Origin of the sequence: Nonomuraea sp. NPDC049695 (assembly GCF_040674955.1) — a bacterium.
In the GTDB taxonomy this organism is placed as follows: Bacteria; Actinomycetota; Actinomycetes; order Streptosporangiales; family Streptosporangiaceae; genus Nonomuraea; species Nonomuraea helvata.
The window spans coordinates 1-115343 of sequence record NZ_JBFANV010000022.1 but is presented as its reverse complement, the minus strand read 5'-3'; the positions used below and the strand labels follow the sequence as shown (position 1 = coordinate 115343).

Below are 115343 nucleotides of genomic sequence, written 5' to 3'. Positions count from 1 at the left end.
TGGGCCATCAGGTAGAGGTGGAAGCCGACGGCCGCGGTGACGCCGTGCATCGCCTCCCACATGTCCAGGGTCGGCAGCACGTCCAGGCAGGCCAGATGGCTGATCGCCGCGGGGTGGTCGAGCGCGGCGCGGAGGGCGACCAGGGCGCCGCGGTCGTGTCCGGCCAGCGCGAATCGCTCGTGGCCCAGCGCGCGGGCCAGGGCGATGACGTCGGCGGCCATGGTGCGCTTGGCGTAGGTGGCGGGGCCGGTCTCGGCGGGTTTGTCGCTGGCGCCGTACCCGCGAAGGTCGGGGCAGATGACGGTGTGGCCGGCCGCCAGCTCGGGGGCGACGTACCGCCACATGAGGTGGGTCTGCGGGAAGCCGTGCAGCAGTACGATCGGGCTGCCCTCGCCGGCGACGGCCGCGCTGAGCGAGACGCCGTCGCCGACGGGGACGCGGTGGTAGGTGAAACCTTCAATGATCACGATGGCGCTCTCTTGTGTCGGGGTCAGTTCGCTGGGGTCGGTCCTCAGGGTGCCGGGCGCGAATGAGCATCCGATGAGCGCGCTACCGTGACCTGGGGGTGACCGTGACGTGCGGGTGGAGTTCGGGGTGCTGGGGCCGGTCGCGGCCTGGGACGGCGCCGGGGGTGCGATCGGCTTGAAGGGGCCGCGGCACCGTGCGGTGCTGGCCCGGCTGATCGTCGCCCGGGGACGCGTGGTCCCGGTCGCCCGCCTGGTGGCCGACCTGTGGGAGGATCCCCCTTCCGACGCGGTGGGCGCGGTGCGCACGTTCGTGGCGGCGCTGCGCCGGGCGCTGGAGCCGGCACGCCCGCCGCGCGCGCCTGCCCGGCTGCTGGTCACCGAGGGGCCGGGGTACGCGTTGCGCGCCGAGCCGCACACGGTGGACGCCTGGCGCTTCGAACGGGCGGTCGCCGCCTCGGGACCGCCGGCGGAGCTTCTCGAGCGGCTGGAGGAGGCGCTGGGATGGTGGCGCGGGCCCGCCTACGCCGATTTCGCCGACGAACCCTGGGCCCGTGCGGAGCGCTCGCGGCTGACGGAGCTGCGGCTGCACGCCGTCGAACGCCTGGCCGACACCCGGCTGACCCTGGGGCTTGCCGGGGCGGCGGTGCCGGATCTGGACGCGCACGTGGCCGATCACCCGTGGCGGGAGGAGGGCTGGCGGCTGCTGGCTCTGGCGCTGTACCGCACCGGCCGCCAGGGCGACGGGCTCGCGGTGCTGCGCCGGGCGCGTACGCTCCTGGCCGAGCATCTGGGGGTCGACCCGGGGCCGGCACTGCGCCGCCTGGAGAACGACATCCTCCACCACGCCCACCACCTCAGCCCGAGCCCGGCGGGTGCGCCGGACTCGGGTGCGCCGGACTCGGGTGCGCAAGAGTCCGGCGTGGCCGAGACCGGTGCGGCACAGCGGGATGTGCCCAGGTCGGGCGTGGCCGAGACCGGAGCGGCGGAACCCGGTATGGCGGAAGCCGAGGCGGGCGCGGCCGAGGCGGGCGCGGCCGAGGCGGGCGCGGCCGAGGCGGTGTGGGCGCGGGCCGCCGCCGCCTACGACCGCAGCGCGCCGCCGGGCGCGCGGGCCCGGCTGGAATCGACGGTGGCGCTGATGCGTGGGCTGGCGGTGACAGGGGGCGGCGGCCTGCAGGCGGCTCGCGAGCACCGGGTGGCGGCCATCGCGGCAGCGGAGGAACTGGGCGACGTGGAGCTGACGGCCCGCGTCATCGGCGCCTACGACGTTCCGGCGATCTGGACCCGCCTCGACGACCCGGACCAGGCGGCACAGGTGATCGCAGCAGCCGAACGCGCCCTGACCGTCCTCCCGCCGGACACGCACGACACCACGTGCGGCCGTCCGTCGCAGGCGGCGTCTCCCCCGACGCGCAACGCGATCCCGACCAGCCGTACCGCTCTCCCCAGGAGCGACGGCGTCCTCTCGCGGGGGGCACGTGATGCGGCCCGGGCTCGCCTGCTGGCCACGATCGGCCTGGAGTCTCGGGGCGCCCACTCGCCGCGCGGCCCGCAGGCCGCTCAGGAGGCGGAACGGCTGGCGCGCCGCCTGGATGATCCGAGGCTGCTGGCGTTCGCGCTCAACGCCGTGTTCATGCAGACGTTCCACCGGGCGGGGCTGGCCACGCGGCGGGACGCGATCGGCGCCGAACTGATCGCCCTGTCGGCACGGCACGGCTTGATCACCTACGAGGTCCTCGGGCACCTCATCCGCCTCCAGGCCCGCTGCGCCCTCGCGGACTTCCCCGGAGCCGATGCCCACGCCCGCACCGCGGACCGCCTGGCAGAGCGGTACGAGCTGCCGCTGGTGGGCGTCTTCACCCAGTGGTTCCGAGCGCTCCGGCTCGACGCGACCGGGCAGGCCCCGGTCGAGGAGGTCGAGTCCGCCTACCGCGCCGCAGCCGCCCGGCTCGACGGCGCCGGCATGCCGGGGCTGGAGCATGGACTGTTGCCGCTCGCCCTCCTCTGCCTGCGCCTGCGCGGCCACGCACGACCCCCTGCGCAACCCACTCCGCCTCCTCGGGAAGGACTGGCCGACGAGGACGCCCGCTCACTTCGCGCGGTGACAGACCAGAGCAGCGGTACCGGCTCTCTCCGGGTGGTGGCTGACGAGGATGCCGACTTCGGCCCGTACGAGCCGTGGGCCCGTCCTGTGCTGCTGCTCGCCCAGGGCCGCCGCGACGAGGCCGCGGCGAAGCTGCGCCGCCTCCCCGACCCGCCCCGGGATCTGCTGCTGGAGGCCATGTGGTGTCTGGTCGCGCGGGCCGCCGTCACGGTCGGCGACCGGGAGGCGATGGAACGGGCCCATGCGGCGCTCGCGCCCGCGGCGGAGGAACTGGCCGGGGCGGGCAGCGGGCTGCTCACCCTGGGGCCGGTCTCCCGCTACCTCGACGACCTCGCCGCCGCCCTGCGCCGCTGACCGCACCTGATCGTCGGCGCCCGATAATCGCTGGCGGCCGCATCACCATGTCCACGACAATGGCGCGGTGTTGAGCAAGCGTGCCTATACCGACGCCGACCTGCCCTGGCTCCAGGAGAGCGTGGCCGGATGGATCGCCCGCGCGGGCCGGTGCGGCTATGACCACATCGGCGAGCTGCCGCACCGAATCTACGAGAACCTGCGTGGCCGCCGCCCTGTCGGCGAGGTCGTGCACGTGTGGGAGCACGCCGGCGAGCTGGCCGGGCTGACCGTCAACACCCGTTTCGGCAACGCCTTCGACGTCTTCGCCGCTCCCGAGCTGCGCGGCTCCGAGGCGGAGATCGCGATGATCGAGGACGCCTGCGTGACCACCGGCCACGGCGTCGACGAGGTGCTCACCGACGTCTTCGACTGCGACCACGTACGCATCGAGCTCCTCGAGCGTCTCGGCTTCACCCGCTTCCGCGTCTGGGACGACGTCCGGGAGAGGCCGCTCGCCGGCGTCCCGCCGGAGCCGGAGCCTCCCGAGGGCTTCACCGTCCGCGGGGCCCGCCTGTCCGACGCCGACCGGCTGGCCGAGGCCCACAACGGCGCCTTCCAGGCGGGCTGGACCGGCGCGGAGTACCGCGACGAGGTCATGCGCAAGCCCGGCTACGACCCGTCCCGCGAGATCGTCGCCGAGGCTCCCGACGGCCGCATCGCGTCCTTCGCCGTCTACTGGGTCGACACCCGTAACGGCCTGGGCCACTTCGAGCCCGTGGGCACTCACCCTGACTTCCGGCGCAGGGGCCTGGCCCGCGCGGTCATGCTTTATGCCATGCACCGCATGAGGTCGCTGACCACCGTCACGGTCAACCACAACGCGGAGAACCTCGCGGCCCGCAAGCTTTATGAGAGCCTCGGCTTCACCAAACGCCACGAGACGTACGGCTACCGCCGCTGACGCCCGGGGACGCGGCACCTCGAGCGCCGGTGGCGCCCGTCACGGGACCACCGGCGCGCTGATCATGCGGGCGTCAGGCGTGCACGCCCCGGCAATTGATCTTGAACGAGTCGCCGTAGCCTTCCCAGACCGCCACCACGGTCCATCCCGCGCCGACCTTGTCAGCGTGCTGCCAGGTGCAGGCCGCATGCAGGTCGAGGCGGATCTGAGCGCCGTCGTTCCGGTAGCAGACCCAGCCGGTCACGTTGTCGCCCAAGTGCTTCGCGCCGTTGTAGCCGATCGACTGGCAGAAGCCGGCGAGGTTCATGCCCTTGTAGAACTCGGTCTGCCCCGCCGCGGCGTGGCACTTCCACTCACCGGCGCTGCCGCCGTTGGTTGCCGCGGTGACCGGATAGCCGGCGACCACGAGGGGGTTGAACTGCCACTGGCAGGCGCTGACGACCGAGAGGCCGACCTCGGTGCTGCCGATGTGGCACCGCCAGTCCGCGAAACCGTTGCCCACCTTCTTGGCGCCCTCGTAGCCGATCGACCTGCAGTAGCCGTTGAGGTCGACGCCGCCCAGGTAGGCGTCGACCGATGGGACTCTGAGCGGTGCGGCTTGGGCGGATGAGGCGCCGATCCAGGTCGCGCCGAGGCATGCCAGCAGCACGGTCAGGACGAGATGACGCAGACGCATATCAATCCCTTCGTCGGACAGTGGATGGCGCCGCGGCCGGACGGGCGCCGCGGCCCGCCAAGTATCGAACCCGCCTGACGAACGGGTCTTCGTGGTGGCGACACAACATCTCCACCCGCAGTTGCGCGTCCGCGTAAAGAACGCCCATCCACGGCGGGCGGCGCGACGAATACGGGAGGCACCGCACCTGACCGTTGAAGGGGGATCGGACCATGGGGGCACTGTTCGAGTCGTTACGTGAACGGGTGGAGGACAACGCGCGCAACGCCGTGGCGGTGTATCTGCGTGACGTTCCCGAGTACCACGACACGCCGATCGGCACCGGCGAGCGCGACGATCAGGGCGGCATGTTCGGCTTCGCGGTCTTCATCCGGTCGCGCAGTCTCGACCTGGCGCCGGTGGGCCTGCCGCTGAGCGAGGAGGACCTGTCGGCGATCTCCTCGGCCGGCCGCCGGCGTGCCGAGCTGGGGCTGTCCGTACTGTCGCAGCAGCGCGTACTCGGGCTGCACACGCGGCTCATGCTCCAGGAGATCCACGAGGTGGCCGGCCCGGACGACGGCAACGACCTGCTGCGGATGGTCGGCTGGTTCGGCGCGCAGGGCGCCCGGGCCAGGAGCGCCTACCTGCACGGCTACACCGCCGGCGTGGGCCGGTCACGGACGCTGGCGACCTGCAACGAGCTGCTCGCGCGCATGCTGCTCGCGGACGAGCCGGTGGAACCGCGACTCGCCGACCAGCTGCGGCCGTTGGTGGCGTCCCGCTACGTGGTGTCGGTGCTGCGCATCCCCGGCCCGGCCGTGTCCGAGCAGGCCCGTTCCGCCATGGCGGCCGCGCTCGCCGGCGGCGCGCTGCTCGCCTGGCTGGGCTCCGGCGAGGTCGCCCTGCTGACGCCCGGCACCGCTGATCGTTCGCCGGCGCTGCACCATGTGCGGTCGGCGATGGCGACGCTCGGCCGCGCCTGCCAGGTCGCCTCCGTGGAGGGCGTGACCGGCGATCTCGCCGAATCACTCACGTGGGCGCGGGAGGCCAGCCGGGTCGCGCCGGTGGAGGACCGGCCGGCGCGCCTGTACGTCCTCGCCGATCTGTTCGTCGAGATGGCGGTGGCGAAGACGCCCGAGATCGACGCGTGGCTCTGCGCCTTCGGGCGGCAGCTGTCCGACGGGCCTGACCTCGTCCCGACGCTGCACGCCTACTACCGCCACGACATGAACCGGACGGCCGCCTCGGCCGCGCTGCGCATCCACCCGCGCACCCTGGACTACCGGCTGCAGCGCGTCCGCAAGGTGACCGGCCTCGAACCCGGCTCCACCCTCGGCGTGCGGATGCTCAGCACGGCGGTGGCGCGCCTGCTGGCCCGGTGAAGGAATCCACCACTATGGGCACTCCGGCCTCCCGCTTCGCGGTCGGCCGGCAGGTGAGTCCTCCCACGCATCCTGCGGCCCGTACACGGTCATGTCCAGCAGTCCATAGCTGGAAGCCATCGCCTCGACGCCGCGGCCGGTGAGCGTGTCGTCGAGGCGACGTCGCCGCCCGCACCGTGGCCGGCGGCTGAACGGTTGCGTCAACGGCCCCGATCGAGCCCGCGCCGGAAAGGGGGCGTGAGGGCGGCGCAGCAGGCCAGCAGGGCCAGCGCGAACGCGGGCAGCCAGGCCAGCCGGGCGAGCACCCAGGCAGGGCTGTCGGGCACGGTGTGCAGGCCGGGCAGCGGCCGGTCGGCGAGCAGGCCGAGTGCGGTGACCGCGATCATGGCGGTCTGGTGCCACAGGTAGATCGGCATGGCCGACAGGTTGACCATCGCCACGGCCGCCCACGCGGCGGGCCGGGCCAGCGCGCGGCGCAGCGGGCCGAGCAGCAGCAGCGCCGCGCCGCATTGGGCCAGGCCGAAGGCGACCGCCGCGAGGGTGGGCGGTGACTGGTTGGAGATGGGAGCGCCGGGCACGCCCACCATGGATGCCGGGTAACCGGCCCACAGGACGAGCGCGGCGCTGGCCGTGGCGCCGCCGATCAGCAGCGTCCACCCGGTCGCCCGGCCGCGCAGGCGGCCGCGGCTCCAGGCCGTGCCCAGGCAGTACGGCACCAGCCAGCCGGCGGCGACGTTGACCCAGCCGATCCAGCCCGGCCCGCCCACCCCGAACCTGACGAGGTCGACGACGGCGACCGCGGCGAGCGGCCACGCCGGGTGGAGGGCGGTGACCAGTGGCGTCGCCGCCGTCAGCGCGGTGAAGACCAGCAGGAACCACAGCGGCGACCACACCAGCTTGGCCAGCGCGTTCACCGTCTGCAGGTCGGCCCCGAGGGCGAGCATCACGGCGGCGGCCAGCACCCAGACCGCCAGCACGGTGCCGACCGGCCGGAACAGGCGGGCCGTGCGGCCGCCGAGCCACCGCCCGTAGGACAGGCCGCGGACACGGGCGCGGGTGTGGCTGGTGGCGGCCATCTGCCCGCCCACCAGGAAGAACAGCGCCATGGTCTGGAAGAGCCACGAGGCGGGCGCGAGATAGGGCATGTGCCGCAGCGGGCTGGTCACGTACAGGGTGCCGCTGTCGGCGACCAGGGCGCTCACCAGCCAGTGGCCGAGCACCACGCCGCCGATGGCCAGGGCGCGCAGCGCGTCGACACCGCGGTCGCGGCCGGACGGGGTCGCCACCTCGATGCGCCGCAGGAGGTCATGCTGCACGGCGGGCCTCGACGGGGGCGTGTCCGGAGACGATTCTGGCGATGTTCCGCAGCGGCAGGGAGCCGGCTTTCAGGTAGTCGCTGTGACCGCCGTATCCTGCCGCGAAGACGCGGGCGCCGAAGCCCGGCGAGACCGGGTCGGCGCCGAACCCGAGGGCGGCGAGCCGGACGTGCGGCACGCGGGCGACCCAGTCGCCGCCGGCGCGGCCGGCCCAGACTTCCGCCCGCGTACGCAGGCCCGCGGCGTGTTCGACGGTGACGCCGGGGCTGCCGATCAGGATGAGCCGCTCGACGTCCAGCCCGGGCGCGGCCCGGCCGCAGACCACGGTGCCGTAGGAGTGGCACAGCAGGGAGACGCGGGCGGCGGGCCTGATCGCGCCCAGCTCCCGTACGAACGCGCGCAACGCCGGAGCGCCCTCCTCGGCGCGTCCGGAGGTCAGCGACGCCAGGCTCACCAGGCTGGGCGTGCGGTAGCCGAGCCAGGCTACGACCGCGGACCGCTCGCTGAGCTCCTGCGACAGCCTCAGCGCGCCGCCGCGCAGGAGCCCGTACTTGTCGAGGGTGGTGTCGCTGCCGGGGACCAGCACCACGATCCGCTCGGCCGCCGCGAGGTCGCCGAAGACCTCGACGGCACGGCCGCCGTCGCGGCCGTCGAAGGAGAGCAACCGGCGTCCGGGATCGGCCATGGCGCGCAGCATCGCGGCCCGCCGCAGGTCACCGTGGTCCGCGGCCATCTTTTCTGCCGCCCGGACGGCGTCCCGGGTCGCCGCGTACCGTGCGGCCAGGGCCTCGGGGGTCGCGGCCCGCAGCGGGGCGAGCGGGGCGGGGACGGGCGCGGGGACCGCGGCGGGGCGCGCCGCGCCGGTCACCGGCGCCGCCAGCGAGGCGCTGACGAACGCGGCGAGCAGAGTGCGGCGCAGACGCGGCGCTTTGACATCGATCACCCGATCGACGGTGCCGCAGGCGGTACCCGCGCCACATCGGACCGCCGTCTGCATTCGCGCGGGCGCCGGGATACCAGAGTTGTACGACCGTGGTCCGATGCCGGGGCGAGGGGGCGGCCGCTACGATCCTGGCATGCACGTGACCCCGCCATTGCCGCTGCTCAAACGGGTGCCGCCCGGCGCCTGGACGATCGTGGCGTGGTTTGGCGGCCTGGTGTTCACGTTCCTGGCGCGGGTCAGGCTCCCAGGGGAGATCGAGCCTGGCGTGGTGGCCGCGGCCCAGTTCTTCCGCTGGGACGGGCTGACGAACCTGGCGGTGGCCACCGCGGTCGCGCTGTCCGGCGGCGCGTTGCTGCGGTGCCGGCCGCTTCCGGCGCTGTGGCTGCTGATGACCGGCTCCGTCCTGGCCTGCCTTCCACTGGGCGTGGGGGCGATTCCGCTGGCCCAATACCTGGCGGTCGACGTCGCGGTCTTCTTCATCGCGGCGGGCCGCGCACGCCGGACCGGGGTCGCCGCCCTCGCCGGCGCGCTGGCCGTCCTGGCCGGCTATCTGACCACCCGGCTGCTGTTCGGCTGGCCGGTCGGTCTCTCGGCGGAGCTGGCCGTGGCCATGACGGTGGTCATCGCGTGGCTGATCGGCCACTCGGTGCGCCAGGCGCGCGAGCACGCCGAGACACTGATCGCCAAGGCCACCGTCCAGGCCGCCACCGACGAACGGCTGCGCATCTCCCGTGAGCTGCACGACACGGTCGCGCACAGCATCACCGTCATCGCCCTGCAGGCCGGCGCGGCACGCCGCGTCATCGACACCCAGCCGGACCGCGCGAGCCAGGCGCTCGGCGAGATCGAGACGGTCGGCCGGGAGACGCTGTCCGGGCTGCGCCGGATGCTGGGGGCGCTGCGCCACAGCGAGGAGGACCGGCCGCACGACGTGGCCGAGCCGCACCCGTCGCGCAGCCTGGCCAAGCCACATCCGACCCCCGGCCTGGCCGAGCCACATCCGACCCCCGGCCTGGCCGAGCCACATCCGACGCCCAGCCTGGCCGACCTGGACCGGCTGGCCGCGGCGACCACGGACGCCGGCGTCCGCGTCGAGGTGCATCGGCGGGGCGAGCCGTACCGGCTGCCGCCGGAGATCGACATCTCCGCCTACCGCATCGTTCAGGAGGCGGTCACCAACGTCGTGCGCCACGCCGGCACGGGCTCCTGCCGGGTATTCGTGGAGTACGGCGACGGCGAGCTGGCTCTCGAGGTCCTCGACGACGGGCACGGCCCGCGTCGTACGTCAGGCGGCGGCTACGGCCTGGTCGGGATGCGCGAGCGCGTCAGCCTGCTGCACGGCACCTTCTCCGCAGGCCCGCGACCCGGAGGCGGCTTCCGGGTGGCGGCCCGCCTGCCGCTGACGGCCGCGGTTCGATGACCATCCGCGTCGTCCTGGCCGACGACCAGCCGCTCATTCGCACCGCCCTGCAGATGGTCATCTCCGAAGCCCCCGATCTCGAGGTCGTCGGTGAGGCCGCGACCGGGCTTCAGGCCGTCCAGCTGGCCGGCGAGCTCCGCCCCGACGTGGTGGTGATGGACATCCGCATGCCCGGCATGGACGGCATCGACGCCACCCGGCTCATCACCCGGGGGTCCGGCCCGGCCCAGGTCGTCGTCCTGACGACGTTCGACGAGGACGACAATGTCTACGGCGCGCTGCGCGCCGGCGCGTCCGGGTTCCTCGTCAAGGACATGGCGCTCGACGACATCCTCGCCGCGATCCGGGTCGTGGCCGCCGGCGACGCCCTGATCGCACCGGCTGTCACCCGGCGGCTGATCGAAGCGTTCACCGACCGCCCCGGCGCCGCTCCGACGCCGCGCGAGCTGGAAGGCATCACCGAACGCGAACGCGAGGTCCTGACCCTGATCGCCCGCGGCCTGTCCAACAACGAGATCGCCGCCGACCTGTCCATCAGCGTCGCCACCGTCAAGGCATACGTGACCCGGCTGCTGGCCAAGCTCGACGCGCGAGACCGGGTCCAGCTCGTCATCATCGCCTACGAGGCGGGACTGGTGTCACCGTCCAGGTGACTGACACTTCGTCTCGCCTGCCGTACTGACCGCTCGTCGCTCCTCCCGGAGAGACGGCCGGGATGTCCTGGGCTTGCTGCGGTCAGCGCGCGGCGACGCGGCTGCCCAGGCGGCTGGTGCGCCGATCCCCATGACCACGCGATCTCTGCTCGGGATCTGCCAAGGTGCGGCGGAACTAGCCGTACCAGTGGGCGGGTTCGCCTGTGACCGGGCCCACCCGTGGCCGGGGCCCACCCGTGATCGGGACCCCACCCGTGATCGGGACCCCACCCGTGGCCGGGGCCGGGGTCGCCCGTGACCTGGCGACGCATGAGACCAGCCTTCGGTGCCGTCAACGGCCGGTGTGTCTCAGCCGACCGGTTCGAGCACGAAGACCGGGATCTGGCGTTCGGTCTTGCGCTGGTAGTCGGCATAGTCCGGGTACGCCTCCACCGCCCGGCGCCACCAGAGCGCCTTCTCGTCCCCGAACACCTCGCGCGCCCGGTACCCCCGGGACACCGTGCCGTCCTGAAGCTCGACGACCGGCTCGGCGACCAGGCCGGCGTACCACTGTGGATTGGTCGGCGCGCCTCCCTGAGACGCGACAGCCGCGTAGCGCCCCTCGTGCTCGACGCGCATCAGCGGCGTCTTGCGAACCTTCCCGGTCTTGGCGCCCCGGTAGGTCATCAGCACGGTGGGCAGGCCCTTGATCGTGACGCCGTCGGTCGTGCCGGTGCGCATGATCTGCTCGACGTGCTCGCGGACCCACCCCGTCGCGCTCGGTTCGTAGTCACCGCTCAACGCCCCGCCCTGATCAACGCGCCCGGCCTGCCCGCCGGAACGGTGGCGGGGACGCCTGGTGTCTACGTTGCCGGTCAAGGTGGCGAGGATGCCGGGCAGTTCCGCCACCGTCTCGGCGGGCAGGCCGGTCACGGTCTCCTCAGCCAGGGCGCACCACAGCTGCTTGACCTGGTCGGCCAGAGCTTCGCCGCTGTCGGTGAGTTCGACGATGCTGGCGCGCTTGTCCGAGGGGGCGGGCCTGCGGCGGATGTGGCCGGTGGCTTCGAGCTTGCGGGTCATGAGCGTGACGCTGGGCGGCTCGCAGCCGAGCGCCTCACTGAGCTGGGCCTTGATCATGGGGCCGGTCCTGGCGAGCTCGAGCAGGAGCGCCTCCTGCCCGGGGTGCAGGCCGAGCGGGGCCAGCAGCGCCGCGGCCCTGGCCCGATGGCGCAGGCTCAGCAGGCGGATGGCCTGGTTGAGGGCGTCGGCTTGGTCGAAGTCCATGGGGTCCCCTTTGACAAGTTAGTTATGTGCATAACATTATGCGCGTAACAATTTACCCGACATCGAGGAGCCGGCATGACCGTGAAGGTCGCTGTCATCTACTACAGCGCGACAGGCACCGTGCACGCACTCGCGCAGGCCGTCGCCGAGGGCGCCGCCTTGGCCGGAGCCGAGGTGCGGCTGCGGCGGGTCGCCGAACTGGCACCCGACAGCGCGATCTCCCAGAACCCGTTGTGGCGCCGGCACGCCGACGTCGCCACCTCGATCGCCGAGGCCACGATTGAGGACTTGGCGTGGGCCGACGCGTTCGCGTTCGGAACGCCGACCCGGTTCGGCACGCCGGCCGCGCAGCTCAAGCAGTTCATCGACCAGGCCGGCGGGCTGTGGCGGGAAGGTGGGCTGGCCGACAAGCCGGTGACGGCCTTCACCTCGGCGGCCAACCGCCACGGCGGCAGCGAGGCCACGATCCTGTCGCTGGGCAACGTCTTCTACCACTGGGGGGCGCTGATCGTCCCGCCCGGGTTCACCGATCCGGCCGTGTACGCCGCCGGCGGCAACCCGTACGGCACGTCGTATGCCGGCCCGCCGACCACTGACGGCCCCGATGACACGGCGCTCCAAGCGGCCAGGTACCAAGGACGGCGGCTGGCGCAGATCACCATCCGGCTGCTGGAGGGCAGCCTCGTCACCGATACCGCCGCCGGCGCAGTCAGGGCCGGAGCAATTTCCCAGACCGCGTGAGCGGCGAGCCAGCAAGGAAGAAGTCATGACCAGCACCAACACCGCGACGCAGCGGGCCGGCGCCACCTGGATGATCATGGCCTTGGCGTGTGCCAGCCAGTTCATGGTGATTCTGGACGCGTCCATCGTCAACGTCGCTCTACCCTCGATCCGCGAGGACCTCGGCTTCACCTCCACCGGCCTGCCCTGGGTGGTGAACGGCTACCTGCTGACCTTCGCCGGCTTCATGCTGCTGGGCGGTCGCGCCGCCGACCTGCTCGGCCACCGCCGCATGCTGACCACCGGACTGTTCTTGTTCGCCGCCTCGAGCCTGGCCGGCGGCCTGGCGACCGCCCCGGAGGTCCTGGTGGCGGCCCGCGTCGCGCAGGGCGTGGGAGCCGCCATGCTCGCCCCGGCGACGCTGGCCGTGATCAACACCTGCTTCACCGAGGGGCACGCGCGCGCCCGGGCATTCGGCGCCTGGTCGGCAGCGGGCGGCGTGGGCGGGATGGCCGGCGCGGTCGCGGGCGGCGCCATCACCACCGGCCTGTCGTGGCGGTGGGTCTTCCTCATCAACGTGCCGATCGGCGCGGCGCTGGTCGGCATGGCCATGATGTCCCTGGCCGGCACGCGGACCGGCCGGTGGGAATCGCTCGACCTCACGGGCGCGGTCACGGGGACGACGGGGCTGGCCGCGCTGATGTACGGAGTCATGCAGAGCGGCGATCACGGCTGGACGTCCGTACCGGTCGCCGGGCCGGCCCTGGCGGGCCTGCTCCTGCTCGCCGTCTTCACCGTGGTGGAGGCCCGCTTCGCCCGCCGGCCGATGATGCCCCTGCGGCTGTTCAGGATCCGGGGGGTGGCCGTCGGCAACGGCATGCTGCTGCTGTTCGGCGGGATCGCCATCGCGATGTGGTACTTCACGTCGCTGTTCCTGCAGAACGTACTCGGCTACAGCGCGCTGCAAGCCGGGCTCGGGCAGACACCCGCGGCCGTGACGTTCGTGGTGATCGCGCGGCTGGCCGCCGCCCTGCTGCCGCGAACCGGTGTGCGCCCCCTGGTGCTGTCCGGCTGCGGCTGCTTCGTGGCCGGTTTCGGCTGGCTCGCCCAGGCCCACGCCGACAGCGGCTACGTCACCAGCGTGCTCGGGCCCACCCTGATCATCGCGGTCGGCATCGGGCTGACCTTCCCCACCCTCATGGCCGCGGCGACCGCCGACGTTCCCGAGGGCGACGCGGGCACCATCGGCGGCCTGGCCAACACCGCCAGCCAGACAGGCGGCTCGATAGGCCTGGCGGTGCTCGCGCCGGCGGCCGGCGCCAGAGCCGCCATGGAGGCCGGCGGGAGTCCCCCGGCCGCCGCCCTCGCCGCCGGTTATGACCTGGTCTTCCTCCTGGCGGCCGGGCTCGGCCTGGTCATCGCGGTGGTCAGCTTCCTGCTGCCACGGCACCGGCGCGCCTGACCACCGGCTCGCACGCCGCACCTGCCATGGCGCTGACCACCACGGGGGCCACCGCCACCACCGGCATCCCCGGTCCCGACGCGCTGACCGCCACCGGGGCCACCGCCATCACCGGCATCCGCGGTCCCGACGCGCTGACCGCCACCGGCGTGAGCGGCCGGATGCCCGATCGGCACCACGTACGCCAGCGACCAGGACGTCAGCGACCACTGCACCGTCTTCCTTCCCGGTCTACGGCGCGATGATCGCCGCAGCGAATTCGACACCGCAAGGTGATCCGCGCCACATGAAAGTTCCGGCCGTTGCCCAGTCCAGACACCGGACGTACGCTTCGTCAAGTACGTACTTTACGATCCTCTCGGAGTTGGCATAGATGGATCCCCGGGAAAGCGAATTCGTCGACCGGATGGGACTGGTCATGGAGCGACTCGGCGGGACGCGGACGATGGGCCGCCTGTACGCCTGGCTGATCATCTGCGAGCCGCCGCACCAGTCCCTCACCGATCTGGCGGCGCGGCTCGGCGTGAGCAAGACCGCGATCAGCACGGTCGCCAGGCAACTGGAGATGGTCGGAATGATCGAGCGCGTCCCCACGTCGAGCCGCGAGCACCATTACCAGGTGATCCACGGCGGCTGGGAACACGTCATGCGGGTCCAGTTCGCCCTTCTCCGACCGGCGGTGGAGACGTTGGAGTTCGGACTGTCGGTCGTCGGTGAGGATCGGCCCGAGCAGCGGGCGCGACTGCGGGACACCAAGGAGTTCTTCGCCTTCGTCGAGTACGACGGAGAGCAGTTCCTCCAACGCTGGCAGGAGTATCGCGAGAAAACGGCAGCCGGTGGCTGAGGGCGTCGCGCCCGCGCCCTGAAGTGCTCGACCGCCGCGCCTTACGTACACCGATCACAGGTTCACGACCAAGGGAGAGGCGATGACCGACATCGTCAAGCGGTACAACATCCCCGAACAGCACTTCTGGCTGCACGGACCGCGATCGGGCCCGCCGGTCGAGTACGACGCCGCCGCCGGGATGTGGCACGTCTACGGCTATCCCGAACTGCACGAGGTCCTCAGCGACCCCGCGACGTTCTCCTCCGACACCATGCGGGTGGTGCCCGAGGCCATGAAGCCCAAGGGCTTCTCCATGAAGGGCTTCATCACCCAGATCGACCCACCGGAACACGGCAAACTACGCAAACTCGTCAGCAGTGCCTTCACCCGGAAGGTCGTCGCGGATCTCGAACCGAGGATCGCCGCCCTCACCCACGAACTCCTCGACGCGGCACAAGAGCGCGGCCGGCTGGAACTGGTCACCGATCTGGCCTACCCGCTGCCCGTCATCGTCATCGCCGAACTGCTGGGCGTGCCCAGCAGCGACCGAGCCCTGTTCAAACAGTGGGCCGACGCGCTGTTCCAACGCGACGCCAAGGTCTCACTCGCCGAACCCACCGAGGGCCAGCGGGTGGACACCGAGACAGCGCTGAAATCCTGGAAGGAGATGGCCGACTATCTCGCCGGCCACGCCGCCGAACGCAGAAAGCAGCCACGCGCCGACCTGCTCACCCGGCTGGTCGAGGCCGAGGTCGACGGCGAACGCCTTCCCGACGACCAGGTGGTGAACTTCGCCATCATCCTGCTGCTCGCCGGACACATCACCACGACGATGCTGCTCGGCAACACGGTGCTCTGCCTGGACGCCTACCCCGAGCAGCAGGACAAGGTACGGGCCGACCGCGCCTCCATCCCGGACGTCATCGAGGAATCCCTGCGCCTGTTCACCCCCTTCGCCGCACTGGGCCGCTCCACCACCCGCGAAGTCGAACTCGGCGGCGTGACCATCCCCGCCGATCAGATGCTCATGGCCTGGGTCGGAGTGGCCAACAGAGACCCCCGGCAGTTCCCCGACCCCGACGTCTTCAACCCCGACCGCGACCCCAACCCGCACCTCGCCTTCGGCCGCGGCATCCATTTCTGCCTCGGCGCCCCCTTGGCCCGCCTGGAGGGACGCGTCGCCCTGAACATCCTCCTCGACCGGCTCAACCCCCTGCGCACCGATCCGGACGACCCCGTGGAGTTCATGCCGACGCCGACCATGACAGGCGTACGCCGCCTCCCCCTGATCTGACGGCCCCGGCCACGACTGCCCGGGGTCCTGTCGGGGCACCGTGGACCGGAAACGCACCGTGGACCGGAAACGGCGCCCTCGCCCGTGAAGCGAGGGCGCCGACGCCCCACGCGCCCCGATCCGGCCCAGCCCTCCGGCGTACCCACTCATCCTTTCGCGTGTTTCCCGCCCACCGGTCCATCACTTCCGTCAGGGAAATGATCAGCGACCCCCGGAGCCTTTACAACGTAGATCGCTAAGGGACGGCCACCAGGTGCCGTAACCGCCGCGCCTCCTGCACGAGCCTGCTCGACCCCTTGCGGTCCGCCAGCGCCGCCACGTCCGGCAGCTCGGCACGTACCCCCGCGATCCTGGCCGCCCTCGCCCCCGCCGCCAGCAGATCCGCCACCCCCGCACGCGGCCGGTCGCCCTCCTTCGGCAGCAGCCCCGGCAGCAGCCGTGCGATCACCTCCCACACCGTCTCGTGGGCCCCCGCCTGCGTGGCGTCGTCGAGCACCGACACCACCCGATTGAGCTTGACCACGCCCCGCGTGACCAGCTTTGTGAGCGACTCCCCCAGCGCCGCCACCGGGACCTGCCCGCGCGCCGCCAGCGTCAGCAGCGCGTCGGTGGCGGCGGCGCGGTTGGTGGCGTTCGCGTGGCCCATGCCGCAGGCCAGCACGTGGGCCATGCCCTCGCCGATCGGGCCGTCCGCGTACGCCAGGCTCACCAGCGCCTGCGTGGGCAGATAGGTGGAGTCCATGTCGGCCCACACGTTCCAGACCATGTGCGCGGCCACGACCTCCCGGTGCGAGGGCATGGCGAGAGGCCACCCCTCGAGCATGTACCCGTGCCCGGTCTCGAGCCGGTACAGCTCGCGGATCGGCTCGGGCAGGTCGCCCGGCGCATCGAGCACGGTCTTCAGGACCGGCGTCGACCCCACGTGCGGCACGCGATGCTCCGCCACGAACACCTTCACCTTCGGATCGGGCAGGCCGCCGCCACGCATCCAGTCGGCGCACGTGCGGCCCGCCTCCGAGAACAGCCCCTCCGCTCTCCGCACGCACACCTCCGGGATGTCGCGGGGCAGCCGCAGCAGGGCCTGCGCCAGATCGACGGGAAGCGCCTGGGCGCCCGCCGCCTCCAGCGACTCCAGGCGATCGAGCAGCACCTCGGGAGCGATGTGGCCGGTGCCGGCGGTGGGTGTGGCCAGCAGGACCGGACAGTCGTCGCCGTCCTGGAACGACCGCGCGAGCTCGTGGGCGCGGCGCAGGCAGAGCCGGTCGAACGCGCGCAGCGGCAGCGCCTCCCTGGCGGCGGTCTCCGACAGCCGTCTGCTCTCCTCGGGCGAGGCGAACGCGAGGAGCGCCCGGCGCACGGCCTGAGCCGGGCCGTCGTAGAGCCGGCCGCCGTAAAGACCGAAGAACCCCGGATCGAGCGGGTCACGCCAGGGACGCAACGCCTCGCGAAGCGCGCCGGGCGCCCGCCGCGCCCACTCGACCAGCCCGGCCAGCAGGAGCTCGAACGTGTACGGGCCCACATCAGGGGCGGCGGCCTCGCGCACGAGCTGCCCCGGCGAGGCGATGGGCGCCGGCATCGCCGGGCCGTCCCCGACCGGGGGAAGGGGAACGAGCGTGACCTGCTCCGCCTCGATGCCGCCCCCGTACGCGGCCGAGACCTTCTCACGCAGCTCGTCCGGCAGCCCGGCCGCCGCCTGGCGTACCGCCTCGCGGCCCGGCTCACCGGCCTGGCGGGCCAGCCTGACGGCCAGCCGCACGGCGCGCTCCTGCAGTGCCAGCGTGTCCTGCGCGAAGATCAGGGACAGCGCGCCCAGCACGGCGTCCACCCGCCCGGCCTCGCGCAGCACGGCGTCGCCGGCCCACGAGACGGCCGCGCGCAGCAGCTTCTTCTCCGGCCTGAACGCCAGCGCCTGCACCGCCTCGGCGAACAGCTCCTCCTCCAGCCGCCCCGCCTCCTCCAGCCGCCGCAACTGCGCCAGGGCCAGATCGGCCACGGGAACCGGCCCGGCGGGCAGCAGCCTGGCGTAGTCGCCGGCCCGCTCGGCCGACTCGTCGATGTCGAGGTCGAGCCGGTCGTGCAGGATCGCGAGGGCGGCCGGCGCGGCCGGCCCGTCACGCAGCAGCCGCCCGACGAGGCCGTCGATGACCGCCTTGCGCTCCAGCAGGCCGTCCTCGACGAGCCGGGCGATCGTGCCCACCTGGCCGTCGATGGCCTCGCCCAGGCCGTCGATCTCGAAGAGCCGCGGCGCGAACGCCGCGAACAGCGGGTCCGTGGCCGCCGGAGGTGAGCCGAGCCCGCGTACCCAGCCCACCATGAACGCGTCATCGTCCGGCGGCTCGATGCCGGTCTCGCGTACCAACGCCGCGGCCACCTCCCAATAGCGCAGCTCGGGCAGGCGCATCCGCCGGGCGAGGCGGCGCGCCAGGTCCGCCTTCCACTCGGCGGGCCGCTCGCGCAGCAGCTCGAGAATGAGCTCCTCATCGCCTCGCATCCAGCGGAAGTCGCGCCTGAACAGCCACGTCGCGACGGCCGCGGCCCCACCCAGACACGCGACCCCCGCCAGCAGCATCGACCTGAGGTGCTCCTGCCAGGTCGACCAGTCACCCTCGGGCCCCGACGCGGCCAGGTGCGCGGGCAGCAGCTCCGCGACCGCCTTCCGGTCGTCCGCGTCCAGCTTGCCGACCAGGCGGATCACCTTGCCGCTCTCGCCACGCGCGGCCAGCTTGAACAGCCGCTCCCACGCGCGGTCGCCTCTCCGGCGGGCCGGGAAGAAGATCGGGCGCACGACTACACCTCCGCTGCGTCAGCCAACGCGGCGACCCTAGCGGGCGCCCACGACAATCTCGGGCCCCGCGAGGGCGGCGACGACCGGCTCGGCCGCCACCCGATGCGGAATGCCGACCGCGCGGCCCATAGGGCGCGTTGGCAAGTGGTTCTGTGCCACTCTCGGGGCGACCGCTTCGGGGGCGAGCCAAAGGTGCTCACATGTTCCATGTGCAGCTCAGCGTGAGGTTGCCAGGCCGTTGACGATCTTCGGCAGAGTTGGGCTGTACGCCCCGGCGCTCCTAGAGCGAGTCCAGTTCGTCTGCTCGCCGGAGGTCCTTGGGCCGGCCTATGGCGCGGCGCATCCGGATCAGGTCCTCTCGGGAGACGTAGTGAACTTCCAGGCCGCCAGGGTCGACCACGGTGATCGCGCGGTCGAGGAACTCTCGGACTCGAAGGCCTCCCCAGGGCAGCTCCGGGGTGCAACAGTCGCCGCCGGCTCCGGGAGAGGTGAACTCCACTTTGGGGCCGAGAAAGGAATCCGGGTGAGTTGCTACGGGGTTGCCCTTTTCGTCAATCAGTTGGGCGTTGACGGAGGCGAAGGCGGCCGCCAGGGCCGCGGCGTGAGCCGGGAGGCCGTCCCAGAGCAGGTCCAGATCGCCGGTCAGTTCGGTGGATCCATGCATGATGCCGGCGACCTGCCCGATCACCACGGCTCGGACGCCGTGCCGATGGAGGGCTTCGAGCAGCGGGAACGGGTCGAACCCGAGGGCACCGTCCGTGCCGATCGTGCCGACGTCGTCGTCGGCGTCCTGGTGGCCCAGGCCGGTGCCCGCCCGGTTTCGGGCCAGTTCACGGGTGCGCCGGGCGGCGGCGCGGAGTCGGTCCAGCGGTTCGTCGATCATCCTGACTCATGTAACACCCGGCCACACGATGACGCACTCGAATTTCCGCTCGGCCGTCCCACTAGTCTCTGATCACCGTCAGCACCCGAACGAACGAGACGCTCCATGACCCACCCGAACGTGACAGAACTCCGCGAAAGCTCGCGTCGGCGAGCCGCCGACCGGCCCAAGGGGCCTGCGTTGAGCCAGGTGGAAGACCTCCGCGGCCCGAACGGCATCCCGCTGCGCCACTACCGGCCGGCCGAGCAGCCACGGCCGCTGGTGGTGTTCGCGCACGGGGGCGCCTTCGTGCTCGGCGACCTCGACACCCACGACCGCACCTGCCGGCGCATCGCCGACATCTGCGACGTCGAGGTGCTGGCCGTCGACTACCGGCTCGCGCCCGAGCATCCCTGCCCCGCGGCCATCGATGATGTGGCCGCGGTGCTGCGCTGGGCGCGCCCGGCGGCGGTAGCCGGCGACAGCGCGGGCGGCTACCTGGCGACCATGGCGTGCCTGCGACTGCGCGACGCCGGCGACCCCGTGCCCGGTCTGCAGATCCTGATCTGCCCCAACACCGACCTGACGCTCTCGCAGCCCAGCGTCCTCGACAAGGGCGCCGGCCACGCGCTCGACGCCGACTTCCTCGCCTGGGCCATCACATGCTGGACGCCGGACCCCGCCGACCGCGCGCCCGCCAGCCCGCTGCTGGCACCAGACCTGCACGGCATGCCTGACGCCCTCATCGTGACCGCCGAACACGATGCGTTGCGCGACGAAGGCGACGCCTACGCCCGTCGACTGGCACAGACTGGCGCGCACGTGGTGCACCGCCAAGAACCCGGCCTGGAGCACGGCTTCATCCAGAACATGGACCTGACCTCCCCCGAGGCGGCCGCCGCCCACAAACGGCTGTTCGACGACATCGCCGCCCTGATCCACAGATGAGCACGCCAGCGTTGCGGGGGCAGACCAAGCCGCGACTCTGGAGCGCGTTGCGGGGTGTGCTGGGCGGGTTCATCGGCGGCCGGTCCGGCGGGCCGAACGTCGGCCGGTGATCAGGTTGTAGCCGAGCAGCGGACTGCCGCTCCAGCGATGGCGCAGAGCCAGGTGGACAGGTTGAAGAACCCTTGGATGCCCGAGACGTGGAACACCGCGGTGGGCACGAAGCCGCCCAGCAGCGCGCCGGCGATGCCGAGCGCGAAGGTGATGATCAAGCCTTGCGGGTCCTTGCCGGGGATGCGGGTGCCGGCTCGGTGGGCGGGGCGGCGGGTTCCAGCCAGCCGAGCCGTTCGGCGAGTTGTCGGGCGCTGTTGATGACGGTGGCGATATGGGGAGAGGGGTTGGCGTCGTGCCACAACAGTGACCAGGGGTAGTGCATGGCAGGTTCGATCAGGGGCCGCCAGGTGGTGCCCGGCCGGTTGGAGGAACGGAACGAGGAGGGGACGCAGTGCACGCAGCGGCGCTGGAGTACGAGGTCGGCGGCGGCGCGGGAGCTCTCGACGGTTCCCTCGTAGATGATCGGCGCGAACCCTGCCGAACGGCACAGCTCGATGACGAACTGGTTGAGCTCCGGCGTCTGGGATTCCTCGCCGAGCAGCAGGAGTTCGTCGGCGAGGGCGGCGACGGGCACGCCGTCCATGTCGGCGAAGCCGTGGTCGTCGGGCACCAGCACACCGAGCGGATCGAGTCGGATCAGCTTGGACGCCACCTCGGCCTGGGTCTGGGAAGCAGGTCCGATGGCGATGTCCAGGCGGCCGTCGGCCAGTTGCCGGTACTGCTCTGGGGTGCCCGCTTCGACCTGATGAATCGTGATGTCGGGATGGCCGCGCTGGAGTTCGCGCAGGATCTGCGGCATGGAGTCGTAGCCGGCGTCGATGATGCCGACCCGCAGCGTGGGCGCTGACGCCACGGCGTTGCGTGCAGCCTGCCCGGCCCGGCCCACGTGGTCGAGGATCTGGCGCGCCTCAATGAGGAAAGCGGCGCCCGCCGGGGTCAGATCGACGTGGTGGGTGCTGCGGTTCAGCAGTCGCACGCCCAGCTCGCGCTCCAGCCGCTGGATCTGCTGGCTCAGCGCGGACTGCACGATGTGCTCGCGAGCCGCCGCCCGGCCGAAATGCAACTCTTCGGCCAGCGTCACGAAATAGCGCAGCTGACGCAACTCCATGCCCGCCACCCCTTTCTGCTGGGCGGCGCCGATCTGGGCCGTCTTCCACCACTCTAGGTGCCTCGTGGAGTGTGACCCCCTGACAGGAGCGTTGGCGCTACTCGCCGGGCTGAGGTATCCAGCCCCTGCCGGTGAGGGGATCAGTGCTTGGGGGTGTCCTTGACCTTCCCGCCGGACTGCTTTGGATTGTCCATGGCCCGATCGGTCTTGCCCGCGTGGTGACGCTGGCTGCGAAAGCGCCGCCTGGCCCAGCCTTTGAGAGCCTGTACCTTGTTGTCGATCTCCCAACGCAGACTCATCGCGTTCTCCTTTCACCGCTCAGCTCGGACATGGGCCCGGAGGCGGACCTCGTTGATCTGTCTTCGTCATCAGCCATGACCTTGTGCCGGCGGACATTCACCACGGTCAAGTGGCTTGGAATTCCAATGTCCTCGCCGGCCCTCAGCGAGGAAACGAGCAATCACCGGTTGGGTTATCACTGGAATCGATGAGCGAGCGGGCGGCACCGGAGCGCCGCAAGCTCAGTGTGTCTTCCCTCCTGGCGGCGGCCTCGCCCGGCCACAAGATCGATGACGATTACCACAGCTACCGCGACACCGGTGAGCAGCCATGCCGACAGCGACACCGAAAGGGGCATCGGTCAGTCTCCGGCTGGGGCTCGGGCTTGTGATGGCTGGGCGGTGCGGCGGCGTTGGAGGCGGTCGTGGTCGGGCCAGTGCACGTTGCTGACCCAGCCGAGCCGCTCGAACAGGCGGATCACTTCGGCGGACGTGTCGATCTGGCCGCGATCGAGGCCGTGGCGGGCACAGCTGGGTTCGCTGTGGTGTCCGTTGTGCCAGCTTTCGCCGAAGGACAGCAGGGCCAGTGGCCACAGGTTGGTGGAGCGGTCGTGGCGGCGGGTCCTGAAGGGTCTGCTGCCGATGACGTGGCACAGGGAGTTGACGCTCCAGGTGACGTGCTGCAGCAGTGCGATGCGGATCAGTCCCGCCCACAGGAAGGCGGTCAGCCCGCCGTGCAGGGTGCCGCTGATCGCCCAGCCGGCCAGGAACGGCAGCATCAGCGACAGCGCGCACAGCGCGGGGAAGGCACGCGCCACCCGGGTCATGGCCGGATCGGCCAGCAGGTCGGGGGCGTAGCGCTCGGCCGGGGTCCGATCGTCGGTGAACAGCCAGCCCAGGTGGGCGTGGGCAAGCCCCCGAAGCTGCCCGCGCAAGCTGCTGCCGTACCGGTAGGGAGAGTGCGGGTCGCCGGGCCGGTCGGTGAAGGCGTGGTGGCGGCGGTGGACGGCCACCCAGTCGATGACGTTGCTCTGGAAGCCCATCGACCCGGCGACCGCCAGGCTCACGCGCAGCCATGGCCGTGCGGTGAAGGAGGCATGGGTGAGCAAACGATGGAACCCGACCGTCACCCCCAGCCCGGTCACCACGTAGAAGGCCGCGGCCAGCAGCAGATCGGTGAGCACGACCCCGTGCCCCCACGCCAGGAAGACCGCGGCGCCGAGTGCGATGAACGGCAGCACGACGATCGCCGCCGTCAGCACCATCTGGGCTCGGCCGACCGGAGGGTGCTCCTCCGCCCCGGGGAACGGCGATGCGCCGTCGTAGTACTGCCGATCTTTCACCTGCTGTTCAGAAATGCTCATGAAGGCTCTTTCGTCTCGTCTATACGGTCCGCCGGTGCACATAGCACCAGCGCCAGGTCGACCGTGCTTCCAGGGCGGCGACCACCGGGTGGTCGGTTTCCCGGTAGTGAGCCTTGGCGTGGCCGCCCCGCGAATCGTCGGAACAGGCGACCCACCCGCAGGTCAGGCACACCAGCAGGCGCGTCCATGTCTGGCCGAGGGCCAGACATGCCTTGCATTCGGGTACTCCGTACTCCGCAGTCGGGAGTTGGTTGATGTGATCGCAGCGCGGGGCCTGACCGTTCAGGCCGGTGCGGGCGGTGGCGTTCGTTCCTCGTGCATCCAGGGTCATGACGACCCCCTCACGGTGACAGCGACGCAAGCTGCGCCGACTGGTCACCCACCAGTCAAGGCGATCGGCCAGCCGGCGGAAACACACAATCCCAGCTAGCCTCATCACCTGCGGCGATAGCGAGCCTGCCGGCGCGTCGCGACGCGCCGTATCCGGCTGGATCCCACGTCTCGACAGACCTCCGCCAAGCGGTGGACCAGGATCCGGTGCACTTCGTGGACTCTTTCGGGTTCTCGCGGTGAGTGTGTGCCGATCAGCTGGTAGCCGTTGTCCGCAGATCGGTGGTCCCATTTCCACATCGCAACGTAAGTCACCGCCGCTGTCGCCCAGCCCATGACCGTGGAACACGGTGAGGCGGCCAGCGCGGCGCGCTCGGCCTGCACCCCCACTATCCTGACTCCAGGCCGCAGCGTCTTGGCCGCCAGTGCGCGCGAAGATCACCTCAGCGCCGTAACCGCGGGTGGCCTCCACCTTGGGCAACGCCGCACCTTACGGCATGTACACCGTCGCCTTGGCTCCGACCAACCGCGCGCTCAGCGCCACCCCCTGAGCGTGATTGCCGACACTGGCCGCGACCGCCGAACCTCTGCAGGTTCTCGCACTTGAGATGGACCGGCCCACCCACGACGTCCGAAAGCACCCGCGACTCGACCACGGGTGTACGGACCACCACGTCGGCGAGAAGTTCTCGCGCGGCGAGCACCCTCAGCCACGTGCCTCGGGACCCAGAGGACTCCCATGGCAGCCGTTCGGGCCATCGCCCGAACGCTACGTCTCCCCCGGTCAACGCGGGCAAAGTAGACGTTTCTCTTCCCAACGTCAGGATGTCGGCCGGACAGGACGCACCCCGCCACTCCAGGACTTGCTCGTCCACTCGCCGTGTTCTACGTCGCGTTGATCATCATCGGCCTGACCGGCGCGCTCATCACGGCGGTCGCGTGAGTGTACGCCTTATTGGCGTGGCGCTAACCGTTCGAACCACCAGCCGCCTGGCCTTCCTTCGGTCGGCGCCTCCCGCCGGATGCCGGTCCGCCTTCGCGCCGAGGGTCCAGCCGATCTGTTGATGATCACGGACAGTCTTCCGCGCCTGAAACGGAGCCCAAGACCGCGAAGTCCTCAGCCGATGAACAAGTGCGGGCGACCTTCACTTCAGTGGCTCAGGCGGGATCGGGCGAGTCCTCTCCGGAGAGCCACCAGATCGCCTCGACCTGCCGGATCGCCACTTTTGAAGCCTACCGTCCGCAAAATCGTCCGGACATTTCGCTGAAATATGCCGGCGCCCGTCACCCGCACCAGCGTGGCCTGAGTGGCCGTTTTGGGCCACCGCGTTCGTGTCCATCGCCTTCATCGTGTTCAGGCTGCAGAACACCACCGCCACGCAGGTGTCCTTCCTCGGCCTGCACGGCACGCTGCCGCTGGCGGTGGCGGTGGCGGTGGCGGTGGCGGTGGCGGTGGCGGTGGCGATGGCGATGCTTGATCGCCATGGTCAGCGGAATCCTCATCCTGGTGCTCGGCGCCACCCGTATCACCCGGCTTCGCCGCCCAAGATCCCGTCCGAGCCGCCGCCAGAACCGCTGGCCGGCGAGCACTCCCCCAGCGTCAGGGCTTTCGCCACGAGATCACCTAGGTAATCCCAAAACAGCGCCAGGAGGTGTGTGGCCACCCTGTGCGTGGGCAGCCGGACTGGTTCCAACGAGGACGAAAGGGCGCTGCACGTACGACGGGGGGAAACTGGCATGGCTTCGACGGATGCAGGCTTCGTCGATCGGGAGTGGGGCGGCGCGGCGCCGATCATCGACGGGCGTAAACCGGTCGCGGCGGTGGCCGCGTTGTGGGTGTTCGTGCTGGTGCCGTTCGCGGCCCTGGCCGCCGCCGTGCCGGTGGCCTGGGGGTGGGGACTGAGCTGGGCCGACGTGGCGATCGCAGTCGGTGCCTACGTCCTGACCGGGCTCGGCGTCACGGTGGGCTTCCATCGCTATCTCACCCACGGCGCGTTCAAGGCGGGCCGGTGGCTGCGGTTCGGCCTGGCCGTGGCCGGGTCCCTGGCCGTGCAGGGCTCGGTCATCCAGTGGGTGGCCGATCACCGGCGCCATCACGCCTTCGCCGACCGCGACGGCGACCCGCACTCGCCCTGGCGCTACGGGCACAGCGTGCGCGGCCTGGCCAAGGGACTGCTCTTCGCGCATGTCGGCTGGATGTTCGAGCGCGACCTCACCAACCGGCGGCGCTTCGCCAAGGATCTGCTCGCCGACGCCGACATCGGCCGGGTGGACCGGCTGTTCCTGCCGCTGGCCGCGGCCTCGCTGCTGCTGCCGCCCGTCATCGGGCTGCTGGCCACCGGCACCTGGTACGGCGCGCTGACCGCGTTCTTCTGGGGCGCCCTGGTCCGGATCGCGATGCTGCACCACATCACCTGGTCGATCAACTCCATCTGCCACGTCTTCGGCGAGCGGCCGCTGAAAACCCGCGCCGGGGACCGGGCCGCGAACTTCTGGCCGTTGGCGATCCTGTCGTTCGGCGAGAGCTGGCACAACGGCCACCACGCCGACCCCACCTGCGCCCGCCACGGCGTGCTGCCCGGCCAGATCGACGTCTCCGCCCGGCTGATCCGGCTGCTGGAAAGGCTCGGCTGGGCCCACGACGTACGCTGGCCGACCCCGGCACGCCTGGCCGCACGACGCCGCGAGCCTTCCCATGACCGACCCTGAGAAGGTGCGGCTCAGCCTGGATCCCGCCCTCACACGCCAGGGCGCGGTGGACGGGGCGTGGTGGCCCGCCACCTACGACGCCGGCGCGGAACTGCCCGCCCTGATCGCCGCCATCGACCAGCGGCTGAACCGACGGGTCCTGCGCGTGGGCCTGCACCTGGACACCTGGGACAACATCCCGCACCGCATCGCCGCCCCCGGCCGTCACGTGAAAGTGGGCTGGTTCCGCACCATCGACCCCCACGTGGTCAACCTGATCATCCCGGGGATCGAGCATCTCAACCTGCTCGTCATCCCACCTGGCACCACACCCGCCGCCGCTGCCAACGCGCTCGGCATGGCCACCCGATGCCGTGGCCGTACCCGTCCCGGTGACATCCTCACCGCCGCAGCCCGGAACAGCTCCGCCGACGCCACCACCGAGCAGGACCTGAGCCTGGCCGGTTGGGACAACGAGGGCGGACAGACCCGGCAGCCCGCCCGCGGCGACTTCGCGTCCTGATCACGCGTTGTGGTGGGGACTGCACAACCGTTACGGGTCCCTCCGGGCGAGCGCCTGGTCGGCCGCGGCGTTGAGCAACCGGGCCGCGGCGGCCACCGCACGCCCCGGGCAGCGTCAGGCCGGTGAGCACGGCTGCTGATAAGACCGGCGCAGATTACTGCTTTCCACCTGGTCGAGCCCACTAGACGATCAGGTCATCGCGCCTGACTGCTCCGCGCACGCCAACCCCAGCGCGACGTGCTCATGACCGCCTCACCCCCGCGGCCACTTCAGCCCGCACTCCCCCGCCCATAGGAGCCAGCATGAACACCGCGGACACGGTCGGCGCTCTCACTCCTGACGCGGCAGCCGACCGGCTCCCGCGCATCACGCCAAACGTCGATCTCGCGGGCCTGCAGATCGAGGGCGAACTCGACCGCGCCGCCTTGCCCGCCCTGACCCAGGCCCTGGCCTCGATGGCGGGCCGTGGCAGCTTCTCCGTCGATCTCAGCGGCCTGGTGTTCTGCGACGTCGGCGGGCTGCGCGCCCTGGTCACCGCCGCCGCCGGGCTGCGCTGCGGCCACGTTCTGACGTTGCGCTCGCCCCCTCCGCAGGTGCGACGCCTGCTCGAGCTCACCGGCTGGCACCAGACGGCAGGTCTTCGCCTGCAGGCGTCGTCGCACGCACTGCCTGACCCAACTCAACCGCCTTGATCAAATTGATCATCAGGTTCCGTGTCGAGCGGTGTGTTGCAGGCTTGATCGGCGCCGCGGCGAGCCTCACGGTGCTGAAGACGCCGCCACGGACACGCCCGTACGCCTGTAGCGCGTCAAATTCGCGAAACCTCTGCTTCATGCCCGCGACTGCATCAGCAGATGTGGCGTCACTGTCAAAGGAGTGATCGGGAACGCGTTCAGAACGGTCAGAGGTCGATTTCAGCGAGGTGGTCGGCGGTTCCGCCACGCCATTCGACCAGGAAAAGGCTCGCGTCATCACTTGTCATGCCCTTCCTCTGCCGCATCAGTCTGTGAGAGAGGCCTCGTACCATCTCCTGCACGCTTTTCGTTCTGGGCCCGACGTGCTCGATGGAGTTGATCAGGCGCTCTTCGCCGAACTGCTCGCCGCCGGCCTCGTGCTCTTCGACGACACCATCGGTGTAGAACAGCACCCGATCGTGGCGCACGAGCTGGCGCGTATTGATCCGCGGGGTGGCACCGCCAAAGCCGACCGGTAGGGTTCCCGCACCTTCCAACGCCTCGATGACCCGGTTGCCGCGGATCAGCAACGGCGCCGGGTGTCCTGCGTTGACCCATTCCAAGTGACCCGACTCGATGTCCAGACGCACCATCTGGGCCGTGACGAACTGGTCAGGGCCGAACTGTTCATTGATGGCGGTATCCATGAATTCGTACAGTTCGGCTAGCCCGACGTTGGCGCGTCTGGCGTGTCTGTAGGCGCCGATAGCCACGGTCGCCAGCACGGCGGCGTTCATGCCGTGGCCCATCGCGTCGATGACGGCTATGTGCAGGACTTCGTCGTTGAGGGCGTAGTCCAAGCTGTCTCCGGCGACGTCGTAGGCGGGCTCCATGATTCCGGCGACTTCGACCTGCGGGATGCCCATGGCCAACGGGGGCAACAGCGACCACTGGATCTCCGCGGACACGCTCATCGGCCTGCGACGCCGTGCCAGAAAGAACTGGTCTGTATAACCGTTCTTGGTGACGAGCATGTCAGCCACCAGACCGGCCAGCCGTCGCAGCAATCGGCGGTCGTCGTCGTCGACCCTGCTGAGGGTCAGGGCCATCACCCCGACCTCGTCACTGCCATCGAGCAGCGGCAGGTACATCCGGATGCCGTCGGCCACCGGATGCTCCACCCTCGTCTCGCTGACAAAAGCCTCACCTGCCCATGACCCCTCAATAGGCAGGGGATCGCCGCCCGTGAGCCCTCTGCCCGGCAGCGGTACCAACATCACCTGGTCATAGTCCTGCAGCAGGATGGACACATCCCAGCCACCGATCCTGCGCACCTCCTCCGCCACCAGCGGAGCGACGAGCTGCGGCGGCATGGCGTGAGCCCGGTCCAGCAACTGCCCCAGCAGCCGCTCACCGAAGCCTTCCGACCGGTCCACCGCAATCCTGCGGCTCCCCGGTACACGTCCTGTCATGACTGCTTCAATTCCCCCGCACTAGATTCTCTCTGCCGGTATCCGGCTTTTGGCCCAACACCGGCCTCCTTTTTACGTGGCTCGCGCGAAACAGCCTGAAGGCCGAGGGGTTCACAGGGTTTTGGTGGGTCCTCCGTCGATGACGGCATCGGCCGCCACGGCGTCGAAGGCGGTGGCAGTCACAGACCACCCTGTCGGGCCGGACCTCGTGCGGCCTGGCGGGCGGCGCGCTTGATCACGTCCTCTGCATGGGCACGTGTTTCCCAGCCCCGGGTGTCGGTGTCCTTGCCCGGATCAAGGTCCTTGTAGACGTCGAAGAAGTGACCGATCTCGCCGAGCACATGGACATCCACGTCCAGCAAATCTTGGATGTGGACGTAGCGGCTGTCGTTGGCGGGCACGCAGAGAATCTTCGCATCGGGTCCGTGCTCGTCATGCATCCAGAACACCGCCACCGGACGCACGCTGATCACACATCCGGGAAAAGTCGGCACCTCGCCCAGCACCAGCGCATCCAGCGGATCGTCATCCTCTGCCAGTGTCCCGGGCACGAACCCGTAGTCGTAGGGATAGGCAGTGGCGGTGAACAGCAGCCGGTCGAGCCTGATCCGCTGTTTGGCCTGGTCCATCTCGTACTTGTTGCGCGATCCCCGCGGTGTCTCCACGATCACATCGAAGCGCATCACAACCTCCTGTGCCGCAGCTCCCGGCTGGCCACGTCCTCGGCAGAGCGTGCATTCAGGTCGGCCTACACCCGACAGGGCACAGGGCGTGGCGATAAGCCACCCAAGCGGCGATTCCCGCATCGAGCAGCGCCGTCAGCCACTCATCCACCGTTTTCTCGGGTACGTCGACCAGTTCGCTCCAGGCGTCCGCGGACAGCCGTTGCCGTGCCCATACCAGGGCAGCCGACAAGGACGATCAAAACGTTGCTCACTCGGCTGGAACATCACGCACACAGGGCATTCCCCCTCATCATGAGGACAGGACCCATTGGCCGGTGTGGCGGAGCCGCCACTCGGTGGAAGCGGCTCGGTGGACACCACCGAGTGCTTCCATGATATGCCGCACGCGGCAGCCAGCGTTACCGCAGGTCAGAACCATGATTTTGAGCATGTCGTGCAGGATTCGAACAGGCGGCCATCGGATTAGGCATCTACGCCCTCGAACCCATGTGCCCGACCTTTTGCGTCGCGGATCGGTGACCGCTTCCGGCTTTGTATGGAGCGCGCTGGGTAGGGGGATGCGCATGGCCACACTCATAGACCGGGTACGCACGTATCTGCGCAGCCCCAAAGGCAGAGCGAACATGGAAAAGGCGAAACGAATGGCCCGTGACCCCCGCAACCAGCAGAAGGCTCGGCGTCTTCTGGAGCGGTTCCGGGGGCGGCGTCACTGATCCGGGCGGACGGCGGCCTGCAGTACACCGGCCGCCCGAAGGTCTACAGGGCCAGAGGGGCTACCCGCGGCCTGGAGCCCAGCCCGGCCGGCGGCGAGAAGGTCGAGTCAGCGGTCGCCGAACGCCGCATCGCCGAGCACAATGGTCCGTGCGGACGGCTTAGAGGAAGCCCACGCGTCGAACGCATCCGCCGTGGCGAGCAGCGCCTCCTGGTCGCCGTCGAGCAGGGCTTCGGCCCGCTCCACCATGGCAGCGGCCACCGGGTTGCTGAACCGCGATGTTCCGGGCCTCGGCCAGACGGTCCCGTGGTGCAGGAAGAGCATCGTGTCGAAGATCGCCCGGTAACCGTACGTACGCTCCGATGGGGTGCCGAGCTGATTCAGGACCTCCTGCCATTCGCTCCGGGCGTCGCCGAGCAGGAAGCCTGGCCGCCGCGCTGGAGGCAGCCGAGCGACCCGAGTGCCGGGCAGAGAACTGCCGCACCCCGCACTGAAAATCTATCGTCGCCGTAGTAGACATTCGAGGCTGTGGGCACTAGGGTTTCTGACATCGCAAGGAACGGATCCACCGGGCAGCAGAAGTAGTTGCTGGCATCACGACGAACTGCCCGGAGCAGGTTGAAGTTGAAGGTTGACGGCAGAAGGTCGGACGTGACGGGCCAGCGCAGTGGTAAGGGGCCCTGATCGTGGACGCGCTGCCGCAGGTGTAGTTGGACAGTGGTCCGGAAGATAGAGATGAAGGGAGTGTTGAACGCCATCGGGATCGCCCGTTGCCGGCTGAGCCTCGCCGCTCGGGTACCGCAGTTCCACAGATAGGAAGGTGGTCTACGGTCACGCATCCGCGATCCGCGCATCATCGCCACTCAGTACGGCGAATGCGGAAAACAGTAAGCCGGCCGATGGCCGGTAGATGGTGTTGAACTCTTCGGGGCCCCGGCGCAACAGGCGCCGGGGCCCCCTGTGCACGTGACGGAAAGGAATGTATGGATCAACACCGCTCGGCTGCCGAGGGGAACACGCTCGCCCACGACAGGATTACGGATACGGCCGGACCCACGGCCGAAGACCGGTTCGACGATGAGGACTACCCCGCCTACAGCATGGGCGCTGCCGCCGAGATGCTCGGCGTCACCCCGACGTTCCTGCGGGCTCTGGGTGCCGCCCATCTGATCGAGCCGAAACGCTCCAGCGGCGGGCACCGCCGCTACTCCCGCTACCAGCTGCGCCTGGCCGCGCGTGCCCGGGAACTCGTCGACCAGGGCACCCCCGTGGAAGCCGCCTGCCGGATCATCATCTTGGAAGACCAGCTCGCCGAAGCGCTGCGCATCAACGCCGAATACGAACGCGAGCGCACGGCCGGAGACTAAGCGCTTGTGGCGCCCCATGTGTGTACACAACGGGGCAGCATGATCCGCGCCTGGGACACGGGCCTGGAGCGCCGGGGGTTAGCGGGGATTCCCGTCCGGCCCGCGCCGGGTTGTGTGCACAATGCGGATCATGAGGATCGGGATCCGGGACGCCTGCGCCCGCTTGCGATCTCTTCGGTGAACATCGTCATCGTCGAGGCGCGCCGGCACCGACGGCGACAGCGCGTGGCCCCCCTCGAACGCCTCCTGCAACGAGCCGTCGCGACGTTGCCCCCACCGTGAGCCCAGCGCACCCCAACTGCCGGTGGAGGCAACGGATGCTCGGTCAGGAGGCGATGTAGGAGTACAGGTCCTCCATGACCCGGTCGGCGTTGTACAGGTAGACGTGGTCGGTGACCGTGTTGGCGAGGACCCCCGCGGTCAGCCCGTTGAAGTGCGCGTTCGGCCGGTCCGTGCCAGGGCCGACGTAGACCTTGTAGAGGCTGCCCGGCTCGATGACGGCGCCGTCGCCCACCCGCAGGAGGGTGTTGCCGAACTCGCGCAGGGTATAGCCGTTGAGATCGATCGGCTCGTCGGTGGTGTTGCGGAGCGCGACGTACTCGCCCCCGTTGGGCGCGACGTCATCGCCGTCCGGGTTGTACACCACACTGTCGATGACGACGCCGCGGTTCGTGCGCAGCGGCTTCTTGCCGGCGAGCACGGCCTTGGCGACGTTCGGCAGGTTGGTGAACATGTAGTCGTAGCCCTGGCGCTCGATCATGCTCAGGATCGAAGGACCGTCCTCGACCTCGCTGACGACTTCCAACCCGAAGGACTGGACGCGGGCGATCTGGGAAGCGGTGGTCTGCACCGGGTTGCCGGCAATCGCGGTGACCCAGGTGGCGAGCTCGGTGAGCACGTCGTCGGTCGCTGTCATGAACGGGTAGCCGCTGCGGAGCAGCAGCGTGGGGACCTCGGGCAGCAGCGCGTGGAACTGGCGCAGCGCGGCCTCGTCGAAGGACTGGACCCAGATCTGCGGAGCGCCGTTCCTGGCCTTGAAATTGTGGGTGTAGCCCCAGGCGCGAAGCTCCTGGACCAGGTTCTCCACCATGCCGGGGTAGAGGGTCGGCGACTTGAGCTCGGGCGCGAGGCCCGCTCGGCCGTTGGTGAGCTGGAACCACTCGCGCAGGGTGAGGATCCGCTGCCCGGCGAAGGCAGGGTCCCACCACGAGCCGGCGTCGAGCTGCTTGATCTCGGCCAGAGTGAAGTCGATGACGTTCCACGGCGCGCGGTCGGGAAAGAGCTCCTCGACGTTCGTGGTCCGCGCGAGAGTGTTGTCGTGGATGACGACGAGCACGCCGTCTTTGGTCTGGGCCAGGTCACCCTCGAGGACGTCGGCCCCATCGGCCAGGGCTCGCTTGTACGCCGCGGTGGTCTCCTCCGGCGCGTTCTTCGAGGCGCCTCGGTGTGACCAGACCACCGGCCTGCCGCGGTTCGCGTGGCGGACGGCACCCGGGCCAACGCTGGTGGGCCATGCCGCCCCAGGTACCGACACAGGTGCCGTCGAGGCGTCCGCAGGAGAGAGCCGGGTGGTGACGAGCATCGCTGCCACGGCAGCCAGTGCGGCCAAGAGGACGAGCGCCGATCGCAGCCGATTGACAATGAACCCTGGAAGTTGCATGGGAAACTTTCTGAGTAGGTACCCGCGAGGGGGTCTTCGCGCGTGGGCAGTGTAGAGGCTCCTTCCATCCGACGAATGAATGCCTGACGACGGTATGGCTGACGGCTGATGATCTTCCTGGCCGCCGCGCCTGTCGGGCTCGAGCCGAACGCCGGCATGCGTCATTTCTGCCACGGCTGAAAGATCGTTCTGATCCTCCGATGCTTCCCGCCTCGTCAGCGTGAAGCCGATCTCGAAGGAGCGGTTCCAGGCAAACGCGACCTCCTTGATCGACCAGTCCAGATGGAGCCCTCACACGATCGATGTGAGCCGCTGACCTGCCGTGGCGGTGTCCCTGGCCGGTGGCGAGGACGACGGCCTGACAGCCGTGGTCCTCGGTGAGGCGGTGCAGGAGGAGGCGCCGGGCGGCCGTCCGGTCGAGAGTGTTGTCTCTGGTGCCGATGACGGTCGCCACGGCGGCGGCCACCGAGCCGATCGTGTTGACTGACGGGCCACCAGCCGGTCGGCACGTTGCCCACTCGATCGCGCATCGCCAGGGCGCGGGGGTCGGCGGTGTTCGCGTCGACCATGTCGATGAACGCGGTAGTGCCGATGATCTGCTCGGTGATCAGACCGAGCACGTCGTCGAGGGTGGCACCGGGTTCCTCGGCCAAGGCCTCCAGTTCGGACACACGACTCTCACACTGCCAACCGGACAACAGCGTCCGTATTCTCAACATCAGCATACTCAGCGTTCGACAATGATCAGTCAGACGGGCTACATTGTCACCGGACAGTCTTGTCCGGTTGTGCTATTCACTCCAGACAGGAGAGGACGTTGAGCGCGTTCGACAACAAGATCTGCCTGATCACCGGCGCGGGCTCCGGCATTGGCCAGGCGATGGCGGTCACCTTCGCCAAGGCCGGCGCTCGAGCCGACGCCGCCCTCTTTCTGGCCTCCGACGCGGCCTCGTTCATCAACGGCGCGATCGTGCCGGTGGACGGTGGCTGGTCAGCTGCCTGACTCGATACCGAGAAGGAAGCACGAGCCGATTGAGCACTTCCAGCAGGCGCCGGAACATATGCCCCCAGCTCCTACGGTCCTGGAGCCGCGGGCGGAATGGGCCGAACTGCGCGAGAGCTGCCCGGTGGCGCCGATCCGGCCGACCGGTGCTGATCCGCTGACAAGTTCGCGTACTGGTCCGACGCACTGGTCAGCCTGACCAAGTTCACCTCTGAGGGGAAGGACGCCGCTCAGGACGAGTTCGCCGCGTACATGAGCGCCCACGTCGGTGGAGGAGCGCCTGCGCTTCGACGCCGGTTTCGGCTTCGGCTTCGGCTTCGACACCCCTGGCAACATCAGCGAGAACGCCGCGATCGGCGAGACCCCCTGGCCAAGAGCGCCACCGCCATCTGCAGCCTGTCTGCCGCCAATCGCAGCAAGAACGACTTTTGAGCACGCCGGCGAGCCGGGCCTCACCCTCTCCCCATCCCCACCTGATCTCCAGAATCGGAAGGGCATCCATGGAAAACTCTCCGACGCCACCTGCCCGCCTCACAGTCGCGGACCTGGGCTTCGACCCGGACGTGCTACGCGCCAGGTACCGCCACGAACGCGACCGCCGGTTGCGGCCCGACGGCAACGCCCAGTACCAGGGCGCCCGTGGCGAGTTCGGCTACTACGCCGCCGACCCGTACACCGAACGCGCCGAGCGGGAACCGGTCCGCGACCGGGTCGAGGCGCTGGTGGTGGGTGGCGGCTTCGGCGGGCTGCTCACCGGGGCCAAGCTCCGCCAGGCCGGCGTGGACGACATCCGGATGCTCGACGAGGCCGGCGACTTCGGCGGCACCTGGTACTGGAACCGCTACCCGGGCATCCACTGCGACATCGAGTCATCGATCTACCTGCCGCTGCTCGAAGAGGTCGGCTACCTGCCCACCATGCGGTACGCGCCCGGCGAGGAGATCCGCCGGCACGCCGTCGCGATCGCCAAACTCTACGACCTGTACCGCGACACAATGTTCCACACCCGCGTCACGGAGCTGCGCTGGGACGACGCCACGACCGAATGGCAGGTGCGCACCGACCGCGGCGACGACTTTCGGGCCCGCTACGTCGTGATGTCCGCCGGCACCCTGGCCCAGCCGAAGCTGCCCGGCATTCCGGGCATCGAGACCTTCCGCGGGCACACCTTCCACACCAGCCGCTGGGATTACGGCTACACCGGCGGAGACCAGAACGGCGGCCTGCACAAGCTCGCCGACAAGCGCGTCGCCGTCGTGGGCACCGGCGCCACCGGGATCCAGGTCATCCCGCACCTGGGGCGTGACGCGCAGCACCTGTACGTCTTCCAGCGCACCCCCTCATCGGTCGACGTACGCGACAACCGTCCCACCGACCCGGCCTGGGCCGCCTCGCTCAAGCCCGGCTGGCAGCGGGAACGGATGGAGAACTTCCTCACCGTCGTCACCGGCGGCCGCGCCGAACAGGACCTGATCGACGACGGCTGGACCAGCACCGCACGGCTGCAACGTCACCTGCTGGCTGGCACCGTCGACACCGGCCTGTCCCCCGAGCAACGCGAGTACCTCGACGAGATCGCCGACTTCCAGAAGATGAACCAGATTCGCGCCCGCGTGGACGAGATCGTCGACGACCCGGCCACCGCGGAGCTGCTCAAGCCCTGGTACCGCTACATGTGCAAGCGGCCCACCTTCAGCGACCACTACCTGCAGACGTTCAACCGGCCCAACGTCACCCTGGTCGACACCGCCGACCACGGCGGCATCACCGCGATGACGGAGTCAGCGGTCGTGGTCGGCGAGCAGGAGTACGAGGTCGACTGCGTCATCTTCGCCACCGGCTTCGAGGTCGGCGTCTCCGGCATCGTCTCCGGCGCCCTGCCGGTGCACGGCAGGGGCGGCGCGCCCCTGCTCGGCACCTGGCGGCAGGGCCCCCGCACGCTGCACGGCTTCTACAGCCACGGCTTCCCGAATCTGTTCCACCTGGGCCCGCTGCAGAACGCCTCCGCGGTCAACTTCGTGCACATCCTCCAGGAGCAGGCCACCCATATCGGCGCCGTGGTCGCCGAGGCCCGCCGGCGTGGCCTCGCCGTGATCGAGCCGACCGAAGACGCCGAGGACGCGTGGGTCGCCACCATCCGGGAGCTGGCGCCGGACAACAGCCGGTTCCAGGCCGAGTGCACGCCCGGCTACTACAACAACGAGGGCAAGCCCCGCCCGGTCAGCCATACGTACGGGCCCGGCCCGGTCGCCTTCCACGACCTGCTGCGCCGCTGGCGTACCGAGGGCGGCATGGACGAGGTCCTGGCGGGCAACCGATGAGCCGCCGCAAGGCTGAGCTGCTGGTCCGTGCGCGCCCGCTGTGGGGGTCGAACGGCATGGCCTTCGGCCCCGACGGGCGCCTGTACGTGGCCCAGTTCCTCGCCGGTCAGATCAGCGCCGTCGACCTGACCACCGGCGACGTCGAGGTGGTCGTGCCACCGGACGGGCCGCTGCACTCCCCCGACGACCTCGCCTTCGACAGCGACGGCGCGATGTACGTGACCGACCTGGTCCCGGGCCGGGTGTGGCGACGTGACCCGATCGGGAACTTCACGCTCGTCACCGGCGAGATCACCGCCCCCAACGGCATCGCCTGCGTCGGCACCCGGGTGTTCGCCAACGAGATGATCCCGGGTGGACGCCTGCTGGAGCTGTCCCCCGCCGGCGACGAACCCCGGGTGCTCACGGCGGGCCTCGCCATGGGCAACGCGATGCAGCTCGGCCCGGACGGGCACCTCTACTACCCCCACATGCTCACCGGCGAGGTGTTCCGCATCCCGCTCGACGGCGGCGAGCCGGAACTGGTGGCCGCGGACGTCCCGGATCCGGTCGCCGTACGCTTCGACCGCGCCGGCGCCCTGCTGGTCCTCGCCCGCGGGGCGAGCGGGATCGTCACGCGCGTCGACCTGGCCGGCACCGGCGACCGGTCGGAAATCGTCAGCGAGCTCAACGCCCTGGACAACGCCGCCTTCGACGCCGACAACCGGATGTTCGTCTCCAGTTACGCACATGGCGGCGTCGCCGAGCTCGCGGCCGACGGACGTACCCGCCAGATCGTGCCCCGCGGCCTCGGCGGTCCCTTCGGGGTGACCATCGATCTCGGCGGCGGCGTCCACGTGGCCGACCACTACCGCCTCGCCCAGCCCGCCGACCGGCCGGACGAGGACGTCAACACCACCGAGTTGCTGACCTTCGTGCACGGCGTCGCCGCCGACGGCGACCTGCTCCACACCACCTCCCAGTACGGGCACGTACGCACCTACGACCGGCGCTCCGGCACGGTGCGCACCCGGGCCGACGGCCTGAACCGTCCGCTGGGCATCGCCGTGCGCGCCGATGGCACCCTGGTGGTCGCCGAGTCCGGCGCCGGCCGCGTTGTCGCCATCGACCACGACGACCAGGTCAGCGTGCTGGCCGAGGGCCTCGGCCGCCCGGTCGACGTAGCCGTCGACGCCGACCAGCGCTGCTACGTCAGCGACGAGCAGCTGGCCGCGGTCTATCGCGTCGAGCACGGCGTACCCGTACTGCTCGCCGGCGGGCTCGGCACCCCGCAGGGCATCACCGTCCACGACGGCACCATGTACGTCGTCGAGACCGCCCATCGCCGCCTGCTCGCCATCGACGTCGCCACCGGCGACGTGGAGGTCGAAGCCGACTCGCTTCCGGTGGCGTCCGCGGCCGGCGTGACCGGCCCGGAACCCGGCCTGTTCGTCCGGCCCGGCCTGCCCGGAATGCCGCGGCCGTTCGCCGGGATCGCGGCCACGGCGGACGGCTCTCTGATCATCGCTGCGAACGGCGACGGCAGCGTCTTGCTCCTGCATCCCGAAGAAGCCGCACCATGAGCTCCACCCCGACAGAAACATGTGCGGTGTCATAACTCATCACGGGTCCCGCCCGGCCATACGATTTCATGCTGTGAGCTGGGATTTCGCTGCATGATCAGGGCGCCGGCTGCGACCATCGCGATGTGTCGTTGTCGCTTGTCCACCGGTTGATGAGGGGCTTGTTCGCCCTGCCGGCGGTGCTGGTGCGCGCTGATCTGTCCAAGGACGTTGAGCTGCTGGTGCTTCGTCACGAGAACCAGGTACTCCGCCGCCGGCTCGGTGGCCGGCCGCGGTGGAGGCCCACCGATCGGCTCTGGCTTGCGGCGTTGTCTCGACTGAGCCACCGCCGCCCGTGAGCGGAAGTATTCCCGGCCACTCCAGCGACGATCTTGCGCCGGCACCGTCACCTCGTGGTGCGTAAGTGGACCTACACCGACAAACGGCGCCCGGGACGGCCCCGGACCCGCGGGCCGGTCAAGGCATTGATCGTGCGGATGGCGTAGAAGGACCCGACCTGGGAGTGCAGGAGAACCCACGGCCAGTTTGCCCGCCTGAACTACACCATCGCCGCCTCCACGGTGTGAGAGATCAATGTCATAGCTTGACGCTACGATCTTCCACATGCTGGACAAAGAGTCGGGAAATGCCCACTCCTTTCAGGTTGATCTGCGAGGACTTGTTGATCTCCTCTCCCACCACCTTTATTCCAGTCCACGCGTCTATCTGAGAGAGCTGCTGCAGAACGCGGTCGACGCGGTGACAGCGCGGCAGCGGATGGACCCGCGTTCCTTGCTGTGCACAGCCTCGGGGTGAAGGCGATGGCCACCCGAAACCCTGCACAACACGTTCACGGCGGCGCGCGCCTATCACCGTCTCGAGAGGCATGCCGAAGCAGTGGCACTGTTCGAGGACGTGATCCCGAAGGTGGAGATCCCTTACGACGCACCGGTCATCGCGATGACCCGGGGACAATACGGCGCATCGCTGCACGAGCTGGGCCGCCACCGCGAGGCCGCTGAGCAGTTTCTCAAGGGTGCGGAGCTGGTCCAGCATAATTCGGACCAACAAGCCATGCATGCCGAACTGGCCTGGTCCGCCGCCGAAGCACTGCAGTATTCCGGACAGACCACAGAAGCGCTGGCCGCCTATCAGCGGGCGGCCGCGCTCTGGACCGAACTCGGCCAACTCACTCCGCGCGTACGCTGTCTTCGGTCGGCGGCCTGGTTGCTGCGCTACATGGGCGAGCCTGATTCCGAGGACCACCAGGATGTGGAACGGCCCGGCGTCGCCGAGATGCGTGCGGTCCTCGCCGAACTGGTGGGGCTGGCCGAGCACAGCCCGTCCGAGGAGGTGCTGGCGGAGCTCGCGGAGACGCAGAAGCAGCTCGAGCAGATGATCACGGACAGCTTCGACGAGTACGGCGACGACGACTAGCGTGCGGGCACGGTCAGGGTGATCGCGCCCAGGGCCGGCGCCGATGCCGAGGCGCGCACCGCGCCGAGTGCACCGACCGCATGCCGGTCTACGGCGAACGTCACCTGCACTCGGTCCTGAGCGAATATGTCGATCACTACAACGGCCATCGGCCGCATCAGGCTCGTCGGCAACGGCCCCCCGATCACGATGAGCATATGGTGGTGCCGGTGGAAGGCCGGATCGAACGCCACAAGATATTCGGAGGAGCGATCAACGAGTACCGCCGAGTCGTCTAGCTCTACTGATTGATCCCGGACCAACCCACGTGCGCGGGTTTTGACGCCCTACAGGCCGAGGACTTTGACCTGACCGAGACAGTTCTGCACGTCCCGGATCGAGCTGTCCAGTCTCGATCGCGATCCCCTTCAGAACTTATCGGCCAAACACTTAGTTGCCCGTAATCCTTTCGGGCCTGATTCGCCCCATGGAATTCAGGAACTCCCAGACTGAATTCGTCAACACTGCGGCCACGCGACCGTCCCATCAGCTATATATCAGCTGTCATTGCACCGCCAACGAAGGGGACGTCCCATGGCCGGAGCGCGCCAGAAGAGGCGTGCCGCATCCGCCCCCCGTACCGAGGAGGCCGGAGGATGGAAAGCCATGCGGACGTGGCTGGCGGGAATTGTCAGCGCCGTGATCGTCGCGGCCGTCGGGGTCGTGTTCGCAGCCTGGTTCGACGCACGCGGCTCCGACACCGTCGACAGCATCAGCGGCGAGCCCCCCATCAAGGTCGGCCACGTGGCCGTCGACTACGCCGCGCAGGACACCACCCTGAGGGAAGTGGTGACCGACCCCGCGGACCGGGCGGTCCTGCTGGGCAGCGCGTCCGGCTCGCAACGCGACACGGTCATGGCGCGCCACGACCGGGCCCCGCTCGAGACCGCCGACCTCACCGTCGTCCTCGTCGGCAATCGCAGCAGCCTGCGCATCGTCGACATCCAGCCGCGCGTCCTCGACCGCAAGCCCGTCTCGGACGGCGCGCTGTTCATCTACACCCCCGCCGGAGAGGACGCCACCATCGAACTCTCCGCCGACCTCGACAATCCCGCACCCCGCTTCACCACTCCCAAAGACCCGGACACCTCGTACTTCAGGAAGAAGCAGATTGACCTCAAACGGGACGAACGAGTCACGCTATCCATGAGGGTCACGGGCACGGCCGCCTACTACACCTTCGATCTCCTGATCACCGTGCTCGCGGGGGACCGGACCGAGCAGATGACGATCCAGGGGCCGGGCAGTACCCCGTTCCGGGTGACCGGTACCTCCAGCACCTACCACGCCTACTACACGACCTCTCCGCTCGGCGGCTGGCAGCCGATCTCCAGAAGCGGCGCGTGCGCGATCGAACGGAAGCTCGCCAAGGCCGGGAAGTGCTGACCGCGCGCCGGTACCGGTCAGCCGCGATCCTGCTCGTGGTCATCCTGGCGACCTGCTCGGCCGCGTCCCGGGACAACGTCACGAGGCTTCCCCGCGTACCCGTCGAGTGGCGTGCGTTGTGGTCGGTGCCCGCCGATGCCGAGAACGGCGTCGGGTTCCTGGAGGCCCCGGGCCACGCCGTGTCCGCCCGGGCGGTCACCGTGGCGACGCGGCAGGGCACCGTGCGGATCCACGACCCGCGCACAGGCGCGCTCCAGCGCACCATCCCCGCCGACCCGGCCCAGCCCGCGCCCATCACCGGCGTCTGGATCGCGGGCGACACGCTCGTTGTCGCCAGAGGAGAGCCGGACGGCGCCGAGCAGACCCTGTACGGCCACGACCTGGCCACGGGCGCGCCGCTGTGGCGGCACACGGTCATCACCGCCCTCCGTCAGCCCCGACTGGGTGACACCGGTTCGTACCACGGCCCGCGGATCATGGCGACCGAGCGCAGCATCGTGGTGTTCGAGCAGCCAGACGACCCCCTCGACATCCAGGCCCTCGATGCGCGGACCGGAATGACCACGGCCAGGATGACTTACCCGCGAAGCTGCAGGCTGACCGGCGCCGCGACGGCCCGATCGGTGCGGCTGCTCAGCTACTGCCAGGGGAACGAGCTGCGGCTGGCCTCGATGGATCCGCAGACCCTGCGGCAGGGATGGACGCGCCTGCTGCCGTCGTCGTCCTCCCCGGAGGACGGAGGCCCGCCGATCAGGCTCACGGCCAACGCCGAAGGGTACGTGCACGCCAGGGCGGGCAAGGACGACTTCTTCTTCGGGCCCGACGGCCGCCTGCTGTACACCGGCCCGCAAGCCGTCAAGGTCACGAATCCGGGCCGCTGGAACCCGCCCCTGTACGCCGGCTCCTCCACCGTGGAGAACGACCAGGGCCGTACCCTGCAGGACTCCACCTGGCCACTGCCCGCCTACTTGATCTCCGTGGACCCCGGCACCGGGCGGCTCGCCGGGCTACCGATCGACTTGCCCGCCCACCTGGTCTCCCTTGCCGGGGCGAGCAGGGACATGGCTTTCGTGTTCAGTGATGTCCCCGGGGACGGGCGGCTCACCGCGTACAGGCTGATCTACGGGACCGCCCGCCCAAAGACCGCCTGGCCGGACGCCTGCGGTTTGCTGACCGGCCGCGACCTGGCGGCCTTCGCGGATGGCTACCGCCCGGCCCCGGCAACGGACGGCGCGGCGAAATGCGACTGGATACCGCCGGCCGACGACGGCGCCGTCGTCTCGCTGTCCGTGGAATGGGTGTCGTCGTCGGACGCGAGCGCGCGCAAGCTGTACACCGCCGAGGCCGCCGCCGTCAAAGAGGCCGGCGACATCGATCCCACCACCGAGGCCCCGGGCTTCCTGTCCTACACCGTGGCCGAGACGAACGGCTTCTACGGCGCGACGATCATCAACGTGGGCCCCATCATCGTCCGGCTGACCTCGTCATCACGGCAGGCGGTGCGGCTCCTCTCCTCGCTGCTGCGCGACCATCTGCTCGCCCGGTACGAGCCGGGCGTTCGCGCCCCCGCTCCCGTGCGCGAACGCGGATGGAGTTTCCCGACCGACGCGGCCGTGCGTACCGAGCCGGTGGTGACCGGCGGCGTCGTCTACGCCACCAGCGGCGACGGCACGGTGTCCGCGCTGGACGCCGCCACCGGCGCGGTGCGGTGGCGCTACCGGACGGGCGGTCCCGTGGAAGACGACCACGTGGTGGCGCACGGCACCGTGTATGCGGCTGGCAGCACCGGCAGGCTGGTGGCGCTGGACACGGGCACCGGCCGCCCGAGATGGCGCCACAAGATCACCGTGTTCGGTGACCTCGTGGTCGCGGCGGGCCGCCTCTACCTCTGGACGAGACACCCTGCCTGGTCCTCAAAGGCCGAACTCGTCGCGCTCGACGCCGCCTCCGGCAAGCAGCTGTGGAGCTTCGAGCCGGCCGGCGACGTGCTGAACCCCGAGCCCGTGCTGGCCGGCGACGTCGTTTTCACCGGCAGCGACCACGGCGTGATGTACGCCCTGGCCCCCGCCACCGGAACCGAGAACCGGCGCTACCGACTCGGCGCGGAACACGACCGCATCCTCGTGCTACGGGCTGGCACGACCGTCTACGCCACGAGCAGCAACGGCGACGTGAACGCCCTGGACGCCGTCTCGGGCGAGGTCCGATGGAGGTCACGGATCACCGGCACCATCTCCTTCCGTCCGGTGGTGGCCGGCAGGACCGTGTACGTGGGCGACGACGAGGGCACCACGCACGCGCTGGACGCCGCGACCGGCGCGCCCCTGTGGGATTTCCAGGCCAAGGGCGACCAGCCCATGTTCAAATGGAGCGCCACGGTGGCGGACGGACTCGTGTACACCGTCGGCCGCGACCGTACGCTGTATGCGCTCGACACCGCCACGGGCAAGATGCGCTGGCGCCTCCCGCTGCCCGGTGGCCGCGGCACCGGCCCCGTGGCAGCGGATGGAGCCGTCTACGTCTCCGACCGCGAGGGAACTCTGTACGCCCTCGACCCCGCCACCGGCACGGCGCGATCGAGGTTCCGAACCGGTGGCACCGTCGAAACCGACCCTGTCGTGACAGACGGTTTCGTATACATCGGCAGCTCCAACGGAAACATCTACGCATGGCGCACGGCAGGCCCTTAAAGTGGGCGTTTAGCCCCCAGGTGGTGGCTTATCTACATCTTTCGCCTCTGTCGCAGATTCGGTGGTTACGGAACGTGCCAACGTTACGCATCTGAGCTTCGGGGACGCCGCCACCGCCGAGGGCCTGCTGACGGAGGCGCTGGCCGGATTCCGCGCGGCGGTGACGCCGAGGATGTGCAGTCCTGCCACCGCGAACTCCTCGACCGTTGCCTGCCGTGGAACGAATCGCCGCCCGTACCACTTCGTCTTCCATGTCATCGCCGCGACCTCCAATCGGTGTTGGTGGTGCTGACTGCGATCGTGTTGGCGTGGCGCAGGACCTGGGCGCCGGCCAGCGCTGCGGGGTGGGGCAGCGTCGTCGCGGTGTGGATGTGAAAGGTGAATGTCTCCCCCGCCGCGAGCGAAACCAGCATGTCGTCGACGATCGCGTCCGGGGCGACCTTGTCCGCCAGGACCACGATGTCGCGCGTGTATGAGGCGGCATGCACTTCGATGCGGTAACCACCGGTGACGCGGTCCACGGTCGCGGTCAGGGGCACCGGGTGGTAGGCGAGGTCACGGTCCTCGGCGAAGAAGTGGTGGGTCCGGGCGTCCGCGGTGCTCACGACCAGCACCTCGCTGCTCACGTCGACGGGTTTGAGCAAGTCGTCGGGCAGGTCGAGCCGGGTGGCCGAGCGCGGTGCGACGGTAAGGGGGAACTCACCGACGGCACGGATCGAGCCGGCGAAGGTCTGTCTCGTCGCGACGATCTCCGCGGTCCAGGGTTCGTCGAGGTCGTTCACGGCGATCAGCGTGGGACGGCCGGCGCGGGGCTGCACGGTCAGCAGCCGGGGGGCGAAAGCGTGCTTGATCGCGTAGTAGAGGGGTTTGGGTCGCTCCTCGCTGTCCACGGCCGACCATGAGATGGCCGGCCAGCAGTCGTTGAGCTGCCATACGAGGGCGCCGGCGGTTCGTGGCCACCAGGAACGGAAGTGTTCGATGCCGAGTGCGACCGCGCGGGCCTGGTTGAGCTGTGTCGCCCAGTGCCAGTCTTCGAAGTCCGTCGGAACGGGCAGGTGAGGGGCAAGGCCGCGATGGAGGTTCCCGTTCCCGTCATGAGCCTTCTGGTGGTGCAGGAAGCCGGGAGAGGTCGATGTGATGGGCTCGTCGTGGATCCACCGGGTGAGCGTGGCCCAGGTCGGTGGTGCCTGGAAGCCGAACTCGGCGCAGAAGCGGGGGATGTGGTCGCGGTAATGGGTGTAGTCGACCGCGTTCCACACATCCCACTCGTGTCGGGTGCCGTGGTCCGGGTCGTTCGGCGGCAGGTCACCGGGGCTGTACGGGCTGCCGGGTGCGTACGGACGCGTGGGGTCCAGCTCGGCGAGGATCGCGGGCACCAGATCGGTGTAGTACCCAAGACCCCAACTTCGTCCCTGTAGGTCCTCCTGCCAGCCCCAGTCGTGGTAGGCGGGCAGGTTTTCGTTGTTGCCGTTCCACAGCACGAGCGACGGGTGAGCGACGAGTCGGGTGACGTTCTCCCGCGCCTCGGCCTCGACCTCGCTGCGCAGGGGTTCCTCTTCCGCGTAGAAGGCGCACGCGAAGGGAAAGTCCTGCCACACCAGCACGCCGCGCTCGTCGCAGACATCGTAGAAGTCGTCGGTCTCGTAAATGCCGCCGCCCCAGACCCGCAGCATGTTCATGTTCGCCTTGACCGCCTGGTCGACGCGGCGCGCGATCCGTTCGCGGGTGACCCGGGTGAGGAAATGGTCGTCGGGAATCCAGTTCGCACCCTTGGCGAAGAGCTGTTTGCCGTTGACGACGAAGGTGAACGGGGTACCGATCTCGTCGGGGTCGGTGTCGACGGTGACCGTGCGGAAGCCCACGCGGCGCCGGACGACATCCGCCGGGTCATCCGCTGGGTCGCCGCCGGACAGCACGGTCACGGTCAAGTCGTACAGCGGCTGTTCGCCGTACCCGACCGGCCACCACAGCCGCGCGTTCGGCACGTACACGCTGACCGTCGCCGTGTCACCGGTCACGGTCACCCGTTCCTCACGTCCGTCCACCGCGGCCACCACGGTGTATGCCCGGTCGTCGGCACGGTCCAGTTCCAGGTTCACGTCGATCCTGCCCGTGCCGTCCGCTAGAACAGTCACGAGGGGACGTACCCGTACCAGCCGCACTGTGTCCCAGCGTTCCAGCCGTACCGGCTTCCACAGGCCGGCGGTCTGCAAGTCCGGCCCCCAGTCCCAGCCGAAAGAACACGCCATCTTGCGGATCGAGTTGTACGGGTGGGGGTAGGCGCGCTGCCGTCGGCCGAGGCGGCCCTCCATGTCCTCGGCATAGGTGAGTGCGGATTTCAGCGTCACGGTGAGGTCGTTGCGCCCCTCGTGCAGCACCTCGCGAACGTCGAACCGGTAGCTGCGGTGCATGTTGGCGGTATGGCCCAGGACGTGACCGTTCAGCTCGACGATGCCGACCGTGTCGATGCCGTCGAAGACCAGTTCCACCCGCTCGCCCGGGCGAGGCGCCTCGGCCTGGAACGTCGTCGAGTACCGCCAGTCGACACGATGTGCCCAGCCCAGGTCGGCCTCAGTGCGATCCAGGTACGGATCGGTGATGACACCCGCAGCCATCAGGTCCAGGTGTGCACTGCCCGGCACCTGGGCCGGCAGGAGGCGTCCGGCGAGAAAGTCGGGCACCGGCCCTCCCACGGCAGCCAGGTGCCATCCGTCGTGGACCGTGGTACGCATCATCGGAACTGCTCCGATCGGTCGGCTGCGTCGGACCTAACACAGAGGTCATAGTCACGTAATAAACTTAATTAAGTCAACACTGCCGGGCTGAAGTCGATCGCGTCGTCGGAAAGCACCCTTTGATGGCATGGTTTGACCTGGCCGATCTTCGCGCCGACCAAGCTACTGAGCTCTGCTTGGACTCACAGTCCAGGTTGCGCCAGCCCTGGCTGCACTTTCGCAGGCGTCCGAACAAAGCGGGAGTTCCGCCTGGGACCACAGGCGCGCGGCGCCTCATCGGAGCAGATGCGTTCGGTAGGCCATCGCGATGGCGGCGAAGACGTCCTGACACTCCAGGTGCGCGGCGCGGGCCTCGTGCCCGGCGACCGCCGAACACCCTGCTCCGTCGAAGGCCGCGACAAGCCACGTCCGAGCATCCCGGCGACGTCACACGGCGGTCGCGTCCGCCGCCTCGCTCTCCGGAGACGGTGGTTGGGCGTTGTCCGTCGGACGGCCGTGGCCGAGGGTCAACTCGCTCTGCAGGACGAGGACCGCCCCACCGATCGCTGCGGCGTCCGATCCGCTGACTGATGGCACGACCCGCACCCGGTGAGCCCGCCGCGCGAAGGTGCGGCGGTCCACCTCCTCCTGGATCACCGACTGGTAGATCGAGCCGGCGACCGCGAAGCTCGGCCCGGCGAGGACCACCGTGTCGAGGTCGAACAGAGTGGCCATGGTGACCGCGGCGCAACCCAGATAGCGGGCCGACCGTTCGACCAGGCCCCGGGCGGCCGGGTCACCGGCGTTCGCCGCGGCCGCGAGCCGCGCGAACTCGGTGAGGAAGTCGTCTCCCGTCGGGTCGAGCGCCAGCCGCTGGCCAAGCCCGGGCGTCGTCAGCGCCTGCCTGACCACCGCCGCCGGGCCGGCGTAGTTCTCCAGACAACCACGGTTGCCACAAGGACACTCGTCCCCGTTGACGTCGATGGAGATGTGGCCGATCTCCACGCTGTTCGAAGAGCTGCCGCGATACACCTCGCCTGCGATCACCACGCCACCGCCGATCCCGGTGGCCATGTAGATGCAGCCGTAGGTGCTGCGTGGCTCCACCGCTCCCATCCAGTACTCACCGATCGCGGCCGCCGCCGCGTCGTTGTCCAACAGGACCGGCAGACCGAGGCTCTCGGCGAGACGGTCCGCGATCGGGTAGCCGAACCACTCCTCGGTGGGCTGAGGGGTCAGCAACACGCCAGCCTGCCGATCCTGCGGCCCATAGCTGACCAAGCCGACTCCCAGCACCTTGTCGCGATCGACGGCCGCTGTGTCGAGCAGCGCGTTCACCTGCGTGGCCACCGACGACAGCCCGCGCTCCGGCGGCATCGAGGACACTCCGCTGAACGACATCCTCGCGATCTGCCGGCCGGCCAGATCGACCACGACGATCACGCACGTATTGCGTTCCAGCTGCACCCCGACGCTGTAGCGGGCTGAGGGATTGAGCTGGACGAGCATCGGGCGCTTGCCACCCGTCGACGCCCCCAGCCCCGCCTCGACGACCAGACCGTCGACCATGAGCTCACGCACGACCTCGGAGATCGTCGGTGCCGTCAAACCGGTCGCCCCCACGAGCTCCACCCGGCTGATCGCCCGCGCCGCCCGGATCAGGTCGAGCACCATTCCGCGGGTCTTCGTCCGAGTTGCCCAGATGGGGCTCGTCACCGTGTCACCTCCCACACCCTGATGTACAAAAGCTACCTTATTTTCATCGATCCGCCGGATGAGCAGCTCCACGTCAAGCCCTTGAGCTGGGGTCTATCCCGACCTCCAGATGCTCTGCTTCCTGGAGATAGTTTCGCGATTGACTTTTATAACTTTGCTAACTAAGCATGCTGGAGCAGCTGTCCGCATCTATCTCAAGTAGAGGGATCAGATGAAACATCGTCATGCGCTGCTCACGTTCGGCGCCGTCGGAGTCCTGGCACTGGGCAGCATGGCAGCGACCACGCTCCCCTCGTCGGCTGCCAGCACTGGCTGCTCCGTCACGTACACCGTCCAAAGCCAATGGCCCAGTGGATTCACCGCCAACGTGGCCATCACCAACCTCGGCTCCGCCGTCAAGGGGTGGACTTTAACATTCGACTTCCCCGACACCGATCAGAAGGTCACCCAAGGCTGGAGCGCCACCTGGACGCAGTCCGGGGCTCGCGTATCCGCCGCCAGCCTGGATTGGAACGGGTCACTGGACACCGGGGCGTCCACCTCCATCGGTTTCGCCGGAGCATGGAAGGGCGCCAACCCGGTACCCGCCTCGTTCGCGCTCAACGGCACAGCCTGCACCGGCTCGGTGGCCACGCCGACCCCCACCATAACCACCACTCCCTCCCCCAACCCCAGCGGTCCAGCACCACGCCTTCGAGTGTCCGGCAACAAGATCGTCACGTCGGACGGCAAGCCTTACCGTCTGCTCGGCGTGGACCGCTCAAGCGGCGAATACGCCTGCGTGCAAGGCAAGGGCCAATGGGACAGTGGCCCGGTCGACCAAGCCTCGGTCGACGCCATGAAGAGCTGGAACATCCACGCGGTGCGCCTGCCGTTGAACGAGGAGTGCTGGCTCGGCGTCAACGGCTCGCCCAGCGGCGCCACCTACCAGCAGGGCGTGAAGGCCTACGTCAACCTGCTGGTCGCCAACGGCATCACCCCGATCCTCGACCTGCACTGGACCTCGGGCGCCTACAGCAACGGGCCGGACTGGCACTGCAAGGACGCCACCGCGACGTGCCAGAAGCCGATGCCGGACGCGCAGTACGCCCCCCAGTTCTGGACCAGCGTCGCGAACACCTTCAAGGGCAACGACTCTGTCGTCTTCGATCTGTTCAACGAGCCGTACCCGGAGATCGGCAGCGACTGGAACAAGACCTTGGGCTGGCAGTGCCTGCGAGACGGCGGCACCTGCACCGGCATTCCCTATGAGGTGGCCGGCATGCAGGACCTGGTCGACGCGGTCCGGGCAACCGGCGCGACCAACGTCCTCATGGTGGGCGGCCTGGAGTGGGCCAACGACATGCGGGAGTGGCTGGCATACAAGCCGAACGACCCGCTGGACAACATCGCCGCGTCCTGGCACGCGTACAGCTTCAACGCCTGCGCCACCGCGTCCTGCTGGGACACCCAGATCGCGCCACTCGCCCAGCAGGTACCGGTAGTGATCGGCGAGTTCGGCCAGGACAACTGCGGCTACGACTACATGGACACGCTGATGAACTGGGCCGTCGCACACGACCTGTCCCACCTGGCATGGACCTGGAACCCGTGGGGATGCAGCACCGGCGGCGTCCTTATCAAGGACTGGAACGGTACCCCCGAACCCGGCGTCGGCGAAGGCTACAAGGCCCACTTGCTCACCCAGAACCCCTACACGACCTCGTAACCAACCACCCCAGAACACCCAGCGGCGCGGACGCCGTCGGGCTGACATTCGACGACGGACCCGGCTCCGGCCGCGTCGTCGTCCCCGCCGCCCGGCGGCGGTGCCTGCACAAGCCACGATTTCGCAGGCCGGCAGTGGAGCGACCGCTTCATCCTGTCGGTGACGCTCTCGGGCACGGGCTCGTGGATCGTCACGGTCACCGTGCCCCCGCCGCAGAGATCATCGCAACACGTCAGCGCATGACGCCGGCCAGTGCCAGGACCTTCGCGTAACCGGGCGGGTCCAGCCTGGTGGAGACGTACCAGGCGGTTCCCGATCCCACCTGGTGCCGGGTGACCGCCGGGCGGCCGTCCGCGTACGTCGCGGTCGCCGTGGCGCCCGTCAACAGGACGGTCTCGCTCCAGAAGTCGCCGGTCGTCCCGTCTGACAGCGTCACGGGGCTGGTCAGCGGCTGGAACTCCGTGACCCGGACACCGAGGACGTCGCGCAGGGCGCCGGGGTAGCCGCCCAGCCGGACGCGGGTGTCAGGATCGACGACGCCGCTGAAGTACGACACGATCAAGGTGCCGCCGCGTTCGACGTACCCGGCGAGGTTGGTGGCGGCCTCGTCGGAGATCAGGTAGAGGGATGGCACCAGGACAACCCGGTAGGACGAAATGTCGTGAGAGGGGTGGACGAAGTCGGCGGCCATGTCGTGCTGCCACAGCACACGGTGCGCCTGCTCTACCGACCCACGGAAGTCCAGCCCGGTGGTCGGCAGGGCGGGGTTCTGGAGCGCCCAGTGTGCCTCGTCGTCCCAGAGGATGGCCACCTCGGCGGCCTCGGCGGGCCGCGCCGGAGTAAGCGCGCTGAGCGTCCGGCCCAGTTCCGCGACCTCGCGGAAGACACGGCTGTCGGCGCCCGCATGCGGGACCATGCCCTGGTGCCACTGCTCCGCCCCGCCACGTGAGGCCCGCCACTGGAAGTGCAGCACCCCCGCGGCCCCGCGTGACACGTATTCGAGGCTGCGCCGGACGTGCTCTCCTGGCTCCAGCGCCACTGTCCGCTCGGGGGTGTACATGGCCGCGACGCCCTGCTCCATCAGCATCCACGGCTTCCCGCACGCCCAGGAGCGGGCGAGGTCAGCGGCGAAGGCGATCTGGGCGAGGCCGCCGTCGCCGGGTTCGTCGGTGTAGTGGTCGATCGCCACAAGATCGACCTCGGCCGACCATTTCCAGTGGTCCAGGGGCGTCCATCCGGCCATGACGTAGTTGGTGGTCACCGGCTGGTCGCCGTGAACGCGCAGGATGTCACGCTGCTCAAGGTAGTGGGACAGCAGCGCGTCTGAGCAGAACCGGCGGTAGTCCAGCAGTTGGGCGGGGTTCGCCCGATACTGGGTGGCCCGCGGCGGCAGGATCTGCTCCCACGACGAGTAGTGCTGGCTCCAGAACGCCGTGGTCCACCGCTCGTTGAGCGCGTCGAGAGACTTGTGCCGGTCACGCAGCCAGGCGCGGAAGGCCGTCGCACAGTGATCGCAGTGGCAGATCGTGCCGTACTCATTGTGCACGTGCCACATGGCCGTCGCCGGGTGCGCGCCATACCGCTCGGCCAGCGCCGTCACGATGTGGCGCGAGGCCGCCCGGTACGCGGGAGCGTTGACGCAGTACGTGTCCCGGCTGCCATGGGCGAGCCGGACCCCGTCGGTACGCACGGGCATCGCGTCCGGATAGGCCAGAGTGAACCAGGGCGGCGGAGACGCGGTCGGGGTCGCCAGATTGACCTGGATACCGTTGTCGTGCAGCAGATCGAGCACGCGATCGAGCCAGCCGAAGTCGTAGACCCCCTCCGACGGCTCAAGCCGCGACCAGGAGAAAACCCCCACGGTGGCGAGATTGACACGTGCCTGGCGCATCAGCTCGACATCCTCCCGCCAGACGTCCTCGGGCCACTGTTCGGGGTTGTAGTCTCCGCCGAAGAACATGCTTCCTCCAATGGGGGCGTCTGGGGGGTGTCGCGGCCGCGCCGACTAGTCGCTGCCGGTGACGAAGCCCTGGATGGCGACCACCGCGCCGCCACGGGCCCATTCGCGAAAGTCGTCCGCCTCGATGATCACCTCGGCCGAGTTCGTCACGCCGCGCCGGTTGGCACTGAGGGCCCGGTCGAGATCGTCCTTCGCGACGCGGGCCAGTTCAACGCCTTCGCCGGCCACGATCACCCTCTTGACCATGGAGAACGTCGCGATGTGGGCGATGAGCCTGCCGAGAGCGTCCGCGGCCTCGCCGACGACGCCGAGGCACACCTTGTCCCCTCGCGCGGCCAGGCGCATCACCTCCTCGTACGTCACCGGCCGCCGTAGTCCTTGTCCGGCGGCGGTCACGATCGACTCGCTGGACAAGTACGCGGCGGCGCATCCGCGGTGGCCTTCCGGGCACATCGGTCCGCCGCCGTTCAGCACCAGGTGGGCGAACATGCCGAGGTCCGCCTCGGTCGCGGCCACCAGGTGGTCGTGCACGACGAGGGCGTAGCCGATCCCGGCCCCGATCGAGACGAGCGCGAAGTCGCTCAGCCCGCGGGCCGCCCCGAACCAGTGATGCTGGTGGGCCAGCGCCGCCACGTCGTTCTTGACCACACATGGGACGCCGAGCGCCTGCTCGAGCAGGAGCTTGAGCGGCACCTGCCGCCAGCCCAGGAACGCCGAGTCGACCAGCCGCTCGCCGCCGAGCTGAACCGCGGCGCGGGCGTCGCCGGCGAGCGTGACACCGGCGCCGACGGGTGGTTTCCCGCCGCCGGACAGCTCGTCGAGCAGCCGCCGGGCCTGGCGGCACACGGCCTCAGGAGCGTGGTCGGAGATCGGCTCGTCGCGGGCCGCGACGATCTGGGCGCGCAGGTCGGTGACGACGGCGTGGACGTGGTCCGCGGTCAGCTTGACACCGAAGAAGCGGTGCTCGCCCGCGGCCACGTCCAGGGGGCGAGTGGGGCGGCCGTTGACCGGGTCGTGCACCACGTCGCCTTCGACGAGGAGCCCGGCGTCGACCATGGGCTTGGTCAGTCTCGTCAGGCTGCCGGTCGACAGGCGCAAGGTCCTGGCCAGCGCGGTCCGGGACGCGGGGCCGTGGATGATGAGCTCCTTGACGATGGAGCGGGCCGCGTCCGGCACGTCGTCCCACGTGCCGGACCAGCTTCCGGACTCAACCTCCATCAACCTCACCCCCTGTTGGCTTTGCCACGAAACTAGCATGTCCTCGGAGTAACGACATCTTCACATCGAAGTCACTGAAAAGTGCTGCAAGTAGTGACATGCCTCTCATCTTGTCTCTAGGTTGGCTTTGTTGCGAAGCCATATCGCTTCCCAGTGAAGGAGGCACGGATGCGTATCTCGAGGCTAGGCGGTTCCATCTCGGCGCTCAGCATGGCCGCCGTCCTCGCGGCCTGCTCGTCGGGCACGCCCGCGAGCACCGGCACGCCGGCGGCGAACGCCGGGCCGGTGACGCTGGAGTTCTGGTGCTGGGGCTCCGCCCAGAAGGCCAACGTCGAGGCGTTCAACAAGGCCCACCCGAACATCCAGGTCAAGCACACCAACGTGGGAGGTGGCACCGACACGGCGACCAAGCTGCTCACGGCGAACCGGGCAGGCAACGGCCCCGACGCCGCCTGCATGGAATACGAAACCGTGCCTTCCATGATCGTGGCCGGGGCGCTGGCCGACATCTCCACTTACACCGGCGACGTGAAGGACGCCTTCAGCCCGGAAGTGTGGAACCTGACCAGTTTCGACGGCGCCGTCTACGGAGTGCCGCAGGACGTCGGCCCGATGGTCCTGGTCTACAACAAGAAGCGTTTCCGGGAGCTGAAGATCGAGCCGCCCGCCACCTGGCAGGACTTCGCGAAGGTCGCGGCGGACGTGCGCAAGAAGGACCCCGAGGCCTACCTCGCGACCTTCTCGCCGTCGGAGTTCGGCAACTTCGCCGGGCTCGCCCAGCAGGCCGGCGCCTCCTGGTGGAAGGTCCAGGACCAGACGTGGACGGTGGGCATCGCCGACCAGGCCTCCCTTGAGGTGGCCGACTTCTGGCAGGGGCTCATCGACAAGGACCTCGTCAAGGCCGAGCCGCTGCTCACTCCCGAGTGGAACAACAAGCTGAACAAGGGCAAGATCCTCACCTGGCCAGCCGCCCTGTGGGCGCCGGGCGTGCTGTACGGAATCGCGGAGAAGCAGGCGGGCGACTGGGCCATCGCGCCTCTCCCCCAGTGGAAGGCGGGCGACGACCGGGTGGCCTTCCAGGGCGGCTCCGCGTTGACCGTCACCAAGGCCTCCAAGCACCCCGAGGCCGCGGCGACGTTCGCCAAGTGGATGAACACCAACAAGACGGCGTACGACGTCCAGATCTCGCTGGGCGAGTACCCGGCGTCGCTGGCCGGTCAGCAGGCCGCGAGCAGCAGTCCGCCGCCCAAGCTGACGGCGAACCAGAAGGACTACTGGGACATCGCCACCAAGGCGGCCCAGCGCACGATCCCGCACATCAGCTGGGGTCCGAACGTCAACACCGCCAAGAGTGCGTACCAGGACGCCGTCTCCGCCGCGATCAAGAACCGCACCCCGCTGAGGGACGCGCTGAAGAAGACGCACAACCTCGTGATGGAGGACATGAAGACCACCGGCTTCAAGGTCGCGGGTCCATGACCGCCACGACCGGGGCCGAGCGCAGATCCCGGGCGCCGTATCTGTTCGTGGCGCCCGCTGTGCTGCTCTTCCTGGCCTTTCTGGCGATCCCCATCGGCTACGCGATCTACCTCAGCGCGCGCGGCCTGCGGTTGACCGGCAAGGGCATCTTCGGCACACGCGAGGAGGTCTTCGTCGGACTCGACAACTACCTGAAGACACTCACCGACCCCGAGTTCTTCACCGGCTTCGGCCGACTCGCCCTCTACGGCCTGATCAGCGTGCCGCTCACGCTCGGGCTGGCGCTGCTGTTCGCGCTGCTCCTCGACCATGCCGGGTCGCGGGCCAGGAGGTTCTCGCGCACGGCGATCTTCATCCCGTACGCCGTCCCGGGCGTGACGGCCTCGCTGCTGTGGGGCTTCATGTACCTGCCATCGACCAGCCCGTTCAGCTACCTGACCCGGGAGCTGGGACTGGGTGCGATCCCATTTCTGGGCGCGGGCGGCATCTACCCGTCGCTGGCCAACATCGCGGTGTGGGGCGGCGTCGGCTTCAACATGATCATTATCTTCACTTCGCTGCGCGGCATCCCGTCGGAGCTTTACGACGCGGCACGCATCGACGGAGCCTCCGAATGGCAGATCGCCTGGCGGATCAAGATCCCGCTGGTGGCGCCCGCGCTCGTGCTCACCGGACTGTTCGCGCTGATCGGAACGCTGCAGGTGTACGGCGAGCCGACCACCGTGAGACCGATGACCACGGAGATCTCTCAGGATTGGGTGCCCTTGATGCACATCTACCGCAACGCCTTCATCCGGGACGACCTGCCGCTGGCCTCGGCCGCCTCCGTCCTGCTGGCAGCAGGCACCCTTGTGGTCTCGGTCGTGCTCCTGAAGGTCACCCAGAAGCGCGCCTTCGGAGGCATGCAGTGAGTGCCACCGGCCACGTGCTCCCACACCGGCGCGCCCAGATCCTTCCCACCCTTGTCCTGCTCATCGGCTCGATCTACTGCCTGGTGCCCGTCGCGTGGGTGCTCGTGGCTTCGACCAAGTCGAGCGGCGAATTGTTCTCGACGTTCACCTTCGCCCCAGGAACGGGCCTGCTGGACAACCTGCGCGACCTGTTCACCTACGGGAACGGCCTCTACCTGCGGTGGACGGCCAACAGCGTCCTGTACGCGGTCGCGGGCTCCGCGGTCTCGACCCTGATCTCGACGCTGGCCGGGTACGCCATGGCCAAGTACGAGTTCCGCGGCCGCAACATCCTGTTCTACGCCGTCCTGGCCGGGGTCCTCGTGCCCGGCATGACGCTGGCCATCCCGCAATACCTGATCATGTCCGAGATGGACCTGGTGGGCGGCTACTGGTCGGTCCTGCTGCCGGGCCTCATCTCGCCGTTCGGCATCTACCTGGCAAGGGTGTACGCGATGGCGTCCGTCCCGGACGCGACGATGGAGGCGGCCAGGATCGATGGGGCGGGCGAGTATCGCATCTTCGGCTCGATCGGGTTGCCCATGATGATCCCCGGCATGGTGACGATCTTCCTGCTGCAGTTCGTCGGAACCTGGAACAACTTCCTGCTGCCGTACATCATGCTGTCGGACGAGACCAAGTTCCCGATCACCGTGGGCCTGTACACCCTGCTCAGCAAGGGCTCGGGCCAGCCCGTCCTGTACGGCATCGCCATCGTGGGCGCCGCCGTGTCGGTGATCCCGCTCATCGCCCTGCTGCTGTTCCTGCAGCGCTTCTGGCGACTCGACCTGCTCAGCGGAGGGTTGAAGGGCTGACGCCGCGTACGACCTCCGCTCCGCCTCACAGAAAGCCGTTCATGCAGATCCTGCACTTCAGAGCCGCCGGCGTGTCCGTGGTCATCGAGTGCCCGTCCAACGCCCTGCCTGCGATCCTGCACTGGGGGCCGGACCTGGGCGTGCTCGACGACGACTCTCTGGCTCACCTCGCGGCCGACCTGCGCCCCCGGCCGGACATGACCGTCGACGTGCCCGTACGGACTCCTCTGGTGCCAGAAGCCCGTACCGGCTGGATGGGCATGCCCGGGTTGTCCGGCCACCACCAGGGACAGAACTGGTCCCCCGCATTCACCAGCGTCGCCTATCAGCAGACCGGGCATACCCTCACCGCCACCGCACGAGACGAGTATGCCCGTCTCACCCTCACGATCATCATCGAACTCGACCACTCGGGCCTCCTCCGCGCAAGAGCGGACCTGCGCAACCAGCACGAGCTGCCCTACACCCTGGACACGCTCAACCTCGCCTTCGCCGTCCCCGGCACGCCCACCGAACTGCTCGACCAGGCCGGGCGATGGGCCAAGGAACGCATCCCCCAGCGGCGCCCCCTCACCGTCGGCACTCACCTGCGCGAGAACCGCCGCAGCCGGACCGGCGCCGACGCCGCCACCGTCCTGCTCGCAGGCACCTCCGACCTCGGCTTCCAGCGCGGCGAGGCATGGGGCCTGCACGTCGGCTTCAGCGGCAACCACCGCCACTACGCCGAACGCACCTCCACCGGCCGCACCATGCTGGGCGGCGGCGAACTGCTGCTGCCCGGCGAGATCATCCTGCCGACCGGCGAGAGCTATCGGACCCCGTGGCTCTACGCCACCTACGGCCGCGGCCTCGACCAGGCGGCCCGCCGCTTCCACGACCACCTGCGCGCCCGCCCCTCCCACCCGTCCTCACCCCGTCCCGTCGTGCTCAACACCTGGGAGGCCGTCTACTTCGACCACGACCTGGACCGCCTGCTGAACCTCGCCGACCGCGCCGCCCGGGTCGGGGTCGAACGGTTCGTGCTCGACGACGGCTGGTTCAACGGCCGCCGCGACGACAGGTCCGGACTCGGGGACTGGTACGTCGACCCGGACGTCTGGCCCGACGGACTGCATCCGCTGGTCAAACGGGTCAAGGAGCTCGGCATGCAGTTCGGGCTCTGGTTCGAACCCGAGATGATCAACCCGGACTCCGGCCTGGCCCGCGCCCACCCCGGCTGGATCCTGCGGACCGGCGACCGCCTGCCACCGCCCGCCAGGCACCAGCAGGTCCTGGACCTGACCAACCCCGAGGCCTACGCCTACATCAAGGAACGGCTGCTCGCCCTGATCAGCGAATACGACCTCGACTTCATCAAATGGGACCACAACCGCGACCTCGTGGACGCCGGATCCACGATCCGGGCCGGCCGGGCCTCTGTCCACGCCCAGACCCACGCCGTCTACCGGCTGCTCGATGAGATCCGGGCCGAACACCCGCGCCTGGAGATCGAGTCGTGCTCCGGCGGCGGGGGCCGCGTGGACCTCGGCATCCTGCAGCGCACCGACCGCGTCTGGGCCAGCGACTGCATCGACCCGGCCGAACGCCGGCAGATCATGCGCTGGACCGGACAGCTGCTGCCGCCCGAGCTGATCGGCAGCCACATCGGCGCCGACCGCTCCCACACCACCGGCCGTCGGCACGATCTGCCCTTCCGCGCCGCGACCGCGTTCTTCGGCCACTACGGGATCGAATGGAATCTCACCACGCTCGCCGACGGCGAACTCGACGACCTGGCCGCCTGGATCTCCCTGCACAAACAGCACCGCCACCTGCTCCACACCGGCGCCATGGTCCGCATCGACGACGCCCCCGAGAGCGTGCAGGCCCATGGCGTCGTCGCGGCCGACGCCACCGAGGCCATCTACGAGATCGCCATGCTGGACCGCCCATCCACCTGGCCACCGGGCCGCGTCCGGCTGCCCGGCCTCGACCCGGCGACCGTCTACTCGGTGCGTCCGCTCATGCCCGTGACCGCGCATGGGACGGCCCCGGCCTGGACGAGCGGCGGCTTCGCCCTGCCCGGCTCGGCGCTCGCCGTCTCGGGCATCGCCGTGCCGCCTCTGCTCCCCGACGAATCCGTGCTGGTCCACGTCATCGCCACAAGCCAGACATGACGCTTGAAGGACTCTCCATTGATCGGTGTGCTTGCGGTCGTCCGTCTCGGCGCCACGGCCGAGTACGTCGTAGGCAGCGTGCACGCGGTGACGGAGGAGGGCCACCTGGTCATCGCCTCGGCCAGCGGCAGCCAGCTCGCGCCGTACGCGTCCGGAGCGCGCAAGGTCGTCTGGGTGACCGGCGCCCAAAAGGTGGTGCCGGACCTGGAGACGGCGCTGCGGCGGGTCCGCTCGTACAGCCTGCCGCGCGAGCACCGGCGCCTCCAGGAGTTCGGGCAGTCGTCGTTCATCGGCAAGATCCTCATCGTCGAGCGCGAGGCCCTGCCGGAGCGGGCCACGGTCGTGCTGGTCCGTGAGCCGATCGGCTTCTGAGCACGCACGGCGCCGCGGCCCGGACCCGGACGATCAGCGGATCCTGACCACCGCCCCAGTGACGGGCTGCGGATTGCGGATCAGGTTGAGTATCGGGCAGACCCGCTCGACCTCGTCGTGCAGCCTCGCCAGCTCCTCGTCCGAGGCGGGCGAGTCGATCAGCACCTCGTAGCGGAAGCCGTACGGGTGCACCGGGACGCCGCTCTCGCCCGGCTGCTGGGCCCTGGAGTCGTATTCGGCGCGCACGTCCACCTCGAGCGCGTCCAGCGGCACCTCCAACTCGGCCGCCTTGATGAGGAAGATGTGGGTCACGCAGCTCCCGAGCACGCCGGCCTGCAGCTCGGGCGAGGCGGGGCCGAGGTCGTAGCCGGCGAAGTCGGGGCCGCTGTCACTGATGAGCTGGTGATCCCTGATCCTGATGCGCCGGATTCCGCTGCGGCCCTCCGCGGTGACGTGGGCGTGCAGCGGTACCGGCCCGGACGCGGGGGCCGCGCGGCGGGCCATCAGCGCGGTGCGCTTGTGCGACAGGTATTCGCGAAGGGTGGTCATGATCACCTCAGGGTCATATGGCCGAGCGGGGTGCCGAGCACGGCGCGCAGCGCCGCCTCGGGCCCCCGGTGAGACGTCGAGCCGGACGCCGAGGGCGGCCAGGTCGCAATGACCTCGCTGCTCTCGTGGTCGTTGACGATCCACGGCTCACAGCATAACCCTTAAAACTAGTAGGAAATGTTGACTTTAGCGAGGTGTCGCCGTAGCTTCGTGGTCATGAGCCCGTCTGAGACGGTGACCTCGCCCACCTCGACGGCCGCCCCCTCGACCGCCGTTCCCGACGGCGGACCGGCGTCCGCCGCCCGGCGACGGCGACCGGCGACACGCAGGATCGTGGTGCGCGTGCTCGCCGCGGCCGCACTCCTCGGCCTGTGGCAGCTCGCCGCGACCGCGGCGGCCAACCCCTCCTTCATCCCCTCCCCCGGCGCCGTGTGGGAGCAGCTCCTGCGGCTGTCCACGACGTACGACGGCATCCGCGGCTACAGCGGCAGTCTGCTCGTCGAGCACCTCGGGATCAGCCTGCGGCGCATCCTCATCGGATCCGCGATCGGCGTGGCAGGCGGGCTCGTCGTGGGCGTCGTGCTCGGCACCGTGCCGTGGATCCGCGTCGTGGCCGAGCCGGTGGTCACGTTCGTGCGGGCGCTACCACCGCTGGCGTACTTCAGCCTGCTCATCATCTGGTTCGGCATCGACGAGACGCCCAAGCTGTGGCTGCTGGCGATCGCGGCGCTACCGCCGGTCGCGGTGGCCACCGCCGCCGCGGTGCACGGCGCGCCGTCCGACCTGGTCGAGGCCGCCAGGGCGCTGGGCGCCAGGCGGCGCGACGTCATCCGGGACGTGGTGCTGCCCAACGCCCTGCCGGAGATCTTCACCGGCGTGCGCCTGGCCGTCGGCATCGCGTACTCGTCCGTGGTCGCCGCCGAGACGGTCAACGGCGTGCCCGGCATCGGCGGCATGGTGCGGGACGCCCAGCGTTACCTGCAGACCGACGTCGTGGTGCTGGGACTGCTGGCCATCGGCCTGTCGGGCCTGCTCATCGACGGCCTTTTGCGGGTCGTGGAGAAACGGCTCATCCCATGGCGGGGCCGCTCGTGACCCGCCGCACGTGCCTCATGAGGAAGCCGCCATGCGTCTGAGATTCCTGCTGTCCTTCGTGCTGATCACGGTCCTGGCCGCCTGCGGTGACGGCACCGCGTCCCGGGGAGGCGGTGACGACGCGGCGGCCAACCGCATCCGCCTCGCCTACCAGGCGTTCCCCAGCGGCGACCTCATCGTCAAGAACAAGCGGTGGCTGGAGGAGGCGCTGCCCGGCTACCAGATCCAGTGGACGAAGTTCGACTCCGGCGCCAGTATCAACACCGCCTTCGTGGCCGGCAGCGTGGACATCGCCGCCATCGGCTCCAGCCCGGTGGCCCGCGGACTGTCGGCCCCGCTGAACATCCCGTACCAGGTGGCGTTCGTGCTCGACGTGGCCGGCGACAACGAGGCCCTGGTCGTCAGGAACGACAGCGGCGTGTCGGCGATCGAGGGCCTGCGCGGCAAGAAGGTCGCCACGTCGTTCGCCTCGACCTCCCACTACAGCCTGCTGGCCGCGCTCGACCGGGCGGGGGTGCGCGAGTCGGAGCTGACCATCGTCGACCTCGAACCGCAGGACATCCTCGCCTCCTGGACGCGCGGCGACATCGACGCCGCCTACACCTGGCTGCCCACCCTGAAGGAGCTGGAGAAGGACGGTAAGGTCCTGATCACCAGCCGAGAGCTGGCCACGGCCGGCAAGCCCACGCTGGACCTCGGGGTGGTGTCCACCACGTTCCTCAAGGCGCACCCGGACGCGGTGGACGCCTGGCGCAAGGCCGAGGCGAGGGCTCTACAGCTCATCACCGACAACCGCGCCGAGGCCGGCGCGGCCGTCGCCGCCGAGCTCAACCTGACCAAGGAGGACGCCGAGGACCAGCTCACCCAGGGCGTCTTCCTCAAGCCCGCCGACCTGGCCTCCGCCGAATGGCTCGGCACGCCGGAGCGGCCGGGCGCGCTGGCCGAGAACCTCGTCAGCGCCGCGCAGTTCCTCAAGGACCTGCAGAAGATCGAAGCCGTCCCCGATCTGGCGACCGTGCGGAACGCCATCTACAACAAGGGCCTGCCCGATGTCCTCACCCCTTGAGCTCGGTACGGACCCCACCGTCCATGTGGAGGAGGTCGTGCACGTGTACGGGACGGGCGCGGACGCCGTGACCGCGCTCGGCCCGATCTCGCTGGACGTCCCCCGGGGCTCGTTCCTCGTGATCGTCGGGGCGTCCGGCTGCGGCAAGAGCACGCTGCTGCGCCTGATCTCCGGCTTCGAGCGGCCCACCGCCGGCGTCGTCCGCACTGCCGGAGCTCTGCCGGTGCCCGGCGCCGGCGCCGGGATCGTGTTTCAGCAGCCCCGGCTGTTCCCTTGGAAGAGCGTGAGCGGCAACGTCGGGCTCGCGCTGCGCTACGCCGGCGTCCCCCGCGAGGAACGCGCCCGCCGGGTGCCGGAGCTCCTGGAACGGGTCGGCCTGCACGACGTGGCCCACCGCCGGACCTGGCAGCTCTCCGGTGGTCAGCAACAGCGCGTGGCCATCGCCAGGGCGCTGGCGGGCGACAATCCGCTGCTGCTGCTTGACGAGCCGTTCGCGGCCCTGGACGCGCTCACCCGCGAGCGGCTGCAGGAGGACCTGCGCCGGGTCAGTGAGCAGACGGGCCGCACCTCCGTGTTCGTCACCCACAGCGTCGAAGAGGCGGTCTTCCTCGGCAGCCGCGTCGTCGTGCTCACCAGCAGGCCCGGCCAGATCGCCCTCGACCTCGACGTCCCTCTGCCCCGCACCGGCCTGGAGCCCGACGAACTCCGCGCCCTCCCCGAGTACACGGCCCTGCGTGCCACCGTCAGTCATGCCGTCCGCGACGCCGCCGGATGACCACCACAGAACAGGAGCGCACATGTCCACACCCCTGGCCACCAAGCTCACCCTGCGCCCGCTCGGACCGCACTTCGGCGCTCAGATAGAAGGGCTCGACCTGGCGACCGCCGACGACGAGGAGCTGGCCGCGGTACGAGCCGCACTCGTCCAGCGGAAGGTGCTCTTCTTCTCCGGGCAGACGCTCGACGAGGACGGCCAAGTCACCCTGGGCCGCCGCCTCGGCGAGCTGACCGCATCCCACCCCGTCGTCGGCGGCGTGGACGAGGCGCACCCGGAGATCTACGCGCTCGACAGCGCCGACAACGGCTTCGCCGACGTCTGGCACACCGACGTCACCTTCATGCCCCGCCCACCGCTCGGCTCGATCCTGCGTGCCGTGGTCCTGCCTCCCACCGGCGGGGACACGAGCTGGGCCGACAGCCAGCTCGCCTACGACTCCCTTGCCGCGCCCGTACGGGAACTGGCCGACCAGCTCACCGCGGTGCACGACGGCAACCGGGAGTTCGGCTACTACCTGGCCCAGCGGCGCGGCGGCAAGGGCAGCGTCTGGGACGGCGAGGTCGTCACCCGGCTGGACCCGGTGGAGCACCCCGTCGTACGCGTCCACCCCGAGACCGGACGCAAGGGCCTGTTCGTCAACCCCGGCTTCACCTCGCACGTCGTCGGCGTCTCCGGGGCTGAGAGCCGTCACATCCTCGACCTGCTCTACGCTCACCTGACCAAGCCGGAGCACATCATCCGCCACCGCTGGAGCCTCGGCGACGTGGCCATGTGGGACAACCGCAGCACATCCCACTACGCCAACCGCGACTACGGCACCGCCCACCGGGTCATGCACCGCATCACTCTGCGCGGCGACCGCCCGTTCGGGCCATCGTCCCCCCGCTGAAGGGAACGGCCCATCCCCTGCCTGCCGGAGGCGGTGGACGGGCCGATCGCACTGCCCGGCTCGCGATCGGACGGCATGATCGTCTCCGGTTGTGCCGGTCTCAGCCCAGCTCCGCGCGGACCACCGGGACCACCTCGGCGAGCGCCGAGCCCCGCGCGACGAAGTCCTCCAGGTCGTCGTAGGGGAAGCCGTTACGCGCCGCGACCGGTTGCCGCCGGAACCGCTCGAACGCCGACCGGGCCAGCTCGTAGGCGTCCTGGGTTCGGCAGAGATGACCGGCGAGTGCGCGCCGACGGCCGGCGGGATCGCCGCCGCCGTGATGGCCTCCAGCACCGAGGGCCGCGCTGTGGCCGTGCCAGGCTCGTGGGTTTTGGAGAGCGATCTGAGTCATAGGACCATCGAGCAGGAAGACCGACTGATGAATCTCCAGTTCCTCTGGTACATCCCCAACCAAGCGCAGCCCGGGCACCGCGGCGACGTCGTCGTCGAGAATCACAACAGCCTGGAGACCCTCACCAGCCAGGCCAAGGCCCTCGAGGAGCACGGGTGGGGAGGGGCGCTCATCGGCACCGGCTGGGGACGGCCCGACACCTTCACGGTCGCCACCGCCCTGGCCGCGCGGACGACAACTTTCCAGCCGCTGATCGCCGTCCGGCCTGGCTACTGGCATCCGGCGAAGTTCGCCTCCGCCGCCGCGACCCTCGACCATCTCAGCGGGGGACGGGTGCTGATCAACATCGTGTCGGGCAAGGACAACCTCGCGGCGTACGGCGACAGCGAAGGCGACCAGGCCCACCGCTACGCCCGCACCAAGGAGTTCCTCCAGCTCGTGCGCAAGCTGTGGACCGAGGAGAACGTCACCTACCACGGCGAGCACTTCACCGTCACCGACTCCACCGTGGTGCCGCGCACAGTCGTCCGGGGCGAGCGCCGGCACCCCCGGCTCTACTTCGGCGGCGCCTCGGAAGCCGCCGAGAAGGTGGCCGCCACGGAGGCCGACGTCCAGCTCTTCTGGGGCGAGCCGCTCGACGGCATCGGGGAGCGGATCGAGCGGCTCAAGGAGCTCGGCGAGAAGCTCGGACGCGAGCACCCTCCGCTGGAGTTCGGGCTGCGGGTCACCACACTGGTGCGGGACACCACCGAACAGGCCTGGGCCGACGCCGAGGCCAAGGTCGTGCAGATGGCGAACGGCGGCATCTCCCGCGACCCCAACCGGTTCACCGCCGTCGGCCAGCAACGGCTGCTCGACCTGGCCGCACGCGGAGAGGTGCTCGACGACAACCTCTACACCACCCCAGGTAAGTTCGGCGGCGGCGGCGCGGGCACGACCTGGCTGGTCGGCTCGGCAGAGGACGTGGCGAAGTCGCTGCGCAGGTACCAGGCCCTCGGCATCACCCACTTCGTGCTCTCCGACACCCCCTATCTGCCAGAGATCAAGCGTCAGGGCGACCTGCTCCTACCGCTGTTGCGCGGATGAGCGCCGATGCCTGATGCCACAGCCGAATGCTCAGACCGACCGCATCCCTTTGCCGCTCAGAAAGGACGCCTCGCTTTGTTAACGCCTTCACCCCGCACGCGAAACACTCCGCCTCACCGGCTGCGCTCCGCCGTCACGGTGGCCGTGCTCGCCACCAGCACGGCCTTGAGCGGCACAGCCGCCTCCGCGTCGACAGCGCGGACATCGGGCCCGCCCGACGTCGACGTGGCGGTGGAATGGTACGACGTCACCGCCGACACCATCGCCGCCGCCGGGTCTTCCACACAGGTCACCAACAGCCGCACGTGGGCCATCAGCTGGGTGTCCGCCGCCCGCGCCCTGCGATCCGGTCCCCGCCTGCGCGCCTTCCAGGACGCCGCGCTCGCCTCCGCGGTCCGCACCTCACTCGTGAGCCTGATTCCGGCCCGCGCCGCCGAGTTGGACGCTGCGTTCGCGGCGACGCTGGCGCGCATCCCCGCCGGCCCGTCCAAGGATCGGGGTGTGGCGGCCGGAGCCGAGGAGGCGACGGCGCTGCTCACCGAACGAACCGATGACGGCCTGGACCCGGCGTCGGTAAACCCGCCGTACCCGGTCCCGCAAGCCGCGCCCGGAGTCTGGCAGCCCACGCCGCCGGCTCTCGGGCCGGCCCTTCAGGCGGGCACGAGGTTTGCCAGACCGTTCCTCTTGAGCCGCGTCGACCGATTCCGGCCAGGGCCTCCTCCCGAGCTCGGCTCTCCGGAATATCGGGCCGACCTTGAGGAAGTACGCGACTACGGCGCGGCAAACAGCATCGCACGCACGCAGGCCCAGACGGACATCGCGCAGTTCTGGCTGGGGTCCTCGCTGACCATCTACAACGGTGTCTTGCGTGCCGCCCTCGTCCAATCCCGCCTACCGGCACCGAGGAAGACCGAGCTCGTCGCGCTCTTCCATGTCGCTCTGGTGGACACCCAGATCGCCACTTCGGATACCAAATACACCTATGTGAGATGGCGCCCGGTCACCGCGCTCCGCGCCGCCGACACCGGCCACCCCTCCATTCCCTCGGATCCAGCCTGGACACCGCTGCACACGACGCCGTCGCACCCGGACTACCCGAGCGGCCACAACACCTACGCCGGCGCCGCCGAGCAGGTGCTGACCTCACTGGTCGGTTCCCACTCCCGCGAACCGTTCGAGCTCACGAGCCCGACCGCGCCCGGGGTCACTCGCACCTACACCGCATGGAAGGTCCTGACCGACGAGAACGTCGACGCCCGGGTCTGGTCGGGCATCCACACCCGCTCCGCCGACCAGGCCGGGGTGAGGCTGGGCCGCCAGGTCGCGTCCTACGCTCTACGTCACGCCGCACGACTGTTCTCGTAGGTCGTACCAGGAAGACCACTGAAGATCCATGTTTGGCCCTGTTCCTTCTGGACGGGGCCGAAACAACGGGCGGCTGGTGCCGACGGCCGTGGTCACGCTGCGGCCGTCGCGTCGGTTATGTGATCGGCACCGGGGTGCCCTGGGACGGATCCAGCGCCGGAACACGTACGGCGCGGAAGTCCGGGGTGCGGCGCAGGCGGAAGCCGAGCCGCTCGTACAGGCGGATCGCGCCGATATTGGCGGCCGACGCGTGCAGGAATGGCGTCTCGCCCCGGTTCCGGATGCCCGCGGCGACGGCTAGCACCAGCCTGGTTGCCAGTCCGCGGCCTCGGTGGGCGGGGTCGGTGCAGACGGCGCTGATCTCGGTCCAGCCGGGCGGGTGCAGGCGTTCGCCGGCCATCGCCACCAGCACGCCGCCGGACCTGAGGCCGAGGTAGACGCCGAGTTCGATGGTACGCGGCAGGAACGGGCCCGGCTTCGTCCGCTTGACGAGATCCAGCATCTCCGGCACGTCCTCCGTGCCCAGCCGGACCACGTCGGCGTCGTCCGCACCGGCAACGTGCTCACCGGTGAGCTGGACTCCCTGAACGTTCATCACCTCCTCCCAGCCGACCGGAGCCGCCGATATCGGGCCGGTCAGGGCCACGTGCCCGCCGGGTCCCACCAGCGCGGCGACATCGGCCCAGTCGGCCGGGCCTGGGGCGGGCGGCATCGACAGGAACGGAGAGACGTCGAGGGGATAACGCAGCACGCGACCCCGCCGCTCGGCGAGATGGGCGTGCGCCCCGAGGAGCGAGGCCCGTACCGGATCGTCCAGGACGGTCGAGGACGCGGGCGCGGTCATGGCGCGACCCGGCTCAGCGGTGCCCGCGCCGCCCGCTGCCGGTCCCGTTCGGCGACCCCCTCACGGACCAGCGGGATCACATGCCGCCCGAAGTCGATGGCGTCGTCCAGGATGTCGTAGCCACGGGCCGAGAGGATCTCGACGCCCAGGTCGTAGTAGTCCAGCAGGGCCTCGGCGATGGTCTCGGGGGTGCCGACGAGCGCCGTCGAGTTGCCCGCTCCCTGCGTGGCCTCGGCGGTCGGCGTCCACAACGCGCGGTCGTGCCGTTCCCCCTTGGCCGCGACCTCGAGCAGCCGCTGCGAGCCGGCGTTCTGCGGCGGGCCGGACAACCAGCGCCGGTTCGCCCCCATCCTGTGCAGATCCCCCAGGATGCGCCGGGCCTTCTCCCAGGCCAGCTCCTCGGTCGGCGCTATCATCGGCCGGAACGCCACCTGGAACTTGGGCACGTCACTTCGCCCCGCTCGCAACGTTGCCTGCTTCACCGAGGCGATCTGCTGTGCCGTCTCGGCCAGCGGCTCCCCCCACAGGCAGTAAATGTCGGCCTCCGCCCCGCCCGCCGCGTAGGCGGCCTCCGACGATCCACCGAAGGACACCCTGGGCCGGGGCTGCTGCAGCGGGAACACGTCCGAGACGAAATCCCTGAACGAGTAGTGCTCGCCCTCGTGGTCGAACGGCTCCCTCGACGTCCAGCCCTTCTTGACGATCTGGATGTACTCCCTGGTCCGGGAGTAACGCTCGTCCTTGGTCAGGACGTCGCCCTCCCTGCCCTGCTCGTGGTCGTTGCCGCCGGTGATGAAGTGCACCGTCAGCCGCCCGTCGCTGATCTGGTCGAGGATGGCGAAGGTCTTGAGCGCGTACGTCGGGTAGGACACGTTCGGCCGGTGCGCCAGCAGGATCTGCAGGTCTTCGACCCTGGTCGCCACGTAGGCGGCCACCTGCGCGGGATCGGGCGAGCCCGAGCCGTAGGCGAACAGCACCCGATCCCAGCCGTACTCCTGGTGAGCGCGCGCGAGCCGCAGCGTGTACTGCTTGTCGAAGGAGGAACCCGAGCGCGGAGAGGTCTCCGAGCCGTCATTGGTCCCGCCGATCCCGAGAAACTCCACAGGCATGAGCCGAAACCTTTCCGATGTTCGTCAGCGAATGGTCTTGTCGTGCGTGGCCGGGAAGGCGGCACTCTGACCAAGGACACAGCCGTACGGCTGCCGCCGGCTACGGCGTGGACGCCGCCCCGTCACGAGATGATCACCTGCGACGCCGCCGGCAGCACCGGCCCGATCGCCCGCCGCGCGCCCGGGGTGCGCCCGTAGCCCCAGCCGATCTGCGCGCGGTAACCGCCCAGCAATCCCCGCTCGGCCAGTTCCGTCACATCGGGCGGCTCCGGGAGCGGGTGCGCGACCGGCGCCACGTAGAGGGCGTCCACCGGGCAGTACGCCTCGCACATGAAGCACGTCTGGCAGTCGCCCTGCCGTGCGATCAGCGGCACCCCGTCATCCCCTCGTTCGAAGACGTCCGTCGGGCAGACCTGTATGCACTTGTCGCAGGCGATGCACCGGTCGCGCACCACGATCTCGATCACGACGCCACCGCCAGGGGCCGCCCTGTCTCGGGCGCGACCCACACCTCGTCGAGCCCGCCGCAGCTCAGCCGGTGGTGCTGGGCCGGGTCGGAACCCGGGTAGTCCTCGCGCTTGTGCATGCCGCGGCTCTCGGTCCTGGCCAGCGCGCTGGCGTACATCCAGCGGGCGTGGGCCGCCATCGCGGCCGCCGAGCGGGCGCGTACGACGTCGGGGCCATCCGCGCGCAGGGCCTGCCTGGCCCGCGTCCAGGTCTCATCGAGCGAGGCCAGTGCGGGCGCGAGCCGGTCGCCGTGGCGCAGGTAGTTCTTCTCGTACGGCAGCACCTCGGCCTGGACCGCCTCGACGATCTCGCGGTGCCCGGCCCGGCCGGTGCCGGTCGGCCGCAGCCCGGCGCCGCCGGCCCCGATCACTGCGCGCCTGGCCGCGCGGGCGCCCAACGTGCGGGCGTGACGGGCGGCGGCCTGCCCCGCCCAGGTGCCGGACGACATGGCCCACGCCGCGTTGTGGCTGCCGCCGCCGGTGAAGCCGCCGCAGATCGGCTCCCTGGTGGCCGCGTCACCGGCGGCGTACAGTCCGGGGACGGAGGTCGCGCAGTCGTAGCCGGTGAGGCGGATGCCGCCGGTCCCGCGCACGGTGCCCTCGGCCAGCAGCGTGACGGGGAACAGCTCGGCGAAGGGGTCGATGCCCTGGCGGTCGAAGGGGAGGAAGAAGTTGGGCTGGGCCAGCCGCATCGCCTGTCTGATCTCTTCCCCCGCCTGATCGAGTCGGCAGAAGACGCGCTCGGACAGCAGCGCCCGCGCGATCACGGACCGGCCGCGCGTGCTGCCCGCGCCTTCCAGGACACTTCCGTCGGCGTGGTAGAAGGTGGCGTAGGAGTAGAAGGCGGTCTTGGTCACGGAGGTGAACTCGGGGGCGATGGCGTAGGCGTTGGAGAACTCCATGCCGGACAGCTCGGCCCCGGTCTCCGCGGCGAGCAGCGCTCCGTCGCCGGTGTTGACGTCGCAGCCGAGTGCCTTGCTGAGGAAGGCGCAGCCGCCGGTGGCCAGCACCACCGCACCCGCGCGTACCCCATAGGACCGGTCGTGCTGCCTGCGGTAACCGGCCGCGCCCGCGACCGCGCCCTCCGCGTCCACCAGCAGCTCGATAACGGGGCTGTGATCGAGCACGCGCACCCCCGAGCGGCGTGCGCGAATGCGCATGCGGCGCATGTACTCGGGGCCTTGCAGACCGCGGCGGATCTGACGGCCGTCCTCTCCCACGGGGAAGGGATAGCGGCTCACCTCCGCCAGCTCGTTCATGTTGGCGTAGGTCTGGTCGAGGACGCGGGCCATCCAGCTCCGGTCGGCGAGGTAGCCGCCCAGGGCCTCCCTGGAGGCCATCGCCTCCTCGCGCGCCGCAGGGTCGGGATCGACGTACCACACGCCGGTGCCGGCGGCGGCGGTGGCACCGCTCGTGCCGAGATAGCCCTTGTCCACCAGGACGACGTCGGCACCCGCCTCGGCGGCCTTGATCGCGGCCCACGCGCCCGCGGGCCCGCCGCCCGCGACCAGGACGTCGGCCGTGACATCGAGATCGGTCATGCCATGAAGCTAAGAGCAGGGACGCCTAAAGTCAACATTTCCTACTTGACATACATGGATTTCTGGGCGCACGATCTGGCTTGTGAAGAGCAGCGAGCTTCTGGTGGCTCGCCTCCACGTCGATCTCAGACGGCAGGCGAGCGCGCTCTGTGCCATGCGGTGACCTCCGGGTCCCGCCATCCCCGTTTCCGCTCGAACACCCGTCAAAGCTTCAGGGAGCGCTTCACCATGTCATCCTCGTCCATCCTCGCCATCAAACGCGTCGCCGGGCACATCGGCGCCGAGATCACCGGCGTCGACCTCGCCCACCCCCTCGGCCCCACCACGGTCGAGGAGATCCGCCAGGCCCTGCTCGCCCACAAGGTGGTCTTCTTCCGCGGACAGAACCTCGACCACGCCGCCCAGATCGCCTTCGCCCGCCAGTTCGGCGAGCTCACCCACGCCCACCCGCACGAGGACGCCCCGCCGGAGGAGTTCCCGCAGATCCTCACCATCGACCCGCGCCGCTACGAGGAACGCTACGGCGCAAACTACCGCGAGCTGTACCGCAAGCGGCAGTACTCCTACTACTCCGGCTGGCACACCGACGTCACCGCCGCCGTCAACCCGCCCGCCGCCTCGATCCTGCGCGCCGAGACCGTCCCCGAGTTCGGCGGCGACACCCAGTGGACCAACCTGGTCGCCGCCTACGAGGGCCTGTCGGCGCCACTACGCGACTTCGTGGACGGCCTGCGCGCCGAGCACCGCTTCCTCGCCGGCTACCAGACCACCGACGAGGACGGCAAACTGGTCAAGCGGATCAACGACAACCTGCTGGTCTCCGTGCATCCGGTGGTGCGGGTGCATCCCGAGACCGGTGAGCGGGCGCTGTTCGTCAACCCGGGCTTCACCGACCACATCGTCGGCCTCTCGGCTCTGGAGAGCCGTCGCGTCCTGGAGTCGCTGTACGAGCAGATCACCCGTCCCGAGTACACCGTCCGCTTCCGCTGGCAGCCGGGTAGCGTCGCCTTCTGGGACAACCGGGCCACCGCCCACCTCGCCCCGTCCGACCTCGACCACCTCGACGTCCAGCGCACCCTGCACCGGGTCACCCTGATCGGCGACCGCCCCGTCGGCCCCGACGGGTTCGTCTCCGAAATCGTCGCCGGCCGCGAGTTCAGGGCCGAGGCCCTCGTCGTCGCCTGACGACCCAAGATCGTGCGGGCGGGGTTGGGGGTCTCCGCCCGCACCGCGGCGTGCGCGACATCCCCAACGTCACCATGTTTCAACTGCCGGCAGCGCCCCAGCCCAGGTGCTCGGCGTACCTTACGACGACCTCATGCCGGCGGTGTGAATTCCGCTGGCCTACACGGTCGGCACCGATTTCAAGCCCGCCCGCCGCATCCCGCGCGAGGAGGTTCTGCGCTGGGAACACTGGTGAGTGTGATACCAGAGCTCGGCCTTCCGGATGCGGAGGCCCGGCAGCAAGCGTGGTTACGCTAGGACGCCTTCTCCTCCCGCAGTTCGGGATCCGCTTCCGCCGGCGATGGCGCTGCGGGCATGGGCGCGGACGTCGGCGTCCGGGTCCGACAGGGCGGCACGCAGCGCGGCGGCCACCTCTGGCCGGTCCGCCCAGCGCGACAGGGCTAGCACGGCCGCCTTGCGTACGTCGAGATTGGCGTCCGCGAGCGCTCCGATGAGCGGCCCCGGCGCAACGTCCGCATCCGCGGCGGCCAGGCAGCGGGCCGCTCCGACGCGTACCTGCCAGTCGGCGTCGTGGATCGCGTGCGCGGCCTGGATCTCCAGCGGGGCGCCTGTCGCCCCGGATGCCTCCAGCGCCGCAGCGCGCACGAGCGGGTCGGCGTCGGCGGCGAGGGCGGCCAGCGCGGCGGACGGCTTGCCGATGAGGCCCAGCCCTTTGGCCGTCCATACCCGAACCTCCCGCGACGGGTCCGTGGCGGCCGCGGCCACGAGATCGGCCTCGTCCAGCGACACCAGCCCGCGGATCGCCTCGATGCGTACCCGGCGGTCGGCATCGGCCAGTCCGGCAGCGAAAGTCTGCCGGTCGCCGAGCCGAAGGGCGCGCAGGACGTCCAGCGCGCACGCCCGTACCATGGCGTCCTCTCCGTCGAGCCGACCGGCCAGGGCCGCGCCGAGTTCCGCCGTTGCGGGCAGGACCTCGACCAGCTCCTTCAGCGCGGTGGCCGCGGCCCGCCGCACCGTGCCGTGGGCGTCGCCGAGCGCTGCCGCCAGCGCCGCGCCCACGCCCTCCGGGACGATCTCGGTGAGCGTGGCGATGGCGGCCCGTCTGACCTTGGGGTCGGGGTCGGACAGGTAGGGCGCCAGCTGTGCCGCGGTGGGCTGCTCTTCGGCGAGCCGGTGCAGTTCCAGGATGCGGGGCGAGCGGCCGACAGCAGTCCGGACGGCACGTGTGGTGGCGGCCCGTCGCACGGTGGTGGCGGCGTGCGCGCCCAGCGGCACCGGTTCGGCGGCGGCCGGGGTGAACTCAGGGACGGGCACCAAGTAGGGCTCCACAGGGCGCTTGACGAACTCCATAGCGCCGTCGCCGCGCTTGCGCAGGTTCAGGTGGACCAGCCAGGCGGCGTCGTCGCGGGCGGGAAGGTCCGCCCGTTCGTGGTACAGGCCCCAGCGGCTCTCGGTACGGGTCAGCGAGGCGCGGGCCGCCATCTCGGCGCAGTCCCTGATGAAGTCGACCTCCACGCAGCGCATGAGCTCGTGCGGGGTACGCGCGCCCACCCCGGCGATCTCCTCGCGCATCCGCTCGAAGGATTCCAGGGCGATCTCGAGCTTGGCGGCCGTCTTGGGCGGCGTCACGTAGTCGTTGACGAAGCGGCGCAGCTTGTACTCGACCTGCTGCTGAGGCGGCCCGTCCGGATGACGCAGCGGCCGGTAGACCAGCGCGTGGGCATCGGCGATCTGGTCCTCTGGCAGCGCGTCCGGCACGGTGGCGTGAGCGACGGCGTGGGCGCCGGCCAGGTCGCCGAAGACGAACGCGCCGATCATGTAGTTGTGCGGGACGCAGGCCAGGTCGCCGGCCGCGTACAGGCCCGGCACGGTCGTCGCCCCGTTCTCGTCCACCCACACCCCGGAGGCCGAGTGGCCGCCGCACAGGCCGATCTCTGAGATGTGCATCTCCACGTCGTGGGTGCGGTAGTCGTGCCCACGCCCGGCGTGGAAGGTGCCGCGGGTGGGCCGTTCGGTGGTGTGCAGGATGTTCTCCAGCGCGGAGACGGACTCCTCCGGCAGGTGGGTGAGCTTGAGGTAGATGGGGCCGCGGGCCGAGGCGATCTCGGTGGCGACCTCGGCCATCATCTGGCCCGACCAGTAGTCGGAGTCGACGAACCGCTCGCCCTGGTTGTTGACCTGGTAGCCGCCGAACGGGTTGGCCACGTACGCGCAGGCCGGGCCGTTGTAGTCCTTGATCAGCGGGTTGATCTGGAAGCACTCGATGCCACTGAGCTCGGCGCCCGCGTGGTAGGCCATGGCGTAGCCGTCACCCGCGTTCGCCGGGTTCTCGTAGGTCCCGTACAGATAGCCGCTGGCGGGCAGGCCGAGCCGGCCGCACGCGCCGGTCGCGAGGATGACCGCGCCGGCGCTCACTGTGACAAAACGTCCGGACCTGGTGTCGAACCCCGCCACGCCGACCGCCCGGCCGCCGGACGTGAGCACCCTGACCGGCATCACCCGGTTCTCGATGCGGACCTTCTCCCGGATGTCTCGCCGGCGCAGCACCCGGTAGAGGACCTTCTTGACGTCCTTGCCCTCCGGCATGGGCAGCACGTAACTGCCCGAGCGGTGAACGCGGCGGACGGCGTACTGACCGTACTCGTCCTTCTCGAACTTGACACCGTAGCGCTCCAGCCGCCGGACCATGTCGTGGCCCCTGGTGGCGGTCTGGTAGATCGTCTTCTGGTTGACGACCCCGTCGTTGGCCCTGGTGATCTCTGCTACGTATTCCTCGGGGGTGGCTTTGCCGGGAATGACCGCGTTGTTGACGCCGTCCATGCCCATGGCCAGGGCGCCGCTGTGGCGGACATGCGCCTTCTCCAGCAGCAGCACGCGCGCGCCCCGTTCCGCCGCGGTGATGGCGGCCATCGTGCCCGCGGTTCCGCCGCCGACGACGAGGACCTCGCACTCCAGGCGGAGGCGGTCCTCGATCGAAGGGATCTCCATCTACAGCTCCTTCACGATCCTGTCGCGCAGCCCGGCGTGTGGGTGCTCGCCGGTCCCGCGTACGTCGAACACCGCGCGGACGCCGTGGCCGCCGAGCACCGCGACCCGGTCGCCGAGCAGCAGCGCCTCGTCCACGTCGTGGGTCACGAAGACGACCGTCGCCTGGGTGTCGTGCAGCACGTCGAGCAGCAGGCGCTGCATCTGGGCCCGGGTCTGGGCGTCGAGCGCGCCGAACGGCTCGTCCATCAGCACCGCGCGCGGCGCGGCCACGAGGGCGCGGGCGAGCTGCACGCGCTGGCGCATGCCGCCGGACAGCTCGCGCGGCAGTTTGTCCTCAGCGCCGGCCAGGCCCACACGCTCGATCCACTCCCGCGCCGAGGCGGTGCGCTCCCGCCTGCTCACTTTGCGGATGCGCAGGGGCAGCTCGATGTTGCGCAGGACGCTCCGCCACGGCAGCAGCCCGTCGTCCTGGAAGACCATGGCGCGCTCGGCCGAGGTGCCGATGATCTCGGCGCCGTCGGCCCGGACGACCCCGCCGGTCGGCGACAGCAGTCCCGCCAGTGCCCGCAGCAGCGTGGACTTGCCCGAACCGGACGCGCCCACCACGACCAGCACCTCGCCCGGCACGATCCGCAGATCGACCTCGCGCACGACCAGGTCACGGCCGTAGCCGAGGGACAGCCCCTCCAGGGCGAAGCCGAGCCCGGCCGCGGGTGCCGTGTGGACCGTGGGCACCACCGCGGTCATGACGCGCCGCCCTGGGCTCTCGGCAGCCAGCGGGTGACCCGCCGCCCGGCCAGCTCCACGACGGCCGAGGTCAGCCAGCCGAGCAGGCCGATGGTGACCATCCCGACGATCACCCCGGGATAGTCCACCAGCGTGTACGCCTGCCACGTCCGGTACCCGACACCGAACTCGCCGGAGATCATCTCTGCGGAGATCACACAGATCCACGACACACCCATGCCGACCGACAACCCGCCGAACACTCCGGGCAGGATCCCCGGCAGTACGACGTGCCAGAGCACGTGCAGGCGTCGGCCGCCGAGCGTCCTTACGGCGTCCTCCCAGAGCGTGGGCAGTGCCCGGACGGCGTGCCGGGTGCTGACCAGGATCGGGAAGAAGGCGGCCACGAAGGTGATGAACACAATGCCCTGCTCGTCGGTGGGGAACAGCAGGATCGCCACCGGGACGAGCGCGATCGCCGGGATCGGGCGGACCGCCTCCAGCAGCGGCAGCAGCACGTCCCGGGTGCGCGCCGACCTCCCGAGCGCCACGCCGGCCGCGATTCCCGCGATCGTGGCCAGGCCGAACCCGGTGAGGATGCGGATCAGGCTCTGCAGCAGATCCAGCGCGAAGACCGGGGTGGCGAGCTGCCGGACGGCCTCGCCGGCGATCTCGTCGAGGGTGGGCAGCCGGTCGAACCTGAGCCACAGCCGGGCATCCGCGGCGGTGAGCACCTGCCACAACCCGGCCGCCATCAGCACAGAGGCCACCCTGATGACCCATCTCCTGGTCATGCGCCGGCCTCCTTGAGCGCGGCCTCGTACGTGATGGGCTTCGCCTTCGGATGGTCGGCCCTGTAGGCGGCGGCACCGTCCTGCGTGGTGAAGGGCAGGAAGTTCGCCCTCTCCTTCAACCACACCGCGTGGTCGGCGAACCAGCGGGTGCCGGTAACCGTGTCCGGGACGTACGCGGCGCGGACCTTGGATTTGGCGGCGGCGACCTGGCGCAACAGGCAGGTTGGGGTGGCCGCCGGCTGCGTCGTGGCGGCGCCGTCGAGCCACAGCTCCGACGCGGTTCTCGGGTCGCCGACAGCGCTGCCGCACACGGGGTCGGTGCCGGTGATCCTGGCGGGGTTCGCCGTGGAGGCCACGTCCTTGTCGTACGCCGAGCCGTAGGCCTTGCGCAGATAGGAATCGTTGACGAAGGCGGAGACGTCCACTCCGTCGAAGTCGGCGCCGATGCGCTTCAGGAACGGCACGTCGTGCTCGTGCGCCGCCTTGAGCTGCGGCTTGAGTGTGACGTCGAAGGTGGAGATGCCGCCGGGCCCGTTGTAGAGGTAGACGACCTCGGGAGGCAGGCCGGTGACCTTGGCCACGGACTCGGCCGCCGCCAGCGGGTGCTCGTGCAGGTAGCGGGTGGCGTCGATCTGCGCCTTGAGGAAGGCGTCCACCACATCGGGATGCTCCTTCGCGTACGCCTGGCGCACCACCACGCCGTGGAAGGTCGGCACGTCCAGCGCGGAGCCGTCGTAGAGCAGCCGTGCCTTGTTCTGGAAGGCCAGCAGGCCGGGCCAGGCCACGAACTGCGCGTACGCCTGGACGCCGCCCGATTCCAGCTGCGAGGCGCCGACGGCGGGCTGGTGATTGACCACCTCGACCCCGGTGACCTTGGCCTTCTCCAGCGCCTGCACCAGGGTGCCGTGCCCGGCGGAGCCGACGCTGGCGGACACCTTGGTCCCCTTCAGGTCGGCCAGCGTCTCCGCCTTGGAGCCGAGCGGCACCACGACCATGTTGAGGCCGCCGCGCAAGTTGTAGCCGGTGGTGGAGATCAGCTCCGTACGCGCGGCGGGGACGTTCTGGGTACGGGAGGCGTTGATCAGCAGCGGATAGTCACCCATCGAGCCGATGTCTATCTTGCCGGCGACCATCTTCGCGGTGATGGGGGCGCCGGTGTCGTAGTCCTGCCACTCGACGGTGTACTTGTCGCCGAGCCGCTTCTCCAGGTAGCCGAGCGAGCGCAGCAGCGTGCCCGCCGTGACCGTGTTGATGGTCTTCGACTGGTAGCCGATGACCAGCTTCGTCTTACCCGTGCCGCCCGTCGCCCCGGCCACCGAGCAGCCTGCGGCGGCGACCAGGGCGAGGGCCGCCAGAACGATACGCATGGTCGCTTTCCTCATCGCAGCAGGTAGGGGATGTTGATGGTGACCGCGTCCACAGGGCACCTGGCCGCGCAGGGGCCGCAGTACCAGCACTCGTCCACGTACATGTAGGCCTTGCCGGTCTCCTCTTTGATCGCGAGGGAGTCCAGGGGGCACGCCTCGACGCAGAGCGTGCAGCCGTCGATGCACAGCGCCTCGTCGATGGTCACGGGCACCTCGACCCGCTGGTTGATCAGGGCCATCGCTCCTCCTCGTCAACGGCGCGGTCGAGATGTCCGCGCATGGTCAGCCGGTCGCCTCGGAAGCGGATGAACTCCAGGTCGACCGGCCGGCCGTCGGCCAGATGGGTGAGCCGCTCGACCATGAGCAGCGCGGCGCCGCGCGGCGCCTCCAGCACGGTTGCCGTATGTGGGTCGGCGTTGACCGCCTCCAGCGTGAGCTCGGCCGTGCCGAGCGGTTGGCCGGCGATCGCCTCCAGAAGCACGAAGATGTCGTTGTGCTCCAGGTCCGCGTCGAACAGCGGCTCGCCGACGTCACGGACCAGGTAGGTCAGGTCCAGCGAGAGCGGCAGGCCGTTGAGGCGGCGGAGCCGTTCGAGGTAGACGACCGGCTCGCCCGGGGGCAGACCGAGCCGGGTGCTCACGGCGAGCGGCGGCTCGATCAGGGTCATGTTCCTGACCTGGTTGGTCACCTTGCCGTGCTCGTGCAGCGTCTCGGCGAGGCCGAGCAGCCTGTGCAGGCCATGCGGGTACTTCTCGCCCGCGACCGTGGTGCCCACTCCGGGGCAGCGCTCGACCAGTCCTTCCTCGTGCAGCAGGCGCAGGGCGTCGCGCACCGTGTTGCGCGAGGCGCCGAACTCGCGCGCCAGCACCGCCTCCGGCGGCAGCCTGCCGTGGGGGAAGATCCCATGCACGATCTGACGCCGGAGCAGGTCGGCCACCTGCCTGGCTCGGTCGGCTCGGCGCCGCGCGGCCGTCATCTGTCCCACACCAGCCTCCCTGCGCAAACTCAGACATAACCTAGCAAGCAGGTAGGTAAATGGGGGTAACGGTACGATTGCGCCACTTCGCGGCCCGCACACATCGGCCGCGACCAGCGGCTCATCTCCGGATGTCGCAAGATCTGCCACCTCGCGGACCGAGAATGGCACACCAAGCCATCTACCGAGCAACCCTCGCGGTACTGGCGAAGATCGCTGGTTGTCGTTCGCGCAACCAAGGCACCCATCGCAACCCTGGAACATATTCCCCGCTATTTTGGGTCGGAATGCAGGACTAAGGAGGGACATATATGCCGCTGTCCTCGCAACCGCTGCGAAAGCTGGGCTTCTTGACCATCGGGCTGTTCGACGAGGTCGACCCACGCCGGGGCCATGAGTCGACACTCGAGATCATCCAACTGGGCGAGCAGCTGGGTTTCGACAGCGCGTGGGTGCGGCACCGCCATCTGCAGTACGGCATCTCCTCCCCCGTCGCCGTCCTGGCGGCGGCCTCCCAGCGCACCAGCCGCATCGAACTGGGCACGGCGGTCATCCCCTTGGGCTGGGAGAATCCGCTGCGGCTCGCCGAAGACCTGGCGACGGTGGACGTCTTGTCAGGAGGCCGCCTCAATCCTGGCGTCAGCGTCGGCCCGCCGTTCCACTACGACCAGGTCAAGGACGCCCTCTACCCAGACACAGGCGACCTCGAGGACTTCAGCTACGAACGCGTACGACGGCTCCTGGACTTCGTCCACGGCGAGCCGGCCACCGACTTCCACGGCGCCGAAGGCTTCGAGGTCTTCTCCGACCGGGTCCAGCCCCACTCCCCCGGCCTCGGCAGCCGCATGTGGTACGGCGGCGGAAGCCTGCGCTCAGCCCGGTGGGCAGGCGAACACGCCATGAACTTCCTGACCAGCAGTGTCGTGAAGGCAGAGGAGTCGGAGGACTTCGCCGAGATCCAGCTCTCCCACGTACGGGAGTTCCGGGCGCACCACCCCGACGGCGACCGCGCCCGCGTCTCCCAGGGCCTGGTCGTCATCCCCACAGACACGGCCTCATCCGAGCAACGGGCCAAGTACAAGGAGTATGCCGACAAGCGCATGCCCCGGACCGCCGCGCCCCAGGGACCGGCGCGGATGATGTTCGCGCCCGACCTTGTCGGCAGCTCGGCCGAGGTCGCCGAGCGGCTCTACGAGCATGCCGCCTTCCGGGAGATCGACGAGGTCGCGTTCGCGCTGCCGTTCACGTTCGATCGCGAGGACTATGTGCAGATCCTCACCGACATCGCCACTGAGCTCGGTCCCACACTCGGCTGGCGGCCCCGGCACTAGACGGCGCTAGTAGACGGACATGGGAGGGACCGGCAGGGGTTGGGCGGCGGCGCGCAGACCGTCCAGGGCCGGGCAAGGTGTACCTAAATAGTAGAGAATTGCACGCGGGGCACGGCAGCGACCAACGCCTGTGTGTAAGGGTGGCGGGGCTGGGTGAACACGTCCTCGACGTCGCCTTCCTCCACCACCCGGCCGTCCTTCATGACCAGCACACGGTCGGCGACGTGGTGGACGACGCCCAGGTCGTGGGAGACGAACACCATCGCGGTGCCGTACTCGGCCTGAAGGTCGGCAAGCAGGTCGAGCACCTGGGCCTGAACGGAGACGTCGAGGGCGGAGACCGGCTCGTCGCAGACCAGCACGTCGGGGCGGGGGCCGAGGGCGCGGGCGATGGCGATGCGCTGGCGTTGGCCGCCGGACAGCTCGCGGGGATGCCGGGCGGCCGTCTCCGGCGGCAGCCCGACGCGGGCCAGCAGGTCGAGCACCCTCGCGTGGCGTTCCGCCCTGGGCAGGCGCAGCGGTTCGGCGATGAGGCGGGCGACGGTGTGTCGGGGGTCGAAGGAGTCGAGTGGGCTCTGGGAGATGAGCTGGATCCTGGGTCGTAGCGGGCGGCGTTCCCGTTCCCGCGGGTGGCTCCATGGCTGCTGGTGCAGGGTAACGTGGCCGTGGTCGGGTTCGAGCAGGGCGAGGGCCAGGCGGGCAAGTGTGGTCTTGCCCGAGCCGGACTCGCCGACGACACCGAGGGTCTCTCCCTGGTGGAGGGTGAAGGAGACGTCATCCACGACGCGGCGGGCGCCGTACGAGCGGGTGAGCCCGGTTCCCGTGAGGACCTGGGCCGAGAGGTCGGGGGCGGGGCGGGCCTGCGGAGCCCCGGTGGTGAGGCGGGTGCCCCGGGATGCCGTGGAGGGCACGGCGGCCAGCAGCGCGCGGGTGTAGTCGTGCGCGGGCGTGGCCAGCACCTCCCGGGCGGGCCCCGCCTCCACGATCTGTCCGTCCTTCATGACCAGGATGCGGTCGGCGATCGAGGCGACCACGGCGAGGTCGTGGCTGATGAGCAGCAGGGCGGTCCCGGCGGCCTTGCGCTCGGCGAGCAGGCGCAGGATCTGGGCCTGGATCGTGACGTCGAGGGCGGTGGTGGGCTCGTCGGCGATGATCAGCTCGGGGTCGGCGGCGATGGCGGAGGCGATCAGCGCCCGCTGCCGCAGCCCGCCGGAGAGCTGGTGGGGATACTGCCCGGCCCGGGGCTCCGGGTCCGGTATGCCCACCGCGTCGAGCAGTTCCCGCACCCGCTCCGCGCGGCGGGCCCGCGGGACGACGTCGTGAACGGCGAGCACCTCGGTGATCTCAGCCCCCACCGTGCGCAGCGGGTCGAGCGAGACCAGCGCGTCCTGCAGGACGAGCCCGGCGAACCTGCCGCGCAGCCGCCGCCAGTCGCCGGAGGTGAAGGCGAGCGCGTCCCGGCCGTTGACGCTGAACGCCGAGGCCCGCACCGCGGAGCCGGGGCCGGCCAGGCCCAGCAGGCTGCGGGCGGTGACGCTCTTGCCGGAGCCGGACTCGCCGACGATCGCCACGCACTCGCCGGGCTCGACCGACAGGGAGATCCCGTGCACGACCTCGGTGCCGCCGAAGCTTACGCGCAGGTCCTCCACGGCCAGCAGCGTCACGGTGTTCTCCCCTCGAAGCGGCGTTGCAGGCGGCGTCCGACGACGGTCAGGCAGACGACGGTGAGCGTGATCGCCAGGCCCGGGAAGAGCGCCTCCCACCAGGCGACTCTCAGGTAGTTGCGGGCCTCGGAGAGCATCGCGCCCCACTCGGCGGCCGGCGGCTGCGGTCCCATGCCGAGGAAGCTGAGCCCGGAACTGGCGATGACGGCCTGGCCGAGGCCGATCGTGGCGAGCACGGGGATCGGGCCCAGCACGTTGGGCAGCACGTGCCCGGCGATGATCGCCAGGCGTGAGCGGCCGAACGTGACGGCCTGCTCGACGTATCCGGAATGGCGGACGACGAAGGTCTGGGCGCGGATCACGCGGGCGTAGTTCGGGATCTGGGCGATGGCGATGGCGAAGATGACGTTGCCGGTGCCAGGGCCGATGATCGCCACGACGAGGAGGGCGAGCAGCAGCTCAGGCAGGGTGGACAGCACGTCGAGCGACCGGGCCAGTGCCTCGTCCAGCCATTTCGGCGCCAGCCCGGCGGCCAGGCCGAGCAGCACGCCAGCGGTGACGGCCAGGGCGGTGGCGGCGACGCCGATGCTGATGGAGTGGCGGGCGCCGTGCAGCACCCTGGCCAGCACGTCGCGACCGAGGTGGTCGGTGCCGAACCAGCGGGTGCCGCTGGGTGGGGCGAGCGCGTTCAGCGGGTCGGCAGCCAGGGGATCGGCGCTCGTGAGCAGTCCGGGCGCGGCCACCGCCACGGCGAGGAGGAGGAGAAAGGCCACCGGCACGAGCCGGCGCAGGTCGGCGGACGCGCTCAGGACGAGGTGGCGGCGGGCAGGGCGGCGCAGGGACTTGAGGGCGGGGCGGGATTCCCCGCGGGTGAGCACGCGCATTATCGGTCGGCCCGTATCCGGGGGTCGATGGCGCGGTAGGCCAGGTCGAGCAGCGTGCTGATGGTGACGTACACGACCGCCGACAGCAGCACCACCGCCATGACGACCGGCATGTCTCGCCCCGTCACCGCCTGCATGGCCACCTGTCCGAGCCCGGGCCGCCCGAACAGCACCTCGGTGATCACCGCGCCTCCGAGCAGGGTCCCGGTGAACCACCCGGCCAGCGTCACTGCTGGGATCAGCGCGTGCCGGAGGGCGTGCCGGGCGACCAGGGTCCGCTCGGTCAGCCCTCGCGCCCGCGCCGTCACCGCGAACGGCTGCTCCAGCGCCCGCTCTAGCCCGCCCCGCAGCACCTGCCCGAGCACGCCCGCGATGGGCAGGCCGAGCGCGAGCGCGGGCAGCACCAGCGACCGCGGCCCCTGCGCCCCGGAGACGGGGAACCAGCCGAGTGTGAACGAGAACACCGACAGCAGCACGATCCCGATCAGGAACGGCGGCACCGACACCGACACCAGCTCGGCGGCCGAGGCGGCGCCGCGCAGCCACCGCCCCCGCCCGGCGGTGGCGATCGCGATGATTCCAGCCAGTGCCACGCCGGTGGCCGCCGCGGCGAGCGTGAGCTGGACGGTCGGCCCCACCTGGGTGGCGAGGATCTCGCCGACGCCGCGCTGCAGCTGGTAGGAGCGGCCGAGGTCGCCGTGGATCAGCCGCCACAGATACGACAGGTACTGCACGATCTCCGGCCGGTCGAGCCCCCACTCCGCGATGATCTTCGCTCTGATCTCCGGGGTGTCGGCTCCGTCGCCGACCAGGATGTCGATGGTGTCACCCGGCGCGAGCAGCAGCGCGACGTACGAGGCCGTGGCGGCGGCCCAGAGCACGGCCAGCCCGGTCGCCAGCCGCTTGATCATGTTCGGATCCGCACGTCGTAAGCGCTCGCGGGCGTGCCGGAGGCGGGGTCGAAGCCGAGCCCCTGCACGGTCTTCTGCGCGGCGATCTGGTCGGCGGGTACGTAGAGCGGGAACACGATGGCGTTCTCCACGACCGCCGCCTTCTGCGCCTTGGCGTAGAGCTCCTTCCGTTCGGCCTGGTCGGAGGTGGCCGAGGCGGTGGCGAGCCACTTGTCCACCTGCGGATCGGCGAAGCGGGTGCGGTTGATGGCGCCCTTGGCCGGCAGGATGAGGTTGAGCGCGGCGCCCGCGTCGGAGTCGCCGCGGGAGTTGCCGAACAGCTCGTACTGGTTCTCCTCCAGGGCCTTCTGCGCGCTGCCCTGGTCCACGATCTTTACCTGGAAGTCGATGCCGGCGCTCTGCTTGACCTGCGCCTGGATGGCCTGGGCGAGGATGTCGCGGCGGTCCCGTACGAAGGGCGCGGAGGCGACCTCGCGGACGGTGAGCCGCTTGCCGTCCTTGACCCGGAAGCCTTCGGCGTCGCGTTCCTTCCACCCGGCCGCGTCCAGCAGGGCGTTGGCCTTGGCCACGTCCCCGCCGTAACCGCCCTCGAGCGTGGCGTCGTAGAAGGGGCTCTTCTCGCCGACGATGCTCCATGCCCTGGTGGCGGTGCCCTGGTAGACGGACTTCAGCACCACGTCCACGTCCACGGCCTCGCGGAACGCCTCGCGTACGCGCTGGTCGTCGAAGGGGGTGTGGGACGTGTTGAAGTAGTAGGAGTAGGCGGTGCCAGAGTTCAGCGACGTCTGCAGTGCCAGGCTCGGGTCCTTCTTGATCAGGCCGACCTCGGTGGCCGGGACGCCCTCGATGACCTGGACCTGGCCGGAGGTGAGCGCGCCGACGCGGACCGCGGCCTCGGGCAGGAACCGGTAGGTGATCTCCGAGAGGTGGGCGGGGCCTTGGTGCGCCGCCCCGGCGGGCGGCCAGTTGTAGGCGGGGTTGCGGCGGTAATGGATCTCCTGTCCCTGGACGTACCGGTCGAGGATGAACGGCCCGGTGCCGACCAGGTCGATCCCGCCGAACTTCAGGTCCTTGGCGCTCTTGAGCGACTTCGGCGACACCTGCCCGGCGTACGGGGAGGAGAGGAAGTCGAGGAACAGCCCGTCGGGCTCCTTGAGCGTGATCTTGAGCGTGTACGGGCCCGCCACTTCGGCCTTGTCGAGGGCCTTCAGCTGAATCGCGGCCACCGCCGGGTTGTAACCGGGCGCCTTGAACTGGTCGAGGTTGGCCTTGACCGCGGCGGCGTCGAACTTCGTCCCGTCGTGGAAGGTCACGTCGTCACGCAGGTCGAGCGTGTACGTCAGCCCGTCGTCCGACACTTTCCACGACTTGGCCAGCCAGGGACGGAACGTGCCGTCCTCGGCCTTGGAGATCAGCGCGTCGAACTGGTTGAACACGAGCAGCCGCACCTTGTTCTGCGCCCACAGCTGCGGGTTGAGCGTGATGGGCTGTGTCTCGATGGCCCAGGTCAGCGAGGTGGCGGCGGCTTCCTGGGCAGGCTGTGCGCCGCATGCGGCCAGCGCGGCGACGAGCAGCAGCGGGGTCAAGCGCTTCACGGGCGTTTCCATGCTTCTGCGAGCAGCTCGTACGAGCGCACGCGGTCGTGATGATCGTGGGTGATGGTGGTCACCAGCAGCTCGTCGGCCCCGGTCACGCGGCGCAGCACGCGGAGCCGCTCGGCCACCTGATCCGGCGTGCCGACGAACTGGGTGTCGACGCGGTCCTTGACGAGCTTGCGGTCGGCGTCCGTCCAGACGTGCGCGTCGGCCTCCTCGCCGGTGGGGTACTGCATCGCGCCTGCGCCGGTCCTGATGCTGCGCACCCAAAGGCCGTAGCCTTTGGCCAGCTCGCGAGCCTTCGCCTCGTCCTCGGCGACCACCGCGTCCGCCGAGACGACGACATACGGCTCGGCCAGCGCGTCGGACGGCTTGAATGCCTCCCGGTAGGCCTCCACGGCCTCCAGCACGCTGGACGGGCTGACGTGGTAGTTGGCCGCGAACGGCAGTCCCCGTTCCCCTGCCACCTGCGCGCTCTGCCCGCCGCTGCTGCCGAGGATCCACACCTCCACGTCCGCGCCCTCGCCTGGAACGGCCCGCGCCTCGTGCGTGCCCTTGAGGAAGGCCAGCACGTCGTCGATCTGGGCGGCGAAATCCGGCGTCTGCGCGCCCGGCTGCTGGAGCAGCGTCGCGTAGTGGGCGAGATGGGGGTGCTTGGCTAGCTGTGAGAAGTCGAACGGCGGCGGGATCAGCAGCCCGTCCACGACCCTGGCGGGCCTGGGCTCCCAGGCGGCCTTGGCGAGCTCGGCGCGGCGCTGCCCCGAACGGCCGATCCCCAGGTCGATCCGGCCCGGATACAAAGCGTCGATGAGCCCGAACTGCTCGACCACCGACAGCGGCGTCTGGTGCCCGAGCTGCACGGCCCCCGATCCCACCCGGATCGCGGACGTCGCCGCGGCAACCAGGGCGATCAGCACGGCCGGGGCCGAGCTGGCCACGCCGGGCGCGAAGTGGTGCTCGGCGAGCCAGTACCGGCGGTAGCCGAACTCCTCGGCCCGTCTGGCCAGGTCGATGGTGTTGCGCAACGCCTGGCCGGGGGTGCCCCCGGAGACGATCGGGGCGAGGTCCAGGATGGACAGTGTCACGAGACACCTCCGGGGAACGGCCGGCTGGGGATCTCCGCGCGCAGCACGGGCGCGATCTCGGTTTGGAACAGCTCAAGCGCCTCCCGATGCTGCTTCGGGGTGAGCCCGTCGGCGTCGGCGTGCAGGTGCATGGCCTCGTGGCCGAACCGCTTGTGGTAGCGCAGCACCTTGTCGATGATCTGCTGCGGGCTGCCGACCAGGATCGAGCTGCGCTCGATGGCGTCCTCCAGCGTCGGGAACACGATCGGCAGCCCCAGCTTCCGCTGGAACGCCACCCGGGCTTCGAAGATCGGCCGGTACGTGGCGATCGCCTCCTGCGAGGTGCGGGCCGCGTAGTAGCCGGCCGTACCCGCCCCCACGAGCGCCTCGGCCGGGTCGTGGCCGTAGTGCGCCCAGCGTTCCCGGTAGTGGTCGATCAGCTCGGCGTAGGGGTCGATCGGGTTGGTGACGTTGGCGGAGAACAGCGGGTCGCCGTACTTGGCGGCCAGGTCCACCGACTCCTTGCTGGTGGCGCTGCCGTGCCAGACGCGGATCGGCCGCTGCAGCGGCCGGGGCCAGGTCTCGGCCTCGGTGAGCGACGGGCGGAACGTGCCTTCCCAGGTGACCTTGTCCTCCCGCCACAGGCGGCGGAACAGCTCGTAGGACTCCCGGTTGCGCTCCCACTGATCCTCGGCCGTGACGTGGAACAACTTGGCCTGCGCCGCGCCGTTACCCTTGCCGATGATCAGCTCCAACCGGCCCTCCGACAGGTGGTCCAGCGTGGCGTAGTCCTCATACGCGCGCACTGGGTCCAGCAGGCTCAGCGTGGTCACCGCGGTGAACAGCCGGATCCTGGACGTCTTCGCCGCGATGTGGCTGAGCACGACCGGCGGCGAGGAGGAGATGAACGGCCGCTCGTGCCGCTCCCCCACGCCGAACCCGTCGAAGCCGAGCTCCTCTGCCAGCACCGCGTTGTCGACGACCTCGCGGAAGCGCTCGGTGGGCGATCGGTCGTCGTTGTGCACGATCAACGTGATGAGCAGAAATTTCATGACGCCTCCGCGTAGCGGCTGACCGGGCGTGGCAGGTCGAGCAGCCCCCGCAACGTGGATGCTTCGTACTCGTGCCGGAACGCCCCGCGCCCCCGCAGCTCGGCCGTCAGCTCCCGGGTGATCCGCTCCAGGTCGTACGGCACCGCGCCGGGCCGCAGCCGGAACCCCTGGATCCCGGCCCGCCGCCACTCCAGCAGTACCTCGGCCAGCTCACCGGGGGTGCCGGTGAAGATCGCGGCGTCGGAGACGAGCTCGGCCCCGTCCAGTTCGTCGAGCCGCGCCTTGCGCCCGGCCGCGTCCTCTCCCAGAAACACCAGCAGGTCGGCGAAGATCTTCAGCTCGCCGGACAGCCCTCTGACCTCCTCGACGACGGCGCAAGCCTGCTCGGCCGAGTGCGGCGTCACATACACGACGTCGGCACCGCCCGCGGCGAACTCGTACGGCAGCCGCGCGTGCGCCAGCGCGGTCACCACGGGCTGCCCCTGCGGCGACCGCGGCGTGATCGACGGCCCCTTCACGGAGAAGAACCGCCCGGCGAAGTCGATGTAATGAAGCTTGTCCCGGTCGATGAATCGGCCGGTGGCCACGTCGCGGATCTCAGCGTCGTCCTCCCAACTGTCCCAGAGCCGCCGCGCCACCTCCACCCCGTCCGCCGCCTCCACGAACAGATCGCGCACATGCGGGTCGTCGGACAAGTCCACGCCGCCCGGCCGATTCAGGACGCGGTCGAGCGGCGGGAACTCCCGGCGGCCGACGAGCCGCGCCTCGGCAGCCCGCGCGGAGATCTGCGGCCGCCAGCCGGCCCGCCCGCCGCTGACGTGGTCGAGCGTGGCGATGCCGATGGCCACGTGGAACGGCTCGGTGTGCGTGGTGGTGGCCGTGGGCACCAGCCCGATCCGGCTGGTGAGCGGGGCCAGCCGGGCCGCCAGCAGCACCGCGTCGAACCGGCCCCGCACTTGGTCGGTCCGCTCGTCGGGAGCGTCGGCGAGTGTGGACTGCAACCCGAACGCGTCCTCGATGGTGACGAAGTCGAGCAGCCCGCGCTCGGCCTCGGCCACCAACTCCGCCCAGTGACGTGCCGAGAAGATCGTCTCCGGGGAGTCCAATGAGCGCCAGGCGGCGGGGTGCCAGCCCGCGCCATCCAGCGCCACGGCGAGGTGCAACGTCATGTGAGCTCCAGATGGTCGCGAAGGGTGGTGCCGGTGTATTCGGTGCGGAAGACGCCGCGCTCCTGCAGCACCGGCACCACCCGATCCACGAACTCGTCCAGCCCACCGGGCGTCAGGTGCGGCACGAGGATGAACCCGTCGGCGGCGTCGGCCTGCACATGCTCGTCGATCTGCCGGGCCACGCTTTCAGGGGTGCCGATGAACGTCTGCCGTCCGGTCACCTCGATGACGAGGTCACGAATGGACAGCCCCTTCTCCTCGGCCAGCGCCCGCCACTTGGCGGCCACGGCGGCGCGGTCCTTGATCGGCACCCGTCCCTGGGAGACGCCGTCGGACAGGTCCGGCTCGATCTCCGGCAGCGGGCCCTCCGGGTCGTAGGCCGACATGTCACGACCCCACACCTGCTCCAGGAACGCGATCGCCGTCTGCGGCCCGACCTGCTGACGCCGGATGCGGGCGGCGTTCTCCGCAGCCTCCTCCTCGGTGTCGCCCAGTGCGAACGTCACGCCGGGCATGATCTTCAACTGGTGCGGCTCGCGACCGTACCTGGCCAGGCGGCGCTTGACGTCGGCGTAGAAGCGCTTGCCATCCTCCAGCCTGCCGTGCGGCGTGAAGATCACATCGGCGTTGGCGGCGGCGAACTCGCGGCCCTCGTCGGAGTCGCCCGCCTGGATGATCACGGGGCGGCCCTGCGGGCTGCGGGGCAGTGTGAAGCGGCCCTCGACCGAGAAGTGCCTGCCCCGGTGTTCGACCGTGCCGATGGCGCCCGGACGGACGAACGTACCTGCCGCCGCGTCGGCCGCGATGGCGTCGGGCTGCCAGGAGTCCCACAGCTCGCGGGCCAGGCGGATGAACTCGGCGGCCCGCTCGTACCGGTCGGCACGGTCCAGGTAGCCGCCGCGGCGGAAGTTCTCGCCGGTGAAGGCGTCGGAGGTGGTCACCACGTTCCACGCGGCCCGGCCCTCGCTCAGGTGATCGAGCGTGGACAGGCGCCTGGCCAGCTCGTACGGTTCGTTGAAGGTCGCGTTGACGGTCCCGGCCAGCCCGAGCCAATCGGTCACCGCGGCCAGCGCGCTCAGCACGGTGAGCGACTCCGGCCGGCCCACCACGTCGAGATCGTGGATGCGGCCCTTGAGCTCGCGCAGCCGCAAACCCTCGGCCAGGAAGAAGAAGTCGAGCTTGCCACGCTCGGCCGTCTTCGCGAGATGGACGAACGAGGCAAAGTCGATCTGGCTGCCGGAGCGAGGGTCGGCCCAGACTGTCGTGTTGTTCACGCCGGGGAAGTGGGCCGCCAGGTGGACCCGCTTGCGCGTCATCGGCCCCGCCCGTGCGGCGCGTCCCAGGTGTCGGGCAGGCCCTCGGTAGTCTCGCGGAAGGCGGGACGCTGGTAGAGGTCGCGGGCGTAGGGCCACAGGTGTTCGAAATCGCTCAGCTCCCGCTCGCTGACGAGGTGGCCACGGTTGTAGTCGGCGTCCAACCTGGCCAGCGTCACCCACAGCCGCACGTCGGCCTCGGTGATCGTGTCGCCAGCCAGGAAACGCTGCTCGGCCAGGCGCTCATCCAGGCGTTCGAGTGCCGAGACGACCACGTGGCGCTCTCGCTCGCGATCCTCCTCGGTTGCGGCGCGGGCCACCCGCGAGACGCCCGCGTTGACGTCGTAGTAGATCCACCCGTTCAGCTTGTTGATCTCCGGGCGTAGCGCGTCCGGGTAGAGATCGATCGAGGTGTCGGCCCATTGCTCAAACTGGGTGGCCAGGTCGATCGTGATGTCGGGGAAGTTGTTGCTGACGATCGTGCCGGTCTTCCGGTCCCAGAGCACGGGGACCGAGATGTGGCCGCCATATCCCTTCTCGGTGGCGTCGTAGGCCTGCTCCAGCAGGGTGAAGCCGTTGACCGGGTCGGCGCCGCGGCGCTCCCTGAAGGCCCAGCCGCGGCCGTCGCGCTCGTCATCGACGTACGACAGGGAGACGACGTCCTCCAGGCCCTTGAGCTTGCGGACGATGGCGGCGCGGTGGGCGTACGGGCAGGCCCAGGCGGCGTAGAGGTGGTAGCGGCCGGGCTCGGCGCGGAAGCCGCTGGAGCCGTCGGCGGTGATCCTGCCCTGGAACGGGTAGATGGGGCGGTTCCAGTCCGGGGACAGGTGCAGGCGGCCGGAACCGTAGTGGCCGTACGCGGCGTGGTCGACGGGGCTCGCGTAGGCCCGCGTCTGCGTGCATGTGGACACAAGCTGCTCCGGGGTTCAGGAGTCGGGGTGGGCCAGGAAGCGGCCGAAGCGGCCCTGGTGGTAGAGGAGCGGGCGGCCGGCGTGCCGTACGTCGGCCGCGGCGACCAGGCCGACCACCAGGAGGTGGTCGCCGACCTCGGCTCGTTCGTAGGGCAGGCAGATCAGGTGCGCCGAAACGTCCTGCAACAGCGGGGCCCCCAGTGGTCCGGGCCGCCAGCGGGTCGGGGCGGCGAACCGGTCGATGTTCTTGCGGGCGAACCGAGCCGCCAACTCGGCCTGGTCGCTGGCCAGGATGTTGACCGCGAAATGGTCGGCGGCGCCCAGCTGCGGCCAGGTGGTGGAGGAACGGTCCACGTAGAAGGAGACCAGGGGCGGTTCGAGGCTGACGGAGGAGAAGGAGGTGGCGGTGAGGCCCACGGGGATGCCGTCGTTCTGCGCGGTGATGACCACGACGCCGCTGGCGTGCACGGCGAGCGCCTGCCTGAACTGGTCGGTGGCGATGGCGCGGTCGGGCAGCGTGTCGGTCACGCGGGCACCCCCGTCCAGCGCGGGCGGTGGCCAGGGTGGCCGGATGTCACTGATGGCTTGATCACGAGAGTTCCTCACGGGAGTAGGCATGCTCACGCGGCGCCCCGGCAGCTGTCGGGAGCGCGGAGGAAAAGAGGAGTCGTCGGCGAGGGCGTGGACGGCGTCGGCCACGCCGGAGCACGAGGGTGGGATTCGGCGGCTACGGGTCCGTGATCAACGACACTGTGCGCTGGCGACGTGGCCGAAATCCACGTGGGAGCGCCTGGTCAGGAGGAAGCCCTGGCTCATACTCACGACGCTAGGCCGCGATCCCCGAGAAGTCAATATTTCCTACTGGTTTATAGGGTTATCCTCATCACGCAGGAACAGGACCATCCCGGTCGCCCCGGCATACAGCGAGGCAGGCTCGGCGACGGCCAGCGCCGACCCGTCCCGGGCGTCCGGATTGGCCCTCCAGCGCCTCCCGCCCTCGTCGTCCACCGCGGCTGAGCGTATCCATCGCCCGGCCAGGATGGCAGCGGTCAGGGGGTCTCGGCACGCCCGCTCGGCGAGCGGGTCCTGTCCAAACCCACACTTGAATATGCCATATTTCTGGTAGGAAAATGGGGCTACTTTGACGAACACCAGGAGGAACACGGTGTCCCTGCCTGATTTTCTGATCGCCGGTGTGCCCAAAGCGGGGACGACCGCCTTGCACAGCGCGCTGCAGCGGCATCCGGAGCTCTATCTGTCCAAGGTCAAAGAGCCGAAGTTCTTCCTGACCGACGGCCCGCCGCCCGGCAGAGGCGGCCCCGGCGACGCCGCGACCTACCAGGAGCACATCTGGCGGCGCGCGGACTACGAGGCGCTGTTCGCCGAGGCGCCTCCGGGCACCCTGACCGGCGAGTCCACGCCCTTCTATCTCTACGACCTGGCCGCCCAGCGACGCATCCACGCCGTCATCCCCGACGTCAGGCTCATCGTGACACTGCGCGACCCTGTCGAGCGGGCCCACTCCAACTGGACGCATCTGTGGTCGGCCGGGCTGGAGCCGATCGGCGACCTGGTGCGCGCGTGCGAGGCCGAGCAGCGGCGGATCGCCGACGGGTGGGGGCACTTCTGGCACTACGTCGGGCTGGGCCGGTACGGCGAACAGCTGGAACATCTGTTCGGCCTGTTCCCCCGCGACCAGGTGCTGATCTTCCGTTACCGGGACATCGTCGACCGGCCCGCCGCCACGCTGGATCGGATCTGCGCCTTCCTTGGCGTACGCCAAGGGCTACTGACCGAGGTCCCCAGGGAGAACGTGACGGCGCACCCGGCCGCGGGAGCCCGGCACCTCATGCTGTCCACGTTGCGCAGGCGCCTGCCCGCCACCCTGGCCGGGCCGGTCGAGGCCCTGCTCCAGCACCGCGGCCAGGCCCGGCGCCCCCTGTCCTGGGAGCAGCGACAGCAGCTCCTCCCGTACTTCGCCGACGACATCCACCTGCTGCAGCGCGTCACCGGCGAGGACTTCAGCGACTGGCTCCGCCCCCGCGAGCGCTCCGGCGGACTGGTCGGTGTCCGGCCGCCTGGGCAGCGGCAGTCACGCAACGGCCGCCGGTCCTGATCAGCGCAGCTCGGTACGCAACTCGTGGGCGCCGTCCGGGCGGGTGAACTCGTAGTACAGCCGGACCCCGCCACCCGGCAGCTCCACGAACTCCAGGTAACGCAGGCCCCGGCCGCAATACGGCGATTCTGCCGCGGGGGTTTCGCCCAGCGCAGTCAGCGCGGCCGGATCCGTGCCGGCGGCGATGCCGGTGCGCTCCTCGTAGTTCTCCGCTGCACTCGCCCGCCCGTCGTAGAACGCCACCACTCGGTCGTCATCGAAACGCACCGCGCTGACCCGGACGCCGCGAGCGTCCCACAGCCCGGGCCGACCGCTCAGCGCGGTGCCGTGCCAGGTCCACTCCAGGCCGTCGAGGCTGGTGGCGTAGTCGGTGACCATCTGGTCGGCCTCGTCCGGGTCGGCGAGCGGGTGGCACGAGGCCCACAGGTGCCACACGCCGTCCCGCCGCACGATCACCGTATCCTTCACCCCGGTCTTCGGATCACCCGGCAGGACGGTGACGCGCGAGCGCGCATCGAACGACGCCGGATCGGCCGCCTCGAGCACCTCCACCCGCCAATGCTTGGTCCCGGCGGTGGCGCAGCTCAGGTACAGCCGCCAACGCCCGTCGGGCAGGCGTACCAGCGACGGCCGCTCCAGCGACTCGGCGTCCATCTGGTCACGCGTCACGGTGGTCAGCGTCTCGAAGCGCTCACCGTCCGCCGAGCGGGCGACCACGACGGCGTACCCGCGGCCCTGCCCAACCGGGCGGCGCAGCCGGTAGGCGAGATAGATCAGCCCGTCCGCGGCCACCGCGCTGGGTGCGCCCGCCCAGTGCCCCTCCCCCGCGGCCGGCGGCTCGACCGCGACCACGGCGCGATCGGGGTCGGGCAGCAGGGCGGGGTTCTCGTTGATCGACATGGTCGTGAGACTAGGCGACGGCACGGAGCTGGGCACGGATGATGACCTTCCTTTGAACGTTTGCTGCGAGGCCGCCGTCACGCCTTTGCGGCATCGCTGAGCGCCACCCTCACCTGCGGCGTCACCGCGGTCCGCCGCCGCTCCAGCACCTCCGGCAAACGCGGGAGATCGGCCTCGACCAGCGCGAGACCGGGTGTGGGGACGACGGCGCCCAGCTCCACCAGCAGCGGGCGCAGGTGCACCTCGACGGCGAGGGTGACAGCAGGTGCGATCCGAGGGCCGACAGGTCCACAAGCTCGACCGCAGCGTCGTGCCCGATGTGCTTGGCCAGCGTGTCGGCGACCTCGACGGCCACCGCCAGAGTCCTGGACCCGCTGCGAGGGTCACCGTCGCGGTGTGGACGGCTACCTCTCTTGCTCGGGCTCGGCCTCGTCGTCCGGGAGGTCGTACCAGCGCGTATCCCCCGGGAGGTCCGTGCGGACGGCCACGTCCCGGTCCTCATTCATCCCGGTAATATACGATCTCACATTAGAGCTAGTCAACTTTTCCTACTCGCTTTAAAGGAATTCCCCCGACGCCGAGCGCCCGCAGCAGCTCGGATCGGATCTCGGTGGCGCTCCGGCCGGCATCCAGCCGCTGCTCGGCGGCGATCCTGCCGTGGTCGAGCACGAGAACGCGGTCGGCCAGGGCGATGGCCTCGTCCACATCATGGGTGACCAGCAGCACGGCGGGCCGATGTTCCTCGTACAGGCGGCGCAGCAGGCCGTGCATCTTGAGCCTGGTCAGCGCGTCGAGGGCGCCGAACGGCTCGTCGGCGAGCAGCAGCCGGGGCTCCCGGACAAGGGAGCGCGCCAGCGCCACGCGCTGCTGCTCGCCTCCGGACAGCTCATGGGGCCAGGCACGCTCCCGCCCGGCCAGGCCCACCTCCGCCAGGCTCTCCCGGCCTCGCTCCACGGCGCCGTCGAGACCGAGGATCACATTGGCGAGCACCCGCTGCCAGGGCAGCAGCCTGGCGTCCTGGAACACCACCGACACCTGCGCGGGCACCTCGGCGTGACCGTCCCCGGCGACGTCTCCGTCCAACCCCGCCAGGGCCCGCAGCAAGGTGCTCTTGCCCGACCCGCTCTGCCCGAGCAGGGCCACGAATTCGCCCGGCGCGATCTCCAGGTCCAGGCCGTCCAGGACCGCCCGATCGCCGTACACGCGGGTCAGGCCCTTGACCCGGATCAGCTCGCCAACGTCCGTCGCCACGACAGCGCCCTCCTCTCCACGAGCCGCACCCCGGCATCGGAGAAGAGGCCGAGCAGGCCGTACAGGACGATGCCAACGAGGATCACGTCGGTCTGCCCGTACGTGCGCGCCAGATCCATCATGTAGCCGATGCCGGTGGTGGAGTTGATGAGCTCGGCCACGACCAGGAACAGCCAGGCCGCGGTGACGGCGAAGCGCATGCCGAGCAGGAACCCCGGCAGCGCGCCCGGGAGGACCACCTTCCTGATGAACGCGGCGCGCCCGAGGTCGACGGTCTCGGCCAGTTCGACGTAGCGGCTGTCGATGCTGCGCAGCCCGTTGTGGGTGTGGATGTAGATCGGTACGAGCACGCCGAGGGCGATCATCGTGATCTTCATGCCCTCGCCGATGCCCAGCCACAGGATGAGCAGCGGCATGAGCGCGAGCGCCGGGATGGCCCGCTTGATCTGGATGGGCCCGTCGATCACGGCCTCGCCCCACCGGCTCAGCCCGGAGACCAGCGCCAGCAGGGTGCCGAGCGGCACGCCGAAGGCCAGCCCCAGCAGGACGCGCTGAACGGAGGCGAGCAGATTGGTCTGCAGGCGGCCGGACTCGATCAGGTCGGCCGCGGTGGTGACCACGGTCCACGGCGCGGACAGGAACCGGGGGTCCAGCAGGCCGGTCGCCGAGGCGGCGGCCCAGAGCGCGAGCAGCAGGAGCGGGCCCGCCAGGAAGCCGAACCTGATCGGCGGGCCGGGACGCAGACGGCGGCGCTCGCGCGTGCGGACGGCCACAGCCGAGCGGGAGGCGACGAGCGTCATCACGCCCCTCCCTTGACCGCGTCCGCGCCGACCGTCTGGTAGCGCAGGTCGTACAGCTCCTGGGCCTTCAGCACCGGGTTGCCGGTCTCCTTGGCCAAGATGTCGATGGTCTCCTGGTGCCGGGCGATGGCGTCGGACCAGTCGGCGGGGATGTCCGGCTCGCCCGCCAGCTCGGCCAGGTACCGGCCGTCGGCCGCGCTGAGCCCCTGGTCCTTGACGTAGTAGCCGGCGATCCACTCCTCGGGATGCTCGTAGACCCAGCGGGCGGCGCGGGCCCAAGCGGCGACGTACTCGCGGATCGCGGCGGCTTTGGCGGGGTCCTGGAGCGTCTTCGTCCGCACGTACAGGTGGCTCGGGTCGTCGCGCAGCCCGTGGCGGATGGTCGTGGCGCCGTCCTTGCCGAACTTGGCGGTGTACCGCCGGATGTTGACGCCGCCGATGGGGGCCACGTCCACCTGCCGGGAGGCCAGCGCGTTGGGATAGACGTCGCCGGTGCTCGGCAGCTCGACCAGGGTGACGTCGTTCTTCGTCAGCCCGGACTGCTTGAGGATCTTGAGCACGAGTGCGCCCTGCGCCTGTCCCGGACTGTATGCGATCTTCTTGCCGCGCAGGTCGGCCAGGGTCTTCACGTTCACGCCCGGGGCGATGCCGAGCTCGTAGGTCGGGTGCTGGAGCGGGTCCTTGCGGAATTTGGAGGCGACGATCTTCACGGGCAGGCCGGTCCAGGTGGCCTGGATGGCCGGGATCTCCGCGACCGCGCCCACGTCCAGTGCGTCGGCCCGGAACGCCTCGCTGGTCTGCGGTCCGCCGCTGATGTTGGCCCACTCGATGTCGAACGAGAACTTGTCGATCTCGCCGGACAGCTGCAGCGCCACCTTGGTGGGCGGGTCTCCGATGATCAGCTCGGTGCCCTTGGGGACGGAGGTCGGCAGCGGCGCGTCGGCCGCGAGCGCCGCCGCGGAATTCTGCTGCTCGCCGCCTCCGGCGCATCCGGTCAGAGCCGCCAGCAGAAGCACGGCAAGCGTGGGTCTCAGGAGGGAGGAGACAGGCATATGGCATGGCCTTTCACGTGCGAAGTTGCAGATCCTTGACGAAGGCGAGCGGGCCCTGCGCAGGGCGGTCGGCGACGTCGAACTGCGGGTCGTAGCCGCTGGCCAGGTAGAGGCGCACGGCCTCGAGCTGGCGCGGCCCGGTGGTCAGGTAGATCCGGCGGTACCCGCGGCGCAGCGCCTCCCGCTCCAGCTCGCGTACGACGAGGCGGCCGAGCCCTTCGCGGCGGTGGTGCGGGTGCGTCCAGACGCGCTTGAGCTCGGCGGTCGCCGCGTCGTAGCGTCGGAACGCGCCACCGGCCACGGTCTCGCCACCGGACACCACGATCAGGAACGCCCCGTGCGGCGGTGTGAACTCGTCCTCCGGATACCTCGCCAGTTCGTCGTTGCGGCCGTAGCGCGAGGTGTACTCCAAGTGCAGTCCGGCCAGCAGCGGCGCGGCGGCCGGGTCCGACATGAGGACGAGCCGCACCTGCGCGGTGAGTTCGCTCACGACTCCTGCCGGGGCAGGCCGGGCGGGTTGATCTGTGACTCGGGGATCGCCTCGTTGGCCAGGCCCCAGCGGTCGAGGACCTCCTTGTACTTCCCGTTCTTGATCACCGTGTTGAGCGCCTCGCTGAGCGGCTTGACCAGGCCGTTGTCCTTCTTGGTCATGGCGGCGATGAGGCCCTGCAGGTCCGGGCCGGCGCCGGAGAACGTGCCGACGATGCTGGACCCGCCGCTGACGGCGATGTTGTAGGCGATGCTCGGGTTCGGGCCGAAGTACGCCTGGACGCGGCCGGACTTGAGCCCCAGCAGCACGTCGCTGTACTTCTCGTAATAGAGGATCTCGACCGGTTTCAGTCCGGCGGCCTTGTTCTGCTTGTCCCAGTCGAGCAGGATCTTCTCCTGGTTCGTGCCCGAGCCGACCGAGACGCGCAGCCCGGCGATGTCGGCGGCCTTGGCGATCGCCTTGACGGGGCTGTTGTCGGGGACCTGCCAGCCGAGCTGGTCGACCCGGTAGGTGGCGAAGTCGTAGGTGTCCTTGCGCTCCTCGGTGACGGTGACGTTGTTGAAGACCACCTCGTCCTTGCCGGACTTGGCGGCCAGGAAGAGGTTCTCCCACGAACTGATCTCCGGGGAGATCTCCAAGCCCAGCACGTCGGCCACGAGCTGGGCGATGTCGGTCTCCACGCCGATCAGGGTGGTGTCGTCGTCGGCGCGGAACACCAGCGGCGCCGCGCCCTGGCCACTGAAGCCGACGGTGAGCTTGCCGTCGGCCGCGATGTCCTTCGGCACCTGGGCCGCGATGGCGTCCACCCTCTCAGCCCGCACCCGGTTCTGGTCGGGGCCGGTATTGATCTTCTTACCCGCCACCACGGGAGCCGCGGTGGCCTGAGCGGCGGGGGTTTCGAGGGCGGGCTCGGCACCGCAGGCGGCGGTCAGCAGGAGGAACGCGGGCACGGCGAAGGCCCGCGCGAGCGAAGCGCGCATGTCGTTGTGTCCTTGGGAGTCAGAGAACCTTGCTGAGGAAGGCGCGGGTGCGTTCGTGGGCTGGGGCGTCCAGGAGCTGGGCGGGCGGTCCGAGCTCGACGATGCGGCCGGCGTCCATGAAGGCCACGATGTCGGCCACCTCGCGGGCGAAGCCGATCTCGTGCGTGACCACGATCATCGTGGTGCCGCCGCGGGCCAGATCCTTGATCACGTCAAGCACCTCGCCCACCAGCTCGGAGTCGAGGGCGGAGGTCGGCTCGTCGAACAGCAGCAGTTTGGGCTCCAGCGCCAGCGCCCTGGCGATGGCGACGCGCTGCTGCTGGCCGCCCGAGAGCGTGCGTGGGTAGACGTCGGCCTTGTCCGCCAGGCCCACCCGGGCCAGCAGCCGCTCGGCCAGCGGCTCGATCTCGGCGCGGGGCCGGCGCTGGGCCCAGCGCGGCGCCTCCGTGATGTTCTGCCGGACCGTGAGGTGCGGGAACAGGTTGAACACTTGGAAGACGAATCCGATCTGGGTGCGCTGCCGCAGCACCTCGCGCTCGGGCAGTTCGTACAGGCGGTCGCCGACCTGACGGTAGCCGAGCAAGTGCCCGTCCACCCGGACCGAGCCGCGATCCGCCTTCTCCAGGTGGTTGATCGTGCGCAGCAACGTCGACTTCCCCGACCCCGACGGGCCAAGGATCACCAGCACCTGTCCCTTGCGCACCTCCAGATCCACGCCGCGCAGCACGTGCAGCGCCCCGAAGCTCTTGTGCACGCCGCGCAGCTCGACCATGGCGGTCATGCGCGCCCCCTGCCGTAGCGGCGTTCCACGTAGTGCTGGACGATCGACAGGGCGGTGGTCAGGATGAGGTACCAGATGGCCGCGACAAGCAGCAGCGCCATGACCCTGCCGTTGCGGTTGTAGATCACCTGCACCTGGTAGAACAGCTCGGGCAGCGCCATGATGTACACCACCGAGGTGCCCTTGACCAGGCCGATGATCTCGTTGCCGGCGTTGGGCACGATGGTCCGCATGGCCTGCGGCAAGATGATCCGGAACAACCGCCGTCCTGGCGGCACTCCCAGAGCGGCCGCCGCCTCCCGCTGCCCGTGATCCACCGACAGCAGACCGCTGCGCACGATCTCAGCCGCGTACGCGGCTTGATGCAGCGCCAGCCCGAGCACCGCCGCGGTGAGCGGCCCGATCAAGTCCATGGTGCCGACGTCGAAAAACTCAGGACCGAACGGCACGCCTACCGACAACCGCGGGTAGAGCAGCGCCAGGTTGTACCAGAACAGCAGCTGCAGGATGAGCGGCACCGACCGGAACAACCACACATATCCCCAGGCCACCGACGACAGCAGCCGGTTGGGCGAGAGCCGCATCAGCGCCAGCACCGTGCCCAGCGCGAACCCGAGCCCGATGCCCAGCGCGGTCAGCTCCAGCGTGAGCAGCACCGAACGCACCACCGACGGCGCGAACAGGTACTGCCCGACGATCTCCCACTCCCAGGCCGGGTTCGTCACCAAGGCACTGGCGACCATCGCCAGCACCACCAGCACACCGGCCGCGGCCAGCCACCGCAGCGGACGACGGGCCGTCACCACCTCCGGCAGCCACCCCGCATCCTGGCGGGGCGGCACCTGCACTTCGGGCAGCGTCATGAGCCGCCTCCAATTTTGATCACGGAATCACTCCTCGACGGGAGGAAGGAGGTTGAGGAACGAGATTTCGTGATCAGTGACATTGCGCGCTGGCGACGTGGCCGTGGTCCACGTGCGGGCGCCGGGTCAGGTTCGCGGCCTGGCTCATGACCACGAAGCTACGGGCACATATGGGCAAAGTCAATATTTCCTACTGGGTATACATGTATTTTCGATCGCAGTACCATCCGAGACGCACCGGCACCCAGAAGGGCTTCGCGGCATGCTCATGATCACGCAGTCGGAGATCGAGCGCCTGCTCACCCCTTCCGACTACATCGACCTCATCGAAGACGCCTTCGCCGCCTACGCCCGCGGCGAGACCACCCCCAGCCGCCTGTCCCACCTCGACAGCCCACCCGGCGAGTTCCACATCAAGGCCTCAGGGATTGGCGGCGTGGTCGCCGTCAAGATCGGCGCCTGCTTCTACGACCGGCCCGCAACGCTCGGCCTGCCCAGCATCGTCGGCGTCATCGCCCTGTTCGACGCCACCAACGGCCAGCCCCTGCTCTTCCTGGAATCGGCCACGGTCACCCGGCTACGCACCGCCGCCGCCACCGCGGTAGCGGCGCGCCATCTCGCATCGCCCGACGCCGCCACTCTGGCTGTCCTCGGCACCGGCGCCCAGGCCGCCACCCACATCACGGCCATCCGAGCCGTCCGCCCCATCGACCGGGTCATCGTCTGGGGCCGCGACCCCGCCAAGACCGCGCGCTTCGCCCATGAGCACGCCGCCGAGGTCGCCCGCACTCCGGGCGAAGCCGCGATGGAAGCCTCCGTCGTCGTCACCCTCACCCCGTCCACCCGCCCCTACCTGGGCCTTACCGATGTGCGGCCGGGCGCACTGGTGGCGGCCGTGGGCTCCGACGCGCCCTCCAAGCGCGAGCTCCACGACGACCTGCTCGCCGCCGCCACCCTGATCACCGACGTCGCCCACCAGTGCGCCGCCGTCGGCGAACTGCACCACCGCCCGCAGACGCCGGTCAAGGCCGAACTGGGCGAGATCGTGCTGGGCACGAAGACGGGCCGCCAACACGCCGACGACATCGTGGTCTTCGACTCCACCGGCACCGCCGTCCAGGACGTGGCCGCCGCGCAGGCCCTCTACACCGCCGCGCGGAAGTACAGCGCCGGCCGCCCGCTCCCCCTATGGGACTGACCCGGTCACAGCGTCCCAGGAAGAGCGCCGAAAGCACTACGTAGCTCCGCCGTCACCTGGGGTCTTGCATTCATTCCCTGGCTGGAAAGGGGCAACACGTCGGCCGGGTCAGCCGTGACTGCACTTGCGGGCACGTAGCAGTCGTGGCTTGACCAGGAAATTCGGGGATGTAGGCGATATGTGAATGGATTTACATAGCACAGAGCAGTTTTCGGATTTTCTTCGCACATCCCCATGAGAGAGTTACTCCTGCTCCACCGTGTCCGTAGTTGTGGAGGAGCGGAACATCGTCTTCGAGACGGTCAGCCTCTACCCGCACCTGGTCGCGGGTGGGACGCAGCCCGATGCGCTGCTCGAGAAGTAGCTCCGGGGTGGACGGCGGGTCGATCCGATCGACGCCTACACCAGCGTGCCCCGCCCCTCCTCAGTCATGGTGTGGACACCAGCACATACCCGCCGGTTCCTCAAAGAAGCCAAAGCTCACCGCCTGTTCGCCCTCTACCAGCTCATCGCACTCCGCGGCCTGCGCCGGGGCGAGGCGTGCGGGCAGCGCTGAAAGGAGGTCGACCTCGACGGCCAGACCTTGACCGTGAACTGGCAACTCGTCCAGCTGGCCTGGGAGGTCCACGAAGGCACGCCGAAGACCGACGCCTCCGTGCGCACCATCGCCCTGGCCACCGACACCGCCCAGGCGCTGCGCACCCACCGACAGCAGCAACTCCAGGAACGGCTCGACATGGGCGAGGCATGGACCGACACCGAGTTCGTCTTCACCCAGCCCGACGGCAGCCGCCTGCATCCCCAGCACGTCTCCGACCAATTCCTCTGGCTGGCCTACCTGGCCGGGCTACCGCCCGTCCGACTGCATGACCTCCGCCATGGCGCGGCCTCGCTGATGCTGGCGGCCGGGGCGGAGATGAATGTGGTCCAGGAAACCCTGGGACACACCTCCAGCGCCTTCACCGCCGGCACCTACACTCCGTCTACCCGCAGGTCGCCACGGCCGCGGCCGAGAAAACCGCGGCCCTGCTGTTCGGCAAGGAAGACCAGGCCGAACCCGGGAAACTCATCTCACTTGAGGAGCTGACAGTCGGATTAAGCATCCGGCCCCGCGTTCGCCGTCTGCTCGCGGCGAGGCGGGGGCCACTGCTGTTGTACCAAGTCGGAGGATGACAAATGGATCATGGCGTGTGCAGGGTTGGTGCAACCGAGCACGTACGGAGCACTCAAGCGCTAGACGAAAATTCTAGAACGCATCCGATCCCACAAAACCGCAGGTCAGGACATGATCAAAGCGCGCCCTGCAGGATTCGAACCTGCGACCGTCGGATTAGAAGCAAGATCCTTAAGTGTCGCGCAGTGTCATTTGACGGTAGTTCGTACCGCCTCCGCGCACATTGCGTGTCAAGCGGTGCCGGGCCCTGACGACCCGTGACGGGGCGTACGAGCACGCATCGAGCACGGCGAACACCCTGATTTGATCATGCAGTGCGCCACACGATAAACGCCCCACCGCAGAGCACGCCGACACTACTTACAGGTGACGATCGCTGTGCTCGGCACGTGCTCCAACCTATGCACCACGCCCGCTGGGCGCACGGAAAGGCCTCACTCCAGGGTCCCTCTCAGCCCAAACGGCCGCATATGCTACGTGCCAAAATACGGCTGTCCGGAATCACCGAGGTCCCTCACCTCAGTGGCATTAACCGCGCTGGTGAAAGGATGTGGTGGTAGTGCCGAGCCTGGAAGACGCACCCGTCGAGTTGGTCAACCGAGTCATCGAACGGCAGACGCTCACCGGGTTTCTCGATGCCGTTCGCGCAGGTGAGGGACGGGCCCTCGTCCTGAGCGGGGACGCGGGGCTCGGCAAAACGGCACTGCTCGACGATATGGCCGCCAATGCGCGCGGATTCAGAGTGCTGCGGGTGTCGGGCGTGCAGTCAGAGATGGAGTTGGCCTTCGCCGGATTGCACCAGCTGTGCAGCCGTTTCTGGAGCGAGTGGAGGCGCTGCCCAAACCACAGCAGCTGGCCTTGCGGACCGCGTTCGGGCTGGCGGAGGGTCCGCCACCGGCGCGATTCATGGTCGGGACGGCCGTCCTCAGCCTGCTGTCGGAGGTCTCCAGAGAGCAGCGCGGCGGTGCGCGCCCGCTGATCCCGATCAATCCGGCCAACAGAGCCGAGCTGCCCCAGCCACGGCGACCGCATACCGTGATCTGGACCGCAGGGCGGACGGCCCGCTGGCAGGCAGGCGGGAGAGCGTCCAGCGATAGCGGTCTGGACCGAACGGCAGCTCGCGGCGTTCCTGGCCGGCGTGGCGCAGGACCGCCTGTATGCCGCCTGGTGGCTGGCCGCGCTGCGGGGCCTGCCCCGGGGTGAGCTGGCCAGGCTGCACTGGACGGATGTCGACCTGCACGCCACGGAGCTGACAGTGGCGCAGCAGCGGGTGCACGCCGACGGCCGACAGCGAACGGGATGACCTCAGGCAAACCTTCATCAGCCGAAGCCGATCAGGAGGGACGACCATCATTTGCATCATCGGGGTCATCGATGCCGACTGGTGACGAGCCAGCCCTGGTACTGCGCGTTGTCGCGTGGAAGGAGAGCGCCCTGGGGAGGGCGAACACGATGACGCCTTCGCCCATAGCGGCTACGGCCAGAATCGGCTCCACGGGAACTTCGTACGGACCTGTGGCCGATTCCGCAATGTGTGGCGTCAGCCACGCTGAGCACATGAGCCCGAGTCCGATACTTATGGGGATTGCCAATATCAGCCTGAATGCTACGAGTCTCCGCCGGCCCCGCATTCGACGATGCAAGAGAAAAACCAGACATGGGTACACCAGCGTTAGACAGACCACCGGCAACCAAATGAGAGTCTTCGAGTAATCCGGCGACGTCAGATGGTGCTCCCTGTCCAAGATGTCAAATCGCGGATCCGACGATGGAGGGCCATCAATGATCGCTCGCGATCTGACATAGAGCCCTTTTTCGTTGAGCCTCTTGACTTGCTCCCAGCCAATTGGTCCGGGCGTGTCCACCAACCATTCTCTCCACTGTCCTCCATTTTCGACTAATCCAGACCCTGGAAAGGAGACGGTGGGAGGGATCCGATCGCGCCGGATATCAATGGACACACCAACTATCTTCACCGTATCAGCGAATCTACTCCCGGCTTTAAATTTGCCCAGAGCTGCTCGAATGGCGTCATATTTACCTGCCACGACGAGGAGTTCGCCTTTGGCTGTCGGATACCTGCCGCGTACCAGCGGATACATTCCGCGCGTTATTGGATCTCTCAGATCCAGTTCCGCGACCGCGCCGGGCCAACCCGGCCAGGGTCCATTATCGACGCTGAAGGGTATTGCCCTGCCACCTTCAGGCAACATGGCCTCGATCTCGTCACGAGTGTAGGGCTTTCGCGTCTCGGAGCGGTCTCTCAGCGGGTACAGCTCATAACCATTGCCGTCTTGCTCGGCCGGCACTGTCGACTCAGAGTCATATATCCGCGCGTCCGCTGCGCCCATGTCCCAAGCAATACCTTCGCGTGGAGAGACATGTGTGGTTGCCTGCCCGGTGAGTATGGCGCTGAATACAGCCATTGGCAAAGCAACCACAAGGATCGAAGCGATCCTCTCCCGCCGGCCCGACTTTGAGTTCGCTCGCAGGCCTTCAGAGAGTGCCATCTCCATGCCTCCCGTCCGTGGCAATAGCCTCGATCAGCGCTCGCAGCGAAAACTAGAGCGGCAGATACCAGAACAAATCCGGAGTTTCGTACGGCGGCTGCGTAAGGGGGCTTTGGTATCCCTTCCTATGTATAAGAATTCCGAACGCGCTCACATTTTCCTTGATCTTGTCCGCGCCGGCACCTTCAAATATCTTTGACAACCCTTGAATCGCAGCGCAACTCCCAGCCAATTCCGGAATGCCCCATACTGCTGTACACATAGTGAAGCCGGCATCGACCAGGTTCGGCATCTTATAACCCTCGTTCTTATAGTTCTCCAGGTCTTTTGTGCTGACATAGTAACTGCACTTGGTATGCGTGCTCGCGAAAATGTCTTTGCCGTCCTTCTTTATTTCACATATGGCCGAACTTTGATTCCTCCAATCCACCCCTCCAGAGCACGGTTTAGCACACTTCTTGGACCCCTCCCAGGCTGCCGTGCATACGTCTGCGTCTTCGAACCAGCCAGTCCTTACATCCCTGAGACAATACATCCTCTGCAGGCTTCCGAACGAGCAGCTGTAAATCGATGCATTTGAATTATTCAGGCACGACATGTATCCCTTCAGAGTCGTCCTGCAGTCATCCGGCTGCAGCAAGTTGGATGCATCACATCGATACCCGAGTTCCGCGTAATTCGCACACTTCGAGTCGTGGCCGTCCCAGTTGTCCCCGGCGTTTCCGAGCTTCTTCATACATCCATAGAAGTGTTCCCGGGTACCACCGCATTTTCGAGTGTCGTTCGCCCCGTAGTCGTTTAGGCAGTCGCGCCAGGACCGTTCGGCGCCAGCGCATGTCTTCTTGTCGATGTTCTGGTTCCGGCATGCCATATAGTAGCTCGCCGACTGGTCACACTGCTTCTGCGTGGAGCCGTTCTCGTTCCTGCACGTGATGTAGTCGCCCGCCATATCGACACAGGCAGACGTCGATTTCTTGGGATAGACGCAGTGCGTATACCGCTTGTCCAGGTCCTGGCATTCCTTTGTGGTGACCTTCAGCGTATTGCATGCCTCCTTCCATTTCTTCGAGCCGGTCTTCGCGTCCTTAATTGTCTGCAGGGCCGCCTTGCACTTCTTCTGGCTGGGCTTCTTCGCGCAGGAGGCGTGGCCGGTGGGGTCGGTATTGGTAAGAGGATTGTCGTTGGCGTAGGTGTAGCGGTTGAGCTGGACGCTGGGATCCGGGTTCTGGAGGAGAGTGTCGCGGCTGATGAAGCTGCCGGTGGCCGGCTGATACCAGCGCGACGCCATGTTGACCTTGCCGGTGTCGGGATCGGTGTAGCCGCCCTGATAGCCGAGCGTGTGCGCGGCACCGCTACGAGCGGTCACCTCACCGAAGGGGTTGTAAGCGATGGAGTCCACCAGCGCGGTCCCTGTGTTGGTGAACGTACCGATCAGGTCCCCCCGAAGATCGCAGAAGGCGAACTGTGCGCCGGCACCGTCAGACAGGCTGAGCGTATGACCGGACGGATCCCGGCCGAACGTTGCCTGGGCGCCGCTGGAGGTGTCGGTGGCGGCGATCAGGTTGTTGGTCTGGCCGTCGTACGTCATCCGCGTGGTCTTCCCACTGTAGGTGCGGGTTTCGACCCGGTCGAGGGCGTCGTAATCGTAAGCCACGCCGTCGTCGCTGACCATGCGGTCGAAGGCGTCGAACTTGGCGATGCGGACCATGCCGCCGCCCTCTTCGGCGAGGGTGCCGCGGGCGGTGTAGGTGTAGGTCCGGCCATCGCCGGAGGTGAGGCGGTTGCGTTCGTCGTAGGTGTAGGTCTTGTCCCCGGCCTTGACTCGGTTGCCGGCCGCGTCCCAGCCGTAGTCGGTCTTGACCCCGCCAGGGTCGGTCCAGGAGGTGAGCCGGTTGGCCCAGTCGTAGGTGTAGGTGTTCTTCCCGGCGCCTGCCGTACCGGCAGTGGTCTTGGACGTCATGTTGTCGTCCAGGTCGTAGCCGTACTCGATGGACGCGATCGGCGCGGCCGAAGATGTGGCGAGGCTGTCCGTGGTGAGACGGTTCAGGTCGTCGTAGGCGTAGGTGCGACGGACGCCGTTCGTGCCGTAAGCCATGCCGGTCAGGCGGTTGGCCTTGTCGTAGCTGTAGCCGATGGTGGTGGCCGAGACGGGATCCACCGCCTGGGTGAGCCGGTCACCGTCATCCCACGAGAAGGTGGAGGTTCCGGTCCCGTCGGTGCGCTGGACGAGCCGCTTGTTGGCGTCGTAGGCGTAGACGTTCAGGTCGCCGGCCGTGGCGCTGCTGGACTTCAGCAACTGGCCGCGGTCGTTGAGGGTGAAGGTCAGATCGTTGGCAGTGATCATTCGTCCGGCCTGGTCATAGCCGAACGTCTTGGCCTCGGTCTCGGCCTCGGCGCCGGTGCCGGTCTGCTTGATCAGCCGGTTGAGCTCGTCGAAGGTGCGCTCGACCCGTACCCCGCCGGGGGCCACGGTGACGGTCGGATTGCCGCCCGCGTCGTACGTGGCGGTCCAAGTGCGGTCCTTCAGGTCCGGGTGCTGCGCAGTGGGGGGTTCGATCACCGTCTCCACCAGGCCGAGGCTGTTGTAGGTGGTGTAGGTGGAGTGACCGCGCCCGTCGGTGGCGCGGGTCTGCGCGCCGGTGGCGTCGTACCCGAAGGTGCTGGTGATCTGCTCGGACGCGGAGACCGGCTCGACCAGCTGGGTCAGTCGGTTAGCCGCGTCGAAGGAGCGGGTGACGGTGTGTCCCTCACCTGATGTGCTGCTGATCGGGTTGCCGGCCAGGTCATAGCCGGCCTTCCGGGTACGCAGCACCTTTCCGTTCGCATCCAGCTCGCGGCTCTCGGTCATGCGGCCGGCCAGGTCGTAGACGGCCTGGGAGGTGAGCCCGAGTTCGTTCGTGGTCGTGGTGGCGCGTCCGGCCAGGTCGTAACCGAAGGTGGTCGCGTTCCCAAGCGCGTCGGTGTGCTTGACCATCGAACCGACCGCGTCGTAGGCGCGGGTGGAGAAATCACCGGTGGGGCGGGTGGTCTTGGTCGGTCTGCCCGCGTCGTCGTACTCCACCTTCGTGACGTAGATGCCGGGGGTCGGCTTGCGCTCGATCGTGGAGAGCGTGATCTGCCGCCCGAGGTCGTCGTAAGTGGACTCGGAGCGGGCTCCGTTCGGCTCCACGGTCCACAGCGATTCACCGAGTAGGTCGTAACCGAAGGTCCAGGTCCCGGCGGCGGCGCCGTTGGCGGGCGGGTCGGTGACCTTCACCTTGCGCCCCAGCAGGTCATAGAGGGTGGTGGTGATCTGGCCCCGCTGGTTGGTGGCCTTGATCACCTGGCCGGCGGCGTCGTACTCCGCAGTCGTGGCCGGGGTGATCGGCTGCCCGCCGGGCGGCGTGTAGGCCGGCAAGGTCTGCGCGGTGACACGCCCGGCCCGGTCGTAGGTCGTCGTGGTGGTACGGCCTTCGGCGTCGACCTGATGGGTGCGCTGGCCGAAGGTGTTGTAGCCCAGCTTGGAGGCAGGCCGCTCGGTGACGGCGGCGCCGCCGTTGCGTTCCGCCTGGACGGCGGGTAGCTGCAGCAACACCGGCAGCCCGGCCGCGTTGTAGGACACGCTGGTGGTGAAGTCGGCCGCGTTGGCGCCCGAGGCGTTGCCGCGCGGGTCGGTCAGCGCGGTCACCAGACCACGATCGTCCACGGTGAGAGTGGTGACCAGATCGGCGCCGTCGTTGCGGACGGTCTGCCGGATCGGATGGTTGAGCACGTCATAGTCATATTCGGAGACCTCGCTCCGGCTGGTGCCCGCGCCGGTGAGCGTCGCCCTGGTCACGTTGTCGTTCGCGTCGTAGGCCAAGCTGATCTTGCGCGCCAGCTTGTCCGGGTCCACCACCTGCGAGATGATCCGCCCGGCGGCGTCATAGGCGGCATCGATGCGCAGCGTGCCGCCGTCCGTGGTCTGTCGAATCAGCTGCCCTGCCGGGTCGTACACTCGCGAGTCCAGCACGACGTCGCGGCCGGTGGCGGAGTCGTTCAGCTTGGCGCTCTTGGCGACCTGCTCGAACGGTAGGTCGTCAGCGTAGTAGGTGTAGGCGGTGGTGCGGCCCATCACGTCGGTCTTGGACGCCACCCGGCCCGCCGAGTCGTAGGCGATGGACTCCATCACCACATCAGTGGCCGGCTGGGGGTCGAGCGGACTGCCCGTCCATCCCTTCAACACCGTGGTGGCGAGCTCGCCGCGCGGCGTGTAGGTATAGGCCAGCGTGGCACCGCGCGCGTCGGTGGACGTGACCTTCAGGCCCTCGGCGTCGTAGCCGAACCTCGTGACCCCGCCTTCGGCGTCGGTGATCGTCTCCTGCCGCCCGTTGGTGTCGTAGGTGTAGGTCGTCGTCCGCGATGCGTCCCCACCCGTCAGATCCGCATTGGTCTCGGTCAGCAGCAGCTCGTCGGCATCGTAGGTGGCCGACCATTTCAGCGTATGGGTCTTGCCGGTGACCTCGTTCTTATCCCCTGGCCCCACCTTGGACAGCACCTTGCCCATGCCGTCGTAGCTGATCGTGGTGGTCACGCCCTCGGGGTACGCCTGGGAGATCTCGGTGATCGCAATCTCTCGGCCGAGCGCGTCATAGGTGTGCTTCTTCACCAGCCCGGACGGCAACGTCTCCGTCGCGAGATCACCGGTGGCGTTGTAGGCGAAGGTGGTCTCGTTGCCCTTGGCGTCCTTGGCCGACTTCACCAGGCCCGCGGGCATGGTGCCGCCGCCGACCGCGGGCTCGGTACCGTCCGTGTAGGTCCTGCTCGTACTGCGGCCGGCCGGGAAATCCTCCGTGGCCGGAGTGGTGACCTTGATCTCTTCGCCGAACGCGTTGTGCGCCCACGAGGTCATGTACGTCTCGTCGGAGGCCGAGGCCGAGCGGCCGTCCCGCTGGGCGGTCTTCACATCGTTGCGCGGGTCGAACCGCTTGTCGGTGTCGACGAAGTAGTTGTAGTACTCCGTCGAGCAGTTCGCACCCGCCGTACGGCAGGTCCTCTTCGACAGCAGGTTCCCGCGGGCGTTGTAGGCCAGCTCCACCACATTGCCGTTCGGGTCGAACATCTTGGCCGGATATCCGCCCACGTCATAGGTCCACTTGGTGGTCGCGCCGACCTGGTCGGTGACCGACACCTGCCGGTAGCCACGCTGCGCGTCGGCGACGTAGGTGACGACCCCGTTGTGCGGGTCGGTCACCGTCACGGTGGCGAAGGTCGAGATGGTGGTCTGCTTGGCGTACACCGGGTCCGACAACTTCCAGGTACCGCCGTTGTGATCGGTGTGCGTCACCAACCGGCCGCCGTCCGGGTTGTAGACGTTGACCGCCCATACCCGGCCCGACGGCTGGGTCACCTTGGTGAGCTGCGGCTGCGGCTTCCCTGCCGCGAAGTGCCGCCGCGCGGCCGCCTCGCCCAGCGGCCTGCCGTAGACCGCGACCTCGTCGATGTCGCCGTTGAACGGGAACAGCGCAGTGCTGGTCGTGGTGGACGGCCAGGCCGTGGAGGCGTACCCGGAGCCGATCCGGGTCTCCACCATGTCACCGTGCTGGACCTCCCCTGCCAGCGTGCCCACCGCAGCACCGTCCAGGTACAGCGTCTGGGTGTGCTCGGCGGGGGCCGTGCTCGAGGCCGGCTTGTTCTCCACCGACGACAGCACTACGTGGTGCCAGGCTCCGTCGTTCACGACGCCGGTCGAGGTGATCGGGGTGTGCGCGACGGTGGACTGGCCGGTGAAGAACTGGCCGCGCAGCTTGCCGTCGGTGCCGACATACACCGCCGGAGTGAACGCCGACGGCACGCTGTCACCCGCGCTCTGCATCCCGATGACCGTGCCGGACGCGGTGGTCCTGAACCACGCCTCAACGGCCAGGTCGCCGCCCTGACCGCTGATCGCGTTGCGCGGGAGCTGCACGAAGGTCGAAGTCGCCGCTCCCTTGAAACGCATCGCGGTGTCCGGCGAGCCTGCCAGCGCACCCGGCACCTGGGCGCCGAGGTCGGCCGGGGTGGTGCCGTTCAGCTTGGCCTGCTCCTCGGTGATGTTCCAGCCCGCCGCGCTCGCGACAGTGGTGCCCGTACGGGTCTCGCTCTGGTTCAGCCGGTAGTAGTACTCCGGCCCGGAATCGGTGATCACGCTCTTGTATCGCGAGGCCGTGCCGTACCCGTAGGTCGTGCAGGCCGTCGCCGAGGTCGGCGGGCACACCTTGACCAGCAGATCGCCCTCGTAGGTGTAGGTCCAGGTCAGCGGGTTGCCGTCCACCGGGTCGGTGGACACGCTCGCGACGTGGTTGCCCGCCCAGGTGAACGTCAGCGACCTGCCGCCCGTCGCGGTCGCCTTGGTCAGCTTGCCGTCGGTGCCGCGGGTCAGCTCCTGGGCCCGCCCCCGATGATCGGTGATCTTGGTGAGCAGGCCGGACGCGTCGAACCAGTAGGAGGTGGCCGACTTGTCCATCAAGCGCCAGCCACCGGTCTGCTCGGCGGCCATCGTCGCGAACGTCCCCGACGGCGGCGCGTACGCGCCGTTGCCCGTGGGCGCGAACCGCAACTGCTCGCCGCCCGGATACGTCACCAGCAGGCTCCCTGTCGGCTCCGGCTCGATCCGCATGTCCCAGCGGGTCGTCCAGCCGGCGCCGAAGATCCCGTCGATACGCGGGTCCAGGCTGTTGTAGGTGCGGCTCACCGACAGCGGCGGGCCCACCACCGCCACAGAGGCGTCCGTTGCCGTGGACGCGTAGTTACCCGAGACATGGTTGAACTCGCGGCCCTGCGTGCCTGCGGCCAGCAGCCCGTTGATGTTCGCCTGCTCCGGCACCAGAGTGAAGGTCCGCCAGGAGGAGGTGACCGTGGTGTAGGTGGTGGCGGCCTTCGCCATCCACGAGTACGTCTCGCCCCACTTCAACCGCTCGTCGACAACCTGCCAGGCACCCGCCGTGGTCCAATCCTTGGTCTCCGCCGCGGAGTCCTTGCACCAGCGCCAGTTGGGTGCGCTGCCCGCGCAGATCTGGAACCAGTACTTGACCTCACCCTTGTTGAAGGGCCGCGCGTTCGCCGACAGCACCGGCGTCAACGAGCCCACCTGGCTGTTGTTCGCCGGGGAGAACGACTCGAACGGCAGCGCCGTCACGGTCGCGTACACCCAGTCCGACCAGGGACCCGACACTCCCGAGGTGGTCGTGGCCCGTGCCCGCCAGCGGATGTGCCAGCCGTCGGTCAGCTTGTCGGCCGGTACGGCGGTCCAAGCGTTGGTGCCGGAGGCGTACTCCTTGTCCGAGGAGCCCGACCAAATCAGGCCCGTGCCCTCGTCGCCGGTGGCCGGGTCGTGCTCCATCTCGACATCGAGCTTGCTGGGCCGGTTCTCGGGATCGGTCACCTTGGCGTACATCCACGGCGTCAGCGACTCGGCGGACCACGAGGTCGTGCCGCGGATCGCCGGGTTCATCCCCAGGCCGTCGATGCTGGGCTTGCGGAGGTCCACGGTGCCGTTCTGCCAGGGGGACCATTCGCCTTCAGCGCCGGCGGTGGTAATGCCGCGTACCCTCCAGCGGACCTTCATCCCGTCCGACAGTTTCCCTGCCGGGACCTGCACCCAGGCGTTGCCACCCGAAGCGTAGGAGGTGGTGCCCTTGCCAGACCAGATCAGACCCGTGCCCTGCGCCGGGACGGCCGGGTCGTTCTCGATCTCGGCCCCCAGCACCAGCTTGGAATCGCCGGCGTCGGTCACCTTCGCGTACAACCACGGTGTGACGGACGCCAGCGTCCACGAGTCGGTGCCACGAGTGGCGGGCACCGCGCCCAGGCCGTTACCCGCCGTTCCGCTCACCGCGACGGTGGACGCCTGCCACTCCGTCCATGGGCCCACGACCCCATCGGAAGTGGACACCCGGACGCGCCAGCGAACCAGCCAGCCGTCCTTCAGCTTGCCCGCCGCTACCGCGGGGGTCTGCAACCAGCACTTGCTGGTCGTGTAACAACCACTGCTCGACACCGTGCCGGTACCGGACCAGATCAACCCTGTGCCCTGGGTGGTGACCGACGGGTCGTGCTCGACCTGCGCCTCCAGGCGCAAGGTCCGCGAGTCGGGGTCGCCGCCGTACGCGTAGAAGGTGGGCTGCGTCGAGGTCAGCGTCCACAGTCCTGACGTCTGCTGTCCTGGGGAGGCCGTCGCCTCCGAGACCACGGGCTTGGAGGCGTCCACCCGCGTGGCCTGCCACTCCGACCACTGACTGGCCACTCCGTCGGCGGTGGAGACCCGTACGCGCCAGCGGACCTGCCAGCCGTCCTTCAGCTTGCCGGCCGTCACCGCGGGGGTCTGCAACCAGCACTTGCTGGTCGTGTAACAACCACTGCTCGACACCGTGCCGGTACCGGACCAGATCAACCCTGTGCCCTGGCCGGTGGCTGACGGGTTGTGTTCGATCTGGGCCTCCAGGCGCAACGGCCTGGAGTCGGGATCGCCGCCGTACGCGTAGAAGCTCGGCTGCGTGGATGGCAACGTCCACAAGCCCGCCACCTGCTGGCCCGGCGAGGCCAGCAGGTCCGACACCACCGGCTTGGAGGTGTCCACCCGCGCGGCCTGCCACTCCGACCACTGACTGGCGACCGCGGCTGCCGTGGACACGCGCACGCGCCAGCGGATCAGCCAGCCGTCCTTCAGCTTGCCCGACGTCACCGCAGGGGTCTGCAACCAGCACTTGCTGGTCGTGTAACAACCACTGGTCGACACCGTGCCGGTGCCGGACCAGATCAACCCTGTGCCCTGGCCGGCGGCTGACGGGTCGTGCTCGATCTGGGCCTCCAGGCGCAGCGCGCGTGAATCGGGGTCGCCGCCGTACGCGTAGAAGGTGGGTTGCGTGGACGGCAACGTCCACGAACCGGCCGCCTCCTGTCCCGGCGAGGCCAGCAGGTCCGACACCACCGGCTTGGAGGTGTCCACCCGCCCGGCCTGCCACTCCGACCACTGACTGGCCACCGAGCCGGACGTGCTCACCCGGACGCGCCAGCGGATCAACCAGCCGTCCTTCAGCTTGCCCGCCGTCACCACGGGGGTCTGCAACCAGCATCTGCTGGTCGTGTAACAACCACTGCTCGACACCGTGCCGGTACCGGACCAGATCAACCCTGTGCCCTGGGTGGTGGCCGTCGGGTCGTGCTCGACCTGGGCCTCCAGGCGCAACGCCCGGGCGTCGGGGTCGCCGCCGTAGGCGTAGAAGGTCGGCTGCGTGGACGGCAACGTCCACAGCCCCGCGACCTGCTGGCCCGGCGAGGCCAGCAGGTCCGACACCACCGGCTTGGACGTGTCCACCCGCGCGAACTGCCACTCCGACCACGGGCCGGACACCAACGCGCCCGGAGCGGCGGTGGACTGCACCACCGCGCGCACCCTCCACCGGATCTGCCAGCCGTTCTGCAACCCCGTCACCGCGGGCGACTCGTGCAAGGCCGAGCACGTCTGGTTCGTGAAACAGGTGTCACCGAACGTCGTGCCCTGCCCGGTCCAGATCAGACCCGTACCCTGGCCGGTCGCCGCCGGGTCGTGCTCGACCTCCGCCTGCAGCACACCGGGCCGCCGGTCGGCGTCGGAGATGGCGGCGGTGAAGGACGGGTTGGTGCTCGGGAGTATCCACTTGCCGGACACCAACTGGCCGACAGGCGCGGACACCGTGCTCACGGCAGGGCCGGGCGGGATCGTCTTGGAGATAGTCGTGTCCACGCGCGCCGACACCCACGCGGACCACGGCCCCGACGCCCCAGACGTGGTGGTGGCGCGGGCGCGCCAGCGGATCTGCCACCCGTCGGTCAGCTTTCCTGCCGGTACGGCCGCCCAGGCGATCGTACCCGTCGCGTAATCCTTGTCCGAGGAGCCCGACCAGATAAGCCCGGCCCCCTGCCCGGCGGCAGCCGGGTCGTGCTCGACCTCCACGTTGAGCTTGCTGGACCGGTTGTCCGGATCGGTCACCTTGGCGAACAGCCACGGCGTCAGCGTCCCCGCCGTCCACGACGCGCTGCCCGGCAGCGCCGGGTCCATGCCCAGCGACTCGACCGACGGCTTGTTGAGGTCGATGCGTGCCTGGGTCCAGTCCGACCACGGGCTGATGGCTCCGGTGGTGGTCTCGGCACGAGCCCGCCACCGGATCCTCATCCCATCGGTCAGCTTCCCGCCCGGCACCTGCACCAGCGCGTTGTCACCGGAGTGGTACGGCTGAGCGCTCTTCCCCGTCCAGATCAGGCCGCTGCCTTGGCCGGTCGCGGCCGGGTCGTGCTCGATCTCCACGGCGAGCAGGGAATCCCTGGTCTCCGGGTCGGTCACCTTCGCGTAGAGCCATGGCGAGGTCGCCGCCGCCGTCCAGCTTCCGGCGTCCCAGGTCGCGGGAGTCATCGACAAGCCCGACACCGACGGTTTGCGCAGGTCGATGCTGGTGGAGGTCCAGTCGGTCCATGGGCCGAGGGCGCCGGTGGCGGTCTCACCGCGTACGCGCCAGCGGACCTTCATCCCGTCGGTCAGCTTTCCTGCGGGGAGTTGCACCCAGGCGTTGCCGCCCGAAGCGTAGGAGGTGGCGCCCTTTCCCTCCCAGATCAGGCCCGTACCCTGCCCGGTCGCGGTCGGGTCGTGCTCGACCTGCGCCCACAGTTTCGAAGCACGCGAATCAGGGTCGCTGACCTTGGCGTACACCCATGGCGTCACCGACGACGCCGTCCACGACGTCGCACCCTTGGTCGCCGGGGTCAAACCGGCGTCGGAGGCGGCGGGCTTCGTCACGTCGACGGTGGCGCTCTGCCAGGATGACCATGTGCCCTCCACGCCGGCGGTGGTGACGCCGCGTACCCTCCAGCGGACCTTCATCCCGTCCGCCAGTTGCCCGGCCGGGACCTGCAGCCAGGCATTGCCGCCCGAGGCATAGGAGGTGGTGGCCTTGCCGGACCAGATCAGTCCCGTGCCCTGCGCCGGTACGGCCGGATCGTGCTCGACCTCCGCAGCCAGCACCAACTTCGAACCACCGGCATCGGTCACCTTCGCGTACAACCACGGCGTGACGGACGCCAGCGTCCACGAGTCCGTCCCACGCGTCGCAGGCACCGCACCCAGACCGCTGCCCGCCGTGCCGCTCACCGCGACCGTCGACTCCTGCCACTCCGACCACGGACCGGCCACCCCGTCGGAAGCCCGGACGTCACGTCGGCCACCGCCAGCTCCG

At 69.5% G+C, this 115343-nt stretch carries 99 protein-coding genes and 1 pseudogene (1 of these 100 running past the window's edge); 43 read left to right on the top strand and 57 right to left on the bottom strand.

Translation table 11 applies throughout. From position 1 onward, the window contains the following. Positions 1-467, bottom strand: the 5' portion of a protein-coding gene (locus AB0J64_RS21195; RefSeq protein WP_364029148.1) for an alpha/beta hydrolase. It extends 406 nt beyond the left edge of the window; only the first 467 of its 873 coding nucleotides appear in the window; the start codon lies at positions 465-467; its stop codon lies beyond the left edge, outside the window. Between the two features lie 109 nt (positions 468-576). On the opposite strand from AB0J64_RS21195, the gene AB0J64_RS21190 reads away from it, so the two are divergent. Both AB0J64_RS21190 and AB0J64_RS21185 read left to right on the top strand, forming a co-directional pair. Further along, a complete protein-coding gene (locus AB0J64_RS21190; protein WP_364029146.1) occupies positions 577-2925 on the top strand; it encodes a BTAD domain-containing putative transcriptional regulator in 2349 nt (782 codons plus the stop codon). A 67-nt stretch (positions 2926-2992) separates the two neighbouring features. Beyond that, positions 2993-3868: an N-acetyltransferase gene (locus AB0J64_RS21185; protein WP_364029144.1), complete on the top strand. Its 876-nt coding sequence runs from the start codon at positions 2993-2995 to the stop codon at positions 3866-3868. A gap of 73 nt (positions 3869-3941) precedes the next feature. Here AB0J64_RS21185 and AB0J64_RS21180 read toward each other — a convergent pair whose 3' ends face one another. Then, positions 3942-4544 (bottom strand): hypothetical protein, encoded by a 603-nt coding sequence (locus AB0J64_RS21180; RefSeq protein ID WP_364029142.1) that lies wholly within the window; start codon positions 4542-4544, stop codon positions 3942-3944. Positions 4545-4756: 212 nt separating this feature from the next. Here AB0J64_RS21180 and AB0J64_RS21175 point away from each other — a divergent pair, with 212 nt between their 5' ends. After that, positions 4757-5905, top strand: coding sequence for a helix-turn-helix domain-containing protein (locus tag AB0J64_RS21175; RefSeq protein ID WP_364029140.1), 1149 nt, complete (start codon positions 4757-4759; stop codon positions 5903-5905). A 200-nt stretch (positions 5906-6105) separates the two neighbouring features. On the opposite strand, the gene AB0J64_RS21170 is transcribed toward AB0J64_RS21175, so the two are convergent. After that, positions 6106-7221 carry an acyltransferase gene (locus tag AB0J64_RS21170; RefSeq protein WP_364029138.1) on the bottom strand — a complete coding sequence of 372 codons (1116 nt, stop codon included), beginning with the start codon at positions 7219-7221 and terminating at the stop codon, positions 6106-6108. Continuing rightward, a complete protein-coding gene (locus tag AB0J64_RS21165) occupies positions 7211-8164 on the bottom strand; it encodes an alpha/beta hydrolase (RefSeq protein ID WP_364029136.1) in 954 nt (317 codons plus the stop codon). Before AB0J64_RS21165 ends, AB0J64_RS21170 begins: the two co-directional genes overlap by 11 nt. A 133-nt stretch (positions 8165-8297) precedes the next feature. Here AB0J64_RS21165 and AB0J64_RS21160 point away from each other — a divergent pair, with 133 nt between their 5' ends. Together AB0J64_RS21160 and AB0J64_RS21155 are read left to right on the top strand one after the other, a co-directional pair. Beyond that, positions 8298-9584, top strand: coding sequence for a sensor histidine kinase (locus AB0J64_RS21160; RefSeq protein WP_364029134.1), 1287 nt, complete (start codon positions 8298-8300; stop codon positions 9582-9584). Further along, the gene (locus tag AB0J64_RS21155; RefSeq protein WP_364029132.1) at positions 9581-10237 is read left to right on the top strand and encodes a response regulator transcription factor; all 657 of its coding nucleotides are present in this window, start codon (positions 9581-9583) and stop codon (positions 10235-10237) included. The genes AB0J64_RS21160 and AB0J64_RS21155 overlap by 4 nt, the downstream gene beginning before the upstream one ends. Before the next feature lie 348 nt (positions 10238-10585). Here AB0J64_RS21155 and AB0J64_RS21150 read toward each other — a convergent pair whose 3' ends face one another. Then, on the bottom strand, positions 10586-11500 hold the full coding sequence (locus tag AB0J64_RS21150; protein WP_364029130.1) for a nitroreductase/quinone reductase family protein: 915 nt from the start codon (positions 11498-11500) through the stop codon (positions 10586-10588). Between the two features lie 75 nt (positions 11501-11575). On the opposite strand from AB0J64_RS21150, the gene wrbA reads away from it, so the two are divergent. The 5 genes from wrbA (at position 11576) to AB0J64_RS21125 (ending at position 15802) form a co-directional block, all read left to right on the top strand. Further along, complete coding sequence (wrbA, locus tag AB0J64_RS21145; protein ID WP_364029128.1) at positions 11576-12241, top strand: NAD(P)H:quinone oxidoreductase; 666 nt, start codon at positions 11576-11578, stop codon at positions 12239-12241. A gap of 25 nt (positions 12242-12266) precedes the next feature. Further along, a complete protein-coding gene (locus AB0J64_RS21140) occupies positions 12267-13682 on the top strand; it encodes an MFS transporter (RefSeq protein ID WP_364029126.1) in 1416 nt (471 codons plus the stop codon). 26 nt (positions 13683-13708) lie between these two features. Beyond that, positions 13709-13927, top strand: a complete 219-nt coding sequence (locus tag AB0J64_RS21135; RefSeq protein WP_364029124.1) for a hypothetical protein — start codon at positions 13709-13711, stop codon at positions 13925-13927. Positions 13928-14055: 128 nt separating this feature from the next. Then, positions 14056-14526, top strand: a complete 471-nt coding sequence (locus AB0J64_RS21130) for a MarR family transcriptional regulator (RefSeq protein WP_364029122.1) — start codon at positions 14056-14058, stop codon at positions 14524-14526. A gap of 82 nt (positions 14527-14608) precedes the next feature. After that, entirely contained in the window at positions 14609-15802 is a 1194-nt protein-coding gene (locus tag AB0J64_RS21125) for a cytochrome P450 (protein ID WP_364029120.1), read from the top strand. Positions 15803-16037: 235 nt separating this feature from the next. On the opposite strand, the gene AB0J64_RS21120 is transcribed toward AB0J64_RS21125, so the two are convergent. Both AB0J64_RS21120 and AB0J64_RS21115 read right to left on the bottom strand, forming a co-directional pair. After that, entirely contained in the window at positions 16038-18587 is a 2550-nt protein-coding gene (locus AB0J64_RS21120) for a DUF6493 family protein (RefSeq protein WP_364029118.1), read from the bottom strand. Positions 18588-18867: 280 nt separating this feature from the next. Next, a complete protein-coding gene (locus tag AB0J64_RS21115) occupies positions 18868-19470 on the bottom strand; it encodes a hypothetical protein (protein WP_364029116.1) in 603 nt (200 codons plus the stop codon). Between the two features lie 189 nt (positions 19471-19659). Between AB0J64_RS21115 and AB0J64_RS21110 the strand changes: the two genes are divergently transcribed. Then, positions 19660-20397, top strand: coding sequence for an alpha/beta hydrolase (locus AB0J64_RS21110; protein WP_364029189.1), 738 nt, complete (start codon positions 19660-19662; stop codon positions 20395-20397). A gap of 110 nt (positions 20398-20507) precedes the next feature. On the opposite strand, the gene AB0J64_RS21105 is transcribed toward AB0J64_RS21110, so the two are convergent. The 6 genes and pseudogenes from AB0J64_RS21105 to AB0J64_RS21080 form a co-directional block, all read right to left on the bottom strand. Continuing rightward, positions 20508-20666 carry a hypothetical protein gene (locus AB0J64_RS21105; protein ID WP_364029114.1) on the bottom strand — a complete coding sequence of 53 codons (159 nt, stop codon included), beginning with the start codon at positions 20664-20666 and terminating at the stop codon, positions 20508-20510. Beyond that, positions 20663-21616: a LysR substrate-binding domain-containing protein gene (locus AB0J64_RS21100; RefSeq protein WP_364029112.1), complete on the bottom strand. Its 954-nt coding sequence runs from the start codon at positions 21614-21616 to the stop codon at positions 20663-20665. Before AB0J64_RS21100 ends, AB0J64_RS21105 begins: the two co-directional genes overlap by 4 nt. A 140-nt stretch (positions 21617-21756) precedes the next feature. Further along, positions 21757-21915 (bottom strand): hypothetical protein, encoded by a 159-nt coding sequence (locus AB0J64_RS21095; RefSeq protein WP_364029110.1) that lies wholly within the window; start codon positions 21913-21915, stop codon positions 21757-21759. 341 nt (positions 21916-22256) lie between these two features. After that, positions 22257-23258 carry an acyl-CoA desaturase gene (locus tag AB0J64_RS21090; RefSeq protein WP_364029108.1) on the bottom strand — a complete coding sequence of 334 codons (1002 nt, stop codon included), beginning with the start codon at positions 23256-23258 and terminating at the stop codon, positions 22257-22259. A gap of 19 nt (positions 23259-23277) precedes the next feature. Continuing rightward, positions 23278-23589, bottom strand: coding sequence for a UBP-type zinc finger domain-containing protein (locus AB0J64_RS21085; RefSeq protein WP_364029106.1), 312 nt, complete (start codon positions 23587-23589; stop codon positions 23278-23280). Between the two features lie 492 nt (positions 23590-24081). Then, positions 24082-24298 (bottom strand): annotated as a pseudogene (locus AB0J64_RS21080) (threonine ammonia-lyase); the annotation flags it as partial. Between the two features lie 622 nt (positions 24299-24920). Here AB0J64_RS21080 and AB0J64_RS21075 point away from each other — a divergent pair. The 4 genes from AB0J64_RS21075 (at position 24921) to AB0J64_RS21060 (ending at position 27491) form a co-directional block, all read left to right on the top strand. Beyond that, positions 24921-25220 (top strand): hypothetical protein, encoded by a 300-nt coding sequence (locus AB0J64_RS21075; RefSeq protein WP_364029104.1) that lies wholly within the window; start codon positions 24921-24923, stop codon positions 25218-25220. A 105-nt stretch (positions 25221-25325) separates the two neighbouring features. Then, the gene (locus AB0J64_RS21070) at positions 25326-26297 is read left to right on the top strand and encodes an acyl-CoA desaturase (RefSeq protein WP_364029102.1); all 972 of its coding nucleotides are present in this window, start codon (positions 25326-25328) and stop codon (positions 26295-26297) included. Next, positions 26284-26799, top strand: coding sequence for a DUF5994 family protein (locus AB0J64_RS21065; RefSeq protein ID WP_364029101.1), 516 nt, complete (start codon positions 26284-26286; stop codon positions 26797-26799). The genes AB0J64_RS21070 and AB0J64_RS21065 overlap by 14 nt, the downstream gene beginning before the upstream one ends. A gap of 302 nt (positions 26800-27101) precedes the next feature. Continuing rightward, positions 27102-27491, top strand: a complete 390-nt coding sequence (locus AB0J64_RS21060; protein ID WP_364029099.1) for an STAS domain-containing protein — start codon at positions 27102-27104, stop codon at positions 27489-27491. A gap of 209 nt (positions 27492-27700) precedes the next feature. On the opposite strand, the gene AB0J64_RS21055 is transcribed toward AB0J64_RS21060, so the two are convergent. The 3 genes from AB0J64_RS21055 to AB0J64_RS21045 all read right to left on the bottom strand — a co-directional run bounded on the left by AB0J64_RS21055 (position 27701) and on the right by AB0J64_RS21045 (position 30667). Continuing rightward, complete coding sequence (locus tag AB0J64_RS21055) at positions 27701-28909, bottom strand: PP2C family protein-serine/threonine phosphatase (RefSeq protein WP_364029097.1); 1209 nt, start codon at positions 28907-28909, stop codon at positions 27701-27703. Between the two features lie 215 nt (positions 28910-29124). After that, on the bottom strand, positions 29125-29628 hold the full coding sequence (locus AB0J64_RS21050) for an inorganic diphosphatase (RefSeq protein ID WP_364029095.1): 504 nt from the start codon (positions 29626-29628) through the stop codon (positions 29125-29127). Positions 29629-30451: 823 nt separating this feature from the next. After that, positions 30452-30667, bottom strand: coding sequence for a hypothetical protein (locus tag AB0J64_RS21045; protein WP_364029093.1), 216 nt, complete (start codon positions 30665-30667; stop codon positions 30452-30454). Between the two features lie 776 nt (positions 30668-31443). Here AB0J64_RS21045 and AB0J64_RS21040 point away from each other — a divergent pair. Continuing rightward, positions 31444-31710, top strand: a complete 267-nt coding sequence (locus tag AB0J64_RS21040; protein WP_364029187.1) for a MerR family transcriptional regulator — start codon at positions 31444-31446, stop codon at positions 31708-31710. A 325-nt stretch (positions 31711-32035) separates the two neighbouring features. On the opposite strand, the gene AB0J64_RS21035 is transcribed toward AB0J64_RS21040, so the two are convergent. Next, positions 32036-33169, bottom strand: coding sequence for a glycerophosphodiester phosphodiesterase family protein (locus tag AB0J64_RS21035; protein ID WP_364029091.1), 1134 nt, complete (start codon positions 33167-33169; stop codon positions 32036-32038). A 1018-nt stretch (positions 33170-34187) separates the two neighbouring features. Between AB0J64_RS21035 and AB0J64_RS21030 the strand changes: the two genes are divergently transcribed. From AB0J64_RS21030 to AB0J64_RS21020, 3 genes are all read left to right on the top strand, one after another. After that, entirely contained in the window at positions 34188-34373 is a 186-nt protein-coding gene (locus AB0J64_RS21030; RefSeq protein WP_364029089.1) for an SDR family oxidoreductase, read from the top strand. Between the two features lie 500 nt (positions 34374-34873). Next, positions 34874-36694 (top strand): NAD(P)/FAD-dependent oxidoreductase, encoded by a 1821-nt coding sequence (locus AB0J64_RS21025; RefSeq protein ID WP_364029087.1) that lies wholly within the window; start codon positions 34874-34876, stop codon positions 36692-36694. Next, positions 36691-38256, top strand: a complete 1566-nt coding sequence (locus tag AB0J64_RS21020) for a hypothetical protein (protein ID WP_364029085.1) — start codon at positions 36691-36693, stop codon at positions 38254-38256. Before AB0J64_RS21025 ends, AB0J64_RS21020 begins: the two co-directional genes overlap by 4 nt. Before the next feature lie 29 nt (positions 38257-38285). Here the strand turns inward: AB0J64_RS21020 and AB0J64_RS21015 are convergent, their stop codons facing one another. Further along, entirely contained in the window at positions 38286-38489 is a 204-nt protein-coding gene (locus AB0J64_RS21015) for a hypothetical protein (RefSeq protein WP_364029083.1), read from the bottom strand. A gap of 370 nt (positions 38490-38859) precedes the next feature. Here AB0J64_RS21015 and AB0J64_RS21010 point away from each other — a divergent pair, with 370 nt between their 5' ends. Together AB0J64_RS21010 and AB0J64_RS21005 are read left to right on the top strand one after the other, a co-directional pair. Beyond that, complete coding sequence (locus tag AB0J64_RS21010) at positions 38860-39051, top strand: hypothetical protein (protein WP_364029191.1); 192 nt, start codon at positions 38860-38862, stop codon at positions 39049-39051. A gap of 81 nt (positions 39052-39132) precedes the next feature. Then, positions 39133-39672 carry a hypothetical protein gene (locus AB0J64_RS21005; RefSeq protein WP_364029081.1) on the top strand — a complete coding sequence of 180 codons (540 nt, stop codon included), beginning with the start codon at positions 39133-39135 and terminating at the stop codon, positions 39670-39672. On the opposite strand, the gene AB0J64_RS21000 is transcribed toward AB0J64_RS21005, so the two are convergent. Further along, complete coding sequence (locus AB0J64_RS21000) at positions 39669-39905, bottom strand: hypothetical protein (RefSeq protein ID WP_364029079.1); 237 nt, start codon at positions 39903-39905, stop codon at positions 39669-39671. The two genes, AB0J64_RS21005 and AB0J64_RS21000, sit on opposite strands and share 4 nt — an antisense overlap. 412 nt (positions 39906-40317) lie before the next feature. Here AB0J64_RS21000 and AB0J64_RS20995 point away from each other — a divergent pair, with 412 nt between their 5' ends. Next, complete coding sequence (locus AB0J64_RS20995) at positions 40318-41097, top strand: hypothetical protein (protein WP_364029077.1); 780 nt, start codon at positions 40318-40320, stop codon at positions 41095-41097. Beyond that, a complete protein-coding gene (locus AB0J64_RS20990) occupies positions 41055-43787 on the top strand; it encodes a PQQ-binding-like beta-propeller repeat protein (RefSeq protein ID WP_364029075.1) in 2733 nt (910 codons plus the stop codon). The genes AB0J64_RS20995 and AB0J64_RS20990 overlap by 43 nt, the downstream gene beginning before the upstream one ends. A gap of 254 nt (positions 43788-44041) precedes the next feature. Here the strand turns inward: AB0J64_RS20990 and AB0J64_RS20985 are convergent, their stop codons facing one another. Continuing rightward, positions 44042-46522: a sugar-binding domain-containing protein gene (locus AB0J64_RS20985; protein WP_364029073.1), complete on the bottom strand. Its 2481-nt coding sequence runs from the start codon at positions 46520-46522 to the stop codon at positions 44042-44044. Between the two features lie 426 nt (positions 46523-46948). Next, a complete protein-coding gene (locus tag AB0J64_RS20980) occupies positions 46949-48217 on the bottom strand; it encodes an ROK family protein (protein ID WP_364029071.1) in 1269 nt (422 codons plus the stop codon). A gap of 211 nt (positions 48218-48428) precedes the next feature. On the opposite strand from AB0J64_RS20980, the gene AB0J64_RS20975 reads away from it, so the two are divergent. Further along, entirely contained in the window at positions 48429-49925 is a 1497-nt protein-coding gene (locus AB0J64_RS20975; RefSeq protein WP_364029069.1) for a cellulase family glycosylhydrolase, read from the top strand. Positions 49926-50157: 232 nt separating this feature from the next. On the opposite strand, the gene AB0J64_RS20970 is transcribed toward AB0J64_RS20975, so the two are convergent. Together AB0J64_RS20970 and AB0J64_RS20965 are read right to left on the bottom strand one after the other, a co-directional pair. Then, a complete protein-coding gene (locus AB0J64_RS20970; protein ID WP_364029067.1) occupies positions 50158-51885 on the bottom strand; it encodes a beta-galactosidase in 1728 nt (575 codons plus the stop codon). A 45-nt stretch (positions 51886-51930) separates the two neighbouring features. Continuing rightward, a complete protein-coding gene (locus tag AB0J64_RS20965; RefSeq protein ID WP_364029065.1) occupies positions 51931-53103 on the bottom strand; it encodes an ROK family transcriptional regulator in 1173 nt (390 codons plus the stop codon). A 168-nt stretch (positions 53104-53271) separates the two neighbouring features. On the opposite strand from AB0J64_RS20965, the gene AB0J64_RS20960 reads away from it, so the two are divergent. From AB0J64_RS20960 to AB0J64_RS20940, 5 genes are read left to right on the top strand one after another with little or no spacing between them, the layout of a single operon-like run. Next, positions 53272-54582: a sugar ABC transporter substrate-binding protein gene (locus AB0J64_RS20960; protein WP_364029063.1), complete on the top strand. Its 1311-nt coding sequence runs from the start codon at positions 53272-53274 to the stop codon at positions 54580-54582. Beyond that, complete coding sequence (locus tag AB0J64_RS20955) at positions 54579-55493, top strand: sugar ABC transporter permease (RefSeq protein ID WP_364029061.1); 915 nt, start codon at positions 54579-54581, stop codon at positions 55491-55493. The genes AB0J64_RS20960 and AB0J64_RS20955 overlap by 4 nt, the downstream gene beginning before the upstream one ends. Continuing rightward, positions 55490-56347, top strand: a complete 858-nt coding sequence (locus AB0J64_RS20950) for a carbohydrate ABC transporter permease (RefSeq protein WP_364029059.1) — start codon at positions 55490-55492, stop codon at positions 56345-56347. Before AB0J64_RS20955 ends, AB0J64_RS20950 begins: the two co-directional genes overlap by 4 nt. 41 nt (positions 56348-56388) lie before the next feature. Then, on the top strand, positions 56389-58503 hold the full coding sequence (locus AB0J64_RS20945; RefSeq protein WP_364029057.1) for an alpha-galactosidase: 2115 nt from the start codon (positions 56389-56391) through the stop codon (positions 58501-58503). A 27-nt stretch (positions 58504-58530) separates the two neighbouring features. Beyond that, positions 58531-58875, top strand: coding sequence for an LUD domain-containing protein (locus AB0J64_RS20940; protein WP_364029185.1), 345 nt, complete (start codon positions 58531-58533; stop codon positions 58873-58875). A 33-nt stretch (positions 58876-58908) separates the two neighbouring features. Here AB0J64_RS20940 and AB0J64_RS20935 read toward each other — a convergent pair whose 3' ends face one another. Next, positions 58909-59424, bottom strand: coding sequence for an OsmC family protein (locus AB0J64_RS20935; RefSeq protein WP_364029055.1), 516 nt, complete (start codon positions 59422-59424; stop codon positions 58909-58911). A gap of 216 nt (positions 59425-59640) precedes the next feature. Between AB0J64_RS20935 and AB0J64_RS20930 the strand changes: the two genes are divergently transcribed. The 4 genes from AB0J64_RS20930 to AB0J64_RS20915 are packed head-to-tail and all read left to right on the top strand — an operon-like array spanning position 59641 to position 63252. Next, the gene (locus tag AB0J64_RS20930; RefSeq protein ID WP_364029053.1) at positions 59641-60519 is read left to right on the top strand and encodes an ABC transporter permease; all 879 of its coding nucleotides are present in this window, start codon (positions 59641-59643) and stop codon (positions 60517-60519) included. Between the two features lie 31 nt (positions 60520-60550). Continuing rightward, positions 60551-61585, top strand: coding sequence for a glycine betaine ABC transporter substrate-binding protein (locus tag AB0J64_RS20925; RefSeq protein WP_364029051.1), 1035 nt, complete (start codon positions 60551-60553; stop codon positions 61583-61585). Beyond that, on the top strand, positions 61569-62360 hold the full coding sequence (locus AB0J64_RS20920) for an ABC transporter ATP-binding protein (protein ID WP_364029049.1): 792 nt from the start codon (positions 61569-61571) through the stop codon (positions 62358-62360). Before AB0J64_RS20925 ends, AB0J64_RS20920 begins: the two co-directional genes overlap by 17 nt. Positions 62361-62382: 22 nt before the next feature. Continuing rightward, positions 62383-63252: a TauD/TfdA family dioxygenase gene (locus tag AB0J64_RS20915; protein WP_364029047.1), complete on the top strand. Its 870-nt coding sequence runs from the start codon at positions 62383-62385 to the stop codon at positions 63250-63252. 100 nt (positions 63253-63352) lie between these two features. Here the strand turns inward: AB0J64_RS20915 and AB0J64_RS20910 are convergent, their stop codons facing one another. Then, positions 63353-63643: a hypothetical protein gene (locus AB0J64_RS20910; protein WP_364029045.1), complete on the bottom strand. Its 291-nt coding sequence runs from the start codon at positions 63641-63643 to the stop codon at positions 63353-63355. Between the two features lie 27 nt (positions 63644-63670). Here AB0J64_RS20910 and AB0J64_RS20905 point away from each other — a divergent pair, with 27 nt between their 5' ends. Both AB0J64_RS20905 and AB0J64_RS20900 read left to right on the top strand, forming a co-directional pair. Then, complete coding sequence (locus AB0J64_RS20905; RefSeq protein WP_364029043.1) at positions 63671-64729, top strand: LLM class flavin-dependent oxidoreductase; 1059 nt, start codon at positions 63671-63673, stop codon at positions 64727-64729. A gap of 6 nt (positions 64730-64735) precedes the next feature. Beyond that, entirely contained in the window at positions 64736-66094 is a 1359-nt protein-coding gene (locus AB0J64_RS20900; protein WP_364029041.1) for a vanadium-dependent haloperoxidase, read from the top strand. A 115-nt stretch (positions 66095-66209) separates the two neighbouring features. Here the strand turns inward: AB0J64_RS20900 and AB0J64_RS20895 are convergent, their stop codons facing one another. From AB0J64_RS20895 to AB0J64_RS20880, 4 genes are all read right to left on the bottom strand, one after another. Continuing rightward, the gene (locus tag AB0J64_RS20895; RefSeq protein WP_364029039.1) at positions 66210-66938 is read right to left on the bottom strand and encodes a GNAT family N-acetyltransferase; all 729 of its coding nucleotides are present in this window, start codon (positions 66936-66938) and stop codon (positions 66210-66212) included. After that, on the bottom strand, positions 66935-68047 hold the full coding sequence (locus tag AB0J64_RS20890; protein ID WP_364029037.1) for an LLM class flavin-dependent oxidoreductase: 1113 nt from the start codon (positions 68045-68047) through the stop codon (positions 66935-66937). The genes AB0J64_RS20895 and AB0J64_RS20890 overlap by 4 nt, the downstream gene beginning before the upstream one ends. 122 nt (positions 68048-68169) lie before the next feature. Beyond that, complete coding sequence (locus tag AB0J64_RS20885; protein WP_364029035.1) at positions 68170-68514, bottom strand: ferredoxin family protein; 345 nt, start codon at positions 68512-68514, stop codon at positions 68170-68172. Further along, the gene (locus tag AB0J64_RS20880) at positions 68511-70094 is read right to left on the bottom strand and encodes an FAD-binding protein (protein ID WP_364029033.1); all 1584 of its coding nucleotides are present in this window, start codon (positions 70092-70094) and stop codon (positions 68511-68513) included. The genes AB0J64_RS20885 and AB0J64_RS20880 overlap by 4 nt, the downstream gene beginning before the upstream one ends. Positions 70095-70176: 82 nt before the next feature. Between AB0J64_RS20880 and AB0J64_RS20875 the strand changes: the two genes are divergently transcribed. Next, entirely contained in the window at positions 70177-70257 is an 81-nt protein-coding gene (locus AB0J64_RS20875) for a putative leader peptide (protein ID WP_355451062.1), read from the top strand. 65 nt (positions 70258-70322) lie between these two features. Beyond that, positions 70323-71279: a TauD/TfdA family dioxygenase gene (locus AB0J64_RS20870; protein ID WP_364029031.1), complete on the top strand. Its 957-nt coding sequence runs from the start codon at positions 70323-70325 to the stop codon at positions 71277-71279. Between the two features lie 288 nt (positions 71280-71567). On the opposite strand, the gene AB0J64_RS20865 is transcribed toward AB0J64_RS20870, so the two are convergent. The 6 genes from AB0J64_RS20865 to AB0J64_RS20840 are packed head-to-tail and all read right to left on the bottom strand — an operon-like array spanning position 71568 to position 78130. Continuing rightward, positions 71568-74267, bottom strand: a complete 2700-nt coding sequence (locus tag AB0J64_RS20865; RefSeq protein WP_364029029.1) for a fumarate reductase/succinate dehydrogenase flavoprotein subunit — start codon at positions 74265-74267, stop codon at positions 71568-71570. Continuing rightward, entirely contained in the window at positions 74268-75014 is a 747-nt protein-coding gene (locus tag AB0J64_RS20860) for an ABC transporter ATP-binding protein (protein ID WP_364029027.1), read from the bottom strand. After that, positions 75011-75787, bottom strand: coding sequence for an ABC transporter permease (locus AB0J64_RS20855; RefSeq protein WP_364029025.1), 777 nt, complete (start codon positions 75785-75787; stop codon positions 75011-75013). The genes AB0J64_RS20860 and AB0J64_RS20855 overlap by 4 nt, the downstream gene beginning before the upstream one ends. Then, on the bottom strand, positions 75784-77154 hold the full coding sequence (locus tag AB0J64_RS20850) for an ABC transporter substrate-binding protein (protein ID WP_364029023.1): 1371 nt from the start codon (positions 77152-77154) through the stop codon (positions 75784-75786). The genes AB0J64_RS20855 and AB0J64_RS20850 overlap by 4 nt, the downstream gene beginning before the upstream one ends. An 11-nt stretch (positions 77155-77165) precedes the next feature. Further along, a complete protein-coding gene (locus AB0J64_RS20845; protein WP_364029021.1) occupies positions 77166-77393 on the bottom strand; it encodes a 4Fe-4S dicluster domain-containing protein in 228 nt (75 codons plus the stop codon). Next, positions 77384-78130, bottom strand: a complete 747-nt coding sequence (locus AB0J64_RS20840) for a GntR family transcriptional regulator (protein WP_364029183.1) — start codon at positions 78128-78130, stop codon at positions 77384-77386. The genes AB0J64_RS20845 and AB0J64_RS20840 overlap by 10 nt, the downstream gene beginning before the upstream one ends. A gap of 311 nt (positions 78131-78441) precedes the next feature. Here AB0J64_RS20840 and AB0J64_RS20835 point away from each other — a divergent pair, with 311 nt between their 5' ends. Further along, complete coding sequence (locus AB0J64_RS20835; RefSeq protein ID WP_364029019.1) at positions 78442-79461, top strand: LLM class flavin-dependent oxidoreductase; 1020 nt, start codon at positions 78442-78444, stop codon at positions 79459-79461. A gap of 83 nt (positions 79462-79544) precedes the next feature. Here AB0J64_RS20835 and AB0J64_RS20830 read toward each other — a convergent pair whose 3' ends face one another. The 11 genes from AB0J64_RS20830 to AB0J64_RS20780 form a co-directional block, all read right to left on the bottom strand. After that, positions 79545-81125, bottom strand: a complete 1581-nt coding sequence (locus AB0J64_RS20830; RefSeq protein ID WP_364029017.1) for an ABC transporter ATP-binding protein — start codon at positions 81123-81125, stop codon at positions 79545-79547. Next, on the bottom strand, positions 81122-82003 hold the full coding sequence (locus AB0J64_RS20825; protein WP_364029015.1) for an ABC transporter permease: 882 nt from the start codon (positions 82001-82003) through the stop codon (positions 81122-81124). The genes AB0J64_RS20830 and AB0J64_RS20825 overlap by 4 nt, the downstream gene beginning before the upstream one ends. A gap of 5 nt (positions 82004-82008) precedes the next feature. Beyond that, positions 82009-82920 (bottom strand): ABC transporter permease, encoded by a 912-nt coding sequence (locus AB0J64_RS20820; protein ID WP_364029013.1) that lies wholly within the window; start codon positions 82918-82920, stop codon positions 82009-82011. Beyond that, complete coding sequence (locus tag AB0J64_RS20815; protein ID WP_364029011.1) at positions 82917-84515, bottom strand: ABC transporter substrate-binding protein; 1599 nt, start codon at positions 84513-84515, stop codon at positions 82917-82919. The genes AB0J64_RS20820 and AB0J64_RS20815 overlap by 4 nt, the downstream gene beginning before the upstream one ends. Beyond that, complete coding sequence (locus AB0J64_RS20810) at positions 84512-85600, bottom strand: MsnO8 family LLM class oxidoreductase (RefSeq protein ID WP_364029009.1); 1089 nt, start codon at positions 85598-85600, stop codon at positions 84512-84514. The genes AB0J64_RS20815 and AB0J64_RS20810 overlap by 4 nt, the downstream gene beginning before the upstream one ends. Continuing rightward, the gene (locus AB0J64_RS20805; protein ID WP_364029007.1) at positions 85597-86631 is read right to left on the bottom strand and encodes an LLM class flavin-dependent oxidoreductase; all 1035 of its coding nucleotides are present in this window, start codon (positions 86629-86631) and stop codon (positions 85597-85599) included. Before AB0J64_RS20805 ends, AB0J64_RS20810 begins: the two co-directional genes overlap by 4 nt. Next, on the bottom strand, positions 86628-87800 hold the full coding sequence (locus AB0J64_RS20800) for an LLM class flavin-dependent oxidoreductase (RefSeq protein WP_364029005.1): 1173 nt from the start codon (positions 87798-87800) through the stop codon (positions 86628-86630). Before AB0J64_RS20800 ends, AB0J64_RS20805 begins: the two co-directional genes overlap by 4 nt. Continuing rightward, positions 87797-89116, bottom strand: a complete 1320-nt coding sequence (locus AB0J64_RS20795; RefSeq protein WP_364029003.1) for an NtaA/DmoA family FMN-dependent monooxygenase — start codon at positions 89114-89116, stop codon at positions 87797-87799. Before AB0J64_RS20795 ends, AB0J64_RS20800 begins: the two co-directional genes overlap by 4 nt. Further along, entirely contained in the window at positions 89113-90024 is a 912-nt protein-coding gene (locus AB0J64_RS20790; RefSeq protein ID WP_364029001.1) for a glutathione S-transferase C-terminal domain-containing protein, read from the bottom strand. Before AB0J64_RS20790 ends, AB0J64_RS20795 begins: the two co-directional genes overlap by 4 nt. A 15-nt stretch (positions 90025-90039) precedes the next feature. Then, a complete protein-coding gene (locus AB0J64_RS20785) occupies positions 90040-90552 on the bottom strand; it encodes a flavin reductase family protein (protein ID WP_364028999.1) in 513 nt (170 codons plus the stop codon). A 330-nt stretch (positions 90553-90882) separates the two neighbouring features. After that, a complete protein-coding gene (locus tag AB0J64_RS20780; protein WP_364028997.1) occupies positions 90883-91188 on the bottom strand; it encodes a hypothetical protein in 306 nt (101 codons plus the stop codon). A gap of 1 nt (position 91189) precedes the next feature. Between AB0J64_RS20780 and AB0J64_RS20775 the strand changes: the two genes are divergently transcribed. Further along, positions 91190-92140, top strand: coding sequence for a sulfotransferase (locus AB0J64_RS20775; protein WP_364028995.1), 951 nt, complete (start codon positions 91190-91192; stop codon positions 92138-92140). Here AB0J64_RS20775 and AB0J64_RS20770 read toward each other — a convergent pair whose 3' ends face one another. From AB0J64_RS20770 to AB0J64_RS20730, 9 genes are all read right to left on the bottom strand, one after another. Beyond that, positions 92141-93040 (bottom strand): hypothetical protein, encoded by a 900-nt coding sequence (locus tag AB0J64_RS20770; RefSeq protein WP_364028993.1) that lies wholly within the window; start codon positions 93038-93040, stop codon positions 92141-92143. A gap of 77 nt (positions 93041-93117) precedes the next feature. Beyond that, entirely contained in the window at positions 93118-93282 is a 165-nt protein-coding gene (locus AB0J64_RS20765) for a hypothetical protein (RefSeq protein ID WP_364028991.1), read from the bottom strand. A gap of 292 nt (positions 93283-93574) precedes the next feature. Then, entirely contained in the window at positions 93575-94291 is a 717-nt protein-coding gene (locus AB0J64_RS20760; RefSeq protein ID WP_364028989.1) for an ABC transporter ATP-binding protein, read from the bottom strand. Further along, entirely contained in the window at positions 94267-95091 is an 825-nt protein-coding gene (locus tag AB0J64_RS20755) for an ABC transporter permease (protein ID WP_364028987.1), read from the bottom strand. The genes AB0J64_RS20760 and AB0J64_RS20755 overlap by 25 nt, the downstream gene beginning before the upstream one ends. Continuing rightward, entirely contained in the window at positions 95091-96107 is a 1017-nt protein-coding gene (locus tag AB0J64_RS20750) for an ABC transporter substrate-binding protein (RefSeq protein ID WP_364028985.1), read from the bottom strand. The genes AB0J64_RS20755 and AB0J64_RS20750 overlap by 1 nt, the downstream gene beginning before the upstream one ends. A 49-nt stretch (positions 96108-96156) precedes the next feature. Then, complete coding sequence (locus AB0J64_RS20745; RefSeq protein WP_364028983.1) at positions 96157-96633, bottom strand: GNAT family N-acetyltransferase; 477 nt, start codon at positions 96631-96633, stop codon at positions 96157-96159. Then, entirely contained in the window at positions 96630-97613 is a 984-nt protein-coding gene (locus AB0J64_RS20740) for a transporter substrate-binding domain-containing protein (RefSeq protein ID WP_364028981.1), read from the bottom strand. The genes AB0J64_RS20745 and AB0J64_RS20740 overlap by 4 nt, the downstream gene beginning before the upstream one ends. A gap of 19 nt (positions 97614-97632) precedes the next feature. Then, the gene (locus tag AB0J64_RS20735) at positions 97633-98394 is read right to left on the bottom strand and encodes an amino acid ABC transporter ATP-binding protein (protein ID WP_364028979.1); all 762 of its coding nucleotides are present in this window, start codon (positions 98392-98394) and stop codon (positions 97633-97635) included. Beyond that, complete coding sequence (locus AB0J64_RS20730) at positions 98391-99257, bottom strand: amino acid ABC transporter permease (protein ID WP_364028977.1); 867 nt, start codon at positions 99255-99257, stop codon at positions 98391-98393. The genes AB0J64_RS20735 and AB0J64_RS20730 overlap by 4 nt, the downstream gene beginning before the upstream one ends. A gap of 262 nt (positions 99258-99519) precedes the next feature. Here AB0J64_RS20730 and AB0J64_RS20725 point away from each other — a divergent pair, with 262 nt between their 5' ends. The 4 genes from AB0J64_RS20725 (at position 99520) to AB0J64_RS20710 (ending at position 102932) form a co-directional block, all read left to right on the top strand. Beyond that, a complete protein-coding gene (locus AB0J64_RS20725) occupies positions 99520-100455 on the top strand; it encodes an ornithine cyclodeaminase family protein (protein ID WP_364028975.1) in 936 nt (311 codons plus the stop codon). Between the two features lie 589 nt (positions 100456-101044). After that, on the top strand, positions 101045-101542 hold the full coding sequence (locus tag AB0J64_RS20720; RefSeq protein ID WP_364028973.1) for a tyrosine-type recombinase/integrase: 498 nt from the start codon (positions 101045-101047) through the stop codon (positions 101540-101542). A gap of 637 nt (positions 101543-102179) precedes the next feature. Next, positions 102180-102608, top strand: a complete 429-nt coding sequence (locus AB0J64_RS20715) for an ATP-binding protein (protein WP_364028971.1) — start codon at positions 102180-102182, stop codon at positions 102606-102608. Positions 102609-102767: 159 nt separating this feature from the next. Continuing rightward, the gene (locus AB0J64_RS20710) at positions 102768-102932 is read left to right on the top strand and encodes a hypothetical protein (protein ID WP_364028969.1); all 165 of its coding nucleotides are present in this window, start codon (positions 102768-102770) and stop codon (positions 102930-102932) included. Between the two features lie 31 nt (positions 102933-102963). Here the strand turns inward: AB0J64_RS20710 and AB0J64_RS20705 are convergent, their stop codons facing one another. Continuing rightward, positions 102964-104145, bottom strand: a complete 1182-nt coding sequence (locus AB0J64_RS20705; RefSeq protein ID WP_364028967.1) for a hypothetical protein — start codon at positions 104143-104145, stop codon at positions 102964-102966. A 46-nt stretch (positions 104146-104191) separates the two neighbouring features. After that, on the bottom strand, positions 104192-115300 hold the full coding sequence (locus AB0J64_RS20700; protein WP_364028965.1) for an RHS repeat-associated core domain-containing protein: 11109 nt from the start codon (positions 115298-115300) through the stop codon (positions 104192-104194). Positions 115301-115343: the final 43 nt, after the last annotated feature.

Coding starts and splice junctions, on each gene's coding strand:
- AB0J64_RS20865 (WP_364029029.1), bottom strand. CDS start 74,267: ATGGAGATCCCTTCGATCGAGGACCGCCTCCGCCTGGAGTGCGAGGTC.
- AB0J64_RS20850 (WP_364029023.1), bottom strand. CDS start 77,154: ATGCGTATCGTTCTGGCGGCCCTCGCCCTGGTCGCCGCCGCAGGCTGC.
- AB0J64_RS21045 (WP_364029093.1), bottom strand. CDS start 30,667: ATGCTCTTCCTGCACCACGGGACCGTCTGGCCGAGGCCCGGAACATCG.
- AB0J64_RS20960 (WP_364029063.1), top strand. CDS start 53,272: ATGCGTATCTCGAGGCTAGGCGGTTCCATCTCGGCGCTCAGCATGGCC.
- AB0J64_RS21175 (WP_364029140.1), top strand. CDS start 4,757: ATGGGGGCACTGTTCGAGTCGTTACGTGAACGGGTGGAGGACAACGCG.
- AB0J64_RS20965 (WP_364029065.1), bottom strand. CDS start 53,103: ATGGAGGTTGAGTCCGGAAGCTGGTCCGGCACGTGGGACGACGTGCCG.
- AB0J64_RS20925 (WP_364029051.1), top strand. CDS start 60,551: ATGCGTCTGAGATTCCTGCTGTCCTTCGTGCTGATCACGGTCCTGGCC.
- AB0J64_RS21050 (WP_364029095.1), bottom strand. CDS start 29,628: ATGCGCTTCGATGTGATCGTGGAGACACCGCGGGGATCGCGCAACAAG.
- AB0J64_RS20725 (WP_364028975.1), top strand. CDS start 99,520: ATGCTCATGATCACGCAGTCGGAGATCGAGCGCCTGCTCACCCCTTCC.
- AB0J64_RS21095 (WP_364029110.1), bottom strand. CDS start 21,915: ATGAGTCTGCGTTGGGAGATCGACAACAAGGTACAGGCTCTCAAAGGC.
- AB0J64_RS21065 (WP_364029101.1), top strand. CDS start 26,284: ATGACCGACCCTGAGAAGGTGCGGCTCAGCCTGGATCCCGCCCTCACA.
- AB0J64_RS20820 (WP_364029013.1), bottom strand. CDS start 82,920: ATGATCAAGCGGCTGGCGACCGGGCTGGCCGTGCTCTGGGCCGCCGCC.
- AB0J64_RS21155 (WP_364029132.1), top strand. CDS start 9,581: ATGACCATCCGCGTCGTCCTGGCCGACGACCAGCCGCTCATTCGCACC.
- AB0J64_RS20795 (WP_364029003.1), bottom strand. CDS start 89,116: ATGACGCGCAAGCGGGTCCACCTGGCGGCCCACTTCCCCGGCGTGAAC.
- AB0J64_RS20900 (WP_364029041.1), top strand. CDS start 64,736: ATGCCTGATGCCACAGCCGAATGCTCAGACCGACCGCATCCCTTTGCC.
- AB0J64_RS20910 (WP_364029045.1), bottom strand. CDS start 63,643: ATGACTCAGATCGCTCTCCAAAACCCACGAGCCTGGCACGGCCACAGC.
- AB0J64_RS20920 (WP_364029049.1), top strand. CDS start 61,569: ATGTCCTCACCCCTTGAGCTCGGTACGGACCCCACCGTCCATGTGGAG.
- AB0J64_RS21020 (WP_364029085.1), top strand. CDS start 36,691: ATGAGCCGCCGCAAGGCTGAGCTGCTGGTCCGTGCGCGCCCGCTGTGG.
- AB0J64_RS21180 (WP_364029142.1), bottom strand. CDS start 4,544: ATGCGTCTGCGTCATCTCGTCCTGACCGTGCTGCTGGCATGCCTCGGC.
- wrbA (WP_364029128.1), top strand. CDS start 11,576: ATGACCGTGAAGGTCGCTGTCATCTACTACAGCGCGACAGGCACCGTG.
- AB0J64_RS21125 (WP_364029120.1), top strand. CDS start 14,609: ATGACCGACATCGTCAAGCGGTACAACATCCCCGAACAGCACTTCTGG.
- AB0J64_RS20945 (WP_364029057.1), top strand. CDS start 56,389: ATGCAGATCCTGCACTTCAGAGCCGCCGGCGTGTCCGTGGTCATCGAG.
- AB0J64_RS20955 (WP_364029061.1), top strand. CDS start 54,579: ATGACCGCCACGACCGGGGCCGAGCGCAGATCCCGGGCGCCGTATCTG.
- AB0J64_RS20740 (WP_364028981.1), bottom strand. CDS start 97,613: ATGCGCGCTTCGCTCGCGCGGGCCTTCGCCGTGCCCGCGTTCCTCCTG.
- AB0J64_RS20735 (WP_364028979.1), bottom strand. CDS start 98,394: ATGACCGCCATGGTCGAGCTGCGCGGCGTGCACAAGAGCTTCGGGGCG.
- AB0J64_RS20975 (WP_364029069.1), top strand. CDS start 48,429: ATGAAACATCGTCATGCGCTGCTCACGTTCGGCGCCGTCGGAGTCCTG.
- AB0J64_RS21070 (WP_364029102.1), top strand. CDS start 25,326: ATGGCTTCGACGGATGCAGGCTTCGTCGATCGGGAGTGGGGCGGCGCG.
- AB0J64_RS20755 (WP_364028987.1), bottom strand. CDS start 95,091: ATGACGCTCGTCGCCTCCCGCTCGGCTGTGGCCGTCCGCACGCGCGAG.
- AB0J64_RS20890 (WP_364029037.1), bottom strand. CDS start 68,047: ATGCCTGTGGAGTTTCTCGGGATCGGCGGGACCAATGACGGCTCGGAG.
- AB0J64_RS21040 (WP_364029187.1), top strand. CDS start 31,444: ATGGGCGCTGCCGCCGAGATGCTCGGCGTCACCCCGACGTTCCTGCGG.
- AB0J64_RS20855 (WP_364029025.1), bottom strand. CDS start 75,787: ATGACCAGGAGATGGGTCATCAGGGTGGCCTCTGTGCTGATGGCGGCC.
- AB0J64_RS20800 (WP_364029005.1), bottom strand. CDS start 87,800: ATGACGTTGCACCTCGCCGTGGCGCTGGATGGCGCGGGCTGGCACCCC.
- AB0J64_RS20905 (WP_364029043.1), top strand. CDS start 63,671: ATGAATCTCCAGTTCCTCTGGTACATCCCCAACCAAGCGCAGCCCGGG.
- AB0J64_RS21140 (WP_364029126.1), top strand. CDS start 12,267: ATGACCAGCACCAACACCGCGACGCAGCGGGCCGGCGCCACCTGGATG.
- AB0J64_RS20995 (WP_364029077.1), top strand. CDS start 40,318: ATGCGGACGTGGCTGGCGGGAATTGTCAGCGCCGTGATCGTCGCGGCC.
- AB0J64_RS20805 (WP_364029007.1), bottom strand. CDS start 86,631: ATGAAATTTCTGCTCATCACGTTGATCGTGCACAACGACGACCGATCG.
- AB0J64_RS20770 (WP_364028993.1), bottom strand. CDS start 93,040: ATGTCGATCAACGAGAACCCCGCCCTGCTGCCCGACCCCGATCGCGCC.
- AB0J64_RS20930 (WP_364029053.1), top strand. CDS start 59,641: ATGAGCCCGTCTGAGACGGTGACCTCGCCCACCTCGACGGCCGCCCCC.
- AB0J64_RS21150 (WP_364029130.1), bottom strand. CDS start 11,500: ATGGACTTCGACCAAGCCGACGCCCTCAACCAGGCCATCCGCCTGCTG.
- AB0J64_RS20895 (WP_364029039.1), bottom strand. CDS start 66,938: ATGACCGCGCCCGCGTCCTCGACCGTCCTGGACGATCCGGTACGGGCC.
- AB0J64_RS21115 (WP_364029116.1), bottom strand. CDS start 19,470: ATGATCGACGAACCGCTGGACCGACTCCGCGCCGCCGCCCGGCGCACC.
- AB0J64_RS20870 (WP_364029031.1), top strand. CDS start 70,323: ATGTCATCCTCGTCCATCCTCGCCATCAAACGCGTCGCCGGGCACATC.
- AB0J64_RS20880 (WP_364029033.1), bottom strand. CDS start 70,094: ATGACCGATCTCGATGTCACGGCCGACGTCCTGGTCGCGGGCGGCGGG.
- AB0J64_RS21090 (WP_364029108.1), bottom strand. CDS start 23,258: ATGAGCATTTCTGAACAGCAGGTGAAAGATCGGCAGTACTACGACGGC.
- AB0J64_RS20835 (WP_364029019.1), top strand. CDS start 78,442: ATGCCGCTGTCCTCGCAACCGCTGCGAAAGCTGGGCTTCTTGACCATC.
- AB0J64_RS21135 (WP_364029124.1), top strand. CDS start 13,709: ATGGCGCTGACCACCACGGGGGCCACCGCCACCACCGGCATCCCCGGT.
- AB0J64_RS21025 (WP_364029087.1), top strand. CDS start 34,874: ATGGAAAACTCTCCGACGCCACCTGCCCGCCTCACAGTCGCGGACCTG.
- AB0J64_RS20935 (WP_364029055.1), bottom strand. CDS start 59,424: ATGACCACCCTTCGCGAATACCTGTCGCACAAGCGCACCGCGCTGATG.
- AB0J64_RS20915 (WP_364029047.1), top strand. CDS start 62,383: ATGTCCACACCCCTGGCCACCAAGCTCACCCTGCGCCCGCTCGGACCG.
- AB0J64_RS20705 (WP_364028967.1), bottom strand. CDS start 104,145: ATGGAGATGGCACTCTCTGAAGGCCTGCGAGCGAACTCAAAGTCGGGC.
- AB0J64_RS21085 (WP_364029106.1), bottom strand. CDS start 23,589: ATGACCCTGGATGCACGAGGAACGAACGCCACCGCCCGCACCGGCCTG.
- AB0J64_RS20970 (WP_364029067.1), bottom strand. CDS start 51,885: ATGTTCTTCGGCGGAGACTACAACCCCGAACAGTGGCCCGAGGACGTC.
- AB0J64_RS21010 (WP_364029191.1), top strand. CDS start 38,860: ATGCTGGACAAAGAGTCGGGAAATGCCCACTCCTTTCAGGTTGATCTG.
- AB0J64_RS21060 (WP_364029099.1), top strand. CDS start 27,102: ATGAACACCGCGGACACGGTCGGCGCTCTCACTCCTGACGCGGCAGCC.
- AB0J64_RS20985 (WP_364029073.1), bottom strand. CDS start 46,522: ATGATGCGTACCACGGTCCACGACGGATGGCACCTGGCTGCCGTGGGA.
- AB0J64_RS20730 (WP_364028977.1), bottom strand. CDS start 99,257: ATGACGCTGCCCGAAGTGCAGGTGCCGCCCCGCCAGGATGCGGGGTGG.
- AB0J64_RS21100 (WP_364029112.1), bottom strand. CDS start 21,616: ATGGAGTTGCGTCAGCTGCGCTATTTCGTGACGCTGGCCGAAGAGTTG.
- AB0J64_RS20845 (WP_364029021.1), bottom strand. CDS start 77,393: ATGGCCCTGATCAACCAGCGGGTCGAGGTGCCCGTGACCATCGACGAG.
- AB0J64_RS21130 (WP_364029122.1), top strand. CDS start 14,056: ATGGATCCCCGGGAAAGCGAATTCGTCGACCGGATGGGACTGGTCATG.
- AB0J64_RS20860 (WP_364029027.1), bottom strand. CDS start 75,014: ATGACCGCGGTGGTGCCCACGGTCCACACGGCACCCGCGGCCGGGCTC.
- AB0J64_RS21160 (WP_364029134.1), top strand. CDS start 8,298: ATGCACGTGACCCCGCCATTGCCGCTGCTCAAACGGGTGCCGCCCGGC.
- AB0J64_RS20840 (WP_364029183.1), bottom strand. CDS start 78,130: ATGACGGCCGCGCGGCGCCGAGCCGACCGAGCCAGGCAGGTGGCCGAC.